Source organism: Pseudomonas sp. LB3P14 (assembly GCF_054898045.1).
The window spans coordinates 317,844-429,825 of the sequence record NZ_CM142714.1 but is presented as its reverse complement, the minus strand read 5'-3'; the positions used below and the strand labels follow the sequence as shown (position 1 = coordinate 429,825).

Below are 111,982 nucleotides of genomic sequence, written 5' to 3'. Positions count from 1 at the left end.
CGCCGAAACCGGCAACGTCGGAGGAGATGGATTCCGGATCGGGGTCGGGGAGAAAGGTGATGTCGTGGTTTGCCATGGGGATCTCTTGTTTGAGGGGTAAAGGGACGTCGAGTATACGCTCCGCTATTTGGTGTTTAGGGCTGAGATAAACCCCAACGCGAACGAAAACGCGATACCCCAAGCCGCCCCCTTCAAAGGCAAGCCCAAAGATGCGGTGAGCAGATACAACAAGCGCCGAGTAACCTGTGGCGAGGGAGCTTGTCGGACCGCCGCACCGTCCCGCTGGGCCGCGCAGCGGCTCCCAAAAGGGAACAACTGCCCAACCCAACATCAGTTACCCACTCATGACAGCAGACCGCACCTATTCAGGTGGGTCGATCAGATCCAGCAATCGGTTTGCCGTGATTTCAGCCACCATGACGCTATTGGAAATGCCCAACAGGGAATAGCGCGAGCAACCATCCAAGAGGTCCACCAACTCGTGAACATCACATCAACTGAGGCCAGGGTTTCGACCAGAAAAACCCCTAGGGTTTCGGTCGTGGCCTCTGGGTCCACGGAAAACAGGGTGCTGCGTGTTCGCGGGGAGGCTTTGATGTCGGCAATCGACGGGAAGTGGAAGTCGAGAGCCCGCTCGGCGGCTTCGTTGAGTTTGTTTGAATCGGGTTCGTACGGGGAGACCGGATCGGTGTCCGGCGGGTTCGGTGTGACCTTGAACATGGTAAATCCTCGTTTACTGGTGGAGCTGCCACGTTCGTTTCCAAGCGAAGGGGTGGCAGCTGTACGCAGGTTGGAAAACCAGGGTAAACGAGCCCGGCAGACCTAGAAGGTCTCCCACGCACAGCCGCCATAACGGAATGCACATAGTGCGAAAAAGTACGTTATGAAGAGTGCCTTAGTGTCGTTTACCCGTCGAGTTTCCAAGCCCGACCGCTGAATCATCAGCGACACGGAAACGATAGAACCAAGGCCCACGACACACAAGCCGGCGGATTCTGGCGCAGCCGTAGGCAATGGCGCAAGGTCTTGTAGCTTTCAGGAAGTAACCTTGCGGGCGTTTAAACAAGCACCCTTCGACGGTGTTGAATGTGCAGGCGCGCACGACCTACACGCTGTGAAACTTGCTCGTTCAAGCCTGTGACTCCATGGCATCGGCCAGTGTCATGGCCTGCAACAATGCGGGCTATGTGGAAGGCACCCACTGCAATACCCTGCTAGCGCTTCAGCAGCTCATCATGCTGAGGGAGCTGGCGGTGAATCGAATACTGGGTAACGCACCGTATATCCGAAAGCTATACGCCGTGTAGACATTAGCTACACAGCAGACATAGAATCGACGCCGAGGCCGTCTCTCTCAAGACTCTCCGGGCCACGTCAAAGGAGTCGAAATATGAAAAACAAGTACACGCTTGATCTACTAACGCCTTAAGGAGGCAACGGTTTCAAAATCCAACTACCCACAGATGGGAAAAAAGACCATGTCCGCAAGAACAGAAAGCATTGAAAAAACCAAACCCGTTCCAATCAACATGAGAACGGACGAAAAGAAACGTAACCTGATCGATCTGGCAGCTGCCATGTCAGGTCGCGATCGAACGAGCTTTATTCTGGAAGCGGCTTGTCAGAAAGCTGAAGAAGTGATTCTAGACAAGCGATTGTTCCTTCTCGACGACGTTGCATTTGACGCATTTGAACAGGCCATTGAAGCCAACCCGATCCGAGGTAACAAATGTCTTCACCAACTTCTCGAACGTCCAAAGCGGTGGAGCTAACGGCTCCAGAAAAACTGAACGACCAACACATACTTGATCAGTTCGATTCGGGTGAACCGTCAATCAATGATTACCTTCAAAGGCAGGCACGAAAAGCACAGGCCGCCAAACAGGCGGTTGTCTACGTTTGTCGCCGCAAAGGAACGCAGATCATTATGGCGTTCTTCACCCTGTCCAGCGGTTCAATAGCGCGCGCCAACGTCGTTCCGAAAAGTCATCAACGCAACTCGCCAAGCGTACATCCAGTAACGCTGCTGGGCCGCATGGGCATAACGCTTGAAGCTCAAGGCCAAGGTTTTGCAATCGACTTGCTGCAAGACGCGATAGAACGAGCCATTACCGCATCGGAATCTATTGGGTCCAGCGCAATCATTGTTCATCCGCTTAACGAGTGCCTGGCGAACTTCTACATCAAGTACGCAGGGTTTATACCGTGCCCGGAAATTTCACCCATCACGTTAATGTTGCCGCTCCGGTAGTACCTGATGTAACGCCATACCCGCTATAGCTCTCGCGATAGCGGGTTAGTTTTTATTCAAGATATTTAACTTTTTATTTCTCAACAATCCTAACTCGAGTCGTGGTAGCGGTCTAAAGGCTGTTTACATCAATGCCCCGATGCAGGATGCGATTCGCGTGCAACACCCTCATATACCTGACTGGACGCTTTGGTAATGAAACGACTCATCCCATTACTGGGCCTTCTGCTCATAGCCGGTTGCCAGGCAGCGGAACCGCTACCAGCAAAAAATGACCCTAAGTCTCAATGGTGGGAACTGGCGTTTACCGAACCCCACTACATGAAGGTGTGGGTGGAGGACAGTGCCGTAGAAGACATAAGCGGCAAGGTGTTTCACCACACCGGTGGCGGCTTGGCCTCGGGCGGCCAACCAGATGACGGCACAGAGTCTGCCAAAGGTTGGCGAGGCGTTGGCGGTTCCGGCAAAGCAGTAATCGGCGCTGATCTACCCAAACGCATTTTCGTGCGCTGGCAGTCCATCGTAGAGCCGCAGACCTATAAAGTCTGGGTGGACATCCCCGAGCAAGCCAGACAACTAATGCGTTCATCGATCATGCAACGTTGCCCGCAAACCCCGGAACAAGAGGCGCGATACATGGCCGCTATTTACATGGGCCTAGCCCCCGGTGGCGTCATACAGGTATGGGTCAGAGACTCATGCCACCGTCCCGTCGAGGTGGCGCATGCCCAAGCAGAGGTTGAGCCTTTGGGCCCCAGCCAAGGGAAGAATGAAGGCCGTTATGCTTACCCTGTGAGTGAAAAGTCCAAGCGCTACATCGAACAATTCGGAATACCTTACGGCAGCTGGTGAGTGCCCAAACTGTCTTGCTCTGGAGAATCGCAGCCAAGTCGCTGTACTTGGGCGCCCCTGCTCACAGAAAAAACTGGAGGCGCAATCAAGAAGCCTTCAGCGGTAAGGGTGGGTGTGGATCTGAGCGCGGGCTTGACCTCTGCCCCCCGCCCCGACTCAAGGCGCATTGACCACGATATAAGTCACATCGCTGCCCTGATACTGCGGTTGATACCAGGTTGAACCGCATTGCATGTAAGCCGTGTTGTACTGGATGACTTGTACGCAACTGGTGGGCAATTGCGCAGGCGTGAAGATGGACCCGACCACCGCCGCTGTCACCGCGACCGTAGCGGTGACCGCTGCCGCCGTGGCGATCGGATGGTAGTGATTGTCGTAGCCATAGCGGCCACGACCGTCTACGTCGATGTCCACGTCGCGACTGTTGTCGATGTTGACGTTACGGGTGCTGTTGTTGATGTTGGTTCGGTTGCCGACGGTGTTCCCGGCGTTGACCCGATTTCCAGAATTGGCTTTGTTGCCCGCGTTGACCCGATTCCCCGCATTGACCTGAGTCGCTCGTTGCGCGGTATTGCCGGTGTTGATGCGCTGAGCCCTTTGGGCAGTGGGCGCCGGCGCACGATTGACCGATGCCCTGGCGTGACCTTGTGCGCGCTGGGGTCGGGCATCCACATCAGTGACCAGGCTTAGCGTCAGTACCGAGGTGGTTGCGAGCGATAACAACAGGCTCCACGACATCGTCCTGTTCATGTCATTCCCCTTCCTGATCACTGGCTTTCTTCAAAGGAATCGCCACATCGCCTTTACCCGGTGCGAAGGTGAAGATCGAGTCCTTGATGCCCGGCTTCAGGTTCCAGTGATACACCGCGCTGTATTCCGGAAAACCCGGCGAATCAGTGGTAGTGATCACCAGTTTGCACGGCAGCGGTTGCTCGGACCGGGTGATCCACAACTGCCAATCAACGCCCTCCTGCCGAAAGGCCAGGTGATCACACAGTTGCCCCTTGATCGTCGACGGGCCGACGTACAGCGCCTCTTTCAGCGCATCGATTTGTGCCTGATCGCTGCCAAACAGAAACAGGTCTTCCATGGGTATCTGAATCCCGTAATGATTTTCTATCAAGTGCAGCGTATCGGAGACTTTAGGCGGTGCATCCACGGTGGTGTAGTACTTGAGAAACGGTGAATACTGGGTCAGTTTCTTGCCGTTGTAGAAGAACTCTCGCGTTCGAACATCGCCTTCCGTCTTGGCATACATCCGATCGCGACCCACCACTTTCAAGACAGTAGAGGCCTCGGTCTTGATCTTCTGGCCAGACTCCAGAACCGTATCCCGGGATACTTCGGCGTCTACCTGAAACGTTGGCAGGCCGCGCAGGTAGTTGCCCATATCGATGAGTTTATCGACCACTTGCGGGTTGACCGTCGGGGTGGCATCCGGTGTTGGCGGATCGTCGGCACGCGCCCCGGGGGTCAGCGCCAGGGTGAACAACAGGCAGAAAACACTCGCGTTGGCTTTCATTGATCCCGCTCCTGGCCTGTGCACGTGCTTAACGCCCCGGTATCAAGGCTGATTATTAAGCCTAGACGCGGCGTGACCCGTTCGCCAGAAGGGCCAGAAACACTATGGGCAAACCCGAGCGGAGCACTCTATGATTGAAGCCCATGACGACCACGCCTCCGATTCGCCAACCCTGCCCGCCCGGCGCCTGCGACTGCGGGCGTGACCCGCTGCTGGAAACACCGGGGGCGGACGTGCGCATCCTGTTTCTGACCCGTTCAGAGGAAAAGCGCCTGATCGAACGCCTGGAAAACCTCCAGAGCCTGAGTGACCTCGAGCGTCTGCAACAGCGGATGTTTGAGCAGTTGGGCATCCGAGTGAGCATCGTCCCCGGTTTCAACGAAGTACGCACCATGCGCGGTATCGGTATCAACCTCGGCGACCAGCCGGGGTTATGCCGCAAAACCCGTCAAGCGATCCCGGCCGCGATTCGCCGCGGTCTTGAGCGGCGCCCGGAGATTGCCTACGAGCTGCTCAACGCCAACGACCTGTTGCGCGACGCGTGAAATCAGTCCGATGAAGCCTGTCTCATTGGTGAAACAGGGTTCATCTACGGACTTATACAAAGGTAACGAAAACAGGATCAGCGGTCATACGCAGAGTCTGAGCCGCTGCTATGCCTTCTCATGGGAGAAATGGTTTCAAGCCAGTCAAGGATGAAGCTGGAAACACACGCGTGACCGTGGTCCCGGCGCCAGCCAGGTGCGCGAAGAGCAACAGGTGCCCATCCTTCGCAGGAGGTGGCAGATGTTATTCATAGTCAGTTGGTCTATCAGTTCGGCAAATCGTAACAGCGCGATCGAGCGTTTCCTCAAGACCGGGGGTGCTCCACCCGCTGGCGTCAAAATGCTGGGGCGCTGGCACGCCGTCGGTGGCGCAACCGGTTTTGGCGTGGCAGAAGCCAATGATCCGGTAGCGATTCAGAAGTGGGTGCTGGAATGGAGCGACCTCATGACCATGGAGGTCCAGGCGGCACTGACCGATGAACAGATGGCGCCGCTGCTGGCAGCCGCTGTCGGCAAGCAATAGTCGTTGGGGCGGCGAGCCGCGCTCGCCGCCTCATGCCTGCGTATCGGCAACCGAACTTTTACGTGCCCATGGGCGAATTCTGGCGTTGCGGCCGGAGCCACCTATGCTCTGAACGAAGGCACCGACATCAATCCATGGAGCACACACCACAATGAACCTGTCCCGAAAACTGTTTATTGGCGCTGCGCTGGCCAGCCTGCTGCTCGGCGGTTGCACCTCGAAAGTCACCGAGCGTGAGCAGTATTCCGGCTTCCTGTCCAACTACAACAACTTGCAGCAGGTCACCACTACCAGCGGCGAAACAGCCATGCGCTGGGTGAGCCCGTCCTGGAATCCAGATGCCTATAACACCGTGGCCTTCAACAAACTGGAGCTCTACCCGGCGCCACAGCCCAACGAGCGGGTCAACCGGCAAACCCTGGACGAGCTGCAGAACTACATGACCAGCAAGACCAAAGGCGTGCTGGGCCAGAAATACCGGGTGGTGTCGAGCGCAAAATCAGCGCCAGCCGGTTCAAAAACCTTGATCATGCGCGCGGCGATCACCGGGGTGAATGCCGAAAACGAAGGCATGAAGTGGTATGAAGTGGTTCCGGTAGCCGCCGTCGTGGGGGGTGTTTCCGCTGTCAGTGGCCATCGCGATCAGGACACCACACTGTTCATCGAGGCCGAGTTCATCGACGCCAGCAACAACCAGACCGTGGCCAAAGTGGTGCGCAAAGTCTTTGGCAGTACGCTGTCAAACGCCAGCCAGAAAATCACCACCAAGGATTTCAAAGTGGCGATCGACAAGCTGACCAGTGATCTACAGGCATTTATCAAATAGTCCGATTGCTTTTTGTAGGAGCACGGCTTGCCGGCGATAGCGTTCTCAAGGGCGCTATCGCCGGCAAGCCGTGCTCCTACAAGGGTGTGTATGGCTATTTTTTCATCCCGACCCGCCGCCGCATCTCGGCGGTGATCGACTGCCGGGTTTTCTTCAGGTCCGCCCAAGGTTCATCACCGACCTCGGCCAAGCGTTCATGCACAGTGTGCACGTTCCACTGATTCCCACCCCTGAGCTCGCCCACCTCCTCCCGAAAGATCGGCACTGACACCGGCAGCCCTTCGCGGGTGCGCACGGCGTAGGCGCAAATGGTGGTGGCGCCCAGACCGTTGCGCAGGTAATCGATGAAGATCCGCCCTACCCGGTTCTTCGGTCCCGACACGGCGGAAAAACGCTCCGGCAGCAACTTGGCCATGTGGCTGACAATTGCGTGGCTGAAGTCTTTCACCTCGTCCCAACCGAGCTTGCGGGTCAGTGGCACCATCAGGTGAATCCCTTTGCCGCCGCTGGTCTTGAGGAACGCCTTGAGCCCCAACTCATCGAGTACCGACAGGGTCAGTTGAGTCGCCTCCACCATGCTTTTCCAGGGCAGCGCCGGGTCCGGGTCGAGGTCGAGGACAAAGCGGTCGGGTTTGTCGAGGTTGTCCGAGGTCGCATTCCAGGTGTGCAGCTCAACGGTGCTCATTTGCACGGCGCCGATCAGGGCTTCTGCATTGTTGATGATCATCACCGGTTGGCCGGTGAGTTCTTTGTCCAGAGTGGTGATTCCCGGAATGGCCAGGCGCTCAGCGTTCTTCTGGAAAAACAGTTCGCCAGCGATGCCATCCGGGGCGCGAACCAGCGCCACTGGCCGGTCCTTCAATTCGGGCAAAATCCATTCGGCGACGCTGGCGTAATACTCGGCCAGTTGCACTTTGGTGGTGCCGCTGCTGGCATCGATCACCCGGTCCGGGTGAGTAATGCGCACCTTGCCCGCGCCCAGACCGATTTGTGATGGCGCGGGTGCGGCTTGGGCGGTTTTCTTTTTGGACGCGGCAGAGGGTTTTTCTGCAGGGGCTTTTTTAGCGGCTTTGGGCTTCACGGCTTTTGGACGCTCCTCGGTAATGTCTTCGGCAGGTTTATCGTCACGCAGACCATGGAACACCGCATGACGGACTGAACCTTCTTTGGTCATTTCGGCAAAAGCGACCTCAGCCAGCAGCGTGGGCTTGAGCCAATGCACACCCTTGGCGTCAAAACCGGTCGGTGGATTCACCACTGAACTCTTTTTGCTTTGCAACGGTTTCAGTTGCTCGTAGATGCGCTTGAGCGTCGTCTCGTTGAACCCGGTGCCGACCTTGCCCGCGTAACGCAAATCACCGCTGTCGCGGTCATGCAATCCCAGCAGCAGCGCACCAAAGGCATTGCGCGAACCTTTGGGATCGGTGAAGCCAACGACGACGAACTCCTGCCGATGCTTGCACTTGAGTTTGATCCAGTCGCTGCTGCGCCGTGAAACGTAAGACGAGCCCAGGCGCTTGCCGATCAACCCTTCCATCTGCATTTGGCAGGCGCTGTTGAGCAATGCTTCCGGTTCTTCACTAAAGGCATCGGAGAAGCGCAGCAGCGGGTCTTTATTGGGGTTGAGCACCGTCGACAGCGCAACCCTTCGCTCCTCGACAGGCACCTCGCGCAGGTCCACGCCGTTGAGGTAAGGCATGTCGAACAGGTAGTAGACGATGTTGCCGCTGCGGCCCGAGTCGAAGGCGTTTTGCAAGGCCTGGAAGTCCGGCACACCCTGCTCGTCGGCGACCACCATTTCACCGTCCAGCCAGGCGGATTCGAGACCCAGCGAAGCCAACGCCTCGGCTTGTCTGGGCAGTTTATGGGTCCAGTCGTGACCGTTACGGGTGAAGAGTTTGACCTCGTCGTGGTCGACGCGGGCCATGATCCGATAGCCATCGAATTTGATCTCATAGCTCCACTCGCCGTCCGGGGCTTTTTCGACCAGTGTCGCCAGTTCCGGCTTGAGCAGGTCCGGCATTTTGGCTTTGCGGGCGCCCGTCAATGGCGCCGACTTTTCCTTGCGCGCCGCGGCGGCGGGTTTTTTGATGGGTTTGGGTTTGGCCGCGGTTTTCGGCTTTTTGGCAACGATGGTCCGATCACTGAGCACGCTGTCGGGCTCGGCGGCGACCACGTCGTAATCGCTTTCGGGTTTGGCTGCGCCGTCCTGATGCTTGATCAGAAACCATTGTTCTTGCTTGCCCGGCATGTGCGTGCGCACCAGATTCCACAGGCCGCCGAGTTTCTCGCCTTGCAGCTCGAACTTCAGCTTGCCATTGGCGTACGCCTTGGCCGGGTCGTCCTGAGGAATCCACACCCCTCGGTCCCAGACAATCACATCGCCGGCGCCGTAATGCCCTTCGGGAATGCTGCCCTCGAAGGTCGCGTAATCCATCGGATGGTCTTCGACGTGGACCGCCAGGCGCTTGACCTTGGGGTCCAGTGACGGGCCTTTGGGCACCGCCCAGCTTTTCAGTGCGCCATCGAGCTCCAGGCGAAAGTCGTAATGAAGGCGCGAGGCGTCGTGCTTTTGGATACAGAACTGCAAGGCATGGTCTTTCGCGTTTTTTTTGCCCCCGCGTTTGGCGGCGGCCGGTTCAGAGGTCGCCGAGAAGTCGCGCATGCGGTTGTAATCGTCCAGGCTCCTGGTCATGGCGCACCGGCTGACGACGTAACGGTTCCCCCGATGCCTGGGCCGATGCGCGTGACGATCAGGGCGACGACGGCAATGCGTTCCACCCGCTGATAGCCAGGGGTCAACAGTTCTTCACCGAACACGTCAGGATCGAGTTCGTGGTAAGTCCAGCCGAACATCGGCGATTCCAGACGCGGCGTCACCGCGTCCAGAAAAGGATCGAGACCATCGATCATCGCCACGCCGGTGTACAACACCAGGGAGCCACCGGGGGCCAACCGATACAGGGCCTGCTCGACAATGCGCAACGACAGTTGCGCGCCGAGTGCCCCGCCGCCATGCCGGTAAGCACGCTCGACGGGGTCGGCCATGTAGGGCGGATTGGCGACGATCAGGTCGAAGTTGCCGTCGACATCCTGCAGCACATCGCTGGCTTCGATGCTGACGTTAGCCACCTCGGCGAGCGCGGCGTTGATCGCCGTCATGCGTAACGCCATAGGGTTGATGTCCACGGCCAGCACTTCGGCTTCACGGCGAGCGCGGGCGATCACAATCGCCCCAACGCCCGCACCGCAGCCGATGTCTACGGCGCGCCTGATCGGGGCGAAGCTCTGTTGCAGATGGGCGTGAATCAGCCGGGCAAAACGGTAGGTGTCGGGTCCGAAGAACACCGCATCAACGGCGTCGGTGGGGTAGCCCGAATGCACGAACAGCAGATCATCGAGGCTTGACCAGCGCACATGACTTTTCAATCGACCATTGCTTTCCCCGAGGACGCCAGCCTGTTGCAACTGCCGCTGTTCATCCACCGACAACAGATCGGGTTCAAACGGCCGCGACCAACCAAATACTTCGCGCAGGGTCCGGGCGCTTTGCCCGAAGGCGCGATCATTGACCCGCTGATGGGTCAGCGGCGTTGGTGTGATGAATCGGTAACCGTCGGCCTGCAAGCGGCGCCCCAGTTGCAGCAAGGCCAGGTCAGCGGCGCTAAGCTGTTCTTCCTGATTCATGAAGGGCTCCCTATCGAAATCCGGATTTGAGTTCGATGAACCGTCGCGTGGCCATCAGGCCAGCCGGATGAGAGTGCCGATGGGCAGACAGCCATGGGATTAACACCTGCATTTGCTCGTCGGCGGCAAGCCCATTAAGTGTAGCTTGCAGGCGTTGGACATCCGGGTCATTGGCGGGTACTGGCGGTTCGGTCGCGGCACGGGTGCCACGTCGAACCGCTGCCGGCGATCGCTCAGGCCGCCAGTCTCCGGCGATCCAGTCGTGCAGCAGCTGTTTTTCGTAGGGGCTGAACACCCCGAACATGGCCGCGCCGTCGCCATCGATCAATTGCCAGAAACGGCTGGCTTGCGGGTCTTGGTGACGTTTGATCCAGCCTTTGTTTTCCAAGGCGATTAGGAAGCCTGGCAACTGCTCCGGCGACGAGAGCCATTGATTAACGGTCTTGCCTTCAAACCGGCAGTAATCGGAATGCATGTGCTGACCAAACGGCCGCTTGCGTTCAAGCACGTTCAGCAACTCGCCGTACACGTCGAACGACTCGATGATCGCGCGACTGCCCTGCCCCAGATCGTTGAGCCGATAACCCAGCGCGACCCTGCGTAGAAAGTCTTCGCGATCGCCTTCTACCGGCAGCAACTTCAGCACCGACTGCACGGCCTTTTGCGCGTGGCCAGTGCTGGCATTGTCGATGGTCACGTGCAGCGTGAAGTAATACGGATCGATACCCAACTCACTGAGTTCATAGGCGCTGATCAGCAAATGCAGCGGCAATTGTTCATAGCCGAGGTTGTAGCCGATCACCTCCGGCAAAAACGCGTCGCCGCAATAACCGAGCGCCAATTGCACCGCACCTTGCAGGTAACGCTCGTCTGCGATGAAGCAGCTGTCTTGCAAGCCATGCTCAGCGAGCAGCTTGCGGTAGATCACCACATGATTTTGCGCCGGGTTGCCGTCGCCCAACTCTTCCAGATAGGTGCAAATCAGCCCTTCGAAACGAGGGTCATGCCAGTGCGGCAGCAGGCCATACAGCCACGCACCGTCCACCAGTTTGGTCGGGGCAACGGCTTGCAGGAAAAACAACGCGTGCGCCTTGTTAGTGAAGAACTGCCGAGGCCCGCCTTCCTTGCGCTTTTGCAGGTAGTCGGCGTATTGGCGAGCGACTTCGACGGAGTGCTGTTCGACAAAGGTTTGCAGTGCCGACAGGTCTCGCGGCATGTCCTCAGGCAAGTCCGCTGCGTGCGCAAGTTGAGCCTCTAGGAAGGTTTTACCGAGTGCGCGCCGGTGTTCGGCATCGTCGCTCAGCAATAACTGTTCATAGATAAGTTTCATGCTGCCGTCGGTCGGAATCGAGTGTTCGTGGGCCGGCAGGGATTCAATTCGTGTCAGGGCAGTCATGGGTACGTCTCTCGGTCTGAGGCCAGTGGCAGGACGCTGGATCAGCACGTCTCTACATCAGCAGAGCGACACGCCTGGAAAAAAATTCCATCGGCGTTGAAATCGCCCGGACAGACGGACTTGTGGCGAGGCTCTTGGCGAACGTTCGAGTGAATATACTCAGCGAGTGTTGACTCATCCTTCGGAGAGCAATCATGCGCACGGTTCATGTCATCGAGCCCGAAAAAACCCCCGACCCGGTCAATGTCGTGGGTGAGGCCATCACGATTCTCGCGGGCGGGGATCGGACCAAGCCTTTTGAAATGCATATCCAGGAAGGCGTGCAAGGCGGCGGACCGCCCCCGCACTTTCACCCTTGGGACGAAGCGTTCTACGTCATTGACGGGCAAGTGGAAGTGACGGTTGCGGGCAAGTCCACCACCGTTTCACCTGGGGGTTATGTGCATATCCCTGGTGGGTCCATTCATGCTTACAAGAACATCAGCGCCACCGCGAAAATGATCGGTGTGGTGTCTGATCCGCGCGGTGGTCAGTTCTTTGCGGCGGTGGATCAGCTCAAAGTGCCGGAGGATCTGCCGCAGATACTGGAGATCGCCGAAAGTTTCGGAATTACGTTTCTGGTGCCGAAAGCAACCACGTCTTCGTAGGAATAATCTACGATCGTTCCCACGCTCTGCGTGGGAATGCCTCTCGGGACGCTCCGCGTTCCTTCTACGAAGTCAGAGCCATGCCCGGCATCTTAGTGACGCAGAGCGTCACCGGCTGCATTCCCACGCAGAGCGTGGGAACGATCATCAGGCCACGCCACCTTTGGCCTGTTGCTCCAGATGCACTTGCAGCTCCGGTTCGATCTTCAGCGCCGCAGCCAATTCATCCAGATAGCTACGTTCGGCGTCCTGCTGATCGTCCACCAGCATCACACTGGCCAGGTACATCTCCGCCGCCATGCCAGGATCCGTGGCCGACTGCGCCACATCGGCGGCGTCCAGTGGCCGTGCGACTTCATCGTCCAGCCATTGCTGCAATTGCGGGTCATCAGTATGGCGGCCGATTTCGGTGCTGATCATCTGCTTCTCGGCGTCGTCGATCCGGCCATCGGCCTTGGCCGCTGCAATCAACGCGCGGAGGATCGCATGGCTGTGGTCCTCGACTTCCGGGCCGGACAACAGGTCAACAGTGCGCGGTGCCTGCTGCGGCGCCGAGGCCTGGCTGCGTTGCCAGGCCTGATACGCCTGGAATGCCATCATCCCCAGTGACGCCAGCGCCGCGTAGTTTGTGCCACCACCTGACCGGGTCTGGGTCGAACCGCCTATGGCCGAGCCACCGCCCAGCAGACCACCGAGCAAACCACCCAGGCCACCGCCCCCGGCGTTTGAACCGGCGCCACCGCCCAACAGGCCGCCGAGCAATCCACCGAGACCGCCGAGGCCGCCTTGGGCCGACGCGCCACCGCCACCCTGTTGCGACATTGAGCCTTGGCCGGCCCGCAGAAGTTGCTCGAGCAGATCGCTGGTGTTCATGACGACGTCCTCATCGATGGGAGTGATCCAGTCAGGCAACGATAGTCCTCGCCGGCAAATGCGCCACCACCGTTTGGCTGACCCTGATGACCCTCGGCTGCGAGTGTTCTACCCTCGCTAACCCGATGCCCACAGGATCAACGAACACATGGACCGCACTCTGATTGTCGTCAGCGACATTATCGAACCTGAAGTCGAGCAAGTACTCAGCGCCGGGCTGAGTGCCTTCAATGATCAGATGACCGGAATCAACGACCGCCAGTCGCTGGCGGTAACGGTCCGCGATCCCCAAACCCATCAGGTGCTGGGCGGTATTACCGGGCGTACGTCGCTCGGCCTGCTGTTTCTCGATCTTTTCTACTTGCCCGAGTCACTGCGTGGCTCTGGGCTCGGTTCTCGACTGCTCAAGGCGTACGAAGACGAAGGTCGCCGTCGCGGTTGCCGCTCGGCGGTGCTCTATACCCTCAGTTTCCAGGCCCCGGAGTTCTATGAAAAACACGGCTGGCAGCGCTTCGGCGAAGTGCCTTGCGACCCGCCAGGCACGAGTCGGGTGTTTATGAGCAAGGCGCTGTGAATGAGCCTGTCTGCAGCCGATCACTGCGATTGAGTAAAAGGTATCGCCCTGCGCCGATGTTTCATTTAATACCCCGGATTTATCCGGAGTATTTTTTTGCCGCCCAGCTAAGATTTACAGATGGTGAACCTTATCCCCGGATACCCGGTCGATACATGCAACCTGACTTGGTTTGCCGACACCCCCAATTGAGGGGTGATAACAGGCTTGCTTCACTTTCTGGAGAACGCCCCCGTGATATCGACCCTACACATCGCCAGGCTCAAAGCATGGGGCGCCCATGGTTTTACCGCCACTGGCGTGGTCACTGCCTTCCTCGCAACCCTCGCCTTGCTGGAAAACCAGGCCACAAACTGCTTGCTGTGGCTGGGCGTCGCGCTGATCGTCGATGGACTGGACGGTGCGTTGGCGCGCAAGGTCAATGTCCAGTCGGTACTGCCAAGTTTCGATGGCTCGATTCTTGATCTGGTCATCGACTACCTGACGTACGTGTTTATCCCCGCGCTGTTCATTTATCGTTACATCCCCTTGCCGGATTACACGCTGCTGCTGACCGTGTCACTGATTCTGGTCTCGTCGCTGTTTTGTTTCTGCAACGTCAACATGAAGAGCAAGGACAACTACTTCCAGGGCTTCCCCGCAGCCTGGAACGTGGTAGCCCTGTGCCTGTACATCATCGCCCCGTCGCCGTGGATCACCTTTCTCACCGTCATCGGCCTGGCGCTGTTGACCGTAACCCGGATGAAGTTCCTCCACCCGTTCCGCGTGCGCAAGTTCATGCCGATCAACATCGCCGTGACGGCGATCTGGCTGCTGTGCAGTTTGTCGCTGGTGGTCAACCATCCGGTGATCAACCCGATGGTGATGGGGCTTTGGCTGCTGATGTCGGCTTACTTCCTGGGGATCTGCATCTGGCGCACGGCGCTGGAGTGGTTCGAAAACTCGCGGAATTAAAGGTCTCCAGAGCGTGGCCGACTGCTCCCGCACACCGCAGAAGTCGGCCATGTAGTCGGCCATACAGGCTTGAGGGGAACACATCGACCATGCCCATCCATATCGTGCAACTCGGTTCACCGCGCGCCGCCAATGAAGGCCTGCGTCTGGGTACGGTACGTCGCCCGCCGCGTGGCGTGCCGAAAGCCGAGTTCGCCAGTCGTGATTTTTATGACGTGTGGCAGCCTCTGCTGTCTCCCAGTGCAGAGCTGGTCGCAGAAGCCAAAGCGGCGGAAGACACCAAGGCGTGGGAAGCTTTCAAGCGAAAATTCAAGACTGAAATGAACCATCCCGCGCCCAGCCAATTGCTCGATTTGTTGGCGGCGTTGTCCCATCAGACGTCATTGGCCATTGGCTGTTATTGCGAAGATGAAGAGCATTGCCATCGGTCGGTATTGCGGGAGTTGTTAACGGCGCGCGGGGCGCAACTGAAATAGAAGCTGGCGCAGGTTACTCTGACATTGACCGCTCAAGATCGAGCTAAAGGATTTCGGAAAGGGACAAGGATTGGGGTCTTCAAATGGATAACCAGATTCGACTCGCCACCCCTGACGATGCGGCAGCCATAAGCCAGGTCATCATTCAATCGCTGCGCCAGTCCAATGCCCTGGACTACCCTCCCGAAGTCATCATGCAGGTGGAGAAAAGCTTCTCTGCCGAGGCCATCGGCACTTTGTTGAACCAACGCCAGGTCTTTGTCGCAACTATCGATAAACGTGTAGTCGCCACGGCCAGCCTTGATCAAGACGTTGTGCGCAGCGTATTCGTCGAGCCCGGCCATCAGGGGGTTGGACTCGGCAGGCAGTTGATGGCAACCCTTCAATCTGTCGCCCAAGACGCAAAAATCGAAGTACTGCGCGTCCCCTCCTCCATTACCGCAGAAGCCTTTTACTTCAAGTTGGGTTATCGAAAAGTCCGCGACGAATTTCACGGGGCCGAGCGTACGATCATCATGGAGCGGCGTTTGACGCCCGTTGTCGGCGCCTCGTCAGCTACACGGGCTGACATTCAAAACAGGTAGGAGCATAAGCCCGCTATTCGGGAGTTCGCCAATCAACGCGAGTTTTGTTTCAGACCTGGAAGACCGGATCAAAAACTGGCAGCCGGCACTGTGGCTACATGGCCATACCCATGGGAGCTTTGACTACCAGGTGGGCAAAACCCGCGTCATTTGCAACGCCCGGGGCTATGCAAAAGAGGGCATTAATGAAAATCCTGAATTTAATGGCTCATACGTGATTGACCTGGATATCTGAGGCAACACGGCCCTGCGTCCTGGAATCCGGCTGCAGAAAACCGAGCAAGGCCTGCCGAGTGTCATGCCAGGCCGCCGGGTGTTCCATATCGAGGAAGTGCCCGGCGTTCTTGATGGTATGGAACCGGGACTGAGGGGCATGATCGGCAAAAAGCCAGGCGTCTTCTACCGAGGTGTACTCATCCCATTCGCCGTTGACAAACAGCAGCGGGATTTCGATGGCATCGGCACAGGCGACGTAGCAATGGGTGTCTTGGGTCAGCACCTCATTGACGTGGAAATGCATCTGCCTGTACTCGTGTTCGGCCAGACTGCGGATATGGCGGTCATTAAAGCGTTTGAACAGCGATGGCAGGTGCTTGCCGATCGTGCTGTTGATCAAGCGACCGACATTGAGGCGGTCACAGGCCTGGAGATGGTTCAGGCCGCTTTCCAGGTAATCGCGCATCGGCGTATTGATTCGCGCTGCGAATGAATTGATCACCGCCTTCTCGATGCGTCGCGGCCGCTGGGCCAGCGCCACCAAGGTAGCGGCGCCGCCCCAGGAAAAGGACAGCACGTGGTGCACACAAAAGTGTTCGATTAATTCCAGCAGTATCGCTGCCTCGTCTTCCTTTCGGATCGGTTGGCCGTGGAGATTGTGTTGCCTCGACTGACCGGCGTAGGGCTGGTCGTAGAGAACCACATTGAATCGCGGCTGCAGATAACGCACCGTTTGGGCAAAGGAGGCGGTTGTTGCCAGCGAGCCGTTGACCAGAATGATGGTTTTGTCAGCGGCGGTGTTGAGATAGTGCTCGGTATAAACCTTGTACTTCCCGCAGATCTCGACGATGGCAGTTTTCGGCATCATGTCATTTACATCCTTGAACCCATTGGACTAAGCGCACAGCGTGAGGGATGCCCACAGGGCCCTATCGCAGAAAGCACAACACGTGGACCTGACAGTGAAGTGCCAGGCCAATACATTAATAACTCAGGGTGGTTTTCAAGCGTCAACGCATAGGCCTCCTCGGGCTTAACCTGACAACACGAGCAAGCAACAACAGCGCGAGGGTGCTCCGACGGCCAGCGTGACCATCTAGTCACTGACTGACCATTGATTCAGAGTTAAGCAGAGATTTCTCTGTCTGCAAGAACGCAGACGAGTTATTGCGTCGCCCCTAAGCGCTGAACGGGCTCAGATCCCGGATCTACAGTTGCAAAAAAACCGCCCGTAGGCGGCTTCGGCCGTGTGCAGCGAACGGTCAGCATCGTCAGTGCGATGGCCGGCTTTGCTTGCTTAATACTGCAACGCCAAGTGAACACATCTGATCGCTAAAAGGGTGCTCGGGCTCGGGTCTACTAGCGCAACAGTGTGTTCCCGGAGTTTGAAGTCGTCGCAATGGCTCAAGACCAGCGGCAGTTCCGTGCACCCCAGAATGAGCACATCCGCCCCCAATTCACACAGATGCTCTGCGGCGAGCAGCAACTGATCCTTGCAGATCCCATCGGTAAAACCTGCCTTGATTCCTCGTTCTCCGTAAATCGCGTTCATGACCATTTCCTGGTAGTCGAACCCCGGAGTAATCAACTGCAAACCGGCGAGCCGTGCGGCGTCATGGTAGACCTGGCTCTGGACAGTACCCGAGGTGGCCAGCAGTCCAATTGTTTTGCCTGAACCGTACTGCTCGGCGATAGCCTCAATGGTTTCGTTAAGCATGTTGACAATAGGAACCTTCAGGTAAGCCTGAATGCGTTCGACAAATGCATGGGCGGTATTGCACGGTATTGCGATGGCATTTGCGCCGGAACTCTCAAGCCGTTTGCAGGTGGCATACATGGCCAGGGTCGGGTCGGCTTCGTGAAACAGCAGGTTAGCGGTTCGGTCCGGAATCTGAGGGTTCTGCTCCACCACCATCTTGATGTGGTCTTGATCCCGACCTGCTGGCGTATGCCTGACCACCTTGGCCATGAAGTCCACGGTCGCCGCCGGCCCCACACCCCCAACGATGCCAAGTTTGAACGGCGGGCGGGAGGGTTGATTGCCTGAAAGGGTTGCCGCCGCCGCGTATATCTCATTCACATCAAGTAGCTTTACCCCGCGACGCTGAATGTCAGCCGACACCAGCGAGAGTTCTGTCATCCCCGGGACAATCAGGTTCGCCCCCTGGCTTTGCAGCGATAGACACGCCTGATACACACCTTCCAACGGGACTCCATCCATGTGTCCGTCCTTGATTCCATCGACACCGTACATGGCCTCCATCATGGCCGACTGATCCTGCTCGGCGGGATAGACCAGTTGGAAGTCAGCCCCGAGGTATCGTTCGAATAACCCGGCGTACCGAACGTAATCCGAAGCGAGAACTCCCAGGGTGCTGCCCGGTTCGGCAACATGACGAATATGCTCGCTCAGGGCAGCCATCATATCCAGGATGGGGATACCCAGCTCTTCCTGAATCTCCTCCCGGAACGTGTGACTGGCGAAACACGGCAACATGATCGCGTCCACGCCACTGACTTCGAACGATTGGCAAACCTGAAAGACATAGAACTTTCTGGAGGTCATGTTCGCGACCCTGTCCAGTGGCAACAGAATGTCCTTGAACGGGTGTTGCTCGAAGAGAAAGTGGTATCGACCTTGATCAGCCAGTACGGCCCTCGACTTCACCAGTTTGAAGAACAGATCACCTCCCGCCAGGGAGCCTAGCCCTCCGACGATTCCTAGTTTGCGGGTCAGCGATGGCGTGAGTTGGGGTTTGGCTGGCGTTCTCATCATCTGACTCTCAAACGGCAACGGGGGAAGGTTGTGTCGACGCTGATGCTGGGGCAATCGGTTCTTCGACCTCCTCCTCATCCGGTTCCGACTTGGCGACAACGGCAGTGGCAATGCTGTTCCCCACGACATTGGTCGCGGTTCTCGCCATATCAAGAAACTGGTCGATGCCCAGGATCAGCAAAATGCCGGCTTCGGGAAGGTTGAACATCGGCAACGTGGCCGCGACCACCACAATCGATGCTCTTGCGACACCGGCCATGCCCTTGCTGGTCACCATCAAGGTCAACAGGATCAGAAGCTGCTGCGTAAAACTCAGATCAACGTTGTAGGCCTGGGCGATAAACATAATTGCAAACGCCTGGTACATCATCGAACCGTCGAGATTGAACGAGTAACCCAGGGGAAGAACGAAACTGGAGACCCGCTTGGACGCGCCGAACTGTTCCAATGCTTCCATGGTTTTCGGGTAAGCCGACTCGCTACTGGCCGTAGAGAACGCCAGCAGGATGGGCTCTTTTATCAGCTTTGCGAGGGTAAACACCGAACGACCGAGAAACAGATAACCCGCGCCAAACAACACGGCCCAGAGGATCGCGATCCCCAGGTAGAACTCGGCGATCAGCTTGCTGTAGTCCAGCAGCAAGCCAAGCCCTTCAGTCGTTATCGCGGCGGCAATAGCGGCGAACACCCCGATGGGTGCAAACGCCATGACATAGTCGGTAATTTTGAACATGACCTTGGCCAACTCATCCACCAGCGTTGTGACCTGCGTGAACCCTGCTTTCTTCACACCGGCCAGCGCGAAGCCGAAAAACAGTGAAAACACGACAATCTGCAAGATTTCGTTGTTGGCCATCGCCTCGGCAATGCTGCGCGGAAAGACGTGACCGATAAACACCTTGAGACTGAAGTCGCCAGTGTTCACCGGCAGCGGCGTGGTACTCGCCTGGCTGATGTGCAGATCAAGCCCGGCACCCGGCTGGAACAGGTTCACCAGCAGCATGCCAATCAACAGTGAAACGACCGACGCGGTGATAACCAGGCCATCGCTCGGGTACCGATACGCCCAACGGATCTGGAACTCCCCATGCTGGCGATACCGCCAACCAGCGTCGCAAAAACCAGTGGGTGGACGATCTCTTGGCAATCGCCGAGTGCAAGAATTTCTCCCGAGCGGCCGAGATCCGATGCGTGACCCAATCGGCATTGTCGAGACGAATTCGTTCGTTGGAAGATTGGGTGGGTGTCGAACTGGTGGATCGAGGCACCCACCCTATTCAATTGACGCTGGCAGGCCGAACCTTTTGTGAACAGGGACGGGAGGCTCTGGCCGCGCTGCTTGAATTACGCTCAGCGCTCAGACAAGAGGAACGAATGCCTGGGCGGTCTATTCAGGTCACCGCCGGGCACAGCCTTTCGATGACGTTCCTGCCCAAATGGCTGACTCGGTTTCAACAGCACAATGAGCCTTTCAATGCGCGAGTGGTGGCGGCCAATATCCATGACGCGGTCATCGCATTAGCTGAAGGCAATTGCGACCTGATGATCGTTTACCATCACCCTAAAGCGCCTATCCTGCTTGACGTCGAAAAGTTCGTCAGCCTGACCCTGGGACACGATTCATTCATCCCGTTATGCGCCCCGAATCGTCATGGAGAACCGTTGCACCGGCTGCCAGGAAAAGCCGGAAAACCCATTCCTCATCTTGCTTACACCGCCACCACTTTTTTGGGGCGAGTTGCAGACATCGTTATCAAGAACGCGCCTGTCCCTTGCGTGCTCACTCGATGCTACGAAGCAGACATGGCGATGCTGCTGATGCGCATGGCCATAGAAGGCTACGGCGTAGCCTGGCTACCGCAAAGCGCTGTTGCAGAAGCCTTGGAGCGCGGACAACTGGTCAGGGCCGGTGGCAGCGAGTGGAGCACGCAGCTTGAAATACGCTCGTACTGTTCCAAAACCAATCAAAATCCGACCATGCTGGAGCTATGGAAAACCCTGGAGCTAGCTTCGCAAAAAATCGCTGTCCAGCCTTAGAGGCTGACTTTCGGTCTCGTCGAAATACTTGGCTATTCAACAAGGGAAATCCAACCTTGAAAATTTCAACACTCTGCGTCGCGGGCAATCTTTTGGTTTCGGTCGCGGCTTCTGCTACAGGGATCATTCCCGTCATCGACCTGGACTTCACGCTGCGTTTTCGGATCCCCGCTTGCAGCGATTGACCAAATCCCTGCCTCCGTATAATTCAACGGCAAAGGCGTTGGGAGCGTTTGGTATCGCCGCTACCGTGGCACTCGTTTACTTCGGCTATATAGGGTTTTGAACCCGACTGTAAATTGCGCCGCCCTTATTTGACGAGTCGCGTTTCCTTGGAAGGTCTGTATCCGAAGTACGAGCTATAGCACTTGCTGAAGTGGCTGGGCGATACAAAGCCACAAGCAACCAACACGTCCACCTGGGACAGCTCTGTGTGCTGCAGCAGCCGACGCGCTTCGGTAATCCGCAATTCCATGTAATACCGTTGCGGCGTTGTGCCCAGTTGCTCCTTGAACAAGCGCTCGAGTTGGCGACGCGAACGGCCTGCGTAAACGGCCAACTGCTCCAATTCCAGAGGCTCTTCGAGGTTGGCATCCATCAGTTTCACCACCTCGCGTAATGGCGCGCTCACACAGATATTTTCAGTCGGTTTTATGCGCCGATAACGAGACTCCTCGAAAGCCAGGATGTCCTCGATACCCTCGACGAGTGCTTTGTCGTGCAGCCCCTTGATCCAGTCCAACGCCATGTGGAACGCCCCCGAGGGACTGGAAGCCGTAAGCCGGTCTCGATCAATGACGTAGGGCTCACTGGTGACATGCGTCGCCTTGGAGATTTCCGCGAGTGCGGGGCGATGTTCGGGGTGAATCGCGCAACGATACCCGTCAAGCAAGCCTGCCCTTCCCAGGAACCATGCGCCATTCCACAACCCGGCCAGACTGACACCCTGGTCTGCCGCCGCTCTCAACAGGCTGATGAGATCGTCACTCGCCTTCAGTTCTGTTCGGTAGCCGCCACAAACGACCAGCAAATCCAGGTCCTGGATCGCTGAACAATCGATACGGGCATCTGGCCGAATGACCAGGCCCAGGTCACTGACGACTTCCCCATCGGTCAAGCCGAACGTTCGGGAAGAGAACAACAGGGGTCGTAGCAGATTCGCGGTGACAATCGTATCCAGTGCTTGCGTGAATGCGGGCAGCGAGAAATGCTCGAGCAACAGAAATCCTGCCCGAACCTTTTGAGTCGTCTCGTTGGGGTTATCGTTCAAATAGCGAAGATTCTTCCCCTTCATGCCTCCGCTAAATTGGCGTCGCTCGATCAATGTTTGATCCACTCGGTTACGTTAACGACCCTGTCGTTTGGTTCGTTGATAACGCGCAATGCTAACCGCAAAAGTTTCAAAACCACTAGCGCCATTATGCGACTGATCAGGCATCGCGGTAATGTTCGCCGGCCTATTCGAGCGGTTGCCACACAAGGCAATCAGGTCCCTGTTTCACGCCGGACTCAGGGATTTTCGAACTTTTGCGGACAAGCAACTGACCTCGAAGAACTTCTTGAATCGCAGGCGTATCAGGGTTCTCCAATTGCGCGCAAATGATGCCGACCGCGCGACTCACCATATCGCCAACAGGTTGAACGTAAGTGGTCAGCGAAAAGACCGGCCAGGCTGCCAGTGCAATGTCATCGAAACCGACGATTGAAATGTCGTTGCCCGGTGTGAGCCCGAACTCCTCGCGAGCGACGTTGATGGCGCCCAACGCCATGATGTCATTCGCGCAAAAAATGCCGTCGGGTGGATGGGCGCTCGACAGCAGACGGCGAGTGGCGTCCATTGCACCGTCAAACGTGTAATGCCCCACTTCGCGCTGCGGTACTGGATGCCCGAGACGTTGCAGCGCGTCGACAAAACCTTTTTCCCGATCGCGACTGGTCGAGGAACTTTCCTTGCCGGCGATAAAAGCCAACTGACGATGGCTGCCGGCAACCAGAAACTGGGCAATTTCCATGCTGCCTTGGGCATTATCACTGGTCACGCTGGAAATGCTGCTGCTGTCATTTCTACGGTTTAGCAGCACGACGGGCAAACCGATCTGTTTGCACTCTTCTGCAAAACGCGAAGACAGGCTGGCCGATACCAGAACCAGGGCTTCAACGCGGTAGCCGAGCACTTCTTCGAGCACCGGATCGGAGTCTTCGTGATTCGCGGTGGAGAACAACAGCACGCGATAACCCAGCTCTTCGAACGCCGCCGACAAGGCCTCCAGCACCGCCGAATAAAAGGGGTTCTCCATGCTGGGCGCGACAACGCCGATCAGGTTGGATCGGCGCTTGATCAGTGAGCGTGCCCACTGATTGGGGCGGTAACCCAAGGTCGCCGCCGCTTCCTCGACTTTCTTGCGCGTCTTCGGCGAAACACTGGCGCCCTTGGTGAAGGTTCGTGAGACCGCAGACTGGGAGACGCCAGCCAATCTGGCCACATCATGGGCCGTGATCGGATGCCGGGGTTGCTCGTTGGAATCTGCCATTGCGTCTGCGCCCAATTTTGAAATGCCGATCATACCTACCATTGACCGCGACGTGTGCTGCCTGGCCGTTCCGCGAGCAAACGCTTCAATCCCATCCTGTGTAATTTTCAGTTTTTCCCCCCTCCCCCTTTTCATCGCCGTTCGGAATGGCTTAGGATGGCCCCTCACTGCATACGTATGCAAAACCAAAAACAACAACGCTCAGGAATTCATCCCATGGCTACTTGGCTCAAAAAAGGCGCGGAAGCATCCGTCATCAAATCGGCAGCCCGCGAAGTGCGTGACACGGTCGAAAAGACCCTGGCCGATATCGAAGAGCGCGGCGATGCTGCGATTCGAGACCTCTCTATCCGTTTCGATAACCTTGATCGGGAGGATTACCGACTCACCAGCGCCGAGATCGATGCATGCATGGCGCAGCTGACCAAACGCGACATCTCCGACATCGAGTTCGCCCAGACCCAGGTGCGTAACTTCGCTCAGCATCAACGTAACAGCCTGCGTGACCTGGAAGTCGAAACGCTGCCAGGCGTCGTCCTCGGTCACAAAAATATTCCAGTCAATGCGGCGGGATGCTACGTGCCGGGCGGCAAGTACCCGCTGCTGGCTTCAGCGCACATGTCGGTGATCACCGCCAAAGTGGCCGGCGTGCCGCGCATCATCACCTGCGCCCCACCGTTCCATGGCAAGCCGGCCCCAGCCATCGTTGCTGCGCAGCACATGGCGGGCGCCGATGAGATTTACTGCCTGGGCGGGATTCAGGCGATCGGGGCCATGGCCCTGGGCACCAAGTCCATTGCTCCAGTCGACATGCTGGTCGGCCCGGGCAACGCTTTTGTCGCCGAGGCAAAACGCCAATTGTTCGGCCGGGTCGGGATCGACTTGTTCGCAGGTCCCACCGAAACGCTGGTGATCGCGGACGAAACGGTCGATGGTGAAATCTGCGCCACTGACCTGCTCGGTCAAGCCGAACACGGCCCGGACTCGCCTGCGATTTTGCTGACGACGTCGGAAAAACTGGCGCGCGAAACCATGGCTGAAATCGAGCGCCTGCTGCAGATCCTGCCGACCGCTGGAATTGCCCGCCAGGCCTGGGAGAGTTTTGGCGAAGTGATCGTGGCTGAAGACGAACAGGAAATGCTCGCCATCGCCAATGAGTTGGCCTTCGAGCATGTACAAGTCATGACCCATGACCCGGACTTCTTCCTGAAAAACATGCGCAACTACGGCGCGCTGTTTCTCGGCCCGCGTACCAACGTCTCTTACGGCGACAAGACCATCGGCACCAACCACACCCTGCCCACCAAGAAAGCCGCGCGTTACACCGGCGGCCTGTGGGTCGGCAAGTTCATCAAGACCTGCACCTATCAGAAGGTCACAACCGACGAAGCGTCGGCCCTCATTGGTGAGTACTGCTCACGCCTGTGTGCACTGGAAGGATTCTCCGGACACGGCGAACAGGCCAACATTCGTGTCCGTCGTTACGGTCACAAGGATGTGCCGTACGCCGGCATCGCAGAGTAAGAACACCTGGCTAAAAAGGGCCGCGACCGTTGCGCGGCCCAACAACAAAAAATCACAGCCAGTGCGCAGCCCATCCCTCGCCCCCTCTGCGCGACAGGCTCAGCCTCGAAGGACATCCCATGAGTGTCATCATCGCCTTGTTGGCGCTGTTCGCTTTAATGCTCGCAGCGTATCGGGGATATAGCGTCATTATCTTCGCGCCGCTCGCTGCACTCGCCGCCGTTTTGCTCACTGACCCCACCGCGGTAGCCCCGGCGTTCAGTGATATTTTCATGGACAAGATGGTTGGCTTTATAAAGCTCTACTTTCCCGTATTTTTGCTGGGCGCCGTGTTCGGCAAACTGATTGAGCTGTCCGGTTTTTCCCGTTCGATCGTCAAGTCAGTCATTCACCTGCTGGGCGGCAGCCAGGCCATGTTGGTCATTGTTCTGGTCTGCGCGCTGCTCACCTACGGCGGTGTGTCGCTGTTTGTGGTGGTGTTTGCTGTCTATCCATTTGCGGCGGAGATGTTCCGTCAAAGCAATATCCCCAAGCGACTCATGCCCGCAACGATTGCCCTGGGTGCGTTCACCTTCACCATGGATGCGTTGCCGGGTTCGCCGCAGATCCAGAACATCATCCCGACCACGTTTTTCGGCACCACGTCCTGGGCTGCACCCTGGTTGGGTGTGCTGGGGTCATTATTCGTGCTGATCGGCGGCATGTTGTATCTCGAGCGTCAGCGCCGTAAAGCCCATCGCGCGGGAGAAGGCTACGGCAGCGATCTGCGCAATGAACCGGAAACACCACAGGACATCGCCCTGCCCCATCCGCTGGTGGCGCTGTTGCCCTTGCTGTTGGTCGGCGTGATGAACCTGGCCTTCACGCATTGGATTCCACACTGGTATGGCAGCGTTTATGACATCGACTTGCCAGGGCTGAAGGGACCGATCCAGACCCAAGTGTCGAAGATGATCGCCATCTGGTCGGTCCAGGCGGCCTTGCTGGTCGGTATCGTCACGGTCTTCGTGTTCAGTTACAGCACCATCGCCCGCAAGCTGGCCGAAGGCAGCCGTACAGCCGTCAGTGGTGCGATGCTTGCCACCCTCAATACCGCGTCCGAATATGGCTTCGGTGCAGTCATCGCGGCGTTGCCTGGCTTCGTCGCTGTCGTTGAGGCGCTGAAGGTCATTCCCAATCCCTTGGTCAATCAGGCCATCACCATCAACCTGCTGGCGGGTATCACCGGGTCTTCATCAGGCGGAATGAGCATTGCGCTCGCCGCCATGTCAGATACCTTTATCGCCTCAGCCAACGCCGCGCAAATTCCCCTGGAAGTCATGCATCGCGTGGCGGCAATGGCCGCTGGCGGCATGGATACCCTGCCCCACAACGGCGCGGTCATCACGTTGCTGGCGGTCACCGGTTTGACCCACCGTCAGGCCTATAAAGATATTTTCGGCATGACTCTCTTCAAGATACTGGCGGCGTTTTTCGTGATCGGTGTGTATTACATGACCGGAATTGTCTGATCTGACTTGAGTGTACAAAAGACAACGGCAACCCCAGGGTTGCCGTTTTTTTCTTCAAAATCCACCAGGCGCGACCTGACCGACTGGGTAAAAAACGGATAGACAGAAGCGCCTAAACGATGGCGGGATACCCATCGACACTATCGGGCCAACGGGTCAGAACCTCGAAGCCGTCGTCAGTGACCGCGATCATATGCTCCCATTGAGCCGAGAGTGAGTGATCCTTGGTGACCACGGTCCAGCCGTCAGCCAGCGTTTTCACATGGCGCTTGCCAGCGTTCAGCATGGGCTCAATGGTGAAGATCATGCCGGTTTTCAGTTTCAGGCCCTGGCCTGGGTAGCCGTAATGAAGGACCTGCGGCTCATCGTGATAAACCTTGCCGATACCGTGACCGCAGTATTCGCGCACGACGCTGAATCCGTCTCTTTCGGCCACGGTCTGAATGGCATGGCCAATGTCGCCCAGCGTAGCGCCGGGGCGGACGACGCGAATACCGGCACACATCGCTTCATAGGTCGTCTTTGCCAAGCGTCGAGCTTCCGGGCCGGGCTCACCCACGAAGTACATGCGGCTGGTGTCGCCGTACCAACCCTCCTTGATAACGGCAATGTCGATATTCACGATATCGCCATCCTTGAGTGCATTGGCCGAAGGGATGCCATGGCAGACCACCTGGTTGACCGATGTACACACGGTTTTCGGGAAGCCGTGATAGCCGACATTGCCTGGTATGGCTTTTTGCACGTTGACGATGTAGTCGTGACAGAGCTGATCAAGTTCGTCGGTGGTGACCCCTGCTTTGACGTGGGGAGCAATCATGGCCAGGACCTCGGCGGCCAGCGTGCCCGCAGCGCGAGACATGGCTATTTCCGCCGGGCTGTTGATAGCGACATTCGCCTTCATTGCTTGGCTCCTGGTGTTGCATGAACCTGGGAGCTTTGCGAAAAATCGGCGAGTGCGCATAGCTGTTTTAAATCGAGGCCACCCGCCAGTTCGGCACGAATCAGCAAACGGCAGAGGTCGCTGTGATCCAGGTTGGGATGTAACTCCGCAAGCATCCCTATGCGCATCCAGTGCTCGGCCTGGGCATTGATCGAGCGGCTCAGCGCATCGCTGGCGACGCGCAGATTCTCGTGCATGCCCTCTGAAATTTTTACGATACCCACTGATTCATCCAATATGAAATGTATATGAAACATATATTAATTGATGAGGGTGCAGGATTGCAATTTCACGGACAGAACGCGCTGAGGCAGTTTGGATTGCAGACGCCAGAGTGACCGCTATCGGCCCAAGCTGTGTCAAAACGTTTTAGAGCAGGTTTTACGGCCAAAACCAGAACGAAAATCGCGTTTCTACGTAAATTTCAGGTCTGCTGATTAACCAAGCACTGGCAGATTTTACGTAGCAACGCAGACTTCAAAACGGTGCCTGCGTTTTTACACAGCCTGGGCCAATAGCAGACCCTCTTGTGTCTATAACCGAGGTTCCATTCACTGATGTGGTCGTACCCTAAAATTGAATCGCGTGCACCCACACCGTCCCAAGGAGCTCGCCTAACCAGCCTTCAGATGTAACAAAATATTTCACGGATGTTTACCTATAGAGTGGATCCTTATACGATGAAGTCCGCATCTAATGCTCTCCATCAGGTCTGAGTAGCTATGGTAATTCAGCGTATGACAAAAAAGCGATTTACAAATTGGGCTTTATAGTCACGCAAAATTTGCGCGAAAAAATAAGCGAACGCTGGATACAGGTTCAATTATCTCTACATTTAAATACAATACCATTGAGCGACTGAACGATGAACAGCACTAGTTTTCCGGCTGAAAACTCCAAAGCCTTCAGCATTGTTATAGTCAATTACAAGACGCCAGAAATCACCAAAATATGTTTAGACTTATTGCACCAGCATGTGAGCAGCAACAGCGTCCCAGTATGGGTAGTTGACAACTATTCCGCCGATGAAAGCACTAAGTATTTGCGAACACTTGATTGGATTAATTTGATCGAGCGATCTGTTTCTGAACCAGAGCCAGGCCATATCGCGCATGGCAAAGCACTTGACCTGGTTTTGGAGCGAATTGAAACTGATTATTTATTTCTAATGCACACTGACACATTTGTTTTCGATAAAAATGTTTTCCCAATGATGCTAAATAAATGCCTCAAAAACCAAAAAATCGTAGCCGTCGGCTGTGTAGAGCAAATAAATCGTGGTGTCACGAGAACGCTTTGGCGCTTTAGCTCACGATTATTAAAACACCATTTTAGACACCTGAAAATCTCCATGGGATTACGTTCCAGAGAACCAAAACCATACAGAGAAATCTACTTGAAGAGTTTCTGTACATTGTGGAACTGCAAACTTATCAAACAGCACGGCATGCATTTTTCGATGGATGATCGTGTTCCTGGCTATACCCTCCAAGACCGCATGACCGAGCTTGGTTATGTCGTTGAAATGTTATCACCACGTAAAATTTTCAGCTATCTGGATCATATCCAGGCTGGCACCGTTGCAGCGGCTGGCGGCTATGAAAAGACTCATAGACGAACCAAAATGTACAATAACATCCTTAAGCGCCTGAACAAGGACGACAGTAGAACTTAAGCTACTCAGGCAGTGCGTTCGACTCTGTTTTAAGTCAACCTCAGGTCTTTATATTAAGTTACTGGAGCGGTAATGGCACCCATCACTCAAGCACTACCTATCACCCTCTCCCCGGAGCTTGATTTCGACCAGAACGCCGCGAGCGCCTTTGGTCACTCATTGGCTAGTCACTATATTCAGGCGACGCCATTTCCGCACATAGTCATCGATAACTTCTTACGCGAAGAACTGATTGCAAGTATCTGCTCGCACTTCCCAGTCGAGCCAACCCACAACGAAATGCTCTACGAGCGCGGCTATAAAGGTCAACGAAAACGTCAAATTAGTCCCAACGAATGCCCCGCCTATTTGAAGACTGTTTTTAACGCCTTTAACTCGGCGCCCATGTTGCAGTTTCTTGAAAAGCTCACAGGCATCGAAGGTTTGATACCCGACCCCTACTTTACCGGTGGCGGGCTGCATGAAACGAAAAGTGGTGGTTTCCTGGGGGTGCACTCGGACTTCAGGCTCAACAAAAAGCTTAATGTTGAACGCAGACTGAATGTCATAATTTATCTGAATGAAGACTGGCAAGAGGAATACGGCGGCAACCTGGAACTTTGGGATGTTGATATGAAGACCTGCCTTAAAAAAGTCTTGCCTATTTACAATCGCTGCGTCATTTTCAACACAGACAAAGACAGCAATCATGGGCACCCAGAGCCTTTAACGACTCCAGAGCACATCACGCGCAAGTCTATAGCGCTTTATTACTACACCGCAGGAACCATGGCGATCGATCCCGCACAAAGAAACAAAACCCACTACAAGCCAAGACCCAAAGATCGTTTAAGCCTCAAGTACTACATGAGCAAACTAATCAAGAAGAAAAACTAAACTATATAGCCAGACGATCAAGTTCGTGCTTTGTTAGACGTTAGCTTGCAATCTGGATGCGCCCCCACGCTCGGTCGCAGCTATGAAATAGTTTTTTGATCTCTTCACCCTTCTCAGATTGGCGTCAGGACTGGCATCGTTGATTGGCCTGCTGCTCGCGACTGGCTTGGCACAAGACGATTACGTTCCATCTACACCAGAGAAGAATTATTTGTGAGCGAGTCGCACGGGACTTCAATAGCTGAGGGAATGAAGTGCTGAGCAATCATCGTTTGTACCCCTACTTGATGATGCTCAAGATTGATGGCACAGAACACACGTAGATTCTTCTAATTGATCTTGTCAGTACCCGCCAGAAAGTGAGCCGTACACCTCTTCACACCGCACCATTCGACTCAGGAGATAACAATGAATAAAGCCATTTCTCGTCGTAGCGGAGGTCAGATATTGGTGGATGCCTTGCGCATCCATGGCGTCAAAAGAGCTTTTTGTGTTCCGGGGGAAAGCTACCTCGCGGTCCTCGACGCATTGCATGACGTGCAAGAAGAAATCGATCTGGTGGTGTGTCGCCAGGAAGGTGGGGCGGCCTATATGGCAGAAGCCTACGGCAAGCTCACTGGAGAGCCAGGCATCTGTTTCGTGACCCGAGGCCCAGGGGCAACAAACGCCTCTATTGGCGTTCACACAGCATTCCAGGACTCTACGCCGATGATCCTCTTCATCGGCCAAGTCGCTCGCGACCAGCAGTATCGCGAAGCCTTTCAGGAAATTGATTTTCGCCAGATGTTTGGCCCCTTGGCGAAATGGGTCGTACAAATCGACGACACAAACAGAATTCCCGAGTTGATAAGCCAAGCGTTCCACCGAGCGGTCAATGGCAGGCCAGGGCCAGTAGTGGTCGCACTGCCGGAAGACATGCTGACCGAAATGGCGGAAGTCAGTGATGCCGGGCCTTTCAAACGAGTCTTGATGACGCCGGCAGCCGAGCAAATGGCCGCCATGCAGCAACTGCTTGAGCGATCAGAGCGTCCATTGATGGTGCTGGGTGGCAGCGGCTGGGATAACGAGTCAGTGCACAACATTCGGCTTTTTGCTGAACAGCAAAATATCCCGGTGGCAGCCTCCTTTCGCTGCCAGGACCTGTTCGACAATCGACACCCTAACTATGCCGGTGATCTTGGATTCGCGGCGTCAGTACAGCTGTCGTCAGCCGTGAAAGACGCCGACCTGCTCCTGGTCGTAGGCTCCCGAATGGGAGAGGTTTCGACAGGTGGATACGCTGCTTTGGATATTCCCGTGCCCAAGCAAACCTTGATTCACATTCACCAAGGTATTGAGGAGCTGGGGCGTGTCTACCAACCGGCATTGGCTATAAACAGCAGCATGTCGAGCTTTGCGAAATCAGCAGCAAGACTCCCGGCAACAACCCCCCAAAGAAACAGTGAGTGGACCCGCACGCTGAACCAAAACTATCAGCAAAACCTGGAACGTACATCCTCGCCTGGCCCCGTCCAAATGGCCGAAATCATTGAGTGGTTGAATCGCAGACTTCCGGATGACGCGATCCTGACCAATGGTGCTGGAAACTATGCTGTCTGGCTTCAACGCTTCTACCAGTTCCGCCATTACCGTACTCAGTTAGGACCTACCAACGGCTCGATGGGCTACGGCGTTCCTGCTGCTGTTGCCGCCAAACTGACTTGCCCGGATCGAGTGGTGGTTTCGTTTTCCGGGGATGGCTGCTTCTTGATGAACGGTCAGGAGATAGCGACGGCAGCGCAATATGGGGCCAATGTGATTTTCGTTGTGATCAACAACGCAATGTACGGAACCATCAGAATGCATCAGGAACGCAATTACCCTGGACGCGTGTCAGGAACAGATTTGCACAACCCGGATTTCGCAGCACTTGCCCAAGCCTATGGGCTCCATGGCGAGGTGGTCACAACGACGTCGGAATTTGCGCCAGCGTTTGAACGCTGCCTTGAAATATCCCGGCCATCTTTGATTGAGGTCAGAGTCGACCCTGAAGCGTTGACACCTCGACTTAGCCTGACCCAGATCAGAGAGCAATCAAGCAAAAAGTGAGCGGCAATCTCTTCGGTTTTGGGCGCCTGATTCACGCTGAAAAAGGCGCCTTTTTTTAGTTCTTTCCTCGCACGCAGGGTTCGCTTGCCGGCTACTGAATTGACAGTGTTGCGTTACCACCCCAGCGAAAAACCCTGGATTGCTGCTTGTGACTCGTGAGTTCATCGACCTGTCCCATCAACAACAGCAGTCGATCGGCCTGAACAACATGCATCCGCAAAGACAAACCCTGCACAACGAACTGCACGCGCGCCCGTCACTGTATTTCGACGAACCGGCCCATGTGTTTCACCTGGCCTTCCTCGGCGGGGAACTGGAGTGCAATGCGCTGCTGGAGCACTGCTGCCCTGCTCCGATCGATCCTCATGCCGCCCAAGGCATCACTCAGCTCGACGGCCATCCACTCAAGTGGGAACGCCACGCCGAGTTCTTCACCCTGACCCTGGTGGTCACATCATCGAGTGATGAACTGTCCTGGGCATCGCTGCCCGAGGTGCTGGCGCAAAAGGTCGAAGTGCATTTGCCGCAGCTGATCAACTCGGTGCAGATCGTAGTGCGTGGCGAACCCGGCCTGGACCTCGCCCGCTACGGCTTCAAGGACCCCTGCGGTTCCTGCGTGGGCGGTGGCGATGCGGTGGTCTGGAGCGATTTTCGTCTGCGCGAAGACGGCAGCAACCACTTACTGTTCGTCAACCGGCGCCTCAACGCCTACCGCCAAGGGCGGATGATCCGCCGCCTGTTGGAAATCGAGACCTACCGCATGATGGCCTCGCTGTCGTTGACCACGGCCAAGACCTTGAGCGCGCAACTTGATGCCTTTGACAAGACCTTGGTCACCCTCTCCGAGCGTAACGCCGACGCTGACAGCGGCAACGCGAAAGCCCTGCTGGCGGATATCTCCAACCTTTCAGCCCAAGTGGTCAGCAGTACCGCGAAAACCCGCCACCGCTTCAGTGCCACCCAGGCCTATGCCCAACTCGTGTACGAGCGCCTGGGCGAATTGCGAGAAAGTCACGTAGGCGATTGCCAGCGCCTCGGGGTGTTCATCGAGCGCCGCTTCAAACCCACCGTCAGGTACTGCACCGCCACCGAACAGCGCCTGGAGCACCTGGCCAAAAGCGTGGCCAACCTGGGCGACCTGTTGCAAGCCCGGGTTCAGGTGGAAATGGAAGAACAGAACTCGGAAATTCTCAAAAGCCTGAACGCCCGCGCCGATGCCCAGATCAAGATCCAGCGCGCCGTGGAAGGTCTGTCGATTATCGCCATTACGTATTACCTGCTGAACTTGCTCAAGCTTGGCTACTCAGGGTTACACCTGCTCGGCGCCGAAGTGGCCCCGCGGGAGGCTATGCTGGCCATGACGCCCCTTGCGATCGCAATCCTTGCGCTGATTATTTTCCGCATCAAGAAGGTCAAAGAGCACTGAAACGGTGAATCGCAGGGATGCTGAAGTTTCGCCATCTTTAAGGAAGATCATGGACATTCGATTGACGGAAGCTAAAGACTGGATGTTGTTGAAGAAAGTCCGTCTTGCTGCGCTTTTGGACACGCCGACAGCGTTTGGCGTGAGTTACCAAACGGCCGCTAATTACAGTGACGAACAGTGGAAAGAACGAGCCTCGTCAGCGGCCGGACCGGAATTCTGGTTAGCCATCAAGGAAGATAAACCGGTGGGAATGATCGGTGGCGGAGTCAGTCAAGCGAATCGCTATAACTTGATCGGAATGTGGGTTGAACCCGCTGCACGTGGTTCAGGCGTGGCAACTCAGCTTGTTGAGGCGGTGAAATCTCGTGCGATCGGAAAAGGGCATGATCGCGTTTTTCTGGACGTCTCTGCGGACAATGCAAGGGCCTCGAACTTCTATCTAAAGCAGGGTTTCTCTTTCATCGATGAATGGGAACCTTTAGCAAGTCATCCGCATATCATGGTTCAGACAATGCTCTGGACTCTACGGAACTGACTCACCGACGTGTCTATTTGCTGTACGTCCGCATGGGTCGGAACAATAGTCTTAGTCAGCGCCTGAAGCAGTGACATTGAGAAAGGAATTCCAAACCTCATAAGCATCGTGATGCCGTTTGGTTGCCTCTTCCCATTCTGGTCCTGAAACACATCTGGAAGAAACCAGCATCATCATGCCCGTCGTAGCGGCGTCCAGCTCGATCAGGAAAGCGTGAGATTTGATCCTGAAATCTTCGACCGTTGCCGTTGTCATTAGGTGTTCCCCCGGCGGATTACACCGCTATCAAGGAGCGACTGCTCCTCGGACGGTCGAGTATCGCCATCAGGGGAAAATTCAGGCGGTCTGACCGCCGGTACGTTTCGTGGGAACGCCGACAAAAAATCTCGAACTCCAGCCGTAGCGTTGAATCCAATGTTTAGGCCAATGGAGGTAAGCGATATGAACAACGATGACAGTGTTAATGACGTCGAAAGAGATCGTGAGGACAGGGACCCTGACGCCAAAGGCGTGGATGAAACCATTACGCCCTCTTCAACCCGAACCAAGGAGCAGGACGCTGAGGAGCTCAGTCGAAAAATAGCTGAGATAGAACGCAAGGTGGCGGACGGCAACTAGCAAGATGCTTGACGCTGGCGGACTTCAAAAGCGGCCTTAGACCTGGGTCGAGTTGGCCGCTTTTTAGCATTGATGAGTACGTGTAGCCATTGCAATTGCCTGTGATGCTTTGAGGTCAACTCATCCAGTTTCCACCGTCGACATTGTAGGTCTGAGCCACCACATATTCGCTCTCGGACGAAGCGAGGAATATCGCCATTCCCGTCAGATCATCAGCGGTCCCCATCCGCCCAAAAGGCACCTCTTGACCCACGAGCCTTTTCTTTTCGCCCAATGGCCGATTCTCATATTGAGCGAACATTGCATCGACGCCATCCCAGTGCTCGCCGTCTACCACGCCTGGCGCGATGGCATTCACATTGATCCCATGCCTGATCAGGTCCAGACCTGCTGATTGTGTAAGGCTGATAACAGCCGCTTTAGTCGCGCAATACACACCAACAAGCGCCTCCCCTCTCCTGCCTGCCTGACTGGCCATGTTGATGATTTTGCCGCCATGCCCCTGCCGGATCATCTGACGAGCAGCGGCCTGAAGGGTGAACAGTGTTCCGGCGACATTGATCGACAACAAACGCTCGAAGCTGTCGCGGGTGATGTCGACAATGGGCGCGAGATCAAACAACGCAGCGTTGTTGATCAGGATATCCAGCTTGCCTGTCTGTGCGATGACGGCAGCCATCGCATTATCGATAGACGCTTGGTCGGTCACGTCCATCTCGACAGCGTAGGCGTTTGGCCCGAGCTCGGCAGCCGTGGCCCGGGCGCGCTCAAGGTTGATGTCAGCGATGGCTACCGTTGCCCCTTCATTCACATAGGCCTGAGCAAACGAACGGCCAATGCCTCGGGCGGATCCGGTGACAAGTGCGCTTTTACCTTCTAGTCGTTTCATTGAGTGTTCATCCGTTTTCTTGAATGTCGGGTACGCCCAACCGAGGGCAGTGGAGAGGCTTGAAGATCAGGCGGCGAGTCGCACCAACGGGGCGATAGCCTTCCCGTGCTCGTCGAACAAATGGCAATGCGCAACGTTCAGCGCGACCCACCTCTGCTCTCCATAAGCGACATCGCAATCGCCATTGACGCGTACGGTGAGGGCTTCACCCGACTTGGCCACGACGTGGCAGAAGGTGTCGCTGCCCAGGCGTTCGGTGACGTCTGTGGTGATGGGCAGTTGCCCTTGATCATCCAGGCTGAGGTGTTCAGGGCGTATGCCGACTGTGACCGGGTTGCCCACGCTCAACGTGCTTGCGTCACGAGGGATAAGCAAACGTCGACCGGATGCCAGCTCGACCTCTACGCCCTGATTACTGTTGGCAACCACGGTGGCCTTGAGAAAGCCCATTTTGGGGGTGCCCAGAAATCCTGCGACGAACAGATTGGCCGGTTGGTGATAAAGCTCGAGCGGCGAGCCAATCTGCTCGATACGACCGCCGTTGAGCACCACCACTTTGGTGGCAAGCGTCATGGCTTCGACCTGGTCATGGGTCACGTAGATCATCGTGGCTTGCAGTTCCTTGTGCAGCCGCGACAGCTCCAACCGCATCTGCACCCGCAGGGCGGCGTCGAGGTTGGACAACGGCTCGTCGAACAAAAAGATCTTGGGGTTACGCACGATGGCGCGACCGATGGCCACGCGCTGGCGCTGGCCGCCCGAGAGTTGCTTCGGCTTGCGCTCCAACAAGCGTTCCAGCTCCAGGATCCGGGCGGCCTCAGTCACCTTGCGCTCGACGTCCTGCTTGTTATCACCCGCCAGATCCAGCGCGAAGGACATGTTCTTGCGCACCGTCATGTGCGGGTACAAGGCATAGGTCTGGAACACCATCGCCAGGTCGCGCTTGGCCGGGCTGACTTCGGTGATGTCACGGCCATCCAGTTCGATGGTGCCGCTGGTGACCTCCTCCAGGCCGGCGATCAGGCGCAGCAGGGTGGATTTTCCGCAGCCCGATGGGCCGACGAACACCACGAATTCTTTATCACGGACTTCGAGATCAATGCCCTTGATGATGGACAGACCTTCGAAGCCTTTTTGCAGATTCTTGATTTTCAGGTTGGCCATGGTGGCGCTCCTTTTGTGCTTATTCTTTGAGGGCTATTTCACGGCGCCGAACGACAGGCCGCGGACCAATTGTTTCTGGCTGATCCAACCGAAGATCAGGATCGGTGCGCAGGCCAGTGTCGACACCGCCGACAACTTGGCCCAGAACAGACCTTCGGGGCTGGAGTAGGAGGCGATCAACGCGGTCAGCGGCGCGGCTTTCGACGAGGTCAGGTTCAGCGACCAGAACGCCTCGTTCCAGCACAGGATCAGCGACAGCAGCACCGTGGACGCCAGGCCGCCCTTGGCGATCGGCAGCAACACCCGGACCATTTCCTGCCACAGCGTGGCGCCGTCCAGCCGCGCGGCTTCGAGGATGTCTTTGGGGATGTCTTTGAAGTAGGTGTAAATCATCCAGACCACGATCGGCAGGTTGATCAGCGTGTAGATCACGATCAGCGCGATGCGCGTATCGAGCAGGCCAAAACTCTTGGCCAGCAGGTAGATCGGCATCAGCACGCCCACCGGGGGCAGCATCTTGGTGGAGAGCATCCACAGCAGCGTGCCTTTGGTGCGTTGGGTTTCGTAGAACGCCATCGAGTACGCCGCCGGCACCGCGATCAGCAGGCACAGGGCCGTGGCGCTGAACGAAATCACCACCGAGTTCCAGGCGAAGCTGAAGTAATCGCTGCGCTCGTTGATGTGCAGGTAGTTCTCCAGCGTCGGCGTGAAGAGGAACTGCGGCGGCGTGGCGAACGCATCGATTTCGGTTTTGAAACTGGTCATCACCATCCAGAAGATCGGAAAGAAGATCAGGATCGCGATGGCCCAGGCCAGGGTGCCGAGCAGCAGGCTTTGCAGACGGCGGGATTGTTGAAGGGTCATGGCGCAGGCCTCAGGCTTTGTCAGTCAGGTTTTTGCCGATCATGCGCACCAGCACGATGGCCGCGATGTTGGCGATCACCACCGCGATCAAGCCACCGGCGGACGCCATGCCGACGTCGAACTGCACCAGCGCCTGGTTGTAGATCAGGTACGCCAGGTTGGTCGAGGCGTAGCCGGGACCACCGTTGGTGGTGGTGAAGATTTCGGCGAACACCGAGAGCAGGAAGATGGTTTCGATCATCACCACCACCGCAATCGGCCGCGCCAGGTGCGGCAGGGTCAGGTGCCAGAAAATCGCGATCGGTCCGGCACCGTCCAGGCGCGCGGCTTCCTTCTGTTCCTGGTCGAGGGACTGCATGGCGGTCATCAGGATCAGGATCGCAAAGGGCAGCCATTGCCAGGAGACAATGATGATGATCGACAGCAGCGGGTAGTGCGCCAGCCAGTCCACCGGTTGCGCGCCGAACAGCTTCCAGACGTAGGCGAGGATCCCCGACACCGGGTGGAAAATCAGGTTCTTCCAGATCAGCGCCCCGACGGTGGGCATGATGAAGAACGGCGAGATCAGCATCACCCGCACGATGCCGCGGCCGAGAAACTCACTGGCCTCCAGCAGCGCACTGATCAGCACCCCGAACACCACGCTGATCAACAGCACGCTGCCGACCAGCAACAAGGTGTTGGTGGCGCCGGGCAGGAACCCCGAGTCGCTGAGGAAGTAGCTGAAGTTCTCAAGCCCCACGAACTGGTTTTCACCGGGGTAGAGCAGGTTGTAGCGGATCAGCGAGAAGTAAACGGTCATGCCCAGCGGCACGATCATCCACAACAGCAACAACGCCACCGAGGGGCTGACCAGGAACCAGCCGGGGTTGGCCAACCGGCTTTTACGCACCGGTTGCGGAATGTCCATGTGAGTTTTGGCAGTTGAAATATTCATGGCGATAGAACCGATTGGGAACAGACAAATGAAGATCAACTGTGGGAGTGAGCCTGCTCGCGAAGAGGTCGGTACATCCGATGCATCTCTGGCGACTGGAACACCGCTTTCGCGAGCAGGCTCGCTCCCACATTGAAATGGCGGGTTATTTGGGGTAACCGGCGCGCTTCATTTCACGTTCGGTGGTTGACTGGGCGGCGGCGAGTGCTTGATCAACCGACATCTGTCCGGTGAGAGCCGCCGAAAACAGCTTCCCTACAGACGTGCCAATCGCCTGGAATTCGGGAATGGTGACGTACTGGATGCCAACATAAGGAACAGACTTGATCGATGGGTGCGCAGGATCTGCGTGCTGCATCATCTGCAAGGTCACTTGGGCGAAAGGTGCGGCCTTCAAATAGGCCTCGTTGTAGGTGGACTGCCGAGTGCCTGGCGGCACATTGGTGATGCCGTCTGTTTTAGCGACAAGTTGAATGTATTCTTTCGACGTTGCCCACGTGATAAAGGCCTTGGCGGTGTCTTTGTGCTTGGAGGTTGCGGGTATCGCCAGCGACCACGCATACAGCCATGACGAACCTTTGTCGGTCACCTCAGTCGGTGCAGGCGCAAAGCCCACACTGTCGACGACCTTGCTCTGCTCTTTATCGGTGGTGAACGAGCCCGCGACGCTGGCATCCACCCAGATCGCGCATTTGCCACTGTTGAACAGCGCGAGGGTTTCGTTGAACCCATTGCTCGACACCCCTGGCGGCCCGAACTTCTTGAGGGTATCAACGTAAAAGTGCGCCGCTGCGGCCCACTCTGGGCTGGACAGCTCAGGCTGCCACTGTTCATCGAACCAACGGGCACCAAAGGCGTTGGCCATGGTGCTCATCAGCGCGATGTTCTCACCCCAACCGGCCTTGCCACGCAGGCACATGCCGTACTGTCCTTTGTCAGGCTGGTGGAGCCTGGACGCAAATTCGCCAAGCTGCGTCCAGGTCGGATGCTCGGGCATGCTCAGGCCTGCTTGTTTGAACAAATCGGTGCGGTAATAGGTGATCGTGCTTTCGCCATAGAAAGGCAACGCGTAGAGCGTGTTGTTGACCGACAGGCCTTGGCGTACCGAAGGGAAGATGTCTTCCAGGTCGTACTCGGGTGGCAGCCCGGTGATGGGCTCGAGCCAACGCTTGGCGCCCCAAAGCGGCGTTTCATAAGTACCAATCGTCAGCACGTCGAATTGGCCGCCTTGTGTGGCGATATCGGTCGTCAGGCGCTGACGCAGGACGTTTTCTTCCAGCACCACCCAATTGAGCTTCACATCAGGATGCTGTTGTTCAAAAATTTTGGAGAGTCGCTGCATCCGGATCATGTCGCCATTGTTGACGGTGGCAATGGTCACTGTTTCAGCGGCTTGACTGACAAGGGCGAAGGATAGGCCAGCGGAAAGGAAAAGCGCTTTCGGGATTTTCATCGTAGTGCTCTCCGCTCCGCGCCTTGGACGACGGGAGCTATTATTTTTGTTTGTTAACCACCGCTGATCAAATACGTCTGACCGGCAATGGTGGACGACTCGATTACAGCAGCTTAAAAAGGCCCGGACAAACGCATAGCGGATGCGCATCTGATACTTTTTTAACCGCACGCGTCATAGCGGCCGGAGATCAAAAAAGTATTAGTTGCAGGCAATACGTGAGCTAGCAGGTGCCGGCGGAGAAGGCGTATGTTGGTCGCATTCGAAGAACAAATAATTAAATAGGGGCATGACATGCCTGATACCCGAGCAGCCCTGTTCGAGCAGCGACCCGCCGAGCTGGAGGTTATTCTTCCTGAGCCCGATCATTGCTTTCGCTGGTACGAACACGATTACCCCTACTCCCTGGCTCGCTGGAATCATCACCCTGAATTCGAAATTCATCTGATCCGCCAAGGCAGCGGCAAGCTCGTCGCGGGCGATTACATTGGTGCGTTCGGTGCCGGTCACGTAGCGCTCATCGGCCCCGCCCTTCCCCATGACTGGATTGGGGATCTCGCTGCCGGTGAATACCTCGCGGGGCGCGATGTGGTGCTGCAGTTTGATGGCGCAGCCATTTTGGCCTTACGCGCAACGATGCCTGAGCTGGGAGAGCTTCAGCACCTTTTTGAACAAGCGCGTCGCGGCCTGGAGTTCACTGGGGCAACGGCTCTACAGGCAGCGCGACTGCTTGAGGACATAGGCCCCGCCCAAGGTCTCGAGCGTTTGATTCTGTTCCTGCAATTGATCAACGCGCTGATGAAAGCCCCCTCGCATGACGTTCACTTGCTCGCCAGCGCATGCTATGCGCCCACCCTGGATGCCCGCAGTTCCGAGCGAATCAACAAGGCCTTTGACTACCTACTGACTGAACTCACCGGCGACATTCGCCTGTCGGTTATCGCTCAGCGCCTGGAGATGAGCGAGCCCGGTTTTTCGCGCTTCTTCAAACGGATTACCGGCCACGGTTTCATCGATCTCATGCGCAAGCTCAGGGTTCAGCGCGCCTGCAGGCTGTTGTTGCAAACAGAGATGTCGGTGGCTGACATCTGCTTTGAGGTTGGCTATGAAAACCTTTCTAACTTCAACAGGCACTTTCGCATCGAAATGGAACAGACACCGAGCGAATACCGTCGCGAAACGGCGATGACGTTGTTCAATCGCAACGGTGCTCACCCGTCCCTGCCTTTCACCAAAGCCCATTGAGTGAGTAATGCCTGGCGGTCGACTCTGATCTGTCAGCAGCAACTCCCTAAGAAAAAATTGAGGAAATGACAATGGAATTGCCTCGCGCAGTCGTATTTGGCGAAGCCCTGACCGACCTTGTCCAAGGCGCTCCCGGACAGTGGAAAGGCTATCCAGGCGGCGCGCCCTGGAATGTTGCACGAGCGCTAAGTCGCTTGGGCGTTAGCAGCGCCTTCGCAGGCTCGATCAGCACCGACTCCCTGGGCGACGAGATAGCCAGGCAATCAGAGCTGGCAGGTCTGGACCGGCGATTTATCCAACGAGTAGACCGAGACCCCTTGGTGGCCATCGTTCCATCGAGCCGTCCTCCACGATATTTTTTTGCTGGAGAGGCCGATCAGTTTTTCGATCCCGGCCTGATGCCGCAAGGATGGATTGACCATGCTCAAGTGTGCCATTTCAGCTGTATCAGCCTGGCTCGTCAGCCGCTTGGTGACAGACTGGTAAAACTCGCTCAACAGGCCAAAGGCGCGGGTAAACGGATTAGCTATGATCCGAACTGGCGCAATTTGATGGACAGCCGTTATCGGGAGCAGACGTTCCCGACGATGACCGCCCTGGCCGACATGATTAAGCTTTCCGACGAAGACCTTCGGCACATTTATCCAGGGCTGACCGAACACCAGGCATTGGATGAGCTTCGCGCACTTAATCCAGTGGCTGAGATCCTGTTTACTCGAGGTGAACACGGCATGGTTCTGTACACCCCCGACGGCCGGTATGAGCAGCCGGCTATCGCCGTAGACGTGGCCGATACGGTAGGTGCAGGAGACGCTTGCATGGCCGGTTGGCTGGCATCGGACTTGCTCGGAATGACCGATTTCAGGGAACGCTTGCGATTTTCATCAGCCTGCGCATCCCTGTCCTGCCGCCATGCCGGGGCCCATGCTCCAACGTTGGCCGAGGTGAAAGGTTTACTTAATACGCCAAAATCTTGAAGACACACCGCTCCTTCCCCCCTGTATTTGCATTGACGTTGGACGGAGCCAGGCCGGTTCCGGTGCTACGCTTTCATTTCCTTGAATAGAGAACGAAGCGATGCGCACCGAACCTTCAATCCCCTGTCGTTCACGACTGTACCCATGAAGCGGATCCTGATCGGTGGTATCGCCGTAGCGATTATCGGCACGATGACGTCTGGATTTTTCCAATGGAAAGTTGCCGAAAACCACAAACATGACGTTCTGTGTGGAGAGGCCAAGCAGGCTCTGAAAGGCGTGGAAATCCGAGCGCGGGCGTTGGCTGCCGGGCTGTCCGTAGATGCCTATGGCAAGGCTGAAGAAGACGAAGTGGCGACACTCATTAGTGCTCTCGACGCCGCCACCAGTGACGCTGAGGTTGACGCAGTCATCGAGGCGCACGCTGCCGCCATAGAAGCGGTGGATGCTGCAATTGACGCTGAGGTCGATACTCGAGGCGATCAGACATTCCTCGAACAGCGACTCGTGAAACAGCGGATACCTGTCGACGTTAAAAAAGAACTGCAACGCGCCGCGAAGGCCGTTAACGTCACGTGTAGTTAGCGTTCAACGCTAGGCAAGGCGCACACAACCAACTGCTGCACGCGGCCAATTCTGCCGCCGTACCTTCATCACCACCCGGCCGTTCTCCAGCACAAAGACGTACTGCGCATAATCGCTTGAGTTAATGCTCTGCCCTAACAAGAACAAAAAAGCATTAACAAATACAAAATCAGTATTTATCGTTATAAAAATATCCGGGTACTCTCAGTTCATCCCGTCATTCATCACCACAGTGAAGTGCCCCATGAATCCGACTGACAACCTCATCGACTTCGCCAGCTACCGCAAACGCAAACAGGCTCAGCAACGGGCGCGGGCCATGTGGGAAATGTACGCACGCAATGCAGGTTTGCAGGCCGCTCAGTGAGTGCAAGCCGCTAAAGCCACCGAGACGCGTCAGGCGTGAACGCACAGGAACCCTCGCGCTTTCTGGCGAGCGCCGACGAACCCGCGCTGGATTTGAATAACCTGGAATCATCAGAAGAAGACCCGATCTGCGAACGGGTCGCACAGAACCTGCAGCGTCTGCGGGGCAAGCGTCATCTGTCCCTCGACGCCCTCGCCCGGCAGTGCGGTGTGAGCCGGGCAATGCTGGCGCAAATCGAATCCGGGCGCAGCGTGCCGTCCATCAAGGTGCTGTGCAAAATCGCCAAGGGACTGAAGGTGTCGGTGGCCGCATTTCTTGAGCATCGGGCCTTCGAAGGGGTGGCGGTGCTGTCGGCCAGCCAGAGCAAACGCCTGGTCAGTGCCAGCGGTGCCTTTGTCAGCCGCGCGCTGTTTCCGTTCGACGTAGCGCGCCAATCGGAGTTTTACGAACTGCGCCTGAGCCCGCTCGGTGAGGACGTCTGCGAGGGACATGGCCCGGGCGTGCAGGAAAACCTGGTGGTGTCGCAGGGCGTGCTGGAAATCAGCGTCAACGACGAGCGCTACCTGCTCTCCACCGGCGACTCGATCCTGTTCTATGCCGACCAGCCCCACCGCTACCGCAACCCGGCCGACAGTGAGGCGGTGGCCTATCTGGTGGTGACTTACCCGGAACGCCTGGACTGACAAACACCAAAACTGTAGGAGCACGGCTTGCCGGCGAAGGCGTACTTGAGGGCGCCTTCGCCGGCAAGCCGTGCTCCTACGAAGTGCGAATGCAAAACGCCCGGCTAATCTGCATTAGCCGGGCGTTTTGATGCCTGCTTAGACGATCAGCAGGTGCAGCACATCAGCGGCATGCCATTGCAGCTCATCATCATCGGCATGCTGCAGTCGTTCATCATTTTCATCATCAGGGTGCAGCAGTTTTTCATCATGTCCATGTTCATGCCGGCCATCGGCATGATTTTGCACATCATGCAGTCAGCCATCAGCGTGCATTCCATTACGCACTTCATCGATGGCATCGGCATGCCCATCATCGGCATGGGCATCATGGTGCTCATCATCGGCATGGCCATGCTCGCCTGGGACATGCACATCATGCTCATGTTGCCGCAATGCATCATCATCGGCATGCCGCAGTTCATCATCATCTGCATCATTTCAGCGCTGTTCTTGAACATGGCCATGTCCATGCCAGCCGCCGGCATCATTTTGCACATCATGCCGTCGTCCATCATTTCGCACGACATGGTTGCCATCATCATCGGCATGCCCATCATCGGCATCATTGGCATGGTGGTGTTCATCGGCATTTGCATCGGCATGGCGTTCATCATGGTGTTGCTCCCTGAATCATTGAATAGTTGGACGAAGCTGATGGAGCGAATTCTAAGGAGTGACGCAGAGGCGACAAGATGATGATCGAACAGCAAAAATGGATGTTGGAACCGCCTTAGTGCGGCCTTCAGGGCAACAATGGCTGCTACGACGACCAGGCCGTTGTTATCACGACCACATGCACAGCCATGACGCGGCTTTATGGGTTATGGATATACGAACTACAGCTATATAAATAACCGAAAGAAATAATCGATCTAAACAGGATCCATTTTTTTTAATTCAGCGGCTCAATGTCAGCGACTCGGCAGAAAACACTTGGGCGTCGGTCAGCTTTTGCACGTCGACGCGATGGGGAAAGATCTTCTTTTCCACGAACAAGTCGTCGACTTGCTGCAACGCCTTCACATCCCGCGGCTCCACCGGCAACAGCGACTCGTCGCCCCAACCGCGCAGCCGCTGCGAAACTTCAAGGGGGATATCGTTGACCTTGGCGAAGACCCGGGCGTACTCGTCGGGGTTCTGCCGGGCCCACTCGAACGCCTTGGCGAAACGCTGCAACACGTCGCTGAGCGCCTTGCGCTTGAGTGGGTCGGTCAGGACTTCATCGGAAGCCGTGATAAACGTCAGACCGGTGTTGATGCCCTCACCGCTGATCAACACCCGGGCGCCCTGCTGCTCGGCAAACGCTTGATAGATACCGAAGGTGGCCCACGCTTCGATCTTCCCGGCATTGAACGCCGACAAGGCGTCGGTCGGCAGGACAAAACCGACGTTGACGTCTTTCTCATCGACCCCGGCGTTGGCCAGTGCGCGAATCAACAGGTACTGAGAGATGCTGCCTCGGGCCGAAGACACCACGACATTGCGGCCTTTCAAATCCGCGACGCTATGAATAGGCGAATCGGCTGGAACCAGGATCGCAATGCCCCTTGATTGGCTACGCCGCACCGCGACGATGCGCAAGGGTGTGCCACCAGTCGCGGCGGCGAGCACCGGCGTATCACCGGCCGGCCCAAGATCTACCGCGCCGGCGCGCAAGGCTTCAAACAATGGCGCGGCGCCCTGAAAATTGGCCCACTCAACCTTGTAGTCAATGCCCTCAAAGGCGTTCGCCGCCTCGACCACCGTGCGCAGACCCTTGGCCTGATCGCCCAGCACCAGCGTGACGCCGGACAATGCTGGCTGGGCTGAGGATGGGGCTTTTGTCTGGACGGCATCGCCGCAGCCGCTGAGCAGCAACGCCGCGCCAGACAGCATCAACATCGCAGATCTCCAGACACGTATTGGCATAACGCAACCTCCCTGTTTCAAATCATCAACCATGGGCAAACCGCCGGACAGTACTGTTCGTGGCCTGACGCTCAGCCACCGCGATGGTTTCCACTTCAACCCCCAACAAACTCAACAGCCGTGCACGGATGGCCTGAAAGCCTTCCTGCCCCGTGTCTCGGGCTCGCGGCAGGTCGATCGTCAGCTGCTCGGCAATCTTGCCGTTGGCCAGCACGATAACCCGATCGGCCAGCAGGATCGCTTCGTCCACGTCATGGGTCACCAGCAGCACGGCTGGCGTGTGTTTACGCCACAATTCAATGATCAGCCGATGCATGCGAATCCGGGTCAGCGCATCGAGTGCGGCGAACGGCTCGTCGAGCAGCAACAGCTTGGGCTCGCGCACCAGACCGCGGGCCAGCGCCACGCGTTGCGCTTCGCCGCCGGAGAGCGTGGCCGGGTAGGCTTCCAATCGATGAGCCAGGCCCACTTCCGTCAGGGCCTGCACCGCACGCGCCTTGGCGTCGGGGATGTGCAGCCCGAGAATCACGTTCTTCCAGGCGCGTTTCCAGGGCATCAACCGAGGCTCCTGAAACACCGCTGCCCGCGCCTTGGGCACCAACAACTGGCCGCTGTCGATACTGTCCAGCCCGGCCAGGCTGCGCAGCAAAGTCGTCTTGCCCGAACCGCTGGCCCCGAGCAGCGCGACGAATTCGCCCGGTGCGATGTCCAGGTCCAGGCCGTCGATCACCCGTTGTTGGCCAAATTGGCGCACGACATTGCGCAGTTGTACGGGCGCCGCTGAATGTGCAGGGTTCGACGCGTTCAAAAGATCGATGCTCGACATATCAGGTCCTCACAAAAGTTGGGCGCCAGGCCAGGGCAAAACGCTCCAGCGTGCGGATCAGTCCGTCGATCAATAAGCCGAGGACGCTGTAAATAAGCAGGCAGATAACAATCACGTCAGTGCGCATGAAGTCCCGCGCATCGCTGGCCAGAAAGCCAATGCCGGCGGTGGTATTGATTTGCTCGACGAACACCAGCGCCAGCCAGGAAATCCCCAGGGAGTAACGCAGGCCGACAAAGAATGAGGGCAAGGAGCCCGGCAGGATCACGTGCCAGATCAACTCGCGACGATTCAGGCCGAGGGTGTTGGCAGCCTCGATCAGTTTGGGGTCGATATTGCGTATGCCGGCGAACAGGTTCAGGTACACCGGGAAGGTCGTACCGGTCACGATCAACGCGATCTTGGTGAACTCGCCGATGCCGAACCAGAGAATGAACAACGGCACCAGCGCCAGCGAAGGAATGGTGCGCAGCATTTGCATTGGCGAATCGAGGATCACCTCACCGCGCTTGGACAAGCCGGTGATCAGTGCCGCGACGACACCGACGCTGACGCCAATACTCAAGCCCAGCAGCGCTCGCTGCAGCGATACCAGCAAATGCTTGCCCAGCTCACCGGAAACGATCATCGCCCAGAGCGTGCCACCGATCTGCGATGGCGCCGCGATGATCCGTTGCGGAATGAGCCCCCACTGCGACGCCAGCTCCCACAACAGCAGCAGCGCGATCGGGCTCACCAGGCGCAGCAACACTTCGGGTGTTCGCCAGTTTCTCAGCCAATTGGGGATCAGCTTTGATGCTCCCTGCAGATCACTGCTGAGGCGAATGGCCTTATTGACGGAAAACGAGCTACTGGCACTCGGTGTATGAAAAGACTTTTCAGTCATCAGGCTTCCTTCCTCATAAAGAACATGGCCGGAGGCGCCATGCGTCAGCTTCAGAATTCATGCTATTCGCATAAAAAACCTCAGTGAAATTCTTTTTAGGAATAACCTAATATGATTAAAAATCAGATAGAAAATAAACCAGATAAATTATTTGCATAATAAAAAGGCTCAACCCCCACGCCTTGCATTGTGCATGGCGGACACCGATTAAAATACCATTACCTGATATCAGCGCTTTCTTATGATTCATTTATTTAATAATTAACTTAGAACAAATCGGCATTTCACAGCCCTGCCCGCTGCGCCTACCTTCGACACCACAGACCGACCCCAATGCCAGGTGGAGGCTTGAATCACGCTATCCAACGACAAGGAACTCCCATGAGTATTGAATTCATCGGCTACATCGGCGGCCACCATGCTTCGGAAATCCACCCCCGCAGCGGCCCTGTCTTACAGCCTGAGTACGTGGAAACCGTCGCCCGTGCTCATGACGACGCAGGTTTCGACCGCGCACTGGTGGCCTTCCACTCCAACAGCCCGGACAGCACGCTGATTGCCTCGCATGCGGCCAGCGTGACGAAAAACCTGAAGTTCCTCATCGCCCATCGACCGGGTTTTGCTGCGCCAACCCTGGCCGCGCGCCAGTTCGCTACCCTCGATGTCTTCAATGGCGGACGCACCGCCGTGCACATCATCACCGGCGGCGATGATCGCGAGCTGCGGGCCGACGGCAGCTACATCGGCAAGGACGAGCGCTACGCGCGCACCGATGAATACCTCGATGTGCTGCGCCAGGAATGGACCCGCGAAAAACCTTTCAACTATGACGGCAAGTATTACCAGTTCGAGGGCGCGCACTCAGCCGTGAAGTCGCCGCAACAGCCGCACATTCCGCTGTATTTCGGCGGCTCATCAGCGGCCGCGATTGCGGTCGCGGGCAAGCATGCGGACGTCTATGCGCTGTGGGGTGAAACCTACGAGCAAGTGCGCGAAGTGGTGAAACAGGTGCGCGCCGAGGCCGCCAAACATGGCCGAGAGATTCGCTTCAGCCTGTCGTTGCGACCGATTCTGGCAGACACCGAAGCGCAAGCCTGGGAACGTGCCGAACGCATCCTGCAACAGGCCACCGCCCTGGCTGAACAGAATGGCTTTGTGCGCCGCGAACCACCGAACGAAGGCTCCCGGCGCCTGCTGGCGGCAGCCGCTCAAGGCTCGCGTCTGGACAAGCGACTGTGGACCGGGATCGCTGGCCTGCTGGGGGCACAAGGCAACTCGACGTCACTGGTCGGCACCCCGGAACAAGTGGCCGAAGCCCTGCTCGACTACTACGACCTGGGCATCACCACCTTCCTGATCCGCGGTTTCGACCCACTCAACGATGCCATCGACTACGGCAAGCGTTTGATCCCGCTGACCCGAAAACTGGTGGCGGAGCGTGAGCGGCAAGCGGCTGAAAAGGTAGCCTGAAGACACGGAGTATCCATTGTGGGAGCGAGCCTGCTCGCGAAGACGGCAGCACACTCAACAGGGATGTTGACTGGCAGACCGCTTTCGCGAGCAGGCTCGCTCCCACATTTTTGTTCCGGGGGTGTTCACAAGGGCTGTGTTCACCAGTGATACCTGTGGGAAAGGCTCAATTCTTATAATCGATATCGGTCCGCTCCAACTGGCGGATCAACGCATTCCAATGCCGCGCAACACCTGGCCCGTCGCCGCTCTTGAACACCTCGGCCTGCTTCTCGACCTTGGCCACCACCTCGGCCGGCGGAAAGATCAGTTCGGCATTGCCGCCGGACTGGGCGGCGATCTGAATAGTGCAGGCGCGCTCCAACACGTGCAGCTGCTGGAACGCATGTTCGACGCTGATACCTGCGGTCAACAAACCGTGGTTACGCAGGATTAACACACTTTTATCGCCCAAATCGGCCACCAGACGCTCACGCTCGTCCAGATCCAGCGCCACGCCTTCGTATCCGTGATAGGCCACCCGCCCGGAAAAACCGATGGAGTGCTGGGAAATCGGCAACAACCCGTCGCGCTGAGCGGACACCGCGATGCCGTCGCGCGTATGGGTATGCAGAACCGCTTGCAGGTCGGGACGCGCTCCGTGAATGGCGCTGTGAATCACGTAACCGGCGTAGTTGATACCCAGCCCTGTCGGGTCATCGACGAGGGTGCCGTCGATGTCGACTTTGACCAGGTTGGAGGCGGTGATCTCATCAAACAACAGCCCGAAGGCATTGATCAGGAAATGCTCGTCAGGCCCCGGCACCCGTGCAGAAAAATGCGTGTAGATGTGATCGGTCCATTTGAACAGGGCCGCCAGCCGATAGGCCGCGGCCAGTTTGACACGCACCTCCCATTCTTCCGGGCTGACACGCTGGCGAACATTTTTCGAGACACTGGATAACGGGCTGATGCTGCTCATGGCAAAACTTCCTGGATGGCCTTAAGGATTCCAGCCAGCCTATGGGAAGCCAAAAAATAATAAAAAGCACATTTTAATCTAAGCTAATTATCATTTTTTTTTATTATCTTCAGCCACTCCATTCATGCCGCGCTCTTGATCTTTTGCAACGATCCGGCAACCAGTTTGCCAAACGCGTCGACTGGTCCTTGCAGGTTGCCAAGAAAATGCGGGTAGATCAGCCACAGGTCCATCACCGGTTTGAAATCCTTGAGCGGCATGACCGCCAGCTGATCGAAATGGGCGCTGCGCTCCAGCAACGGACGCGGCACAAGCCCGAGGCCCAGACCGTCTGCAACCAGGCCCAGCTGCAATTCTGTACCGAAGGTTTCCAGATTGATCCGCAGGGCCAGGCCCTGGTCCGACAGGGTGCGTTGCAACCCCGCCCGGAAGCCACAGCCATCGGGATTGAGAATCCAGCCACTCTGGTAAACGTCGGCGAGTTTGCACGGACGCTTGGGCATCTGAGCCTTGGCGCACACCACCACCAACTCCATCTTGCCGATGGACTCACCAATAATGTTGTCCGGGAAAATCTTGCCGGCCGGGAACAGTGCCGCCGCCGCATCCAGTTCGCCGCGCTCGATCTTGCCGACCAGTTGACTGCCCCACCCCGTGGCCACCTGAGCCCGCAATTCGGGGTACTCCATGCGCAGATGCTTGAGCGCATCGAGCAGCACCACGTCGCCGATGGTTTGCGGAACGCCCAGACGCAGCAGCCCTGTGGGCGGTGCATCGGTGGCCACCAGTTCGCGCAACGCATCCATTTCCCGCAGGATCAAACGGCATTGTTCGTACACCCGCGTGCCGATCAGTGTGGGCTTGAGCGGTTTGGTATTGCGGTCGAACAACTCCACGCCCAGCGCCTGCTCAAAGTTCTGCACGCGCCGCGTGATGGCCGGCTGGGTCAGCTGCAGCGACTCGGCAGCATGGCTGATGGACTGGCAACGAATCACTTCGACAAAGGCATCGATATCGTCAATTTTCATTTGGCCCGCACATAGAGAACAGTCAATAAGATGTCTGAAAAGCATAGTTCTATTGTTTGAATCTGGATAGTCCGCCGTATTGCGGAGCACCGTTCAATAGCGTCTTACGCGGTGTTACCGGCCTATTAATTCCTTTCAGCTATAACCTAATCATTAAACAATCGCATATTGATCTAAAACATTATGCTTAAATCAAAAGGTCAACTTTTCGAACGAACAATGGAAATCGCCATGACCCAGGCCCGACACCCGGAGAGACTCAGAGCATTTATAGGCGCCCTGGCGGAATTGATCGACGGCAACCCCCGCGAAGGTGATCTGCTGCATCGCGGCGGCAAGTTGCTCGCTCAACTGGTCAGCCATGACGACTGGCTGCCTGAGGACTTTGCTCGACCAGACCCAGAGCGCTATCAACAGTTTTTGCTGCATGCCGATTCAAGGCAGCGGTTCAGTATCGTCAGTTTTGTCTGGGGCCCGGGGCAACGCACGCCGATCCACGATCATCGTGTTTGGGGTCTGATCGGTATGTTGCGTGGCGCAGAGTATTCGCAAGGTTTCGCACGTAACCCTGACGGCACCTTGGTGCCCGAGGGCCAGCGGATACAGCTGGCGCCGGGTCAGGTCGAGGCGGTGTCGCCCAAGATTGGCGACATCCATCAAGTCAGCAACGCCTTTGATGATCAGGTCTCCATCAGCATCCATGTCTATGGCGCCAACATCGGTGCCGTGCGCCGCGCGGTGTACCAGCCCGATGGCAGCGAGAAACTGTTTATCTCCGGTTATTCCAACGCCTTTCTCCCCAATATCTGGGATTTGTCCAAAGAGAGCCAAGCCCTATGAGCACCGTACTGACCCGCTCCTTCGCCGAGATTCGAAAGGCACTGCTGAACAAAGAAGAACTGGCACTCGTGGATGTGCGCGAAGAAGCGCCTTTCGCTGAGGCGCACCCGCTGTTCGCGGCAAATATTCCACTGTCCAAACTTGAGCTTGAGGTGTATTCGCGGATTCCAAGGCTCGATACCCACGTCACCGTCTACGACAACGGCGAAGGCCTCGCGCAGATCGCCGCTCAGCGCTTGCAAGGCCTGGGTTACGTCAATGTCAGCGTGCTGGAAGGTGGCCTGGACGGTTGGCGAAACGCCGGTGGTGAGCTGTTCATCGACGTCAACGTGCCGAGCAAAGCCTTTGGCGAACTGGTGGAAAGCCAGCGCCACACGCCGTCCCTGGCGGCGGAAGAGGTTCAGGCCTTGCTCGACAGCGAAGCCGATGTGGTTGTGCTCGATGCCCGGCGTTTCGACGAATACCAGACCATGAGCATTCCCACGGGCATCAGCGTACCGGGGGCGGAACTGGTGCTGCGCGCCCGGGAGCTGGCGCCAGACCCTGCGACGCGCATCATCGTCAACTGTGCCGGGCGTACACGCAGCATCATCGGCACTCAATCGTTGATCAATGCCGGCATCGCCAACCCGGTTTCCGCCTTGCGCAACGGCACCATCGGCTGGACCCTGGCCGGTCAGACACTTCAACACGGCCAGTCGCGCCGGTTCGCGCCGACCAGCGAAGAGCATCGACACGTCGCCGCCCGCGATGCCCGTCGCGTCGCCGACAAAGCCCTGGTGGGCCGCGCCACCCTGTCCGACCTGCAACGCTGGCAACAAGAACCCACTCGCAGCACCTACTTGTTCGACGTACGCACACCGGAAGAATTCGACGCCGGCCACCTGCCCTCCGCCCGCTCGACACCGGGCGGCCAACTGGTGCAGGAAACCGATCACTTCGCCAGCGTGCGCGGTGCGCGCCTGGTGCTGGTCGACGACGATGGCGTGCGCGCCAACATGTCGGCGTCCTGGCTCTCGCAACTGGGCTGGGAAGTGCATGTGCTGGATGACCTGCAGCCTGTGCATTTCAGCGAAAAAGGTGGCTGGCAAGCGCCAGTTCCCGCGCCACGACAGGCTGAAGAAATCAGCCCCGAAACCCTCGCCCAATGGCTTGCCGATGGCGACAGCGTGGTGTTGGATTTCACCAGCAGCGCCAATTACGTCAAGCGCCATATCCCCGGCGCGTGGTGGGCATTGCGCGGGCAACTGCGCGAAGCCCTGGCCAAGGTGCCACCCGCGCAGCGTTATGTACTGACCTGCGGCAGCAGCCAGTTGGCACGCCTCGCGGTCGCCGAGGTCGAGGCGCTGACCGGTAAACCGGTGTTCCTGCTTAAAGACGGCACCGCCAGCTGGATCGCTGCGCAACTGCCCCTTGAGGAAGGCGAAAGTCAGTTGGCGTCGCCACGCATCGACCGCTATCGCCGTCCTTACGAGGGCACCGATAACCCTCGCGAAGCCATGCAAGCCTATCTGGACTGGGAATACGGGCTGGTGGATCAGCTTGCCCGCGATGGCACCCATGGTTTTTTCGTGATCTGAGCACACCAGGCTTCTGCGCCGCATACCGGGCAGCGCCGTTTTATGCACATACCGTTAAATCAGGACCGACCCCTTTCTCCAGGCGGAGGTGACCCAAAGAAGTAAAATCCGCCTGGAGCACGCCGTCATGAGCTTTACCCTGCCCTTCAAACACCTGTTGATCGCCGTCGCCCTCACCGTCGGTGCGACCACCCACGCAGCGGACCTTCAACCGCTGCGGGTGGCCAATCAAAAGTCCTCGATCAAGGTGCTGCTGGAGGTGTCCGGTGAATTGAAGGACGTGCCTTACGAGATCCAGTTCTCCGAGTTTCCAGCCGCCGCGCCGTTGGGCGAAGCGCTGAATGCCGGCGCAGTGGATATCGGTGCTCTGGGCGATGCGCCCTACGTGTTCGCCCTCGGGGCCGGCGCGCCGATCAAAGTCGTCAGCATCTTGCATGCCGAGGGCCGCTACACCACCGCCATCCTCGCGCCCAAGGATTCGGCGCTGAACAACGCCAGTGATCTCAAGGGCAAGCGAATCGTCACCACCCGCGGCTCCATCGGTCACTTCCTCGCGATTAAAGCCTTGCGCAGCGTCGGCCTGAGCACCCACGACGTGCAGTTCATTTACCTGCTGCCAAGCGAGTCGCGAATCCTGCTGGATAACGGCAGTGCCGACGCCTGGTCGACCTGGGACCCCTACACCACCATTTCCACCACGCAGAATCAGGCCAAGGTATTGGCCAGTGGCGAAACCCTGCTGACCAACCATCTGTACCTGGCCGCCACCAGCCAGGCCATCACCGGCAAACGCCAGCAACTCGACGATTTCGTCGCCCGGGTCGATCGCGCCTATCGCTGGACCAACGCCCACCCCGAGGAATATGCCGCCGCTCAGGCGCGGGTTACCGGTTTGCCGCTGGCGGTGCATGTCGCCGTGGCCAAAGGCACGCACATGGAGCCCGTGGAGATTGACGACAAGGTGATCAGCGGCCTGCAAACCACCGCGGATATCTATCAGGAAGAAGGAATTCTCAGCAAACACATCGACGTCTCCCAAGGCTTCGACAAGAGCTTCAACGCCAAGCGTGCCCAACTTAACCAGGCATCTCGATAACGATGCGACGGATTCAGGAGTAGAACCATGAGCAAACAACGCCAACTGAAACTCGGTGCGATGGTCCATGGTGTCGGCCATGGCTGGGGCGAATGGCGCCATCCACAGGCCCTGGCGAACGCCAGCGTGAACTTCGATTTCTATAAGCAGCAGACGCAACTGGCGGAAGCGGCGAAGTTCGACTTCGTGTTTATCGCCGACAGCCTGCACATCCATGAGAAATCCAGCCCGCACTACCTCAACCGCTTCGAGCCGCTGACTATCCTCTCGGCCCTGGCCGCCACCACGCATCACATCGGCCTGGTGGCGACTGTCACCGTCAGCTACACCGAACCGTTCCAGGTCGCCCGCCAGTTCGCTTCCCTGGACCATATCAGCGGCGGGCGCGCCGGGTGGAACGTGGTGACGTCCTGGCTCAGTGGCACCGCCGATAATTTCGGCAAGGCCGAGCACCCGCCCCATGCCGTGCGTTACCGCATCGCCAAGGAACATGTGAATGTGGTCAAGGGGTTGTGGGATTCCTGGGAAGACGATGCCTTCGCCTACGACAAGCAAAGTGGCGAGTTTTTCACGCCCGGTAAATTGCATGCCCTGGAGCACAAAGGTGAATTTTTCTCGGTGAAAGGCCCGCTCAATATTGCGCGCTCCCGGCAAGGTCAGCCGGTGATTTTCCAGGCCGGCACCTCGGAGGCCGGGCGCAATTTCGCCGCCGAGAATTCCGATGCGATTTTCGTCAGCCCCGAAACCTTTGACGAAGCCCGCGCCTACTATCAGGACCTGAAACAACGCGCCAGCGGCTTCGGCCGGGATGCGCAGAAGCTGTCGATCCTGCCGGGGATCCGGCCGATTGTCGGGCGCGATGAGGCGGAGGTTGAAAGCCGCTATCAGCAAGCGGTGGAGCTGGTGACGATCGAGGATGCGATTGTCGCCCTGGGCCGGCCGTTCAACGACCATGACTTCAGCCAATACCCGCTGGATGCGCCATTCCCCGAGCTGGGTGATCTGGGTTCCAACAGCCAGAAAGGCGGGTCGGACCGAATCAAGCAACTGGCCAGGGACGAAGGCCTGACCTTGCGCGAAGTCGCGCTGCGTTTCTCCCGGCCACGGCGTGACTTCGTCGGCACACCCGAGCAGGTTGCCGATGCCCTTCAGACGTGGTTTGAACAAGGCGCTGCGGACGGTTTCATCATCAACTCGTTGTTGCCCGACGGTCTGCAATATTTCACTGAACTGGTGGTGCCGATCCTGCAACAACGCGGTCTGTTTCGCGACGAATACAGCGGCACGACCCTGCGTGACAACCTCAGCCTCGACGTACCCGCCAACCGACATACGACCAGGCAAACAGCCGTGCAACTCGCCATCTGACAAGAGCCTGACCATGACGAAAAACATCACACAGGGACCGTTCAATCGTCGCGGCTTCCTGACAGCCAGCTCGATCGCCCTCGGGGCGCTGGGCCTGTCCTCACTGGGGTTAGCTTCTCGCGCGTTCGCCCAAACGACCAAACTCTCGGACTTGACCCTCGGGGTTGCCACGTACCGGGGCCAGGACTCGTATTTCACCGAGGACGCCGGCACCGCCAATACACCGTACAAAGTCGACTACTCGGAATTTGCCGGCGGCAACCTGATCGTCGAAGCCTTGGCCTCGGGCAGTCTGGACGTTGGCGGGATGAGTGAGATTCCACCAATCTTCTCGATTCAGAGCCATCGCCAACCGCGTCTGATCGCGGTGCTGCAAGGCGATGTGAACAACCAGGTGTTCCTCATCCCCAAAGACTCGACGCTGGAATCGGTCGCGCAGTTGCGTGGCAAACGGGTCGGCTACGTGCGCTCCACCACGTCGCACTACTTTCTGATCAAGGCGCTGAAGGAACAAGGCCTGACCATGAAGGACATCACGCCCGTCGCGCTCACGCCGCAGGATGGTTTCAGTGCTTTTCAGAGTGGCCAGCTCGATGCCTGGGTTATCTACGGCGTGTTTATCCAGTTGGCGAAGTTCCGCAGTGGCGCCCGGGTGTTGAAAACCGCGTTGGGTTATCTGTCGGGCAACTACTTGATCGCCGCCCGTCCCGCCGCACTGGAAGACCCGCTGCGCAAGCAAGCGATTCAGGACTACCTGCAACGCCAGGCGCGCACGCTTGAATGGATCAACAACAACCCCGAGCCCTGGGCCACCAAATCGGCGCAACTGCTAGGCGTCGACAAAGCGGTGTTTCTCGACATGTACAACAACCGCAGCCAGCCATCGAGAATCATCGAAGTCAACGATCAGGCCATCACCTCGCAGCAGGAAGTCGCTGACTTATTCTTCGACGCCGGCGTGTTGAGCGAACGGCTCGATGTCAGTCCGTTGTGGGACAAAAACTTCCCGTTGCTGCCCCTATGAGCCGACGCCTACCTTTTTTGATCGAGTGAATTCACCATGAGTCTTTCTTCTCAACATGCTCCACCACTGCGATCCGTCGAAGTGGCCCAATTCGAAGCACTGCTCGAAAGCATCGGCGCGCAGCTGGCCGCCACTGCACACCTGTATGACGAAAGCGGCGCCTTCCCGCATGACAATTTCAAACTGCTGCATGAGCACGGCCTGGTCGCGTTGACGGTGCCAAAACCCCTCGGCGGTGGCGGCGCGAACCTCGCTCAAGCGCGCAAGGCCATCAGCGCTATCGCCAAGGGCGAACCCTCGACAGCCTTGATCCTGGTGATGCAATACCTCCAGCACTCACGCCTGCAAGACAGCCGGAACTGGCCTGAAACACTGCGACTGCAGGTGGCTCGGGACGCCGTCGAGAATGGCGCGTTGATCAACGCGTTGCGCGTCGAGCCCGATCTTGGCACCCCCGCACGCGGCGGTCTGCCGGCAACCATCGCCAGGCGCACCGCTGCGGGTTGGCGAATCAGTGGCAGAAAAATTTACTCTACCGGCAGCCATGGTCTGTCCTGGTTCAGCGTCTGGGCACGCAGCAATGATGAAGACCCTCTGGTCGGCGCCTGGCTGGTGCACAAGGACACGCCAGGCATCAGCATCATCGAAGATTGGGACCATCTGGGCATGCGCGCCACCTGCAGCCATGAGGTGGGGTTCGATAATGTGCTGGTGCCGCTGGAGCACGCCGTCAGCGTCAGCCGCTGGAGCGCCCCGCAACCCGAACTCGATGGCGACGGGTTTCTGTGGATGTCGGTGTTGCTGTCATCGGTCTACGACGGCGTCGCCCAAGCCGCACGCGACTGGCTGGTGGGCTGGCTGGAAACACGCAAGCCGTCCAACCTCGGTGCGGCGTTATCGACCCTGCCACGCTTTCAGGAAACCGTCGGCCACATCGACACCCTGCTCTTCGCCAATCGCAGCCTGCTTGACGCCGCAGCTGAAGGTCACACACCCACGGCTAACGCGGCACAACTCAAATACCTGGTGACCGGCAACGCCATTCGCGCCGTCGAGTTGGCTATCGAGGCGTCCGGCAATCCCGGTCTGTCACGCAATAACCCGCTGCAACGGCATTACCGCGACGTGCTGTGCAGTCGCGTTCACACCCCACAGAACGACGCTGTTTTGCAAGGCGTCGGCAAAGCAGTCTTCGCCCAGCGCCAGTCTGCATTCCAATTTGGGGAACGCCCATGAGCCAGCTTGTTATCGCCAGCCAACTGGATGAAGACTTCAACGAAGTGATCCGCCAACGCCTCGCCCAAACCCATCCTGGAGCACGCGTGATCGGCGTGCCGTCGGGGGTGCCGAGCGACCTGCCGACGGAAGTCGCAATACTGCTGGCGCGGCCGATCAATGTGCGGGGTTATCAGGCGCCGGACACGCCGCCACCGGGTTGGCCCTATGGTTTGCAGTGGATTCAAGTGGTGTCTTCGGGTATCGACTTCTACCCAAAATGGTTGTTCAACGGCCCGCCGGTGAGCACTTCACGCGGCAGCGCCGCCGAGAACATCGCCGAATTCGCACTGGCCGCGATTTTCGCCGCCGCCAAGCGTCTGCCAGACATCTGGGTGCATGACTCGCAATGGAATTTCACCGCGCTGACGCCGCTCAAGGGCACGACTCTGGGGATTCTCGGTTTCGGTGCCATCGGTCGTAGCCTGGCGAGTAAGGCTCACGCCTTGGGCATCAACGTACTGGCGTTGCGTCAGAGTCAGACGCCGTTCGACGTTGAGGGAGTGGAAGCGGCGCGGGATATCCATGACCTGTTCGCCCGCGCCGATCACCTGGTGCTGGCCGCGCCCTTGACCGACTCGACCCGGCACATCGTCGACAGTGCCGTGCTCGCCAGCGCCAAACCCGGCCTGCACCTGATCAACATCGCCCGTGGTGGTTTGCTCGACCATGGCGCCCTGCTTGAAGCGCTGGAAACCGGACACATCGGCCTCGCCTCGCTGGACGTCACCGAGCCCGAACCGCTACCGGACGGGCATCCGCTCTATGCTCACCCGCGGGTGCGTCTTTCGCCCCATACCTCGGCGATCTCCAGCAACAGCCGCCACGAAATTGCCGACGGTTTCCTGGCCAATCTGGAACGCTTTCTCAATGGCCTGGCGTTGGAGAATCAGGCGAACGTGCAACGCGGGTATTGATTCCAGCCGATCCACCGTCTTCGCGGGCAAGCCTCGCTCCTACAGGGGAATGCATTTCACCTGTAGGAGCGAGGCTTGCCCGCGAATGCGTTTTGACAGCCCCACAACAACATCAGAATTACGCATTTCTACCGCACACTTAATGTCTATTTTTTATAATTACCTTATAACTATTCGGACTTTTACAGCGCCGTATTATACAAATATTGTTACAACCATCACCGACCCCTGACCAGGTGGAGGCCCACGGAACTGCACGTTTTCCGGCCGACACCACCCCACGGTCAATCGCCACATCCAAATCTGAAACCCGGCTCAAGCCGCCCCCGCCATGGCTTTCGAACCATGGCCCTGGCAACGCTTTGCCTAAAAAAACATAACGACGCCAACGCTGCACTTACACACCTGGGGTTCACCATGCACAACACTTTGCGTTCAAGTCATCTGACGCTGGCCGTGTCGCTGGCGCTGTTCGGCTTGTCGGCCCATGCCGAAGAAAACACCATGGATGGTGCCCTGCCTGTTGTGACCGTCACCGCCGAACACCACAGCGAAGACTTGCAAAAGACCCCGCTAGCGATTTCCGCGTTCGACGAAAAAGCCCTTGAAGACAAGCAGATCAAAAGCATTCGCGACCTCTCCGGGCAAGTGCCGAACCTGACGCTCAGCCGCCAGTCGATCTCCTACAGCGCCCAGACCTACGGGATTCGTGGCATCGGTGAGACCGACCCGATCCAGGAGTCGGCCGTCGCGGTGTACGCCGATGACCTGTACATCCCGCGAGCCATTTCCTCGATGCTCGACTTCAACGACGTCGAGCGTGTCGAAGTCCTACGCGGTCCCCAAGGCACGCTGTACGGACGTAACAGCAGCGCCGGCGCGATCCGCGTGATCACCCGCGATCCAACCCAGGAAACCCGTGGTTTCTTCGAACTCGGTGCCGGCGACTACAACGCCCAGAACGGGCGCCTGCTGATCAGCGGCCCGCTGGTGGACAACGCGTTGTTCGGCAGTTTTTCGGCGATTCGCCTGACCCGTGACGGCACTGTCTCGGACCCGACACGCGGCACGGATGTGAACAACGTCGACATCCAGTCCTACCGCGGCAAGCTGCGCTTCAATCCCATCGATTCGCCGTGGGATGTGCAACTGACGCTGGCCGGCACCTTCGACCGTGGCGATACCACCAGCTACACACCGTTCGACGCCAACGGCCGCTTCGACAAATTCAAGAGTTACAGCAGCCTCAACCCGAAGAACCGCCTCGATCAGGGCAGCTCGGTGCTGCGCGCCATCTACGCCATCGATGACCACCTGAACTTCAAATCGGTGACCGCCTATTCGGCGTTCAACCAGCCGGTGGACTATGACAACTCGGGCCAGGCGGCGCTGATTCAGAACAACCTGATCACCTACAAGCAGGACTACGCCACCCAGGAATTCCAGCTCAACGGCGACTACGACAAGTTCAGCTTCAGTACCGGCCTGTACCTGTACCGCGAAAAGTTCGAAGCCGACCGCGACAACCTCACCTTCTCCGTTGCGCGCAACCGGGTGATCGGACAAGGCCAATACAGCACAACCAACACCGAAAGTTACGCGCTGTATGGCCAGGGCAGTTACAAGATCACGCCGCAGTTGTCGCTGATCGCCGGGCTGCGTTTTACCCGCGAGCACAAGAACTTCGACTACACCAACTACGCCATCAACACCAACCGGCAGATCACCGGGACCAACTTCACCGCTGAGTCGAGTAAGTCCTGGCAGTCCACCAGCCCGAAACTCGGCTTCGAATACGCTTGGACGCCGCACCTGAATCAGTACGCCTACGTGGCCAAAGGGTTCAAGGCTGGCGGCTTCGACAACCGCGCGCCGACCCAGGCTGCCGCCGAACAGGCGTTCTCGCCAGAAGACGTGACCACCTGGGAAACCGGCTTCAAGGGCGACTTCTTCGACCAACGCCTGCGCGCCAACCTCGCGCTGTTCTACAACGACTACAAGGACTTGCAGACCAACGCCTACGACCCGGCGCTGGGCGTCAGCCTGCGGACCAACGTCGGCCAGGCGCACACCTACGGTGTCGAACTGGAAACCCTGACCGCGCTGACTCGCGACCTGCAATTGACCGCCAACGTCGGTTACCTGCAAAGCCAGTACGACGACTTCGAGAATGCCGGCGGTGCCGGCGTCGATGCCAACGGCAAACAGTTGGTGTTCTCACCACGCTGGAACGCCAGCGTCGGCCTCAACTACACGATCCCGGCCGGATTGCCCGGCACCTGGCTTGCCGGCACTGATGCCCAGTTCCAGACCAAGTCCTTCGCCAACGCGCTGAACGACGACATACAGGAAATCCCCAAGCAGACCTTCTGGAACGCCAACACCCGCTACATCTCCAGCGACGGCCACTGGACCACCACCCTCGCGGTGAAAAACCTGCTCGACCGCGCGTACCCGCAATCGGTCGGCTTCGTACCTTCCAGCGGCGCCCGTTACTACTCGATCAACGACCCACGAACCGTCTTGTTGTCCGTGCGCTACGACCTTTAACCCCATACAGGCAAGCATGCCAAGGAGCATCACTATGGCTTTTACCCGCAGGGAACTGATTTCCCGTATTGCCGCCGTCGGTGGCTATTCCGCCGCTGTCGGCGCCCTCGGCGCGCTGGGGCTCACGCCTCAGGCGGTGGCGGCAACTTTCAACCCTTTGCAACTGGGCAGCAGTGGCAAAGGCAAGCACGTGGTGGTGGTCGGCGCCGGTATTTCCGGGCTGGTCAGTGCTTATGAACTGCGCAAGGCTGGCTTTACCGTGACCATCCTCGAAGCCCGCGAGCGAGTCGGCGGGCGCAACTGGACGTTACGTCGCGGGACCAAAATCGATTTCGACGATGGCGTCAGCCAGACCGTCGACTTCGACGATGGGCATTTTTTCAACGCCGGTCCCGCACGCATTCCAAGCCACCACCAGACGATCCTCGGTTACTGCCGCGAGTTGGGCGTAGAGCTGCAAGTGCTGGTCAACAGCAGTCGTAACGCACTGGCCTTGCCGGACCCGAAAAAACCGGCCTTCCAGTTGCGCCAGGCCGTCAACGACACCCGCGGGCAGTTGTCCGAACTGCTGGCGCGTACCGTCAGCCGCAAAGCCCTGGACCAGGATTTGAGCGTCGAAGACCGCCAGGCGCTGTTGAATTTCCTCAAGGTCTATGGCGACCTCAACGTCGACTTCAAATACAAGGGCTCGGTGCGCTCGGGTTACGACCGTGTGCCCGGTGCCGGTGATCAAACCGGCATCACCCGCGCGCCGCTGGAGCTGCAAACCCTGCTCAATCCCAAGCTCTGGGGTGCGCTGGTGTTCGATGAAATCCCCGAGTTCTCATCGACCATGTTCCAACCGGTCGGCGGCATGGACCGGATTCCCTATGCGTTCTACGAAAAGCTCAAGGACGCGGTGCGCTTCAACGCTGAAGTCAGCGACATCCAGACCTCGGAACAAGGCAGTCGCATCACCTACCGGGATCGCAAGACCGGCACCACCCAGGTCCTGAATGCCGATTACGCCATCGTCACGGTGCCCCTGCCGTTGCTGGCCAAGCTGCCGAGCAACTTCAGTGCGCCTTTCAAGCAAGCGATTCTCAGCGCGCAAAGTGATCAGGCGAACAAGGTTGCCTGGCAGTCGCCGCGATTCTGGGAGACCGACTTCAACATCTACGGCGGGCTCTCTTACCTGGACCATGAAGTCAAAGGCTTGTGGTACCCCAGCGATCGACTGAACAGTGCCCAGGGCATTTTGGTTGCCGCGTACAACACCAGCGAATCAGCCCAGGCCTTCAGCAAAAAACCCCTCGCCGAACAGTTCGCCTCCTCCCGGCAAGCCGTGGAACTGCTGCACCCCGGCCACAGCGCCAAGTTGCAAAAACCGGTGGCGATCAACTGGGCCAAGGTGCCCTTCAGCAAAGGCCCATGGATCGTCAACGACGAGGTGGGCGAAAGCGCCTATCAGCTCCTCAACGAACCTCAAGGCCGCACGTATCTGGCCAGCGACGCCCTCGCCCACGGCGGCGTCGGCATCTGGCAGAACAGCGCCGCCGATTCGGCACGGCGCATCGTGTCGCTGATCGGCCGACATGCTGAACGCAAGCAACAGGGCGTTGCTGCCTGACTATTTTCAACAAAGGACTGAACGATGAAAGCCATTACTTTGCTCACAGGACTCCTCATGACCGCGACCGCCCTCAGCAGCCAGGCCGACGAGATCAAACGCATCGCCCTGCCCAATTCCAACTTCCCGATTTCGCTGGCGGTGTCAGTGCCAGCGCAAACCGACCTGCTGTTCGTCAGCGGCCTGCTCGCCGACCTGCACGACCCGAAAGCCCCAAAGGATTCCTTTGCGGCCTATGGCGATACCGCGACCCAGACCACCTCGATCCTCAACAAACTCAAAGGGGTCTTGCAGGGTCAAGGTCTGGACCTCGGCGATGTGGTGCAACTGCGGGTGTTCCTGGTGGGTGATCCGGCCAAAGGCGGCAAGCTCGATTTCGCCGGACTGCAAGAAGGCTATACGCCGTTCTTCGGCAGCGCCGCGCAACCGAACAAACCAGCACGCACCGCCATTCAGGTGGTGGCCCTGCCGCTGCCCGGCGGTCTGGTCGAAATCGAAGCCGTCGCCGCTCGCAAGAAGTGACACGGACATCACCCGCCATTCAGGAGCTTCACGTTTATGTTCAACTGCCAGGAGCGCCGAACAGCGCCGACGTACCGCCCATTATTACTGCCACTGTCGATTGCCTGCGGCCTCGCCTCGTTCAACACCGACGCCGCCGAAACCAGCTCACCTACCCTTAATACCGTGGTCGTCACGGGCAACCGTGGTACTGAGCAACGCACCGTCACCACTAGCCCGACACCCATCGACGTGGTGACCGGCGAACAACTGCGCTCGGTCGGCAAACCGAGCCTGTTGGAGGCGCTGAGCAAATTCATCCCCTCCTTCAACTTGCCCGACCGCGCGGGTTGGGATGCCAGCGGTGTGGTGCGATCGGCCACTCTGCGCGGGCTGACTGCCTCCCATGTGCTGGTACTGGTCAACGGCAAGCGTCGGCATACCAGCGCCACGTTGAATATCAACGGGATCAACAGCGGCGCGGCGCCCAGCGACCTTGACCTGATTCCGGTGGCGTCCATCGATCACATCGAGGTGCTGCGCGATGGTGCGGCCGCTCAATATGGCTCGGATGCCATCTCCGGGGTGATCAACATCATCCTCAAGCAGACCACCGGCGGCAGTTCCGATACGACCCTCGGCCAGGGCTACGACGGCAAACGCGGCACCGGGCAAGAAGCGCTCAACTATGGTTTTGAAGTCGGCGAAGCCGGTGTGCTCAATGTCTCGCTCGACACTCGCTATCAGGAGCGCGACAACAAGGCCGGCAGCAACGGCTACCGCTCGCACTACTATCCACTGGCCGATGGCTCACCCGACCCGCGTGAGGCCGACGCCAGCCATCACACCTACAAAGGCTATGGCCTGCCCCGCAGCCAACTGGCAGATGCCGCCTACAACCTCGACCTGCCACTGAACGATGCCGTAACGCTCTACTCGTTTTCGACCGTGGCCACGCGCGAGAACAACGACGGCCAGAACTTCCGTCTACCGAGCGGGCGCAACACCATCACCACCGGCCCCAATGGTTTTCCCGACGGTTACAGCCCTTACTGGCTGGTCAATGAAACCGACTTCCAGTCCGCGTTCGGGGCCAAGGGCGACAACATCGGCATCGGCGGTTGGGCCTGGGACCTGAGCAGCACGTACGGGCGCAACTACGCCAAGCAACGAACCTACGACAATCAGAACCCGTCACTGGGCGAAAACACGCCCAACAAATTCACCTCCGGCATTTACATCGCTGACCAGCTCACCAGCAACCTGGACCTGAAAAACAGCTACGAGATCGGGCTGGCCAAGCCATTGGATGTCGCTTTCGGCTTCGAGCATCGGCGTGAAAGCTACGAGACACGCGCGGGTTCCGAAGCTTCTTATATCGACGGTGGCTACGTGTTCCCGGCTGGCCATCCGCGTGCCGGGCAACGCCCCGATCCGGGCGCTCAGGTCACCAACGGTATTACCCCGGACGATGCGCAGAAGATCAGTCGTAACAGCGTCGCCAGCTACATCGACCTCGGCTTCTACCCCGTCGAGCAGTGGTACCTCGGCGTCGCGGCGCGCTACGAGCATTACAACGAAGGCGTCGGCGGTACTCGCAGCGGCAAGCTCAGCACCCGCTACAAATTCAACCCGGTGTTCTCGATTCGCGGCACCATCAGCAATGGCTTTCGCGCGCCGTCGTTGGCCAACGAGATCTTCACCGCACGCTCGACGGGGTTCGACACCATCAATGGCGTCTACCAGTCCTATAACTACGTGATCCTGCCGGTGGACTCGGCGGGCGCCCAGGCACTCGGGGCCAGCGCGTTGAAACCGGAACGCTCGACCAACTTCAGCCTCGGTTTCGCGTTAACACCCAGCGAAGACCTGAGCCTGACCGTCGATGGCTACGTGATCAACCTGCGCGACCGCCTGGTACTCAGCGAACGCTTCCAGGGTCCGGGCGTCGCCGCCCTGCTCGACAGCATCGGCGTGCCCGCCACCGCCGGGGCGCAGTACTTCACCAATGGCGCCAACACCCGTACCTCTGGGGTCGATGTGGTCGGTAACTACCGGCAGAACCTGAACCAGTTCGGCTCGGTGCGATGGACCGCGGCGCTGAACTACAACCACACGCAAATCCTCAGCGTCAACGAAACCCCGTCGCAACTCACGGCCCTGGGCAGCAACTTTCAATTGCTCGGCCGCCAGTCCCGAGCGCTGATCACCAAAACCTCACCCAGCAGCAAAATGATCTTCTCCGCCGACTGGGCGATCCACGACTTCGACGTCAACCTGCGATTGATCCGTTATGGCACCTATACCGAGGTCAACAGCTCAAGCGATCCGAGTCTGGACCGTTCCTATTCGGCCAAGTGGATCACCGATCTCGACGTGGCGTATGCGCTTACCAAACAGTTGACCGTCGCCGTCGGGGCACAGAACCTGTTCGACAAATACCCTGACCACATCGGCGTGCCCAACTCCTCGTTCGGCGATAACTGGGGCAGTTTTTCGCCGTTCGGCTTCACCGGCGGTTACTACTACACCCGCTTGCAGTACGCGTTCTGATGGCAGCGAGGGGGCAACGTACAGCTTGCAGCCCCCTGGCTTACCCCGATGTCGATCATCAAACCATCAACGGCGGCTCAAACGCCGTGACGGGCGGCAATGCTTGATCCCACTTCACGATCTGGACCGAGGCGGTTTGCGCCGAGCAGCCCTGGGACAGACTCGAAGCGCCGATATCGGCCGTGATCATGTTGGGATTGCCATGCTTTTCCAGGCTGTTTCGCTCGCCATGCTGCAACGGATCGAACCAGGCCCCGGTGGCGATTTGCACCACACCGGGGCGAATCGCCTCCGAGACGATCACCCCGGCCAGAAAGGCGCCACGCTCGTTGAACACCTTGACCACGTCGCCATCGACAAGGCCCCGAGCGCGCGCATCCTCGGTGTTGAGGGTCAGCGGTTCACGCTGCTGGATCTTCGAGGAGCGGCTGTACGCGCCGTGATCGTATTGACTGTGCAGGCGGGTTTTCGGTTGATTCGATAGCAGCTGCAACGGGAACTGCGCCACCGGTTTGTCCAGCCACACAGGATGACCGGGGCAATCGGCGTAACCAAAACCGGCGATGCGTTCGGAAAAGATTTCGATTCGTCCCGAAGGTGTTGGCAGGGGATTCGCGTCCGGGTCGTCACGGAAGGATTTGAGCAATACGGTATCGATTTCCGGATAATCGATCTCGAACAGCCCCTCTCGCCAGAACGTGTCGTAGTCCGGCAGCTCGATCCCATGATCCTGCGCCCTGCCCCGGGACTCGTCATAGGTAAAGCGCAGCCATGCCTCAGCGTCGCGACCTTCGGTGAAGGCCTGGCCGAAACCCAGGCGCTCGGAGACATCCGCGAAGATCGAATAATCGTCCCGGGATTCACCCACCGGCTCGATCGCCTGTTGCATGGCGATCATGAAGCGGTCCGAGGCGGAGCTGCCGATATCGTTGCGTTCCAGGGCCGTCGTCGCCGGTAGCACGATGTCCGAGTACTTGGCCTGGGCCGTCCAGAACTGCTCATGAACAACGATGGTTTCCGGGCGCTTCCAGGCGTCCAGTAAACGGTTGAGGTCCTGATGATGATGGAAGATGTTGCCCCCCGCCCAATAGACCAGGCGTATGTCTGGGTAATGCAGTTGCTTGCCGTTGTAGTCGAACGGCGCGCCGGGGTTGAGCAACATGTCGGTCACCCGCGCCACCGGAATGAAATCCTTGACCGGATTGATCCCTTGAGAAAAGCGCGGCCCGGAAAACGCTTTGCGACCGCTGCCGGTGTTGTTCATGCAGCCATAACCGAGGCCGAAGCCACCCCCCGGCAGGCCGATCTGCCCGAGCAGCGCGGCCAGGGTCACGGTCATCCAGAATGGCTGTTCGCCGTGCACCGAACGCTGCAGGGAATAGGCAATGTTGATCATCGTGCGTTGGCTGGCCATGCGCCGCGCCAGTTCGATGATTTGCTGCGCCGGAATGTCCGTCAGTGCCTGCGCCCACAACGGGTCTTTGGGCTGGCCGTCGGCATGCCCGAGCAAATACTCGCGAAACCGCTCATAGCCGACCGTGTAGCGCTGCACGAAGGCCTCGTTGTGCAAACCTTCGCTGACCAGCACGTAGGACAACGCCATCATCAGCGCGGTGTCACTGCCGGGGCGAACCGGCAACCATTGATTGTTTTTCGGCCCGGACAGATCGTCGCGCAAGGGACTGACGTTGACGAACTGCACGCCGGCCTCGGACATGTCTTCCAGCGCGCGGGACAACAGATGCTCGCTGGCGCCGCCGGGGCTGGTCTGGGCGTTTTTTGCCGGCAGGCCGCCGAAGGCAACGAACAACTCGCAATGCTGCGCCAGGTTTTTCCATGAGGTGTGCGCGGCCAGCAGCCAATCCATATTGCCGACGATGTGCGGCATCAACACCCGTCCGGCGCCAAGGCTGTAGCTGTCCATGCTGAACACATAGCCGCCGAACAGATTGAGGAAGCGGTGCAACTGACTTTGCGCATGATGGAAGCGCCCGGCACTGCCCCAGCCGTAGCTACCGCCGAAAATGGCCTGATTGCCATGTTCAGACTTGACCCGCTTCAGTTCTCTGGCGACCAGGTCCAGCGCAACGTCCCACGACACTTCGACGAAAGGTTCCTGTCCGCGCAGCTCGGGGTGGGCGCCGGGTTCGGCGAGATAACTGCGGCGCACAGCCGGCCGCATGATCCGCGTCGGTGATGTAATGGCTTCGGGAATAGAAGCACCGATGGGCGACGGATCCGGGTCCCACTCCACCGGGACCATGGCGTGCAGTTTTCCGTCGACGACCTGCGGGCGATACGCCCCCCAATGCAACGAAGTGAAACTCATGGTGCGATGTATTCCTATGGAATGTGGGCCCCCTTGTGGGAGCGAGCCTGCTCGCGAAGGCGGTGTGTCAGTCGATACCTATAGTGCCTGACACCCAGTCTTCGCGAGCAGGCTCGCTCCCACACGGGTACTTCGTTGTTTGGCAAACAGTGTTCGTTCAACCAATGATTACCAGCTCTCCCCCAACCCGAGCAAGCCCATGATCTGTCGTCGCAAGTCCACCAGATAAGGATCGTCGCGATGACGCGGATAAGGTCGCTCGATGGTCAGTTGTGCCTTGATCGCCGCCGGCCGGTCGCTGAACACGATCACCCGATTGGCCAGCAGCAAGGCTTCTTCAACATCATGGGTCACCAGCAGCGCGGTGTAGCCCTGGCGCTGCCACAGATCGATCAGTTCCTTTTGCATGGTGATGCGGGTCAGCGAATCCAGCTTGCCCAACGGCTCGTCGAGAATCAGCAGCCGGGGTTCGTTGACCAGCGCTCGGGCCAACGCGACGCGTTGCGCCATGCCACCTGATAACTGCCGCGGATACGCGCGAGCGAATTGTCGCAGACCCACCTTATCCAGTGCTGCATCGACCTTGGCGGAATGGGTTTTGAGCAGGCCTTGGGCCTCAAGTCCAAGGGCGACGTTGTCCCACACGCGCCGCCACGGGTAGAGCGTCGGGTCCTGAAACACCACAACCCGACTCGGGTCGGGCCCGGTAATCGGTGCACCATCGGCCAGCACCGTACCGGAGTCGGCCGGTTCCAGCCCTGCCACCAGTCGCAACAGCGTGGACTTGCCGCAGCCCGAAGGCCCGAGCAACGCGACGAATTCACCGGGTGCCACGTCGAGGGAAACCCGCTCCAGAACCGGCAAGCGCTGACCGTCCAGGGCAAAACCGTGACTCAATTTGTTAATGCGCAACGCCAGCCCCGCTGAAACCGGGGCGGTCGATGTGTGTGCCTGCGCTACCATTTCATCGCTCCTTTCTGCCAGGCCAACAGCCGGTCACGAATCAGGAACAGCGCGGAGATCAACCCCGAGCAGGCCAGAGCCATGATCAACAACGCCGCGTACATATTGGCGTAGGCCGCCCAACCCTGGGCCCATTGCAGGTACCAGCCGATGCCGGATTTGACGCCCATCATTTCCGCGACCACCAAGGTCGAGAACGAGGCGCCCAGCCCCATGAACAAACCGACGAATACGTGAGGCAACGCCGCCGGGATTGCCACTTTGAAAATCAGAAAGCCCTGCTTCGCGCCCAAAGTCCGCGCCACGTCGTAATAGGCTTTATCGACGCTGGCAACGCCCGACCACGTCAGCACCGTGACTGGAAACCAGGTCGCCAGGGCGATCAAGAACACGCTGGCACTCCAACTGGTGGGAAACAGAAAGAAGCACAGCGGCAACAATGCGGTCGAGGGCACAGGCCCGAGAATGCGCAAGACCGGGTGCAGCCAGTAGCCGATACTGCTCGACCAACCGATGGCCACCCCGGCCACAAAACCAGTCGCTGCACCCAGCGCCACACCCGTCCCCAGCAACAGTGCCGAATGCAGCAAGCTGTCAGCCAGGCGCGGCCAGTCTTCAACGTATACCGCGAGCAACGCTTGCGGCGGTGCGAAGAACGGCACCGGCAGCAGGCCCAGCTTGGCGGTGAGCAGTTCCCAGATCGCCAACAGAATCGGCAACGCGATCAACCAGGCGCCCGCGGCACGAATACGCGTGGCGACCTTCGCCGACCAGTGCCCGACGATGCCCAGCAGTCCAATCAATGTCGCCACGGCCAGGCACAGATTCGCCAGGCCCTGGGTCATCGGCCAAAGGCGCATGGCATTGGGCCAATAGCTGATCAACAGCGCGACCGCCACCCATGCCGTCACCGCCACCGCGCCTTGTCGCCAACGCTTGAGCGCCCGCTGCGTCGCCGGCGCGGCCAGTGTCGAAACCTCAGCTGAAGACATCGGCAGTGATCTCCTTGGCGAACTCGCCGGCGTTGGTGCTCTGGCGAATGACTTCCACGGTTTGCAGGTCGGTGACGTAGGTGGTGATTTCCTTGGTCAGCAGTGCCCCGACGGCGTGATGGCCGTGGGTATGGTCGTGCAGGATCGCCTCGACTTCTTCGGTCGAGGTATTCAGCGCATAGGCCTGGAAGCCCTTGGCCACGGCCTGGGGATTTTTCACCGAGTAATCGTGGGCCTCGAGAATCGCCTGGGTCAGGACCGCCGCCACGCGTTTTTCCTCACGCACCAGTTTGCCGGTGACGCCGACGACGCAGCAGCTGAGGTTGGCGTACTCTTCGACCAAATTGGTGGACAACTCCTGGGCTTTGCCGGACTTGATCAGGCGGTACATGAAGGGGTCACTGCCGCTGACCGCCTGGACTTCGCCGCGCTCCAGCGCGGTGCCCAACAGGTCGGCCGGGTACAGCCGCCAGTCCACATCACGCACCGGATCGATACCGTGCTTTTTCAGCAGGATCGAAAAGAAATTACGGTCCGGGCTGGCCATGTCGGTGACGCCGATGGTTTTGCCTTTGAGGTCTTCGAGTTTGAGCACGTTGCCATTGACCGCACTGAGCAAGCGCAGGCAACCGCCGTGAGTACCGGCGGTGAGCTTGACGTCGAAGCCCTGCTCCAGAGCCTTGAGCCAACGCAATGCCATGCCGACGCCGGCATCGGCCTTACCCGTGGCGATGGCTTCGAGCAACACTTCGGTGGAGTTACCAAAGTTGACCAGCTCGACATCGAGGTTGTGTTTCTTGAAGAAGCCTTGTCCATGGGCGATGACCACCGGCGCCAGGCAAACCGCATTAAGGTTGACCGCCAGTTTCAGCGCGCGCGGTGTGTCCAGGCGGATGAAGTCGCCCGCGCCTGTGGGCTCGCTGGCGCCATCGACAGCATGTCCGGCGTGTTCATCGGTCGCCCAACTGGAGCGCGGCAACGACATCAGCAGCGGGCTCGCCAGGGCGACGCTGGCCAGACCCAGCAGGTGACGACGGGTCAATCGATCGAAAACAGCCATTCAAGTATCCCTTTGGTGGGTAGAGGTGTTCAGTCCTTTAGCTCGCCGAGCCCCAAGTGCTCACGCAAGGTCGAGCCTTCGTAAGCGCGGCGAAACAAGCCTTTGCGTTGCAAATGGGGGATCACGCTTTCGACGAATTCGCTGAACGACCCCGGCAGGTAACCCGGCGAAATCACGAAACCGTCGCAGCCTTCGCCCAGGAACAGCTCGGCCAGTTGATCGGCGATTTGCGCGCCGGTGCCCACCAGCTGCGGCACGCGAACGCTGCTGGCGAAAATCCGCCCCAGTTGCTCCAGCGTGGTATCGGCGCCTTGCATCAGCAGCTTTTCGGCGGCCGCAGGATGGATCAGCGGCGATTGGGCGATCTCGGCCAGCGTCGCCGATAACGGAAACGGTGACAGGTCGACATTCAGTTGTGAGGCCAGCGTGACCAGCCCCAATTCGGGACGCGCCAGGGCGTTATGCCGGTCACGCTTGGCCCGCGCTTCGGCTTCCGTGCCGCCAATAAACGGCATGACCGCCGTCAGCACTTTGCAGCTGTCGGCCTCGCGTCCTTGTTGCACGACCTGCGCCCGCACGTCGTCACGGAAGGCGCGCATGGCGCTCAAATGCGGGTGAATGGTGAAGATCGCCTCGGCCCAACGCGCCCCGAAACGCCGGCCACGACCGGACGAGCCGGCCTGGATCAGCACCGGTCGCCCCTGAGGCGTGCGCGGGATGTTCAGCGGCCCTTCGACCTTGAACCACTCGCCTTGGTGCTGCACCGAATGGATCTTCGACGGATCGGCCAGCACCCCGCTTTCGCGGTCGAGCTTGAGCGCGTCCTCCCCCCAACTGCGCCACAGTTTCAACGCCACTTCGACGAATTCGTCGGCGCGGTCGTAACGCAGGGCATGCTCCAGGTGCTTGTCCTTGCCGAACAGACGCCCTTCGCTGTCGTTCATCGACGTGACGATATTCCACGCGGCACGCCCCTTGGACAGGTGATCCAGGGTGGCGAACTCCCGGGCGATATGCGCCGGTTCGTAATAGGTGGTGGAACGGGTCGCCCCCAGCCCCAGCTTGCGGGTTTGCCCGATCAAGTAAGACAGGATCGGCAAGGGGTCCAGGCGTGTCGCGTCCTGGGCGCCATAACGCAAGGCCAGATCCCGGGAGCCGCCCATCTGGTCACCGACCGCGAGGCGATCGGCGAAGAACAGAAAGTCGAACAACCCCTCCTCTACCACTTTGGCGACACGCGCGTAGTACTCGGGCTCGAGGTAATTGCCAACGGTTTGCGGATGACGCCACACCGCGTGACTGTGGATGACCGGCCCGGTCAGCAAGAAGGCGGACAGGTGAATTTGACGACTCATGGCAACGCTCCCTTACTTCGCCTTCGGCGTCCAGACAGCGATGTCGGAAACCTTCAGCGGCTTGGGCGTGAGCTTCGCTGCGTAATAGGTGTCGGCGATGCGTTGCTGCTCGGCCAGGTCATCGACCTTGACCGGGACGATGTCGTAGCTGCGGCGAGTGTTTGCCAGCTCAACCGTGGCGGGCGGAATGTTGCCCCACACCGGTCCGAGAATCTTCGCGGCCTCTTGCGGGTGCGCTTTGACCCACTGCCCGGTCTCGCGCAGGGTATCGAAGGTGACTTGCAACACGTCTGGGTGCGCGTTGGCGAACTTCGTGGTCGCCAGGTAAAAGCGGTTGTAGTTGGCCACTCCGTCCTTGCCATCGGCCAGCACGCGCACGTGATGATCCAGTTGTTGGGTCGCCAGGAACGGGTCCCAGATCGCCCATGCATCGACACTGCCGTTGGCGAATGCAGCCCCGCCATCCGGTGCTTCCAGGTAACGCGGGGTGATGTCTGCGAGGGTCAGCCCGGCTTTTTTCAACGCGGAAATCAGCAGGAAGTTACTGCCCGAGCCTTTGGAGACCGCGACAGTCTTGCCCTTTAGATCGGCGATGCCATGAATCGGGGAGTTGTCCTGAACGATGATCGCCTGGGCGCTGGACGACGGATTTTCCCGGGCGTAGTAGGTCAGCGGCGCATCGGCAGCCTGGGTGAACAGCGCGAAGGCATCCGCCACGTCGGCATGCAAATCGACACTGCCGGCGTTCAGCGAGCTGAGCAGGCCGGTGCTGAATTCATGCCAGTTGACGGTGAAGCCCAAGGGTTTCAGACGCTCTTCGAGCTGGCCGTTCTGCTTGAGCAGAATCCATAAAGTCGAGGAACGCTGGTAGCTGATATCGATGGCTTGTTGTGCATGAGCCCCCGCTGCGGCGAACAACAGACTGGCGGCGACAATGAGCTTTTTCAACTTCATGAAAGGCCTTGGTATGGGTGGGAGAATCCGCACTGAGCGCAGAGCGGCCTTCAAAGTGCCTTTCCTGAGACAACAATAAAAGGAATAAATAACTATTTATTTATTCCTGAATCGAATATTAAGGAACCACTAAGCTAATACCTAAAAATTATTTAAAGAATGATTTTTAGAACCCTATGATTCATGGCAGATAGCCCTTCTCTCCTGCTGAATGCCGAGCGTGCCATGTCAAAGTCCACCAAAAATGCTGAAGCGAAACTCCGTCGTCCGGTACTGGCCGGCCTGGTCGTTGCGCTGGCCTTGTCATTCACCCTCCCGGCCCAGGCCCGGGAAACGGTACGAATCGGCTACCAGAAGTCATCGACCCTCATCACCTTGTTGAAAACACAAGGCACGCTGGAAAAAACCCTCGCGCAGAAGAACATCGATGTGAGCTGGCATGAGTTTTCAAGTGGTTTGCCACTGCTGGAAGCGCTGAATGTGGGCAATGTCGATATCAGCGCTGACGTCGCAGACACCGTGCCGATTTTTGCTCAGGCCGCGCAGGCCAAACTGACCTATTTTGCGCAAGAGGCGCCCTCGCCTTCAGCCCAGGCGATCGTCGTACGCGAGGATTCGCCCCTCAAGCTACTGTCGGATTTGAAAGGCAAGAAAGTGGCGGTCACCAAGGCGGCCGGATCCCACTATTTGCTGATCGCCGCCCTGAAGAAAGCAGGCCTGGAGTTTTCGGACATCCAACCGGCCTACCTGTCGCCCGCCGATGGCCGTGCGGCCTTCGAGAACAACAAAGTTGATGCCTGGGTCACGTGGGAACCCTTCCTCACCAGCGCGCAACGTCAACTGCCGACGCGCACCCTGGCTGACGGCGCAGGCCTGGCCAGTTACAAACGCTACTACCTGACCAGCACCAGCTACGCCAAGGCGCATCCCGACGTCCTCAAGCTTGTTTACGATCAACTGCACAAGACGGGTGACTGGGTAAAAACCAACCCACGTGACGCGGCGCAAATACTCAGCCCGTTGTGGGGCAACCTTGATGTGGCAACAGTCGAGACGGCCAACACCCATCGCAGCTACCAGGTACAGCCGGTGAAAGGCGATCAATTGGGTGAGCAGCAGAAAATCGCCGATGCTTTTTTTGCCGCGGGTTTATTACCCAAGGCAGTGGATGCGAAAGACGTCGATATCTGGAAGCCGTGAGGACACCCTCAAGGAACGAACCTCAGCCTGCACCCGGTTTACGGACGAGTGATTGATCATGGTCAATACTTAGAGACTGGATGTACGTCGCACGAGCCGCACGTCGGGCGGCTAATCCACGGGAGGTTCGTCATGTCTGGTCAATCCCGCTTCATGCTGGTTGCATCACCGCTGATGGAACACAGCCCTGCTTTCGACAGGGCCGCTGCGCTGGCCAAGGCCGAAGACGCCGCGCTGCACATCGTCGCCTTCGATTACCTTGAAGGCCTGGCGACCGCCAGTCTGGTCAACGAAAAGGCCCTGGAACAGATGCGCCTGGGCTACGTCGATCGCCATCGCCAATGGCTTGAGGAACAGGCTCGCCCCTTGCGCAAAATCGGTGTGCACGTCACCACCGAAGTGGCTTGGGTCGAACGCCCATTGGAAGAAATCCTGATTCACCTCAAAGAGCAGCCGATGGACGTGCTGATCAAGGCGCTGGAGCACGAATCACTGCTGTCGCGGCTGATGTTTACCCCGCTCGATGTGCATTTGCTGCGCGAATGTCCGGTGCCGCTGCATTTCGTGAGCCACGCCGTGCACGCCTTGCCGCGAAAGATCGTCGCGGCGGTCGACCCCTTTCATCGCGATGACCATTACAAAACCTTCAACGACCGAATTCTTCACGAAGCGGCGAAACTGGCGAGCGCCTGTAATGCCGAGCTTGATGTGGTCTACGCCTATGACCTTTCATCCATCAGCGCCGACGAGTTCGGCTTCGACAACGGTTCGGCGTTCTTCTCGTCGGGTAAGGCCAAGACCGTGTTCGATTACCAGGAGGATGCCTTCAACGAACTGGCCGAGCGCAACGGCATCGCACCGGAGCAGCGACACATGATCATGGGTAACCCGGCCAAGGTCCTCACCCGCTATGCCGATGCCTTTGACGTCGACGTGATTGTCATGGGCCGGATCGGCCATCGCGGCATGGGCCGACTGATCGGCAGTACGGTGGAGCATCTGCTGTACAAAATGCCATGCAGCGTTTGGGTGGTGTACACCGAGCGGCTGGATGAGTGATTGCTCTCCCAGACACCATTATCCAATGTGGGAGCGAGCCTGCTCGCGAAGAGGCCATTACATTCAACATTGATGTTGAGTGAACGACCGCCTTCGCGAGCAGGTCGGATGCCGCACCGTCGCTCCCACAGGGGTTTTGTGTTGGCAGTTCAGCGCCGGGTGATGACTACTTCCAGGTATTCACTCGGCACCACCAGCGACTTGTCTCCCGCCCGGTTCAAGCGGTTCAACAGTTCGGTCAGGTCCTTTTCCAGGGCCTCGGCACCCTCGGGAGGCAGCGCCAGGAACACCTTGTGGACTGGGCCGTACCAGTTGCGGAACGTGTCGATGAAGTGCGCGGCCGAGCGGTAGCGGAAGTTGAAGTGCTTGCGAGTGATCTGGACCAGGAAGTTGCGCTCGTCGAAGTGCGAGTGCAGCCAGGCTTCGGTGCCCCACTGCGAAGGCGGTTGTGCGCCTGGCGGTGGCGGCATGTGGCGGCCCAGGGTCTTGAACATCTGGCCGACGAAACCTTCGGGTGTCCAGTTGGCCAGGCCGATCCGGCCTCCGGGTCGACAGACTCGCGCCAGTTCCGCGGCGGCCTTGGGTTGGTCCGGCGTAAACATCACACCGAAGGTCGACAGCACGACATCGAAGCTGGCGTCCTCAAAGGGCAGCGCCTCGGCGTCGGCCACCTGGAAGGTGACTTCCAGGTGTTCTGCCCTGGCCCGGTCCTCGCCGCGCTCCAGCAGCGCGGCCACATAGTCGGTGGAGGTGACGTGGCATCCACGCCGCGCGGCAGCGAGTGTCGCATTGCCGTTACCGGCGGCCACATCGAGCACGCGTTCATCGCAGAGCAGGTCGCAGGCTTCGGCGAGCTGTTCGCCGACGATCTGCAACTTGGTGCCGATCACGGCATAGTCGCCACTGGCCCAAGCGGCCATCTGACGGTTTTTCAGGGCAGTAAGATCAATGGGTGTACTCATGGAGACGGTCTCCCTCGCGGGTTGGAACACGGACCAGAATCTGACGGATGATCAATCCGCCGTAGTGGGGTCGATGACGCTCATGACTCGGGAAACGCTGTTGGCTGGAAAACCTCCCTGCCGGGCGTGCTCCCTGATGAGTTCCTCATGCGGCGCGATGTACACGCAGTAAATCTTGTCGCCGGTGACGTAACTCTGAACCCATTGTACCTCTGGCAGATCGCGCAAGACCCTGCAGGACTTTTGCGAGATCGCTTTCAAATCCCTTTCTGACAGTGTTCCAGCGCCCGGGATCTCGCGTTCTATGACGAACTTCGGCATGGCAACCTCTCATTCTTGTTATTGATGACAGGGTCGGCAGACCCTGTGTGCCAACTATCGCGCCGGGCAACGCTGGCGTCCTGCCCGATCGTCGGCCAACCCTGTCCGATCGTCCGGAGATTTCACGCTCTGGCGCGACAGGCTCACAATCAAGCTCACCACCAAAAGCAGCCCGCCAACACGGGAAAACCATCATGGACGCCTTGTCCCAGACGTTGCGCGTTGTCCGCCTGGTCGGCGCGATTTTCATCAATGCCAGGTTCACTGCACCCTGGTGCTACCAGTCGCCGAGCGCCGACACGGCGGCGCCGTTTCTGGAGCCCGGCGCCGAACGCGTGGTGATCTTCCACTTGATCACCGAAGGCGAGTGCTATGTCGAACTGGGCAATGATCCCCCGCTCCTGCTAACGGCCGGCGATGTGGTGGTTTTCCCTCAGGGAGACGCCCATCGCATGAGCTCTAAACCGGGGCTCGCGCCCGCCACGGGTGCGCGGCTGGACGTGGTGCTTGCGCGCCGCCCACGGCAGTTGAGTTATGGCGGTGGCGGCGCGGTAACGCGTCTGGTGTGCGGCTATCTGGCGTGCGATACACGGTTGGCTGGGATGTTGCTGACCGGATTGCCGGCGGTGGTCCGGGTCAATGTACGCGGCTCGAATGCCGGTATCTGGCTGGAGTCGTCGGTCCGTTATGCGCTGGCCGAAGCGCGCTCGCCCCGCCCCGGCGGCGAAGGTGTGCTGGCGAAACTGGCTGAGGTGTTGTTTATCGAAGTGCTGCGCCTGTACATGCACGAACAGGGCGAAGGGCGTACCGGTTGGCTGGCGGGTGTAGGCGACCGGATTGTCGGCGCCGCCCTTAACGCGTTGCACAAAAAACCTTGTCACGCCTGGACGCTGGATGAACTGGCGCGCACGGCCGGTACTTCAAGATCGGTGTTGGCGGAACGCTTTCAGCAACTGGTGGGGAGTTCGCCGATGCAGTACCTGACGCAATGGCGCATGTTGCTGGCGGCCAACCTGTTACGCAGCAGTAACAGTTCATTGATGCGGATCGCCGAAGAGGTGGGCTACCAGACCGACACGGCGTTCAGCCGGGCCTTTCGTCGTGAGTTCGGAGCACCACCAGCGGCGTGGCGGCGCAGTCAGGAGAAAAAACCAATGGCCCACGGCGCGTAGCCTGTGAGCCATTGACTTGAAGCATCACGCAGCGGGCGCTTTGGCCTCTTCCAGCAACTGCTGAATCACTTTCTCCTGAGTCTCGTAACTGCCTTCACCAAAGTGGGTGTAACGCACCTGGCCCTTGGCATCGATCAGGTAGTGAGCGGGCCAGTACTGGTTGTCGAAGTTGCGCCAGATTGCGTAGTTGTTGTCGATGGCCACCGGGTAGGTGATGCCGAGCTTTTTCACCTGATCCTTGACGTTGCCGATGATGCGTTCGTAACCGTATTCAGGGGTGTGCACGCCGATCACGACCAGGCCGTCCTTCTCGTATTTTTTCGCCCAGTCCTTCACGTAGGGCAAGGTGTGCTGGCAGTTGATGCAGTCGTAGGTCCAGAAGTCCACCAGCACCACTTTGCCTTTCAGCGAATCATTGCTGAGTGCCGGCGAGTTGAGCCATTCGACCGCACCGGACAGCGACGGCATGGCGCCTTTGGCGTTGTCCATGGACGAGTCTGCCTTGACCTTGCTGACGAAGTAATCGACGACTTTCGGTACGGTTTCCAACACACGTTGTTCAACCGTGGTGACGCCTTCGGACGAGGTGCCGGCCAGCAGTGTTTTGTCGGCGCCGGTGGAAATCACCGCCGCAGCCGCCAGCACCGCAACACCCGCGCCACGACGCAGCCAACCGGTGACCGGGATCGACGCTTTCAAGCGATTGACCAGACCGCGACCGGCGAAGATCAAGGTGCCCAGGGACAATGCGCTACCCAGGCCGTACGCCACCAGTAACAGGCTGGTTTGAGCGTTTGCACCTTGCAGCATGGCGCCCGTGAGGATGACCCCGAGGATCGGCCCGGCACACGGTGCCCAGAGCAGGCCGGTGGCGACACCGATCATGACCGAACTCAACGGGCCGGACATTTTGCGGGTGTCGGGGTCGATGCGATTGCCCAGCGCCACGAAGGGACGGGCCAGCCAGTCACCGACACGGGCGGAAATCAGCGACAGGGCGAACAGCACCATCACGATCAGCGCTACGTGGCGACCGGTGTTGTTGGCTTGTACCACCCACTCGCTGCTGACCACGGCCAGGCTGGAGATCAGGGCAAAGGTCAGGACCATGCCGCCGAGGGTGAGCAGGATCGAGGAACGTGTACGTTTAACACCGGCGAACAGGAACGGCACGACCGGGAGGATGCAAGGGCTGAGGACGGTCAATATGCCGCCCAGGAAAGCGATGAGAAACATGGTTGTCACCTTGAAAATGGCGGTTAGGATTCGAAATCCACCCCTCACCCTAACCCTCTCCCCAGAGGGGCGAGGGGACTGACCGAGTGATTTGGTAGAAATTTCGCGACCTGAAAGTCCGAGTCGAACTCAGATTTTGAAAAGCATGGAGATCGGCTCCCTTTCCCCCTCTCCCCCGTGGGGAGAGGGCTGGGGTGAGGGGTGGCTCTCACTGACACCCTCAAGCAGTCTGGTTATCCATCAACTGCCCCTGCGGCGTCCGGCTGGAACCATCCTGCGCCAGAAAGTCGTTCCCGCCCTTCTCCGCCACCGGCGTCAGCTGAAAGCACGTCGCGCTGCCACAGCTTTTTTGTTCAACAGCAGCGTTAGCATGGGCGGCGGCGCCGGCTACGGAGAAGGCAATGGCAGTCAAATAGCGGCTTACGTTGTTCATGATGTTCTTCCTGTTTCAAATGGGGTTGGCGTTGGATGGCCGAAGCACTCAGTTGTCTGAGTTGCAACTGTCAGCCACTTTGCGGTAGTCCAGAACCTGGGTTTTGTTATGGGAATCCAGGTAGGTCAGCTGGGCATCCACAACCCCACAGGAAGGCGAGGCGTCCTGTTTCAACGACACCACTTTCTTGATGTCCAGGTGCGTGCCGTAGGTGTAGGTTTTAGGCGTGACATCGGCTTCGGCGCGGGCCGACAAGGTGCAGATGTTCAGGGCGGCAAACAGGCAAGCGGCGTAGACGGCTTTGGTGTTCATGGTGGTTCCTCAAGGCTTCAATAGATCAATCGTTTATTGGGCCGAGGCGGCTTGGCTTGCCTCGATGGAACCTATTAAATGCCCGCGAGGTATCCCGACTGTGTCAAGAACAGGCGCGTGTAAATCGGTACGTATCAAAGCCGGGCCGGGATACAGAGCGATACAAAAGCCCTGAAAATTAGTGTTTTTGCGTCCGCGTGTATCCGTCGTCACGCCAGATACACTGCAATACAAAGGGCTGCGGGCGAACGGGCCAAGGCTCGATAGACTGCTCGACATCCCCCATCTACAGAGGTCTGGCCAAATGGAACACGTCGATCACATTCTCATCGTGGACGATGACCGCGAGATCCGAGAGCTGGTAGGCAACTACCTCAAGAAAAACGGCCTGCGCACCACCGTCGTGGCGGATGGACGGCAAATGCGCGCCTTCCTGGAGTCCACGCCGGTGGACCTGATCGTGCTCGACATCATGATGCCGGGCGACGATGGCCTGATGCTGTGCCGTGAGTTACGCGCCGGCAAACACAAGGCCACGCCGGTGCTGATGCTCACCGCGCGCAACGATGAAACCGACCGCATCATCGGCCTGGAAATGGGCGCCGACGATTACCTGGTCAAGCCGTTCGCAGCTCGTGAATTGCTCGCCCGAATCAACGCCGTGCTGCGCCGCACGCGGATGCTGCCGCCCAACCTGGTGGTCACCGAAAGCGGTCGCCTGCTGGCCTTTGGGCGCTGGCGACTGGACACCTCGGCCCGGCACTTGCTCGATGACGACGGCACGATGGTCGCGCTCAGTGGCGCGGAATATCGGCTGCTGCGGGTGTTCCTCGATCACCCTCAGCGGGTGCTCAATCGCGATCAATTGCTGAACCTGACCCAAGGCCGCGACGCCGATCTGTTCGACCGTTCCATCGACTTGCTGGTGAGCCGTTTGCGTCAGCGCTTGCTGGACGATGCCCGCGAACCGGCCTACATCAAAACCGTGCGCAGTGAAGGCTATGTGTTTTCCCTGCCGGTGGAAGTCCTCGGGGCGCCCTCATGAAACGCTCGATTCGTTGGCCCCGCACCCTGGCCTCGCGACTGTCGCTGATCTTCCTGATCGGCTTGATTCTCGCGCAGGCACTGTCCTTCGGCGCGCAGTACTACGAGCGATACGAAAGCACGAAGAACACCATGCTGGGCAATCTGGAAACCGACGTCTCGACCTCCATCGCCATCCTCGACCGCTTGCCGGCCGAAGAACGCATGAGTTGGCTGCAACAACTGGATCGACGCAACTACCGCTATTTGTTGAACGAAGGCTCGCCGGGCATGCCCATGAGCGATTCGCCCATAGCGATGACGTCGATCAAAGAGGCCATCGGCAAGGATTACCCGATGACGGTGACCGACATCCCCGGGCCGAATAAACATTTTCAGGTCCACCTGAAACTGGCGGACGGCAGCCCGCTGACCATCGACGTGCGACCCTCGATGCTGCCGTTGTCGCCGTGGTTACCCATCGTGTTGCTGGGGCAACTGGCACTGATGCTCATCTGCACCTGGCTGGCCGTAAGAATCGTCATTCGCCCCCTCACCCGCCTGGCTCAGGCCGTGGAGACCCTGGACCCCAACACCCATGCGGTGCACCTGGATGAAAAAGGCCCGACCGAAGTCGCGCATGCCGCCATGGCCTTCAATTCGATGCAGGCGCGCATCGCCGCTTACCTGAAGGAGCGCATGCAACTGCTGGCGGCGATTTCCCACGACCTGCAAACCCCGATCACCCGCATGAAACTGCGCGCCGAATTCATGGATGACTCTGCCGAGAAAGACAAACTCTGGAATGATCTTGGCGAGATAGAACACCTGGTGCGCGAAGGCGTGGCCTATGCCCGCAGCGTTCATGGAGCCACCGAGGAAAGTCGCCGCACCCATCTGGATTCGTTCCTCGACAGCCTGGTGTTCGACTATCAGGACATGGGCAAAGACGTGCAGCTCGGTGGCAAAAGCGACACGGTGATCGACACCCGTCCGCACGCCTTGCGGCGGGTACTGGTGAACCTGACGGACAACGCACTGAAGTTCGCGGGTGCCGCCGAGTTGTGGGTGGAAGCGAAGGCTGACGGCAGTTTGTCGGTGAAGGTGATGGATCGCGGGCCAGGGATTGCCGAGGAGGAATTGGCTCAGGTGATGGAACCGTTTTATCGCGTGGAGAACTCGCGTAACCGCAGCACCGGTGGGACCGGGTTGGGCTTGGCGATTGCGCAGCAGTTGGCTATCGCGATTGGTGGGTCATTGACGTTGAGTAATCGTGAGGGGGGTGGGTTGTGTGCGGAGCTAAAATTACCGGCTCGGTAGCTGATCGTTCCCACGCTCCGCGCTCATCGTTCTACACAACTCTCGATGAGCGCACGCTGGGCGTCTAATGCGATAACAAACTCACGTATTCGTTGCATCCCTATCCACATGGCCTTGGGGCCGGGAGGTCCGTCATTTTTACGCCCCAAGTAGCCTCCCAGGCTCGTGACCAGTAAAACCATTTCTCCTAAAGAAGGGGGCGCAGTGGGCGGTTGGCACCGTTTGACCACGATATAGGCTGCTTTCCACTCCGAAGCCTCAAACACCATCTCGCAGCTTAGATCGGGACAAGCACGTCCCAGCATCAGGCTGTACAGCACACGCCAGGTCGTGATCAGGTACAAACCAATGCAGGGCAACAACCGTTCCTCGGTCTCCAGCTGCAATCGACTGACCTGACAACCATTCTTCAGCACATTGAAAAACACTTCGATAGACCAGCGTACCCCGTACCACTCAACCACGGTGCTCGCCTGCTCCAGGCTAGTGACCGGCAGACTGGTCAGCAGCAGCCACTCCAGAGGTTCAACACCGTCTATGGCGTTTTCTTCACGGGCCAACACAGCATTGATCGAGACGCTGGGCAATTTATAACCCGGCCTGTCGGGGGCACGCAGGGTCACGGTTGCCGCGCGCAAGGTGACATCAGCCAGTCGGGCGGGGCGCTGGGGACGAGCTTTGACTTCAACCTTGAGTGTTCCCAAGGACGGTGCCTGATCCAGTGCCGACCACAACTTCCCGTTGTCAGCCCCCAGCAAGCGCCTGTCTTGAGCCGCCCGCACGATCCATTGGGCCCGGGTGTCTGGACTGAACTCTTGATGATCAACAAACCATTCGTACAGATCGCCCTCAGCATCGGCGAGGTTGACCACCAGGGTCTGCGGTAGCTGCCCCTGAATCGCGCAACTGGTTTGATAACTGTCAATCCAGCGCTGACTCTCTTTCTCATCAATCCCTTTATCTCGGCGCTCATGGCGGGGGCTCGGTTTATCGCGGCTCCACCACTGAGCATCGACGACGCCCAGACAAATACGTTCGGGGGTAAAGGCAATGGTTGGGTGCAGACGTCGAGAAAACTTCTTCTGCGCCTTGATCGTGCCCATCCCTTTGGGACCGAGATTGACCCATTTGTCCATCTCGGTCGTGTCTTGCGCCAACAGCACCACGGGACTGCTTTGCATCCGTTGCAGGGTCGCGTCCTGATGGGGCCGCAACACCTTCTGGAACGTGACTTTCTCATTATCAAGAAATCGATAAGCCGCCGTGGTTTCTGCCAGCCCTCGACAAGCGGTCGGGATGCTGTTGCCGGGATGATCGGCTAGGCGTCCTAAAAAGCTGGCGAGCCTGGCATTTAAACGGCCATCACCCAAGTCGGCGGTTTTCATTTCGTCCTGTGCCCAATTCAATCTTCGTTCTCCATTTCTTCGAGTTTCAAAAATACTTGAAAACAGAGTTATGTAGAACGATGAGCGCTCCGCGTGGGAATGCAGCCCGGGACGCTCCGCGTCCCTAAAGCGGACGCGGAGCGTCCGGTGAGGCATTCCCACGCAGAGCGTGGGAACGATCAACACTAGTGACGCGGAGCGTGGGAACGATCATGCTACCGCGCCCAAAACCCCTTCTTCATGCATCTGCTGCAGTAATGCCAAGCCGCTCTCCATAAACTCCAGCGACCCAGCCATCCCCGCCTCCACCGCCAACCCTTCCAGCTGCGCACGTCCATCCAGTTGAGGAAACGCCTCAATCCGCTGCAACAACCGCCACGCCAACGGACTCAACTCGGAGAACTTCACACTCCAATCCTCAGCTCGACGAACCAACAGCAACGTCGGCTGAGCCGGCGCCAACTCTGGTCGGTAATCCGGCCCCACCAACTGCACCGGCCAGGCATACGCCAACGGCCAGGCCAGCGGCGACACCAGCAACGGTCGGTCCAGCAACAAACCGGCATCGCTCAACGGCAACGGCTCGGCCTCGGATTGTTGCAGCGCCATCTCAACCCACTCGTAATGCGCCAGCTCCACCATGAATGGCGGCCACGACCCTTCGCTCAACGCATGCGGTTCCGAGGCCAGGAACTCGACAAACTCCTTGGCGATCTCACCGAATTTCGGCGTGTGCGCACGGTAGTCCCGCAGGAGTATCCGCACCAGCGAACGCCAGCCATCATCGCCCAGAATCTTCACCAACACCGGAAAGGTACCGCTGAGCAGCGATGACTGGTTGGAGAACACCAGGTCGCGGTAAACCTGCGCCCGTGCCACGTCCATTTCAGCCGGTGGCGCGCAATGATCGGGATCGCGCAGGTAAAGGCCCAAGGTGTTTTGCTGCTGAAACAGACTCGGCTTATCCACGGTTCACCCTCTCGGTTTGCAGGCGGCGAATGGTCTGCAACTCAGTGACCAGTTCGGAAAATGCCGGAAAGTTGAAATCCCGTTCCAGCAGTGTCGGTTGCGCGCCGAATCGAGCGTAAGCCTCAGCCAGCAACGACCAGACCACCGGTTTCACCGAAGCGCCGTGGGTGTCGATTTTCAACGTGTCGGACTCATCGAAATGCCCGGCCACGTGCATGGCAACCATCCGGCCCGAATCGATGCCGGCCAAAAAGCTCCGCGGATCGAAACCATGATTGATCGAGTTGACGTAGACATTATTGACGTCCAGCAGCAGGTCGCAATCGGCTTCGCGCAGCACCGCGTTGGTGAAGGTCTGCTCGTCCATGTCCTGCTGTGGCGCGGCGTAGTAGGAGACGTTTTCCACCGCCAGACGCCGACCCAGAATGTCCTGGGCCTGGCGAATTCGCGCGGCGACGTGGTGCACCGCTTCTTCGGTAAAGGGCAACGGCAGCAGGTCGTAAAGGTGACCGTCATCGCTGCAATAGCTCAAATGTTCGCTGTACAGCGGCACGTTGTAGTGATCGAGAAAAACCCGAACCTCCTGCAGAAACCCGACGTCCAGCGGTGCCGGGCCGCCCAATGACAGAGACAAGCCATGACAGGACAACGGATAACGCTCGGCCAGGGTTCGTAATGCATGGCCATGAGCGCCGCCGATGCCGATCCAGTTCTCCGGCGCGACTTCCAGAAAATCAAAATCGCCCTCGCGGGCTGCCTGGAGGTCCTTCATTAAACCGCGACGCAAGCCGAGCCCGACGGTCGCCTTCGCTGAGGTGGTGGGAGTTTGCATGATGTCGATCTCAATGATTGCCAGAACGGAATCACAGTTAATCGAAGCGGTGTATCGAGTCTGTGTTCCGCTCTGGCAGAAAACGGCGGCGGTTGTATCGCCAGCGGGTCCGTACACACTTTGGTACAGACCCATGGGTTGGCGTTACGGCAAGTCGTACTTCTCGCGCACCAGATGGCCAATGCCGATGCGGTCCAGCACGTTCATCGGGCACAGGAACGTCACGCGGACGGTGCCCGGCATTCATCGGCCGGGCAGATCAACACGCAGCTCTCGCGGATCGAGTTGGTGTCCATGTGGCCGTCGGTCTTGGCCGCGTGCAGTTCTTCGCGGGTCATGCCAAAGCGGTGCGGCGCATTAATCAGGTATTGGCCAAAATCGGCGCAGTTGTGGGAGTCGGGCAAATCACGGGACGGCGTGGTGCCGATGTTGCCGAGGAACGGACGCATGTGCGCCGCCACACCGGGTATGTCGGCGCGTGCCAGGGACAGGATCGAATGTTGCGCGGCGAATTCCGGCAGCGCCGACATCTCGCAGGCGTTACCGGCCAGTTGATTGGCGACGTCCTGATTGACGGTCAGGCTGACCTGATTCTGCGCGTCGAATACGATCACGTAACCGTGGCTGAAGCGAAATGCGCTGACCTCGGCGCCACAGTTGTTACAGCGAATCGCGTCCTCGCCGATGCCTTCGACATGGCTGGCCGGATGCTCGGGTGCCGCACGTGGCGCAGAATTTGGAAACGAACGGATCGCCGTGCTAGCGACCTTCAACGTAGCTCATCACCCCGGACGAGGTGGCGAGGTTTGTATCTCGTCTGTGTACGGCAGTGCCACGGTGTTCGGGGGAACTGTATCGAGAAGCCCGTTAGATACAGTGCAATACACGCAGTACACGAATCCCTTGTGGGAGCGAGCCTGCTCGCGATAGCGGTGTTTCAGTCGACAAAGATGTTGCCTGACCCACCGCTATCGCGAGCAGGCTCGCTCCCACAGGGGTGTTAGTGTCAGTCAGGGAGATGTGGCTTTCGTCGCTCCAGGCAGCGGTACTCGGACCCCGGACTAGACTTACTGCACGCAGGGCGTGCTTATCGTCCTGTTCATTCCCACGACCACCGCCCAGAGGTGAACGCCTCGAAAAACAAGGCTTCTGGACCGTGATCCTGCTGAAGGAGCACACGTGATGGACGAGGCCAGACTCAATGATTTCATGGGCAAACTGGTGAACGACATGGGCGGCGCGGCGATGCTCGCCAATGTCATCCTCGGCGAAGAACTCGGACTGTACCGGGCCATGGCCGACAGTCAGCCAGTCACCCCTGAAGCCCTCGCCGAAAAAACCGGCTGCAACCCCCGCTTGCTGCGCGAATGGCTCAGCGCCCACGCCGCTTCCGGTTACATGGAACACACTGACGGACAGTTCCGCCTGCCCGAAGAGCAAGCCCTGGCGCTGGCGATCGAAGATTCGCCGGTCTATATAGCGGGCGGCGTCGGGGTGGTCGCGTCGTTTTTCCATGACAAGGACAAACTGGTCAACGCCATGCGCGGCAACGGTGCCCTCGCCTGGGGCGATCACCATCCATGCATGTTCAGCGGTACGGAGCGTTTCTTCCGGCCCGGTTACAAAGCGCATTTGATCGCCGAATGGTTACCAGCCCTCGACGGGGTGGTCGCCAAACTGGAGGCCGGTGCCAAAGTGGCGGACATCGGCTGCGGGCATGGTGCGTCCACCGTGATCATGGCCCAGGCGTTCCCGGACTCGCGGTTCGTCGGGTTCGACTACCACGCGCCCTCCGTCACGGTCGCCACCCAGCGCGCCGAAGAAGGCGGTGTGACAGGGCGTGCGCGATTCTTCCAGGGCACAGCAAAAAGCTTCCCCGGCGACGACTATGACCTGGTCTGCTATTTCGACTGCCTGCACGACATGGGCGATCCGGTGGGTGCGGCACGACACGCTTATGACGCGCTGAAACCGGACGGCTCGGTGTTGCTGGTGGAACCGTTCGCCAACGACTCGCTCGACGACAACACCACCCCCGTTGGTCGGTTGTTCTACGCCGCCTCGACCTTCATCTGCACCCCGAACTCGCTGTCCCAGGAAGTCGGCCTCGGGCTCGGCGCCCAAGCGGGCGAGGCGCGTCTGCGCAAAGTCTTCACCGAGGCGGGGTTCAAGACGTTCCGTCGGGCCACGGAAACACCGTTCAACCTGATTCTGGAGGCGCGGAAATAACCATCGCAAATGTAGGAGCACGGCTTGCCGGCGATGGTGCCCTGAAGATCGCCATCGCCGGCAAGCCGTGCTCCTACAGGGTGATTGGCAAATGCTACCCTGCATACACTCATGGCCCTCCGGAGTGTTGAACATGCTCGACAGTCTCATCCACGAACAACTCGACCGCCTCCAGCAGCTAATGGCTGACCAGCCGTTTGTTGTCCTGACCGGCGCCGGCATCAGCACCCCGTCGGGCATTCCGGACTACCGCGACAACCAAGGCGTGCGGCGTGGACGGCAACCGATGATGTATCAGGAGTTTCTCTGCGCCCCCGAATCCCGGCGGCGCTATTGGGCGCGAGCGATGCTCGGTTGGCCACGGGTGCGCCAGGCTCAGCCGAACGTGGCCCACGAGGCCTTGGCCAGTTTGCAAAGTGCGCAGCAGATCAGCGGGTTGATCACTCAAAACGTCGACACCCTGCACGACCAGGCTGGCAGCCATGACGTCATCGAACTCCACGGCAGCCTGCACCGGGTACTGTGCCTGGACTGCGGGAAGCGCAGCGAACGGGATTCGATCCAGCAACTGATGGAAGTGCAAAACCCCTATCTGGCCGGAGTGGACGCGGTGCAGGCACCGGATGGCGATACCCTGCTCGACGCGGCTTTTGAAGCGCGCTTTCAGGTGCCGCATTGTCCGCACTGCGCAGGGGAACGGATGAAGCCGGACGTGGTGTTTTTTGGCGAGAACGTGGCGCAGGCGACGGCGGCCAAGGCAATGGCTGCCGTCGAAAAGGCGGCGGGATTGTTGGTGGTCGGGTCTTCGTTGATGGCGTATTCGGCGTTTCGGTTGTGCCGGGCGGTGGCGGATCAGGGGAAGCCGTTGATTGCGATTAATTTGGGCAAGACTCGGGCGGATGACATCCTTGATTTGAAGATAGAGGCCTCGTGTGAGCAGCTTTTACCCCTACTGACGCAGCGTCTCTCACTCTGATCGTTCCCACGCTCCGCGTGGGAATGCCTCAACGGACGCTCCGCGTTCGGCTCTGGAAGGGACGCAGAACGTCCCGGGCTGCATTCCCACTCGGACGGTTCGACGCCTCGACGTGGGAACGATCAGTGGAGGCGCTGGCCGAGGTTTTCTTCCTTGAGAATGTCGAACAACGCCTGAGCCGCTGCCGACAATTCAACTCCAGGCTTGGTCAACACCCCGATCGCCCGCTCCACCACCGGGTCGCGCAAGGTAATACACCGCGCCCCCAGCTCGCGCATCTGCCCCGCGCACAACGCCGGCACCGCACTCACCCCCAACCCACTCGCCACCATCCGCCCAACCGTCGCCAACTGATGACTTTCAAACTCCACCGGCAATTTCATCCCCCGCGCCTGCAAGTGTTCTTCCAGCATCACCCGAACCGTCGACGGACGCTGCAAGGTGATGAACGGTTTCTTGAGCAAGGTCAGCCAATCGATGTCTTCCAGTTCGGCAAAAGGAGAATCCTTCGGCACCACTGCAACAAACCGATCCCTATACAACGGTGTGAATTCCAGCGATGAACTCTGAGTCGGCTCAAACGCTACCCCCAGTTCAACCTGCCGATCACGCACCATCTCCAGCACCTGCTCGTTGATCACGTCATTCACCGTGACGTTGACCTTGGGATACCGCGCGCGGAAGGTTTTCAGGATCGGCGGCAGCAGGTTGCCGGCAAACGACGGCATTGCCGCTAACGTCACGCGACCGCGCTGAAGCGTGAAACGCTGGCGCAGTTCATCCTCGGCATTGTCCCAATCAGCAATCAGCCGCCGAGCCAGTGGCACCAGCGACTCGCCTTCAGCCGTCAACGCCACATTGCGTGTATTGCGGGTGAACAGACGCCCGCCCAGCCCCTCCTCCAGCGCCTTGATGGTCAGGCTCAACGCCGATTGCGACAGGTGCAACCGCTCGCACGCCACGGCAAAACTCAAACTCTGAGCCACGGCCAAAAATGCCCTGATCTGCTTGACTGTCATGACCACTGGCTCCAACGTAGTACGGATGATTGATTGGTGAGTTTTATCTATCAATCAACCTTAAAAATCAACTTAACAAATTAATACTGCGGCGAGACACTCCATCCCATTCGGCTAGCCAGCCGCCCACAAAGAATAAAAGAGGTGCATATGGCAGGTTTCGACAAGCGCGTGAGTTCCTATGAGCAAGCGTTGGCAGGTCTTGAAGACGGCATGACCGTGATCGCCGGCGGCTTCGGCCTGTGCGGGATCCCGGAAAACCTGATCGCCGAGATCAAGCGCAAAGGCACCCGTGACCTCACCGTCGTTTCCAACAATTGCGGCGTCGACGGTTTCGGCCTTGGCGTGCTGCTGGAAGACCGGCAGATCAGCAAGGTGGTGGCCTCCTACGTCGGTGAAAACAAAATGTTCGAGGAGCAGCTGCTCAGCGGCGCCATCGAAGTGATCCTGACCCCTCAAGGCACCCTGGCCGAAAAAATGCGCGCTGGCGGTGCCGGCATCCCCGCTTTCTTCACCGCCACCGGCGTCGGCACTCCGGTGGCCGACGGCAAGGAAGTGCGCGAATTCCATGGCCGCAAGTACCTGATGGAAGAATCCATCACCGGTGACTTCGCCATCGTCAAAGGCTGGAAAGCCGACCATTTCGGCAACGTGATCTATCGCCACACCGCCCAGAACTTCAATCCGCTGGCCGCCACTGCCGGCAAGATCACGGTGGTCGAAGTCGAAGAAATCGTCGAACCCGGCGAGCTGGACCCGGCACAGATCCACACCCCAGGCATCTACGTCGACCGGGTCATTTGCGGCACGTTCGAGAAGCGCATCGAACAGCGCACCGTGCGTAAGTGATCCCCTGCCCCCGGACCTGAAGGAATAACAACAATGGCACTTTCCCGCGAACAAATGGCTCAACGCGTCGCCCGCGAAATGCAGGACGGCTTTTACGTGAACCTGGGCATCGGCATTCCGACCCTGGTCGCCAACTACATCCCTGAAGGCATGGAAGTCATGCTGCAGTCGGAAAACGGCTTGCTGGGCATGGGCCCCTTTCCTACTGAAGAAACCATCGATGCCGACATGATCAACGCCGGAAAACAAACGGTGACCGCGCGTATCGGCGCTTCGATCTTTTCCTCGGCCGAGTCCTTCGCGATGATTCGCGGTGGTCATGTCGACCTGACCGTACTCGGTGCGTTTGAAGTGGACGTGGAAGGCAACATCGCCTCCTGGATGATCCCCGGCAAGCTGGTCAAGGGCATGGGCGGTGCGATGGACCTGGTAGCCGGTGCAGACAACATCATCGTTATCATGACCCACGCCTCCAAGGACGGTGAGTCGAAGCTGCTGCCACGCTGCAGCCTGCCGCTGACCGGTGCCGGTTGCATCAAGCGCGTGCTGACCGACCTCGCCTACCTGGAAATCCTGGACGGTGCGTTCATTCTCAAGGAACGTGCACCGGGCGTCAGCGTCGAGGAGATTGTTGCCAAGACCGCCGGTAAACTGATCGTGCCGGATCACGTTCCGGAAATGCAGTTCGCTGCTCAGTGAGGAATCATTCCATGCAAGAAGTCGTCATTGTCGCCGCCACCCGTACCGCCATCGGCAGTTTCCAGGGTGCCCTGGCGAATGTTTCCGCCGTTGACCTCGGCGCTGCGGTGATCCGCCAGCTGCTGGCACAAACCGGCCTGGATGTTGCTGAAGTCGATGAAGTGATCATGGGCCAGGTATTGACCGCCGGCGCCGGGCAGAACCCTGCGCGCCAGGCAGCGATCAAGGCTGGCCTGCCGTTTACCGTGCCCGCCATGACCCTGAACAAGGTCTGCGGTTCGGGCCTCAAAGCGCTGCATCTGGCCACTCAGGCGATTCGTTGCGGCGATGCCGACGTGATCATTGCCGGCGGCCAGGAAAACATGAGCCTGGCCAATTACGTCATGCCCGGTGCGCGCACCGGTCTGCGCATGGGTCACGCGCAAATCGTCGACACCATGATCAGCGACGGCCTGTGGGATGCGTTCAACGATTACCACATGGGCATCACCGCCGAAAACCTGGCGGACAAGTACAACCTGACCCGCGAACAGCAAGATGCCTTCGCCGCAGCCTCGCAGCAGAAAGCCACGGCCGCCATCGAAGCCGGGCGTTTTGCCGACGAGATCACGCCGATCCTGATTCCTCAGCGCAAAGGCGATCCGGTTGCTTTCCAGGTTGACGAACAACCCCGGGCAGGTACCACCGCTGAAGCGCTGGGCAAACTCAAACCCGCCTTCAAAAAAGACGGTTCGGTGACCGCCGGTAACGCCTCGTCCCTGAACGACGGTGCCGCTGCGGTGATCCTGATGAGCGCCGAAAAAGCCAAGGCCCTCGGCCTGCCAGTGCTGGCGAAAATCGCTGCGTACGCCAACGCGGGCGTCGACCCGGCGATCATGGGCATCGGCCCGGTCAGCGCTACTCGTCGTTGCCTGGATAAGGCCGGTTGGTCCATCGGCCAACTGGACCTGATCGAAGCCAACGAAGCCTTCGCCGCACAATCCCTGGCGGTGGCCAAGGACCTGGAATGGGACCTGAACAAAGTCAACGTCAACGGCGGCGCCATCGCGCTGGGTCACCCGATCGGTGCATCGGGTTGCCGGGTGCTGGTGACCTTGCTGCATGAAATGATCAAGCGTGACGCCAAGAAAGGCCTCGCCACCCTGTGCATCGGTGGTGGTCAGGGCGTGGCACTGGCGATCGAACGGGAATAAGCCTAGTCATGATCGTTCCCACGCTCCGCGTGGGAACGATCCACAGCGTTCAACAGACGGCGCGGGGACCCACGAATATCCGTTCGCCGTCTGGCAAAACACCCGGTGCGATTCACATCGCACCGGGTTCTTTTTTTGTCTGGCCGTCAGGCAAATTTCACCAGGTTCAGCACCGGCAGCGGACCGCCTGGAAACTGCACCAGCCGCGCCCCGACGCTCAACTCCCCCAGATCAATCCCGAAGAAGCCCAGCTGTTCGATCAGCGCTGCCACTTGAGCTTTCGCGTCGGCATCATCACCCGAGAGAAACAGCACTCGCCGCCCACCCTCCGCCGCCGGATCGCTTTCCAGAAAACGCGCCTGAAGGTGATTGAACGCCTTCACCACCCGCGCACCGGGCACCCATTCGGCAAACACTTCGCTGGAAGTGCGGCCCTGCAAATCCACCGCCTTGAACGACGGCGCCTCGATTGAGTTGTTGGCGTCGATGACAATCCTTCCGCCAAAATCCCCCAGACCGGCGAGCGCGGTCGGCAACTTCGACCAGTTGACCGCAACCAACACGATGGCTTGTGCGGCGGCTTCCTCGCGAGTGCCGGCACGCGCCGTTGGTCCGAGTGCTTCCACCAGCGAGGCCAGGCTTTGCGGGCCACGGCTGTTGGCAATAACCACTTCAATGCCTTGACGCGAGAGTGCTCTGGCAAAGGCTGCGCCGATTGCGCCGGCGCCGATGATTCCGATGGTGCTCATGGTTGTTCACTCCGGGGGTTGTCGATGGAGCGATACTGCGCTTGCCATTAGCGCTTGATTAGCGGGTAATGCCTTGAATGATCTTCAAGCATGACTAGCAGGTGCCCACCATGGAAACCCTCGCCAACCTCGAATCCTTCGTACGCAGCGCCGAAACCGGCAGTTTTTCCGCCGCCGCACGGGCGCTCGCGCTGACCCCTGCCGCTGTCAGCCGCAACGTGGCGATGCTCGAACGCAACATCGGCGTGCGGCTGTTCCAGCGCTCGACCCGCAAGCTGTCCCTGACCGAAGCCGGGGAAAACTTTCTGACGAGCATCGGCGGCAATCTGCAAGCGTTACAGACAGCAATCAGCTCGGTGAGCAGCGACCGAGGCGAGCCGGCGGGAGTGCTCAAAGTCAGTCTCGCGCCGACCTTTGGCATCGGGCATATCTTGCCGCTGCTGCCGGCATTCCTGACACGCTACCCGCTGATTCGCCCGGAATGGCACTTCGAAAACCGTCCTGTGGATTTGATTGCCGAAGGGTATGACGCAGCCATTGGCGGCGGTTTCGAGTTGACGCCCGGGGTGGTGTCGCGGACGTTGGCGGCGGCGCATGTCGTGGCGGTCGCCTCACCGGCCTATCTCGCGCAACGCAGCCTGCCTGACAGTCCGGCGGACCTGTCCGGACACACCGGCATTGTGATGCGCGGCACCCGCACCGGGCGGGTTCGCCAATGGCTGATGCACGATGGCGCGGGCAATGAAGCACCTGCCAATTTGAATGAAAACATTGTGCTCAATGATCCGGCCGCCATGCGCGAAGCGGCGATACTCGGCTTGGGCGTGACACTGCTGGTTTTGCCGGATGTGCTGGCGAATATCCAGCGCGGCGAACTGGTACGCCTGCTGCCCGATTGGCACGCCGACGCGGGGCCGATCTCGCTGTATTACCCGAGCCGGACGTTGATGCCGGCCAAGACCCGAGTGTTCATCGACTTTATCGTTGAGGCGTTTTCACCCCGCTGACTGATCGTTCCCACGCTCCGCGTGGGAATGCCTCAATGGACGCTCCGCGTCCGCTTCGGCAGGGACGCGGAGCGTCCCGGGCTGCATTCCCACGCGGAGCGTGGGAACGATCACTGACAGTCACACCAGAAACTGCAAGATCAACCAGCTATTCGCCCCGCTGATCACCACAAACAACCCCCACGCCAGCACCCGCGTCGGCAACCGATTCACAAACGGTCCCATGAGCTTGTGATCGTTGGTCATGCGAATCAGCGGATACAACGCAAACGGCAATTGCAGACTCAACACCACCTGACTCAACACCAGCAGCTTGCCGATCGCATTGTCGCCCATCAGCCAGACGCCAATGAACGCCGGAATCAGCGCCAGCCCGCGCGTGATCAGTCGCCGTTGCCAGCAGGGAATCCGCAGGTTCAGGAAGCCCTCCATGATCACCTGCCCGGCGATGGTCCCGGTGAAGGTCGAACTCTGACCCGAAGCCAGCAACGCGACGCCAAACAACACGCTGGCCAGCGCCCCGCCCACCAACGGGTCCAGCAGGTGATAAGCGTCCTGGATGTCGATCACGTCGGTATGCCCGGTCTTGTGGAACGCCGCAGCGGCGAGGATCAGAATGGCCGCGTTGACCAGCAACGCCAAGGCCAGGGAGCCAATGGTGTCGATGCGCGCCAGTGTCACCGCGTCCTGCTTGCTGGCCAGGTCCTTGCCGATCATCCGGGTCTGCACGATGGAGGTGTGCAGGTACAAGTTATGCGGCATCACCGTGGCCCCGAGAATACCGATGGCCAGGTACAGCGGCGCGGCATCACCGATAGCTGACAGTGACGGCGTGAACCCCCGGGCGACGTCCGTCCAGTAGGGTTTGATCAGCAGCAATTCAACGAAGAAACACACGCCAATGGTGCCCACCAGCACCAGCATGATCGCTTCGAGTCGGCGAAAACCACGGTTTTGCAGGGCCAGCACCAGCAACGTGTCGAACGCCGTGAGCGCGATGCCGAAGGTCAGCGAACAGCCCAGCAGCAAATGGAACGCCAGGGCGCAGCCGAGCACTTCGGCCAGATCAGTGGCGATGATCGAAATTTCCGCCAACACCCATTGGGTGCGTGCAGTCCGGGTGCTGTAGCGCTCCCGGGACAACTGCGCCAGATCTCGCCCGGTGGCAATGCCCAGGCGCGAACACAAACACTGCACCACCATCCCCGCCAGACTCGCCAGCAGCACCACGAACAACAGGCTGTAACCAAACCGCGAGCCGGCCTCGATGGCGGTCGCCCAATTGCCCGGGTCCATGTAGCCGATGGAAACCAGCAAACCAGGACCGGCAAAGCGCAGCATCCGGTTGAAGAACGAGGCACGGGGATCGACGGCAACGCTGCCGGCCACTTCCGGCGGACAGAACGGCGCCGTGGCGGTTTTGGGCAAACTGAAGTTCACGCACTCATCCAGAAACAGGTGGGAGGGGGCAGCTTAGACGTTTCGCCCTGCGCACCCAAGGGGCAGCAGCTTTGTATACAAAAACCGGCAATCCATAGAGCAATCCACCGTCCGCAATGCTAACGTTGCCGCCTCACTCAGGTCGGAGGTGCGTGCGTGCTGATTCTCAAACTGCTGGTCATCCCAGGATTTCTCCTATTGATTTCCCTGGCCGGTAAACGCTGGGGACCGAGTGTCGCCGGTTGGTTGTCGGGGCTGCCGGTGGTGGTCGGGCCGATCCTGTTCTTTCTCGCCATCGAACAGGGCCAGGTGTTCGCCGCTCAATCAGCAACCGCAGCGCTGTCTGCAATGTTCGCGATGATTGCCTTTTGCGTGACCTACGCTCAGGTTGCACAACGCGCAGGGTGGCCGTGGGCGCTGCTCATATCGCTGTTGGTCTGGGCTACGGCGGCCGTTGTGCTGTCGTTGATTCCACCGTCCCTGGTGTTCTCGGTGATCGCCGCCGCGACTGCCCTGCTGGCGGCGCCGTATCTGTTTCCCTCGGTACAGCCAATCATCTCAGGCTCGGCGCCGAAGTCCGACAAACTGCTGTTGCGCATGATTGCCGGCGCCCTGCTCACCCTCGCGGTCACATTGTTGGCCAGCACCGTCGGCGAACGCTGGAGCGGCCTGCTCGCCGTGTTCCCGGTGCTGGGCAGTGTGATGGCGGTGTTCTCCCAGCAAACCCGCGGCCCGGCGTTTACCGCTGCTTTGCTGCGGGCGACGGCGACCGGGATGTATTCGTTCGCGGCGTTTTGCCTGGTGTTGGCGTTGGCGTTGCCAGGCATGGGACTGACCGCGTTCGCCGTTGGCGTTGCGGTGTCAGTGGGTATGCTCGGAGTGACCAAGCGCTTGCTGGCAAAACCGGTGAGCCCGGCGGCGGACGCTGGACGTACGGCGATCAAACGCTAAGCTGCTTGATGTCATCGGGCCAGGATGGTCGCCCGCTCATCGCGCTGAAGGAACAGACATGACTCAGCTCCGAAACAGCCACAGCGCTACGGCCGTCGGCGTGATTGCGATAGTGCTCTGGTCCTCCCTGGCGTTGCTGACCACCCTCACCGAAGGCATTCCACCGTTTGAGCTGCTGACACTGGGTTTCGGCGCAGCGTTCATGGCGAGCCTGGTGATTCTGGGCAGACGCGGGATCGCCGGGTTCACCAGTTGGCGCCAGCCCTGGGCTGTTTGGGCGACCGGGTTCGTCGGAATTTTCGTTTATCACGCGCTGTACTTTTTCGCGCTCAAAGCCGCCCCGGCGGCCGAAGCCAGTCTGATCAATTACCTTTGGCCGCTGTTGCTGGTGTTGCTGTCGGCGTTCTCGGCCGGCGAAAAGCTGCACAAACGGCAATTGCTCGGCGCACTGCTGGGCTTGGCTGGCACGGCTTTCATCATGCAACAGCGCGCCCCGAATGCGGGTGCCGCGATGCATCGCGGGTTACCTGGCGGCGTTTGGCTGTGCGCTGATCTGGTCGGTTTACTCGGTGATCAACCGCCGGTTCAGCGAAGTACCGAGCAGCATCATTGGTGGAATCTGTGGCCTGGTCGCCGTGGCCGGCCTGGTCTGTCACCTGGCCTTCGAATCCACGGTACAGCCCGACTTCAGCCAATGGACCGCGATTGTCGTCCTCGGTCTGGGACCGGTTGGACTGGCATTTTTTGCCTGGGACCACGCCACCAAACACGGCAGTCTGGCGACGCTGGGGGCGCTTTCCTACCTGGCGCCGCTGATTTCCACGTTGTTGCTGATCACCATCGGGCGCAGCCATGCCAGCCCGATTCTAATCGTCCCCGCACTGCTGATTATCGCCGGTGCGGCCATCGCTACATCGCGATCAACCTCTCAAGTGCCGGTAACGGCGTAACACCGTTGTTTTTGTAGCAGCAGCCTCGCAGGCTCGGCAGCTGCAGTGCGGGGTGTGAGGGCTGCTAGAAAGTGAATTCCATGGGATGATCGCCCTCAAAGCGCGACCATCCCCTGGAGTTTCTGAATGCCATTGTTGAGTAAAAAAGCCGCTGTCCTGTTGTTGACGGCGGTTGCCAGTCTGGGAGCGCTGAATGCGCAGGCCGCCAAGGCCACTGCCAGCGATACCGCACCCGCACAGAAAGTCTCGATGCTCGGCGGCAAGTTCAAGTTCACCCTGCCCAAGGGCTTCGTCGCCAACCCGTTGCCCGCCGGCGACGCGGCCACCGGCACCGCCGGGGCAACGGGCACCATGTACACCAATCAGGCCACCAAAACCGTCGTGATCGCTGCTGAAAACACCATCCCCGGCGGCCTCAACGTCAAAGACAACGACGGTCAGTTCCTCGACTCCGCGGCCTCCGACTTCGCCACCGAACAAGCCACGGCGTTGCCGGACTTCACCAAGCTCAGCGAAAAAAGCCTGACCCAGAAAGGTACCGGCCTAGGCCTGCGGCAGATCGACAGCACCGCGACCCAGGGTGGCGGCAAAACCCTCGACACCACACTGATGGCCGCGTCCAACACGCGCATGGCGATCGTTCAGGTGATTTCCCGCCTCAGCGACAATGCTGGTCACGAGACACTGGTCAAACAGATCGTCACCGGCAAATAAGCATCAGGGATTGAGACGCTGCAACCAGGCGCTCAAATCCTGCATCTCGTTGGCACTGATGGTGTGGCCGACGCCAGGGTAGGCATGAAATTCAGGCTTGAGTGACAGGCTCTGCAACAGGCTGTCGGCGTCCGTGCCGTCATTGTAGGGAAGGCGTTTGTCTGCAGTGCCATGACCGATGAAAATCGCCAGCTTCTGGCGTTTTTCATCCGGTTTCAGTTCGGACCTGAGCACCGGCAAAATCCGCCCGCTCAACGCCGCAATCCCGCCCACCGCCTCGGGATGACGCAACGCCACCTCGTAGGACATGATCGCGCCCTGGCTGAAACCCACCAGGAATACCTTGTTGGGTTCGGTGTGATACTTCTTCGCCGCCTGTGCGACAAAATCCAGCAACACCTCGCCGCTGGTCTTCAAATCATCCGTCTCGCCGTTGTAGGCAGCGTTGCCCTTCTCGCGAAACCACTTGTAACTACCCTCCTCCATCACCCTCGGTGCCCGCACCGACAGGAAGTTGTAGGGCGCGGGCAACTCATCCTTGATGTCGAACAAATCCTCCTCGTTACTGCCGTAACCGTGGAGGAAAATCACCAAGGGCTGATTGCGCGATTCGGGGTCGGCCTGCTCCAAGTACTTGAGCGGCAGATCGGTTTGCAGCGGGGTTTGAGCGTGGACGGCGACGGACGCCAGGAGTGTCAGCAGAGCGAGAAACTTCAACATAAACCTTCCTTCACAGAGCGCAGGATTCGGGGCAGAGCCTAACACTGTGAGGCTTGCCGGGGGATTGATCGTTCCCACGCTCTGCGTGGGAATGCCTCAACGGACGCTCCGCGTTCGGCTTCTGGGACGCGGAGCGTCCCGGGCTGCATTCCCACGCAGAGCGTGGGAACGATCGGGGAAACCTCAGTCGTTGATGAGTTTTCCAACCCGAATCGGCTCACGCCCGGCGACTTTCGCCTGCCATGTACCCGGCTGGGTGTAGCGCCCGCGATCAATGGCAAACAACACACCGCTGGTCCCGGCGCAAACGGTGGTGACCCGATCATTCAACGGATCAACCACTTCAAACAGGGCATCGCCCTTCTCCACCCACTCACCCGAATCGCGCAGGAAACTGACGACCCCGTGATGCGGCGCGAACAGGTATTGGGTGCCTTCGAACGGCATGCCTTCACAGCATTCGCTCGGTGCCGCAGGCCAGGTGCCTTTGATGAAACCTTGGTCGGCGAGGAACCCGAGAATCGCCTCGCAATTGGCTTGAGCCTGATCGACCCGCGTATCACCCATGCTGCCCAGCTCCAGCGTCGTCGCCAGGTTGGCCGGCGGGATCGCGGCCTCAGGGAAAGCCCTTGCCAGGCGTAACCACGGCGATGAACACGACTCATCGAATGAGCTGCCGCCGGAGTCTTCGCAGAGCAATGCAACCCCAGCCTTCAAACGCGCTGCCAGGGATTGCCACTGCGACCAGTGTTGCGGCAAGGCATACAGATGAATCGCCGCGTCGAAATCACAATGCAGATCGAGGGTGATGTCGGCATCGCAGGCGTGGCGCAGCAGCAAGCGGTGCATGGCTTCAAGCTGCGAGGCCGGTGCCGGCAAGCCGTCTAGTACCTGACCCATGGTCTGGCGAATCAGCGCGATGTTGGCAGCCGCATCACTGCCCAACCGATCGCCGATCAACTCGGCCACCGGTGCGCTGAGTTCGACGAAGGCGCGGTTGAAGTTCTTGCCGCTGCCCAGCTCGAAGCGCCCCATGTGGCTGCCTTGCAGGTGCTGATCGAGGCCGATGGGATTGGCCACCGGGACCAGTTCGATCACGCCCTGCAACTGGCCTTGGGTGTCGAGTTCGGTCAAACGCTTCTTCAGCTCCCACGCCGTGCGCATGCCTGGCAGCTCATCAGCGTGCAGGCTGGCCTGGATGTAAACCTTGCGAGTGCCCGCGCCATACCGAAACACGCTGAGGGTGCGTTCGGTGCCCAGGTGACTCCAGGGCAGTGGATGGTCGATGCGTTGCATGGCGTGCTCCTGTATTCGTGTGCTGCGCAGAATAAATCATGAAGGCATAAAAAAAGTGGCAACCGCGTCAACGGTTGCCACTTTTTTGAACGGACGTGATTACTCGCCGTAAACGTCAAAGTCGAAGTACTTGTCTTGTACTTGCTTGTACTTGCCGTTGGCGCGGATTTCGGTGATGGCGGTGTTGAATTTGTCCGCCAGCTCTTTATCACCCTTGCGCACAGCGATACCGGCGCCGCCGCCGAAGTACTTGGCGTCTTCGTAAGTCGGGCCCACGAAAGCGAAGCCTTTACCGGCGTCGGTTTTCAGGAAACCGTCATCCAGGTTGACCGAGTCGGCCAGCATCGCGTCGAGACGACCGGCGACCATGTCCAGGTTGGCTTCCTGCTGGGAGCCGTAGCGAACCAGATTGATACCGGCCGGCACCAGCACTTCAGTGGCGAAGCGGTCGTGGGTACTGGCGCGCAGCACACCGACTTTCTTGCCTTTGAGTTCGGTCAGCGGGTCCTTGATGTCGGTGCCTGCCTTCATCACGAAACGCGCCGGGGTGTGGTAGTACTTGATGGTGAAATCGACGTTCTTTTTGCGATCGTCGGTGATGGTCATGGACGACAGGATCGCGTCGATTTTCTTGACCTTCAGGGCCGGGATCAGGCCGTCGAACTCTTGCTCGACCCAGGTGCACTTCACTTTCATCTGCTCGCACAGCGCGTCGCCGATGTCCACGTCGAAACCGGTGAGTTTGCCGTCAGGGGTTTTCATCGAGAATGGCGGGTAACCGGCTTCGATACCGATGCGGATCGGCTTGGCATCTTCGGCCACAGCCGTCAGGGACAACATCGACAGTGCCAGGGCACCGAACATCACTAGCTTCTTCATTTATAACTCCTGTGTGCGGAGGCTTTTATTGGCAGCTTTCGGTAGGCTGCGTCCGGTTGGAGAGCACCGAAGTGGCCGGCAGTCTAGAGCGGCTCAAGGAGGGCAAATTGTGTTTAAGCGACAAATTCTTATAGAAAAGTGGCCGGCGAATTCAAGGTCCTTGAAGCGTGCGCCAAGCCGGTGCAAAGACTGTAGGACAAGCCTTTTTTCAGACAAAACCTACAAGCAAAAACTACAAGTGAGCCCTGATGCCTACGTTGAATCTGATCCAGCACCACCCCGCCGAAGGTCCTGGCGCCATTGCCGACTGGGCCAAGTCCCGAGGACTGACGCTGAACGTCTTTCGCGCCGACCTCGGCCAATTGCCGTCAGTCAGTGCAGCACCCGTAATCCTGTTGGGCGGGCCTTATGAATCCAACGGCGGGCCGGCCTGGCTGGAAGCCGAACGTCAGTGGTTGGCGGGCAGTCTGGAACAAGGCGCGGCGGTGTTCGCGATTTGTCTGGGGGCGCAGCTGCTGGCGCTGAGCCTGGGCGGGAATGTGCGGCGGATGGACCGCACCGAAACCGGCTGGACGCCCGTGACCTTTGTCGATGGCCAGACGTTGCAGGTGCTGGAATGGCACGAAGACGCGATCGACTTGCCGCCCAACGCGCAGTTGCTGGCCAGCAGTGATCAGTGCGAGCAGCAGATGTATTGCGTCGGGCCGACGCGGGTGGGTTTGCAGTTTCATCCCGAGTGGAATGCTGAATCAGTGGCAACGCTCAATGCGCATTTTGCCGATGAGTCACCGCTGCCCCGGGGTCAACAGGACAACGCCGCCTATGCAGCCGTGTTCGAGTGGTTGCAGGCGACGCTGGATGGGTGGTGGGCATCCGTTTAGAAGCAAGATCAACATTCGCAACCGATCACGGTGCTGGCAGGCCGTTCCATCGCAACACTCAACTCAAACCCTTCATCCAACCACCCGGTCACCCCGCCGATCATTTCCTTGACCGGGTAACCCAGCGCCGCCAGTTTCACCGCGGCCTTGTTAGCGCCGTTGCAGTGGGGCCCGGCGCAATAAACCACGAACACGCTGGTTTTCGGGTAAGCCGCCAGACCTTCAGCGCTCAGCAGTCGCCCGGGAATATTGATCGCTCCCGGCACATGGCCACGCTCGAACGCTAGCGGGCCGCGCACGTCCACCAGGACAAAATCCACTTCGCCGGCCTGTTGGCTGCCGTGGACGTCGGAACAGTCGGTTTCGAAAGTCAGACGGTTGCTGAAATGCATCAGGGCGATGGCCGATGGGGCGGCGGGAATCTCGCGGACCAGGCTGGTCATGGGCTGTACTCCAAAGTCTCGGTGGGTGTGAGAAGACTTTATCCGCCCGACGCTTGCGGCTACAGTGGCGCACAAGACACTCACCGGGAACTTTCCGCCAAATGCAGCCCACCCCTGGATTGGTCGCAATTCTGGCCTACGACGGCCTCTGTACGTTCGAATTCGGCATCGCCGTGGAGATCTTCGGCCTGGCACGTCCGGAGTTCGACTTCCCTTGGTATGAGCATCGGATCGCCGCTGTCGATCAAGGCCCGATGCGCGCCATGGGCGGCATTCAGGTGCTGGCCGATGGCGGCATGGAACTGCTCGACGACGCCCGGACCATCATCATTCCCGGCTGGCGTGATCGCAGCGCCCCGGTACCTGAGGCATTGATCGCGGCCCTGCGCCAGGCCCATGCACGGGGTGCGCGGCTACTGTCGATCTGTTCGGGCGTGTTCGTGCTGGCGGCCACCGGTTTGCTCGACGGTCGCGGCGCCACGACGCACTGGCGCTACACCGCTGAGTTGGCCGAGCGTTTTCCGAACATTCTGGTGGACCCGGACGTGCTCTATGTCGATTCAGGTCAACTGATCACCTCGGCCGGCAGCGCTGCCGGTATCGATGCCTGCCTGCACTTGGTGGCGCGGGACTTCGGTACGCAGGTGGCCAACTCGGTGGCGCGGCGGCTGGTGATGTCGCCGCAACGCACCGGCGGCCAGGCGCAGTTTATTCCGACACCGGTCAGTCCTACGCCTCGTAGCGATTTGTCGCGCGTCATGCAGTGGGCGCGCGAGCGTTTGCATGAACCGCTGGAGGTGCGCGAGCTGGCGAGTGAGGCGGCCATGAGTGAACGGACCTTTCTGCGCCGGTTCACTGAAGCCACTGGCATGCCGCCTAAAGCCTGGTTGCAGCATGAACGCCTGGGCCGGGCCCGCGAGCTGCTTGAGAGCACGAATCAGAACACCGACCAGATTGCCCAACGCTGTGGGTATCGTTCGGTGGAGAGTTTTCGGGTGGCGTTTCGTAGCGTGGTCGGGGTGCCGCCGTCGGTGTATCGGGAGCGGTTTGGGCGTGAGGTTAAAGCAATAATTTGAGGTGTATTTGAAGGCCCCTTCGCGGGCAAGTCGGATCGCCGCACCGCTCGCTCCTACGGGTATGGCGGTGTTCTTGTGGGAGCGAGGCTTGCCCGCGAAGGCGTCAGCCCAGACACTGCTTATCTCAAGGCTTACGCAACAAATAGGTATCCATAATCCACCCATTGGCCAACCGCGCCGCCTTGCGCACCCGTTCGATCTCATCCGCCACCTCCTTGAGCTGGCCGCTGATCAGGATTTCATCCGGCGTCCCCAGGTAGGCCCCCCAGTAAATTTCCGTCTCCTGATCCACCACTTGATGGTAGGAATCCTCCGCGTCCAGCATCACCACCAGGCTGTCGGCATCGCTCACCTGCCCCGCCGCCAGCCGCCGGCCGGTGGTGATTTCAATCGAGCGGCCAATGCGGTTCAGTGGCACCTTATGCTGGGCCGCCAGCGCCTGGACACTGGTGATGCCGGGGATTACTTCGAACTCAAAGACGCATCGGCCTGAGGCCAGAATCGCCTGCAAAATCCGAAGGGTGCTGTCGTACAACGCTGGATCGCCCCACACCAGAAAACCGGCGCACTGGTCGTCAGTCATTTCCTCACTGATCAACCGTTCGAAGGTCCGCTGCTTGGCCAGGTTCAGGTCTTCCACGCTGGCCTTGTAGTCCACATCGCCGCGTTCGCGCTCCGGGCTGTGGGCTTCGACGAAGCGGTAGTCGCGATCGGTGATGTAGCGCTCGCAGATCTCGCGGCGCAGGTCGATCAGTTTGTCTTTGCTCTGGCCCTTGTCCATGAGGAAAAACACGTCGACGAGGTTCAGCGCTTTCACGGCTTGCATCGTGATGTAGTCGGGGTTGCCGGCACCGATGCCGATGACCAGAAGTTTTTTCATCAACGTGTTCCCTCGGGGTCAGTGCCCAGCAAGCGCAGGCGCCAGCGGCCGTTGAACCGCAATTCGATGGTCGACAGCGGTTCGACGTCGATCAGGTTGAACGCTGCACCTTGCAGCAGGTGCGTCAGGGCGGCGCGAATGACAAAGGGATGGGTGACCGCAACGATGTGTCCCGGTGTTGCCTCCAGCGTTTTCAGCCACGCGGCCACTCGCTCACCGAGTTGCGCCACCGACTCGCCACCGTGGGGTGCCGAATTCGGGTCATCGAGCCAGATCTGCAGCGTATCCGCTGCGGATTTTTGCAGATCGTCGATCCGCGCGCCTTTCCAGTTCCCGAAATCGCAATCCCTCAGTGCCGCGACAATCTCCACGTCGCTGCCGAACAGCTCGGCGGTTTGCCGGGTTCTCAGTTCAGGTCCACACACCAGTCGTGGCGTCCCTTTGAACTGAGCACAGCGTGATCCCCTTTCTGATTGCCAATCCATCTCCAACGGCTCATTCGTAGGAAAACGCGCCAATTTCTGTGCGACGGTTCGAGCGTGGCACATCAGGGTCAAACGGGTTGCCTGCACGAAGGATCACTCGGTCGATGGGAATGGAAAACGGCGTCACGCCGCGACAATTGCCCAATTGTGCCGTAAGAAGCACGATCCAGGGCGTTTCGTTTGATCCAGTCATACACGTTCTAAAAACTCATCTCACCTGAAAAATCGGCGATATCCGACACCGCTATGGGCAATGACCTACAAGCTCTGTCGACTTCCGTGTAGCCCCCGGCGCACGTGGCTTTCGCCCCATTTCGGAGCTTTAAAAAACCATAAAAAAATTCACTAGACATGTTGAGTCCGCTACATAAATACTGTTTTAGCAATTTATGAAACGAAACCGACACATCCATCCAGCAGGAGCCCGGATGCCTTCTCTCAGAGACCTGATCACCGATCCCGGTCTGGAACTTACGCCGTCGGAACGCAAAGTCATCCGTGCCTTGCTGGACCAGTACCCGCGTAACGGACTGGGCCCGATGTCACGGTTGGCCGAACATGCCGGTGTCAGCGATCCCACCATCGTGCGACTGGTAAAAAAACTGGGTTTCAGCGGTTATGCCGATTTCCAGGATGCCCTGCTCAGCGACATGGACCACCGCCTCCGTTCCCCCAGTGCCCTGTTGCAACCTCGTTCTCATCTTCAGAAAGGCGACGCCTGGAGCCATTATCTGGCGCACAGCTATCGAGCGCTGGTGGACACCCATGCCCTGACCCAGCCCGAAGATGTGCGGATTCTGGTGGAATGGCTGCTCGACACCCGCCATCAGGTGCATTGCTTCGGTGGGCGCTTCAGCAGTTTCCTCGCCAATTATTTGCTCAACCACCTGCGTCTGCTGCGGCCTGGCTGTTTCGCGCTGGAAGACAACGCGCAACTGCCAGACCGATTATTCGACGTGCAACGTCAGGACGTGGTGCTGGTGTTCGACTATCGCCGCTACCAATCACAGGCCCTGCGCGTGGCCAATGCGGCGAAAAGTCGATATGCACGCGTGGTGTTGTTCACTGACATCTATGCTTCACCGTTGCGGGAAATGGCCGACCTGATTATCAGTGCGCCGGTGGAATCGGTGTCGGCCTTCGACTCCCTGGTTCCGGCGCTGGCCCAGGTCGAGGCGCTGATTGCTTGCCTGACCCTGCGCAGTCCGGATCTGGCCGATCGCCTGGAAGGCATCGATGCCCTGCGGACCGACTTCGACACCCACCTGCTGGAGGATAAATAAGGATGTTCACGCTCCCCCACCACTCGCCTAGGGATTTGCCGTTCGTCACCGATCACACCGCGCTGTTGCTGGTGGACATGCAACGCGCCTGGCTTGAGCCGCAGTTCGACCCGCACCTTGACGGACCGGACGCCGAGTACTTCCTGTCCCGCACCCACATGCAGGTGGTGCCCAATCAACGCCGGCTGCTCAGCGCCTTTCGCAGCGCCAGGCAAAACGTGCTGCACACGATCATCGAAAGCCTCACCGCCGATGGCCGTGACCGCTCGCTGGACCACAAACTCTCGGACATGCACTTGCCCAAGGGCAGCCCGCAAGCGCGGATCATCGACGACCTGACCCCGGCAGAAAACGAAATCGTGCTGCCCAAGACCTCGTCCGGGGTCTTCAACTCGACCCACATCGACTACGTGCTGCGCAACCTCGGGACGCGGCACCTGATCATCGCGGGCATCGTCACCGACCAGTGCGTGGACATGGCCGTGCGTGATGCCGCCGACCGCGGTTACCTTGTGACGCTGGTGGACGATGCCTGCGCGACTTACACCGCAGAGCGGCATCAGGCCTGCCTGAATGCAATCAAGGGTTACTGCTGGATCACCGACACCCAGACCGTGCTCGGCCGGTTGCAGGAGATGCAGCCATGAGCGAGCGCCTGTTGCCACTGCCCATGACCACCCTCGTCACCACCGACCTGATTGGCGTGACTCGCGGGCGCTCCTTTCCCACGGACGAACTCGAGCACTATCAAAGGACGGGGTGTGGCTGGGTACCGGCCAACAGCGCGCTGACCCCGCAAGACATCATCGCCTACGCCAACCCGTGGGGCGCTTACGGAGATTTGCGGCTGATGCCCGATCTGCTCAGCCGAGTGACGGTCAGTAACGGCCCGGATCCCGACGCCCCGGCGCTGGATTTTATTCACAGCGACATTCGCGAAACCGATGGCCGCCCGTGGGGTGCCTGCCCGCGTACTGTGTTGCGCAACGAGGTAGAGCGTTATCGCGCCGAGTTGGGCTTGCAGGTCAATGCGGCGTTCGAGCATGAATTCAACGTGAACGGCGGCGAAGTTGAACACCTGGCGTTTTCTCTGCAAGCCCAGCGTCAGGGTGCCGAGTTTGGCGGTTGGCTGCTCAGCGCCCTGCGCGCCGGTGGCGTCGAACCGGAAATGTTCCTGCCCGAGTACGGCAAGCATCAATACGAAATCACCTGTCGCCCGACCCTTGGGGTGGCCGCTGCCGACCGCGCAGTGAACGTTCGTGAAATCACCCGCGAGATCGCCCGGCAAATGGGCCTGGAGTTGAGCTTCGCGCCCAAGACCTCGGAGCAGGCGGTGTGCAACGGCGTGCACCTGCACGTCAGCCTGCTGGACCTGGCCGGCCAACCGGTGATGTACGACGCCGGCACCACCAATGGCTTGTCGACCCTCGGCCAGCACTGGGCCGCCGGCATCCTGCATTACTTGCCTGCGCTCTGTGCGTTTACTGCACCGACGCCGGTGTCCTACGAGCGTTTGCAACCCCATCACTGGAGCGCGTCCTACGCGTGCCTCGGGCAACGCAACCGCGAAGCGGCGCTGCGAATCTGCCCGACGACGAGCCTGGGCGGCAAATCGGTGGCGACGCAATACAACCTGGAATTTCGCGCCATGGACGCTACGTCCTCGCCACACCTGGCCATGGCCGCGCTGCTGATTGCCGGTCGGCTGGGCATCGAGCAACGCCTGGCCTTGAACGCAATCACCGATGAAGTCCCTGACTCCCTCAACGAAGAACAACGCCAGGCGCGCGGCATTGTCGCCCTGCCCGCTTCGCTTGCCCAGGCCCTGGACTGCTTGCGCAACAGCGAGGCACTGATCGAAGCCCTGCCGAGCGCGTTGCTGGACACCTACTTCGCCCTTAAAACCGAGGAATTGACGCTGACGGAACAGCTGTCGCCCGCCGAACGCTGTGAGCACTATGCGCGCCTGTACTGAATCTGCTGAACTCGGTCTTTACACCGAGCCCGCGTACACCCTGAGCCGGGAAGAGTCCGGGCACCCGTTGATTCTGGTGTGCGAGCACGCCAGTCGTTTTATTCCTGCCGGGTTAAATGACCTGGGCCTGAGTCACGAGGCGGCCCGCGAGCACATCGCCTGGGACATCGGTGCCCTGGCGCTGGCCGAGGGTTTGTCGCGGGCATTGGGCGCAACACTGTTGGCGGCCAATTACTCGCGACTGTTGGTCGACCTCAACCGACCGCTCCAGGCCCCGGACAGCATTCCGGCGCAGAGCGAAATTTATCAAGTACCGGGCAACCGGGACCTCGACGAAGCCACCCGCGAGTACCGTCGGCAATCCCTGTTCGAACCCTTTCATGCTCGACTGCGCACCTTGATTGACCAACGTGTCGCTCAAGGGCGGCCGGTACGGGTGGTGGGCATTCACAGTTTCACGCCGGTCTATCACGGCCAGCCTCGCGCACTGGAAGTTGGCGTGTTGTATAGAGAGGCCAAGGCGTATGCCCAGCGATTGATCGATGGCTTGAGCCAGCATCCCTTGAAGGTTGCCGGTAATGAGCCGTACAAAATCAACCCGTTGGGCGACATGACCGTGCCGGTCCACGGCGATGCACGAGGCCTGGAGTCGGTATTGATCGAGGTACGCAACGACCTGCTGCGCACGCCTGAAAACGTCACTCGCTGGACCGAATACCTGGCGCCGCTGTTGTAACGGAATCGCTTCAAACTCGCAGCTTGCAGCTGCTTTCACCCCAAGGAGAATGGCTTCATGGAATTAGAAGAATTCGGCTACAAGCAAGAGCTGAAACGCAGCCTGTCGCTGACCGACCTGGTGGTGTACGGGATGATCTTCATGATTCCCATCGCACCGTTTGGTGTTTATGGCTACGTCAACGCCGAGGCGCCGGGGCTGGTACCGCTGGCCTACATCATCGGCATGGTGGCGATGCTCTTCACTGCCCTGAGTTACGGCAGCATGGCTCGGGCCTTTCCGATTGCCGGTTCGGTTTACTCCTACGCGCAACGGGGCCTGAATCAGCACGTAGGGTTTATCGCGGGTTGGCTGATGCTCCTCGATTACCTGCTGATTCCGCCGCTGCTGTATGTGTACGCGGCCATGGCGCTGAATCATTTGTACCCGGACATTCCGAAAGTCGGTTTCATCCTGGCCTTCCTGGTCAGCGCGACCTTCGTCAATCTGCGGGGCATCACGTTCACCGCGCGAATGAACATCGTCTTTCTGCTGGCGCAACTGGTGGTGCTGGGGATCTTCCTGTTCTACGCCTGGAACGCGCTGCACAGCGGCGGCGGTAACGGTCAGCTGACACTCGCGCCGTTGTACAACCCCGAGACGTTCAACTTCGCCCTGCTGATGCAAGCGGTGTCGATTGCGGTGCTGTCGTTCCTCGGTTTCGATGCGATTTCCACACTCGCCGAAGAGGTCAAGGGTGACCCGGGCCGCAGCGTCGGCAAGGCAGCGCTGATTACGTTGGTGGTCATGGGCGTGATCTTCGTCGTGCAGACCTGGATTGCAACTGATCTGGCGGCCGGCATGGGTTTCAAATCGGCTGACACGGCGTTTTATGAAATCGCTGAAATCGCGGCCGGCAGCTGGCTTGCCACCCTGACCGCCGTGGCGACGGCGCTGGCCTGGGGCGTTGCAGTGGCAATCACCTCTCAAGCCGCGGTGTCTCGTCTGCTGTTCGGCATGGCCCGGGACGGCAAGCTGCCGAAGGTACTGGCCAACGTTCACCCCAAACACAACACGCCGTACGTGAGCATCTATCTGGTGGCCGTGCTATCGCTGGTGATTTGCTACCTGTTTATCAACTCGGTGGACACCCTCACCTCACTGGTGAATTTCGGCGCACTGAGTGGCTTCATGTTGCTGCACCTGACGGTCATCAACCATTACTGGCGTCGGCAGAAATCCGGCCAGGTGATCCGTCACCTGATCTGCCCGGTGATCGGCTTCATCATCGTTGCGGCCATCATGTACAACATGGGCGTCGATGCACAGAAACTCGGCCTGATCTGGATTGCCCTGGGCCTGGTCTACCTGTTTGTACTCAACAAACTGGGCACCAGCACGGTACTGCCCGACCCAAGCAACGGCTGACAAGAAAAAGAGCGGCGTCTGACAAAAATTCAGGCGACCGCCGATATATCGCGTGGAAACCGACAGTGATAGTCAGGTTCGGTGCTAACCGCCGAACCCTTTGATACAGGAGTGCATCCATGCTGGTCTTACGCCCAGTCGAGTTAACCGACCTGCCCCAGTTGCAGCAACTGGCGCGCGACAGTCTGGTAGGCGTCACGTCCTTGCCGGACGACACCGAATGCCTGCGCGAGAAGATTCTCGACTCCTGCGCCTCATTCGAAAAAGACGTTGAGGGCCAGGGTCCGGAGAATTATTTCTTCGTGCTGGAAGATCTCACCCGAGAGCGTTTGGTGGGCTGCTCGGAGATCCTCGCCACCGCCGGTTTCAGCGAGCCGTTCTACAGCCTGCGCAACCGGCATTTCACCAGCGCCTCGCGGGAGCTGAACATCGAGCACGGCGTGCCGGCGCTGTCGTTGTGTCACGACCTCAGTGGCCATACCTTGCTGCGAGGTTTTCATATTGACGCAGCGCTGGTGCGAACACGGTTCTCTGAACTGCTGTCCCGGGCGCGGCTATTGTTCATCGCCGCGCACTCGCAACGCTTTGCCGAAGCGGTCATCACCGAGATCGTCGGCTTCAGCAGCGATGAAGGGCAATCGCCGTTCTGGGATGCGGTGGGCAAGCATTTCTTCGACCTGCCCTACGCCGAGGCCGAGCGGCTTTGCGGCCTGGAAAGCCGAACCTTCCTCGCCGAACTGATGCCGCAATACCCGATCTACGTGCCGATGCTGCCGCAGGCTGCGCAGGACTGCATCGGTCGTATCCACCCCGATGGCCAGGAGGCCTTCGATATCCTCGAGCGCGAAGGGTTCGAGACCAACAGCTACATTGACCTGTTCGACGGTGGTCCGACGCTGTATGCGCGTACCCCCGGTATCCGCTCTATCGCCCAGAGCCAGACCGGCACGGCTCGGTTGGATTGGTCCATCGATGCACGCGGCGGCTTTCTGGTCAGCAACGATTCGCTGATGGACTATCGCGCCATCGTCGCCGATCTGGATTACCAGACCGGGCAACCTGTGAGATTGAGCGCCGAGATGTGCGCCGCCCTGAACGTAACCGATGGCAGCCCCATCCGGCTGATCGCCCTGTGAGCAGCACCCGGCCCCGTGCCCAACGACAGCGCCCGAGCAGGCGTGCAGAAGGAGTTGCATCATGATTG

General features: G+C 58.9%; 109 protein-coding genes and 5 pseudogenes (2 of these 114 only partly in view). 63 read left to right on the top strand and 51 right to left on the bottom strand.

The genetic code is table 11. The annotated features are described in order from the left end of the window. Together ACYZT5_RS02075 and ACYZT5_RS02070 are read right to left on the bottom strand one after the other, a co-directional pair. On the bottom strand, window positions 1-76 hold the beginning of the coding sequence (locus ACYZT5_RS02075; protein ID WP_462049564.1) for a RidA family protein. Its footprint begins 305 nt before the window's first position; the window shows 76 of its 381 coding nt (coding positions 1-76); its start codon is at window positions 74-76; its stop codon lies beyond the left edge, outside the window. Window positions 77-361: 285 nt separating this feature from the next. Continuing rightward, window positions 362-720, bottom strand: a pseudogene (locus ACYZT5_RS02070) (DUF6124 family protein). 425 nt (window positions 721-1,145) lie between these two features. Here ACYZT5_RS02070 and ACYZT5_RS02065 point away from each other — a divergent pair. From ACYZT5_RS02065 to ACYZT5_RS02050, 4 genes are all read left to right on the top strand, one after another. After that, window positions 1,146-1,307: a DUF6124 family protein gene (locus ACYZT5_RS02065; RefSeq protein ID WP_462049563.1), complete on the top strand. Its 162-nt coding sequence runs from the start codon at window positions 1,146-1,148 to the stop codon at window positions 1,305-1,307. 171 nt (window positions 1,308-1,478) lie between these two features. Next, entirely contained in the window at window positions 1,479-1,772 is a 294-nt protein-coding gene (locus ACYZT5_RS02060) for a type II toxin-antitoxin system TacA family antitoxin (RefSeq protein ID WP_462049562.1), read from the top strand. After that, on the top strand, window positions 1,730-2,251 hold the full coding sequence (locus ACYZT5_RS02055; protein ID WP_462049561.1) for a hypothetical protein: 522 nt from the start codon (window positions 1,730-1,732) through the stop codon (window positions 2,249-2,251). The genes ACYZT5_RS02060 and ACYZT5_RS02055 overlap by 43 nt, the downstream gene beginning before the upstream one ends. A 195-nt stretch (window positions 2,252-2,446) precedes the next feature. Further along, complete coding sequence (locus ACYZT5_RS02050) at window positions 2,447-3,103, top strand: DUF2931 family protein (RefSeq protein WP_462049560.1); 657 nt, start codon at window positions 2,447-2,449, stop codon at window positions 3,101-3,103. A gap of 156 nt (window positions 3,104-3,259) precedes the next feature. On the opposite strand, the gene ACYZT5_RS02045 is transcribed toward ACYZT5_RS02050, so the two are convergent. Both ACYZT5_RS02045 and ACYZT5_RS02040 read right to left on the bottom strand, forming a co-directional pair. Beyond that, on the bottom strand, window positions 3,260-3,853 hold the full coding sequence (locus ACYZT5_RS02045; RefSeq protein ID WP_462049559.1) for a hypothetical protein: 594 nt from the start codon (window positions 3,851-3,853) through the stop codon (window positions 3,260-3,262). Window position 3,854: 1 nt separating this feature from the next. Then, window positions 3,855-4,625, bottom strand: a complete 771-nt coding sequence (locus ACYZT5_RS02040) for a DUF2092 domain-containing protein (RefSeq protein ID WP_462049558.1) — start codon at window positions 4,623-4,625, stop codon at window positions 3,855-3,857. A gap of 143 nt (window positions 4,626-4,768) precedes the next feature. Between ACYZT5_RS02040 and ACYZT5_RS02035 the strand changes: the two genes are divergently transcribed. From ACYZT5_RS02035 to ACYZT5_RS02025, 3 genes are all read left to right on the top strand, one after another. Beyond that, window positions 4,769-5,170 carry a hypothetical protein gene (locus tag ACYZT5_RS02035; RefSeq protein ID WP_462049557.1) on the top strand — a complete coding sequence of 134 codons (402 nt, stop codon included), beginning with the start codon at window positions 4,769-4,771 and terminating at the stop codon, window positions 5,168-5,170. A 241-nt stretch (window positions 5,171-5,411) separates the two neighbouring features. Beyond that, on the top strand, window positions 5,412-5,693 hold the full coding sequence (locus tag ACYZT5_RS02030; RefSeq protein WP_462049556.1) for a DUF3303 domain-containing protein: 282 nt from the start codon (window positions 5,412-5,414) through the stop codon (window positions 5,691-5,693). Window positions 5,694-5,844: 151 nt separating this feature from the next. Continuing rightward, window positions 5,845-6,519: a DUF3313 domain-containing protein gene (locus tag ACYZT5_RS02025; protein WP_462049555.1), complete on the top strand. Its 675-nt coding sequence runs from the start codon at window positions 5,845-5,847 to the stop codon at window positions 6,517-6,519. Window positions 6,520-6,613: 94 nt separating this feature from the next. Here ACYZT5_RS02025 and ligD read toward each other — a convergent pair whose 3' ends face one another. Genes ligD through ACYZT5_RS02010 form a run of 3 tightly spaced genes read right to left on the bottom strand, consistent with a single transcriptional unit; the run spans window position 6,614 to window position 11,602 of the window. Next, complete coding sequence (ligD, locus tag ACYZT5_RS02020) at window positions 6,614-9,214, bottom strand: DNA ligase D (protein ID WP_462049554.1); 2,601 nt, start codon at window positions 9,212-9,214, stop codon at window positions 6,614-6,616. After that, window positions 9,211-10,206 (bottom strand): methyltransferase, encoded by a 996-nt coding sequence (locus ACYZT5_RS02015; RefSeq protein WP_462049553.1) that lies wholly within the window; start codon window positions 10,204-10,206, stop codon window positions 9,211-9,213. Before ACYZT5_RS02015 ends, ligD begins: the two co-directional genes overlap by 4 nt. Window positions 10,207-10,216: 10 nt before the next feature. Further along, entirely contained in the window at window positions 10,217-11,602 is a 1,386-nt protein-coding gene (locus ACYZT5_RS02010) for an iron-containing redox enzyme family protein (RefSeq protein WP_462049552.1), read from the bottom strand. Between the two features lie 194 nt (window positions 11,603-11,796). Here ACYZT5_RS02010 and ACYZT5_RS02005 point away from each other — a divergent pair, with 194 nt between their 5' ends. Beyond that, on the top strand, window positions 11,797-12,249 hold the full coding sequence (locus tag ACYZT5_RS02005; RefSeq protein WP_462049551.1) for a cupin domain-containing protein: 453 nt from the start codon (window positions 11,797-11,799) through the stop codon (window positions 12,247-12,249). 147 nt (window positions 12,250-12,396) lie between these two features. Here ACYZT5_RS02005 and ACYZT5_RS02000 read toward each other — a convergent pair whose 3' ends face one another. Then, complete coding sequence (locus tag ACYZT5_RS02000) at window positions 12,397-13,122, bottom strand: tellurite resistance TerB family protein (RefSeq protein WP_462049550.1); 726 nt, start codon at window positions 13,120-13,122, stop codon at window positions 12,397-12,399. A gap of 148 nt (window positions 13,123-13,270) precedes the next feature. On the opposite strand from ACYZT5_RS02000, the gene ACYZT5_RS01995 reads away from it, so the two are divergent. The 5 genes and pseudogenes from ACYZT5_RS01995 to ACYZT5_RS01975 form a co-directional block, all read left to right on the top strand. Beyond that, a complete protein-coding gene (locus tag ACYZT5_RS01995) occupies window positions 13,271-13,696 on the top strand; it encodes a GNAT family N-acetyltransferase (RefSeq protein WP_462049549.1) in 426 nt (141 codons plus the stop codon). 234 nt (window positions 13,697-13,930) lie between these two features. Continuing rightward, window positions 13,931-14,650 carry a phosphatidylcholine synthase gene (gene pcsA / locus ACYZT5_RS01990; RefSeq protein ID WP_462049548.1) on the top strand — a complete coding sequence of 240 codons (720 nt, stop codon included), beginning with the start codon at window positions 13,931-13,933 and terminating at the stop codon, window positions 14,648-14,650. Window positions 14,651-14,739: 89 nt separating this feature from the next. After that, window positions 14,740-15,126: a DUF488 domain-containing protein gene (locus ACYZT5_RS01985; RefSeq protein WP_462049547.1), complete on the top strand. Its 387-nt coding sequence runs from the start codon at window positions 14,740-14,742 to the stop codon at window positions 15,124-15,126. A gap of 83 nt (window positions 15,127-15,209) precedes the next feature. After that, the gene (locus tag ACYZT5_RS01980; RefSeq protein WP_462049546.1) at window positions 15,210-15,710 is read left to right on the top strand and encodes a GNAT family N-acetyltransferase; all 501 of its coding nucleotides are present in this window, start codon (window positions 15,210-15,212) and stop codon (window positions 15,708-15,710) included. Beyond that, window positions 15,703-15,945: pseudogene (locus tag ACYZT5_RS01975) on the top strand (metallophosphoesterase); the annotation flags it as partial. The gene ACYZT5_RS01980 and the pseudogene ACYZT5_RS01975, both read left to right, overlap by 8 nt. Here ACYZT5_RS01975 and ACYZT5_RS01970 read toward each other — a convergent pair. From ACYZT5_RS01970 to ACYZT5_RS01960, 3 genes and pseudogenes are all read right to left on the bottom strand, one after another. Then, a complete protein-coding gene (locus ACYZT5_RS01970; protein ID WP_462049545.1) occupies window positions 15,919-16,794 on the bottom strand; it encodes an alpha/beta fold hydrolase in 876 nt (291 codons plus the stop codon). The pseudogene ACYZT5_RS01975 and the gene ACYZT5_RS01970 sit on opposite strands and share 27 nt — an antisense overlap. 429 nt (window positions 16,795-17,223) lie before the next feature. Continuing rightward, complete coding sequence (cuyB, locus tag ACYZT5_RS01965) at window positions 17,224-18,699, bottom strand: cysteate racemase (RefSeq protein ID WP_462052169.1); 1,476 nt, start codon at window positions 18,697-18,699, stop codon at window positions 17,224-17,226. Window positions 18,700-18,709: 10 nt separating this feature from the next. Beyond that, a pseudogene (locus ACYZT5_RS01960) lies at window positions 18,710-19,839 on the bottom strand (dicarboxylate/amino acid:cation symporter); the annotation flags it as partial. A gap of 3 nt (window positions 19,840-19,842) precedes the next feature. Here ACYZT5_RS01960 and ACYZT5_RS01955 point away from each other — a divergent pair. After that, window positions 19,843-20,739 carry a LysR substrate-binding domain-containing protein gene (locus ACYZT5_RS01955; protein ID WP_462049544.1) on the top strand — a complete coding sequence of 299 codons (897 nt, stop codon included), beginning with the start codon at window positions 19,843-19,845 and terminating at the stop codon, window positions 20,737-20,739. A gap of 56 nt (window positions 20,740-20,795) precedes the next feature. Next, window positions 20,796-20,924, top strand: a complete 129-nt coding sequence (locus ACYZT5_RS01950; RefSeq protein ID WP_462049543.1) for a hypothetical protein — start codon at window positions 20,796-20,798, stop codon at window positions 20,922-20,924. A 125-nt stretch (window positions 20,925-21,049) separates the two neighbouring features. Here the strand turns inward: ACYZT5_RS01950 and ACYZT5_RS01945 are convergent, their stop codons facing one another. Continuing rightward, window positions 21,050-22,063 carry a GlxA family transcriptional regulator gene (locus tag ACYZT5_RS01945; RefSeq protein ID WP_462049542.1) on the bottom strand — a complete coding sequence of 338 codons (1,014 nt, stop codon included), beginning with the start codon at window positions 22,061-22,063 and terminating at the stop codon, window positions 21,050-21,052. A 133-nt stretch (window positions 22,064-22,196) separates the two neighbouring features. Then, window positions 22,197-23,270, bottom strand: a complete 1,074-nt coding sequence (locus ACYZT5_RS01940) for a LacI family DNA-binding transcriptional regulator (RefSeq protein ID WP_462049541.1) — start codon at window positions 23,268-23,270, stop codon at window positions 22,197-22,199. A 216-nt stretch (window positions 23,271-23,486) separates the two neighbouring features. On the opposite strand from ACYZT5_RS01940, the gene hisD reads away from it, so the two are divergent. Together hisD and ACYZT5_RS01930 are read left to right on the top strand one after the other, a co-directional pair. Then, entirely contained in the window at window positions 23,487-24,794 is a 1,308-nt protein-coding gene (gene hisD / locus ACYZT5_RS01935; RefSeq protein ID WP_462049540.1) for a histidinol dehydrogenase, read from the top strand. Window positions 24,795-24,913: 119 nt separating this feature from the next. Further along, complete coding sequence (locus tag ACYZT5_RS01930; RefSeq protein WP_462049539.1) at window positions 24,914-26,305, top strand: GntP family permease; 1,392 nt, start codon at window positions 24,914-24,916, stop codon at window positions 26,303-26,305. A 112-nt stretch (window positions 26,306-26,417) separates the two neighbouring features. Here ACYZT5_RS01930 and map read toward each other — a convergent pair whose 3' ends face one another. After that, window positions 26,418-27,209 carry a type I methionyl aminopeptidase gene (gene map, locus ACYZT5_RS01925; RefSeq protein WP_462049538.1) on the bottom strand — a complete coding sequence of 264 codons (792 nt, stop codon included), beginning with the start codon at window positions 27,207-27,209 and terminating at the stop codon, window positions 26,418-26,420. Beyond that, window positions 27,206-27,472, bottom strand: coding sequence for a ParD-like family protein (locus ACYZT5_RS01920; RefSeq protein WP_462049537.1), 267 nt, complete (start codon window positions 27,470-27,472; stop codon window positions 27,206-27,208). The genes map and ACYZT5_RS01920 overlap by 4 nt, the downstream gene beginning before the upstream one ends. 641 nt (window positions 27,473-28,113) lie before the next feature. Here ACYZT5_RS01920 and ACYZT5_RS01915 point away from each other — a divergent pair. From ACYZT5_RS01915 to ACYZT5_RS01895, 5 genes are all read left to right on the top strand, one after another. Beyond that, a complete protein-coding gene (locus tag ACYZT5_RS01915) occupies window positions 28,114-28,923 on the top strand; it encodes a glycosyltransferase (RefSeq protein WP_462049536.1) in 810 nt (269 codons plus the stop codon). Between the two features lie 72 nt (window positions 28,924-28,995). After that, window positions 28,996-29,799, top strand: coding sequence for a 2OG-Fe(II) oxygenase (locus ACYZT5_RS01910; RefSeq protein ID WP_462049535.1), 804 nt, complete (start codon window positions 28,996-28,998; stop codon window positions 29,797-29,799). Window positions 29,800-30,207: 408 nt separating this feature from the next. Next, window positions 30,208-31,887 carry a thiamine pyrophosphate-binding protein gene (locus tag ACYZT5_RS01905; RefSeq protein ID WP_462049534.1) on the top strand — a complete coding sequence of 560 codons (1,680 nt, stop codon included), beginning with the start codon at window positions 30,208-30,210 and terminating at the stop codon, window positions 31,885-31,887. 208 nt (window positions 31,888-32,095) lie between these two features. Further along, complete coding sequence (locus ACYZT5_RS01900) at window positions 32,096-33,313, top strand: DUF3422 domain-containing protein (RefSeq protein WP_462052168.1); 1,218 nt, start codon at window positions 32,096-32,098, stop codon at window positions 33,311-33,313. Window positions 33,314-33,362: 49 nt separating this feature from the next. Further along, complete coding sequence (locus ACYZT5_RS01895) at window positions 33,363-33,848, top strand: GNAT family N-acetyltransferase (protein WP_462049533.1); 486 nt, start codon at window positions 33,363-33,365, stop codon at window positions 33,846-33,848. A 51-nt stretch (window positions 33,849-33,899) separates the two neighbouring features. Here ACYZT5_RS01895 and ACYZT5_RS01890 read toward each other — a convergent pair whose 3' ends face one another. Then, a complete protein-coding gene (locus ACYZT5_RS01890) occupies window positions 33,900-34,103 on the bottom strand; it encodes a hypothetical protein (RefSeq protein WP_462049532.1) in 204 nt (67 codons plus the stop codon). Between the two features lie 186 nt (window positions 34,104-34,289). On the opposite strand from ACYZT5_RS01890, the gene ACYZT5_RS01885 reads away from it, so the two are divergent. Continuing rightward, on the top strand, window positions 34,290-34,466 hold the full coding sequence (locus ACYZT5_RS01885; RefSeq protein ID WP_462049531.1) for a hypothetical protein: 177 nt from the start codon (window positions 34,290-34,292) through the stop codon (window positions 34,464-34,466). A gap of 115 nt (window positions 34,467-34,581) precedes the next feature. On the opposite strand, the gene ACYZT5_RS01880 is transcribed toward ACYZT5_RS01885, so the two are convergent. The 5 genes from ACYZT5_RS01880 to ACYZT5_RS01860 all read right to left on the bottom strand — a co-directional run bounded on the left by ACYZT5_RS01880 (window position 34,582) and on the right by ACYZT5_RS01860 (window position 39,773). After that, window positions 34,582-35,355 (bottom strand): L-iditol 2-dehydrogenase, encoded by a 774-nt coding sequence (locus ACYZT5_RS01880; RefSeq protein ID WP_462049530.1) that lies wholly within the window; start codon window positions 35,353-35,355, stop codon window positions 34,582-34,584. 66 nt (window positions 35,356-35,421) lie between these two features. Further along, window positions 35,422-36,519 carry an ABC transporter ATP-binding protein gene (locus tag ACYZT5_RS01875; RefSeq protein WP_462049529.1) on the bottom strand — a complete coding sequence of 366 codons (1,098 nt, stop codon included), beginning with the start codon at window positions 36,517-36,519 and terminating at the stop codon, window positions 35,422-35,424. A gap of 33 nt (window positions 36,520-36,552) precedes the next feature. Beyond that, the gene (locus ACYZT5_RS01870; protein WP_024164536.1) at window positions 36,553-37,383 is read right to left on the bottom strand and encodes a carbohydrate ABC transporter permease; all 831 of its coding nucleotides are present in this window, start codon (window positions 37,381-37,383) and stop codon (window positions 36,553-36,555) included. Between the two features lie 10 nt (window positions 37,384-37,393). Further along, entirely contained in the window at window positions 37,394-38,320 is a 927-nt protein-coding gene (locus ACYZT5_RS01865; protein WP_462049528.1) for a carbohydrate ABC transporter permease, read from the bottom strand. A gap of 145 nt (window positions 38,321-38,465) precedes the next feature. Continuing rightward, complete coding sequence (locus tag ACYZT5_RS01860; protein WP_462052167.1) at window positions 38,466-39,773, bottom strand: ABC transporter substrate-binding protein; 1,308 nt, start codon at window positions 39,771-39,773, stop codon at window positions 38,466-38,468. Between the two features lie 294 nt (window positions 39,774-40,067). Here ACYZT5_RS01860 and ACYZT5_RS01855 point away from each other — a divergent pair, with 294 nt between their 5' ends. The 5 genes from ACYZT5_RS01855 (at window position 40,068) to ACYZT5_RS01835 (ending at window position 43,630) form a co-directional block, all read left to right on the top strand. Further along, window positions 40,068-41,018 (top strand): helix-turn-helix domain-containing protein, encoded by a 951-nt coding sequence (locus ACYZT5_RS01855; protein ID WP_462049527.1) that lies wholly within the window; start codon window positions 40,068-40,070, stop codon window positions 41,016-41,018. A gap of 71 nt (window positions 41,019-41,089) precedes the next feature. Beyond that, window positions 41,090-41,995: a carbohydrate kinase family protein gene (locus ACYZT5_RS01850; RefSeq protein WP_462049526.1), complete on the top strand. Its 906-nt coding sequence runs from the start codon at window positions 41,090-41,092 to the stop codon at window positions 41,993-41,995. Between the two features lie 144 nt (window positions 41,996-42,139). Then, the gene (locus ACYZT5_RS01845) at window positions 42,140-42,580 is read left to right on the top strand and encodes a hypothetical protein (RefSeq protein ID WP_462049525.1); all 441 of its coding nucleotides are present in this window, start codon (window positions 42,140-42,142) and stop codon (window positions 42,578-42,580) included. A gap of 244 nt (window positions 42,581-42,824) precedes the next feature. Beyond that, window positions 42,825-42,947, top strand: coding sequence for a hypothetical protein (locus ACYZT5_RS01840; RefSeq protein ID WP_462049524.1), 123 nt, complete (start codon window positions 42,825-42,827; stop codon window positions 42,945-42,947). Between the two features lie 92 nt (window positions 42,948-43,039). Continuing rightward, window positions 43,040-43,630: a helix-turn-helix domain-containing protein gene (locus tag ACYZT5_RS01835; RefSeq protein ID WP_462052166.1), complete on the top strand. Its 591-nt coding sequence runs from the start codon at window positions 43,040-43,042 to the stop codon at window positions 43,628-43,630. A gap of 146 nt (window positions 43,631-43,776) precedes the next feature. On the opposite strand, the gene ACYZT5_RS01830 is transcribed toward ACYZT5_RS01835, so the two are convergent. The 4 genes from ACYZT5_RS01830 to ACYZT5_RS01815 form a co-directional block, all read right to left on the bottom strand. Further along, on the bottom strand, window positions 43,777-44,286 hold the full coding sequence (locus ACYZT5_RS01830; protein ID WP_462049523.1) for a hypothetical protein: 510 nt from the start codon (window positions 44,284-44,286) through the stop codon (window positions 43,777-43,779). 283 nt (window positions 44,287-44,569) lie between these two features. After that, on the bottom strand, window positions 44,570-45,580 hold the full coding sequence (locus ACYZT5_RS01825) for an ABC transporter substrate-binding protein (RefSeq protein ID WP_462049522.1): 1,011 nt from the start codon (window positions 45,578-45,580) through the stop codon (window positions 44,570-44,572). Window positions 45,581-45,605: 25 nt separating this feature from the next. Beyond that, window positions 45,606-46,406, bottom strand: a complete 801-nt coding sequence (locus tag ACYZT5_RS01820) for an ABC transporter ATP-binding protein (protein ID WP_462049521.1) — start codon at window positions 46,404-46,406, stop codon at window positions 45,606-45,608. 1 nt (window position 46,407) lies between these two features. Continuing rightward, window positions 46,408-47,292, bottom strand: a complete 885-nt coding sequence (locus ACYZT5_RS01815; RefSeq protein WP_462049520.1) for an ABC transporter permease — start codon at window positions 47,290-47,292, stop codon at window positions 46,408-46,410. Between the two features lie 381 nt (window positions 47,293-47,673). On the opposite strand from ACYZT5_RS01815, the gene ACYZT5_RS01810 reads away from it, so the two are divergent. Then, entirely contained in the window at window positions 47,674-48,762 is a 1,089-nt protein-coding gene (locus ACYZT5_RS01810; protein WP_462049519.1) for an LLM class flavin-dependent oxidoreductase, read from the top strand. 166 nt (window positions 48,763-48,928) lie between these two features. Here the strand turns inward: ACYZT5_RS01810 and ACYZT5_RS01805 are convergent, their stop codons facing one another. After that, window positions 48,929-49,723, bottom strand: coding sequence for a class II aldolase/adducin family protein (locus tag ACYZT5_RS01805; protein ID WP_462049518.1), 795 nt, complete (start codon window positions 49,721-49,723; stop codon window positions 48,929-48,931). Between the two features lie 122 nt (window positions 49,724-49,845). Beyond that, on the bottom strand, window positions 49,846-50,751 hold the full coding sequence (locus ACYZT5_RS01800; protein WP_462049517.1) for a LysR family transcriptional regulator: 906 nt from the start codon (window positions 50,749-50,751) through the stop codon (window positions 49,846-49,848). Window positions 50,752-50,982: 231 nt separating this feature from the next. Here ACYZT5_RS01800 and ACYZT5_RS01795 point away from each other — a divergent pair, with 231 nt between their 5' ends. From ACYZT5_RS01795 to ACYZT5_RS01745, 11 genes are all read left to right on the top strand, one after another. Then, window positions 50,983-51,591, top strand: coding sequence for a cysteine dioxygenase family protein (locus ACYZT5_RS01795; RefSeq protein ID WP_462049516.1), 609 nt, complete (start codon window positions 50,983-50,985; stop codon window positions 51,589-51,591). Continuing rightward, the gene (locus tag ACYZT5_RS01790) at window positions 51,588-53,171 is read left to right on the top strand and encodes a rhodanese-related sulfurtransferase (protein ID WP_462049515.1); all 1,584 of its coding nucleotides are present in this window, start codon (window positions 51,588-51,590) and stop codon (window positions 53,169-53,171) included. The genes ACYZT5_RS01795 and ACYZT5_RS01790 overlap by 4 nt, the downstream gene beginning before the upstream one ends. A gap of 127 nt (window positions 53,172-53,298) precedes the next feature. Then, window positions 53,299-54,267 carry an ABC transporter substrate-binding protein gene (locus ACYZT5_RS01785; RefSeq protein ID WP_462049514.1) on the top strand — a complete coding sequence of 323 codons (969 nt, stop codon included), beginning with the start codon at window positions 53,299-53,301 and terminating at the stop codon, window positions 54,265-54,267. Between the two features lie 27 nt (window positions 54,268-54,294). Then, window positions 54,295-55,635, top strand: coding sequence for an LLM class flavin-dependent oxidoreductase (locus tag ACYZT5_RS01780; protein WP_462049513.1), 1,341 nt, complete (start codon window positions 54,295-54,297; stop codon window positions 55,633-55,635). Window positions 55,636-55,648: 13 nt separating this feature from the next. Further along, on the top strand, window positions 55,649-56,659 hold the full coding sequence (locus tag ACYZT5_RS01775; protein ID WP_462049512.1) for an ABC transporter substrate-binding protein: 1,011 nt from the start codon (window positions 55,649-55,651) through the stop codon (window positions 56,657-56,659). 36 nt (window positions 56,660-56,695) lie between these two features. Then, a complete protein-coding gene (locus ACYZT5_RS01770; protein ID WP_462049511.1) occupies window positions 56,696-57,895 on the top strand; it encodes an acyl-CoA dehydrogenase family protein in 1,200 nt (399 codons plus the stop codon). Beyond that, window positions 57,892-58,851 carry a D-isomer specific 2-hydroxyacid dehydrogenase family protein gene (locus ACYZT5_RS01765; protein ID WP_462049510.1) on the top strand — a complete coding sequence of 320 codons (960 nt, stop codon included), beginning with the start codon at window positions 57,892-57,894 and terminating at the stop codon, window positions 58,849-58,851. The genes ACYZT5_RS01770 and ACYZT5_RS01765 overlap by 4 nt, the downstream gene beginning before the upstream one ends. 417 nt (window positions 58,852-59,268) lie before the next feature. Next, a complete protein-coding gene (locus ACYZT5_RS01760) occupies window positions 59,269-61,401 on the top strand; it encodes a TonB-dependent receptor (protein ID WP_462049509.1) in 2,133 nt (710 codons plus the stop codon). A gap of 34 nt (window positions 61,402-61,435) precedes the next feature. Then, window positions 61,436-63,010, top strand: a complete 1,575-nt coding sequence (locus ACYZT5_RS01755) for a flavin monoamine oxidase family protein (protein ID WP_462049508.1) — start codon at window positions 61,436-61,438, stop codon at window positions 63,008-63,010. A 24-nt stretch (window positions 63,011-63,034) separates the two neighbouring features. After that, on the top strand, window positions 63,035-63,532 hold the full coding sequence (locus tag ACYZT5_RS01750; RefSeq protein WP_462049507.1) for a RidA family protein: 498 nt from the start codon (window positions 63,035-63,037) through the stop codon (window positions 63,530-63,532). A gap of 36 nt (window positions 63,533-63,568) precedes the next feature. Further along, window positions 63,569-66,064: a TonB-dependent receptor plug domain-containing protein gene (locus ACYZT5_RS01745; protein ID WP_462049506.1), complete on the top strand. Its 2,496-nt coding sequence runs from the start codon at window positions 63,569-63,571 to the stop codon at window positions 66,062-66,064. A gap of 58 nt (window positions 66,065-66,122) precedes the next feature. Here the strand turns inward: ACYZT5_RS01745 and ACYZT5_RS01740 are convergent, their stop codons facing one another. The 6 genes from ACYZT5_RS01740 to ACYZT5_RS01715 all read right to left on the bottom strand — a co-directional run bounded on the left by ACYZT5_RS01740 (window position 66,123) and on the right by ACYZT5_RS01715 (window position 73,717). Beyond that, window positions 66,123-68,393, bottom strand: a complete 2,271-nt coding sequence (locus tag ACYZT5_RS01740; protein ID WP_462049505.1) for a molybdopterin guanine dinucleotide-containing S/N-oxide reductase — start codon at window positions 68,391-68,393, stop codon at window positions 66,123-66,125. Window positions 68,394-68,561: 168 nt separating this feature from the next. After that, on the bottom strand, window positions 68,562-69,356 hold the full coding sequence (locus ACYZT5_RS01735; protein WP_462049504.1) for an ABC transporter ATP-binding protein: 795 nt from the start codon (window positions 69,354-69,356) through the stop codon (window positions 68,562-68,564). Continuing rightward, on the bottom strand, window positions 69,350-70,348 hold the full coding sequence (locus ACYZT5_RS01730) for an ABC transporter permease (protein ID WP_462049503.1): 999 nt from the start codon (window positions 70,346-70,348) through the stop codon (window positions 69,350-69,352). The genes ACYZT5_RS01735 and ACYZT5_RS01730 overlap by 7 nt, the downstream gene beginning before the upstream one ends. After that, entirely contained in the window at window positions 70,335-71,408 is a 1,074-nt protein-coding gene (locus tag ACYZT5_RS01725) for an ABC transporter substrate-binding protein (protein ID WP_462049502.1), read from the bottom strand. Before ACYZT5_RS01725 ends, ACYZT5_RS01730 begins: the two co-directional genes overlap by 14 nt. Window positions 71,409-71,437: 29 nt before the next feature. Next, complete coding sequence (locus tag ACYZT5_RS01720; protein ID WP_462049501.1) at window positions 71,438-72,763, bottom strand: LLM class flavin-dependent oxidoreductase; 1,326 nt, start codon at window positions 72,761-72,763, stop codon at window positions 71,438-71,440. A 12-nt stretch (window positions 72,764-72,775) separates the two neighbouring features. After that, a complete protein-coding gene (locus ACYZT5_RS01715) occupies window positions 72,776-73,717 on the bottom strand; it encodes an aliphatic sulfonate ABC transporter substrate-binding protein (protein WP_462049500.1) in 942 nt (313 codons plus the stop codon). A 225-nt stretch (window positions 73,718-73,942) separates the two neighbouring features. Here ACYZT5_RS01715 and ACYZT5_RS01710 point away from each other — a divergent pair, with 225 nt between their 5' ends. After that, entirely contained in the window at window positions 73,943-74,917 is a 975-nt protein-coding gene (locus ACYZT5_RS01710) for an aliphatic sulfonate ABC transporter substrate-binding protein (RefSeq protein ID WP_462049499.1), read from the top strand. Window positions 74,918-75,049: 132 nt separating this feature from the next. Continuing rightward, window positions 75,050-75,976 (top strand): universal stress protein, encoded by a 927-nt coding sequence (locus ACYZT5_RS01705; protein WP_462049498.1) that lies wholly within the window; start codon window positions 75,050-75,052, stop codon window positions 75,974-75,976. Window positions 75,977-76,125: 149 nt separating this feature from the next. Here ACYZT5_RS01705 and ACYZT5_RS01700 read toward each other — a convergent pair whose 3' ends face one another. Next, window positions 76,126-76,938, bottom strand: coding sequence for a class I SAM-dependent methyltransferase (locus ACYZT5_RS01700; protein ID WP_462049497.1), 813 nt, complete (start codon window positions 76,936-76,938; stop codon window positions 76,126-76,128). Window positions 76,939-76,989: 51 nt separating this feature from the next. Next, entirely contained in the window at window positions 76,990-77,259 is a 270-nt protein-coding gene (locus tag ACYZT5_RS01695; RefSeq protein ID WP_462049496.1) for a DUF4242 domain-containing protein, read from the bottom strand. A gap of 194 nt (window positions 77,260-77,453) precedes the next feature. On the opposite strand from ACYZT5_RS01695, the gene ACYZT5_RS01690 reads away from it, so the two are divergent. Further along, on the top strand, window positions 77,454-78,431 hold the full coding sequence (locus ACYZT5_RS01690; RefSeq protein WP_462049495.1) for an AraC family transcriptional regulator: 978 nt from the start codon (window positions 77,454-77,456) through the stop codon (window positions 78,429-78,431). Window positions 78,432-78,455: 24 nt separating this feature from the next. Here the strand turns inward: ACYZT5_RS01690 and ACYZT5_RS01685 are convergent, their stop codons facing one another. The 3 genes from ACYZT5_RS01685 to ACYZT5_RS01675 form a co-directional block, all read right to left on the bottom strand. After that, complete coding sequence (locus ACYZT5_RS01685) at window positions 78,456-79,667, bottom strand: cytochrome c biogenesis protein DipZ (RefSeq protein WP_462049494.1); 1,212 nt, start codon at window positions 79,665-79,667, stop codon at window positions 78,456-78,458. Between the two features lie 220 nt (window positions 79,668-79,887). Next, window positions 79,888-80,100, bottom strand: a complete 213-nt coding sequence (locus tag ACYZT5_RS01680; RefSeq protein WP_462049493.1) for a hypothetical protein — start codon at window positions 80,098-80,100, stop codon at window positions 79,888-79,890. Window positions 80,101-80,148: 48 nt separating this feature from the next. Next, complete coding sequence (locus ACYZT5_RS01675) at window positions 80,149-80,412, bottom strand: DUF2790 domain-containing protein (protein ID WP_462049492.1); 264 nt, start codon at window positions 80,410-80,412, stop codon at window positions 80,149-80,151. Window positions 80,413-80,716: 304 nt separating this feature from the next. On the opposite strand from ACYZT5_RS01675, the gene ACYZT5_RS01670 reads away from it, so the two are divergent. Continuing rightward, window positions 80,717-81,457 carry a response regulator gene (locus ACYZT5_RS01670; RefSeq protein WP_128869984.1) on the top strand — a complete coding sequence of 247 codons (741 nt, stop codon included), beginning with the start codon at window positions 80,717-80,719 and terminating at the stop codon, window positions 81,455-81,457. Next, entirely contained in the window at window positions 81,454-82,755 is a 1,302-nt protein-coding gene (locus ACYZT5_RS01665; protein WP_462049491.1) for a sensor histidine kinase, read from the top strand. The genes ACYZT5_RS01670 and ACYZT5_RS01665 overlap by 4 nt, the downstream gene beginning before the upstream one ends. A 23-nt stretch (window positions 82,756-82,778) precedes the next feature. On the opposite strand, the gene ACYZT5_RS01660 is transcribed toward ACYZT5_RS01665, so the two are convergent. The 4 genes and pseudogenes from ACYZT5_RS01660 to ACYZT5_RS01645 form a co-directional block, all read right to left on the bottom strand. After that, window positions 82,779-84,140, bottom strand: a complete 1,362-nt coding sequence (locus ACYZT5_RS01660; protein ID WP_462047420.1) for an IS4 family transposase — start codon at window positions 84,138-84,140, stop codon at window positions 82,779-82,781. Window positions 84,141-84,350: 210 nt separating this feature from the next. Further along, entirely contained in the window at window positions 84,351-85,109 is a 759-nt protein-coding gene (locus ACYZT5_RS01655; protein WP_462049490.1) for an HvfC family RiPP maturation protein, read from the bottom strand. Further along, entirely contained in the window at window positions 85,102-85,941 is an 840-nt protein-coding gene (locus tag ACYZT5_RS01650) for an HvfB family MNIO-type RiPP peptide maturase (protein ID WP_462049489.1), read from the bottom strand. Before ACYZT5_RS01650 ends, ACYZT5_RS01655 begins: the two co-directional genes overlap by 8 nt. A 251-nt stretch (window positions 85,942-86,192) precedes the next feature. Then, window positions 86,193-86,757, bottom strand: a pseudogene (locus tag ACYZT5_RS01645) (acetamidase/formamidase family protein); the annotation flags it as partial. Between the two features lie 366 nt (window positions 86,758-87,123). On the opposite strand from ACYZT5_RS01645, the gene ACYZT5_RS01640 reads away from it, so the two are divergent. Both ACYZT5_RS01640 and ACYZT5_RS01635 read left to right on the top strand, forming a co-directional pair. Beyond that, entirely contained in the window at window positions 87,124-88,170 is a 1,047-nt protein-coding gene (locus ACYZT5_RS01640; protein WP_462049488.1) for a class I SAM-dependent methyltransferase, read from the top strand. A 133-nt stretch (window positions 88,171-88,303) separates the two neighbouring features. Continuing rightward, window positions 88,304-89,146, top strand: a complete 843-nt coding sequence (locus ACYZT5_RS01635) for an NAD-dependent protein deacetylase (protein WP_462049487.1) — start codon at window positions 88,304-88,306, stop codon at window positions 89,144-89,146. 122 nt (window positions 89,147-89,268) lie between these two features. Here the strand turns inward: ACYZT5_RS01635 and ACYZT5_RS01630 are convergent, their stop codons facing one another. Beyond that, the gene (locus ACYZT5_RS01630; protein WP_462049486.1) at window positions 89,269-90,165 is read right to left on the bottom strand and encodes a LysR substrate-binding domain-containing protein; all 897 of its coding nucleotides are present in this window, start codon (window positions 90,163-90,165) and stop codon (window positions 89,269-89,271) included. Between the two features lie 150 nt (window positions 90,166-90,315). On the opposite strand from ACYZT5_RS01630, the gene ACYZT5_RS01625 reads away from it, so the two are divergent. From ACYZT5_RS01625 to ACYZT5_RS01615, 3 genes are read left to right on the top strand one after another with little or no spacing between them, the layout of a single operon-like run. Next, window positions 90,316-91,014, top strand: a complete 699-nt coding sequence (locus ACYZT5_RS01625; protein WP_462049485.1) for a CoA transferase subunit A — start codon at window positions 90,316-90,318, stop codon at window positions 91,012-91,014. Window positions 91,015-91,047: 33 nt separating this feature from the next. After that, the gene (locus tag ACYZT5_RS01620) at window positions 91,048-91,713 is read left to right on the top strand and encodes a CoA transferase subunit B (protein ID WP_462049484.1); all 666 of its coding nucleotides are present in this window, start codon (window positions 91,048-91,050) and stop codon (window positions 91,711-91,713) included. Between the two features lie 11 nt (window positions 91,714-91,724). Continuing rightward, window positions 91,725-92,906, top strand: a complete 1,182-nt coding sequence (locus ACYZT5_RS01615; protein WP_462049483.1) for an acetyl-CoA C-acetyltransferase — start codon at window positions 91,725-91,727, stop codon at window positions 92,904-92,906. A gap of 146 nt (window positions 92,907-93,052) precedes the next feature. On the opposite strand, the gene ACYZT5_RS01610 is transcribed toward ACYZT5_RS01615, so the two are convergent. Then, window positions 93,053-93,655 (bottom strand): NADPH-dependent F420 reductase, encoded by a 603-nt coding sequence (locus ACYZT5_RS01610; protein ID WP_462049482.1) that lies wholly within the window; start codon window positions 93,653-93,655, stop codon window positions 93,053-93,055. 110 nt (window positions 93,656-93,765) lie between these two features. Between ACYZT5_RS01610 and ACYZT5_RS01605 the strand changes: the two genes are divergently transcribed. After that, window positions 93,766-94,662, top strand: a complete 897-nt coding sequence (locus tag ACYZT5_RS01605) for a LysR family transcriptional regulator (RefSeq protein ID WP_462049481.1) — start codon at window positions 93,766-93,768, stop codon at window positions 94,660-94,662. 120 nt (window positions 94,663-94,782) lie between these two features. Here the strand turns inward: ACYZT5_RS01605 and ACYZT5_RS01600 are convergent, their stop codons facing one another. Further along, window positions 94,783-96,102: an Nramp family divalent metal transporter gene (locus tag ACYZT5_RS01600; RefSeq protein ID WP_462049480.1), complete on the bottom strand. Its 1,320-nt coding sequence runs from the start codon at window positions 96,100-96,102 to the stop codon at window positions 94,783-94,785. 156 nt (window positions 96,103-96,258) lie between these two features. Here ACYZT5_RS01600 and ACYZT5_RS01595 point away from each other — a divergent pair, with 156 nt between their 5' ends. The 3 genes and pseudogenes from ACYZT5_RS01595 (at window position 96,259) to ACYZT5_RS01585 (ending at window position 98,717) form a co-directional block, all read left to right on the top strand. Further along, window positions 96,259-97,053, top strand: a complete 795-nt coding sequence (locus tag ACYZT5_RS01595; protein ID WP_462049479.1) for a hypothetical protein — start codon at window positions 96,259-96,261, stop codon at window positions 97,051-97,053. A gap of 58 nt (window positions 97,054-97,111) precedes the next feature. After that, window positions 97,112-98,003, top strand: a pseudogene (yddG, locus tag ACYZT5_RS01590) (aromatic amino acid exporter YddG). A 126-nt stretch (window positions 98,004-98,129) separates the two neighbouring features. Then, entirely contained in the window at window positions 98,130-98,717 is a 588-nt protein-coding gene (locus tag ACYZT5_RS01585) for a DcrB/PsbP domain-containing protein (RefSeq protein ID WP_462049478.1), read from the top strand. Window positions 98,718-98,720: 3 nt separating this feature from the next. On the opposite strand, the gene ACYZT5_RS01580 is transcribed toward ACYZT5_RS01585, so the two are convergent. The 3 genes from ACYZT5_RS01580 to ACYZT5_RS01570 form a co-directional block, all read right to left on the bottom strand. Beyond that, window positions 98,721-99,437, bottom strand: coding sequence for an alpha/beta hydrolase (locus ACYZT5_RS01580; protein ID WP_462049477.1), 717 nt, complete (start codon window positions 99,435-99,437; stop codon window positions 98,721-98,723). 183 nt (window positions 99,438-99,620) lie between these two features. Then, a complete protein-coding gene (locus ACYZT5_RS01575; RefSeq protein ID WP_462049476.1) occupies window positions 99,621-100,733 on the bottom strand; it encodes a succinylglutamate desuccinylase/aspartoacylase family protein in 1,113 nt (370 codons plus the stop codon). Window positions 100,734-100,832: 99 nt separating this feature from the next. After that, a complete protein-coding gene (locus tag ACYZT5_RS01570; RefSeq protein ID WP_462049475.1) occupies window positions 100,833-101,612 on the bottom strand; it encodes an ABC transporter substrate-binding protein in 780 nt (259 codons plus the stop codon). Window positions 101,613-101,860: 248 nt separating this feature from the next. Between ACYZT5_RS01570 and ACYZT5_RS01565 the strand changes: the two genes are divergently transcribed. Further along, window positions 101,861-102,493 (top strand): type 1 glutamine amidotransferase, encoded by a 633-nt coding sequence (locus tag ACYZT5_RS01565; protein ID WP_462049474.1) that lies wholly within the window; start codon window positions 101,861-101,863, stop codon window positions 102,491-102,493. Window positions 102,494-102,501: 8 nt separating this feature from the next. Here ACYZT5_RS01565 and ACYZT5_RS01560 read toward each other — a convergent pair whose 3' ends face one another. Then, a complete protein-coding gene (locus ACYZT5_RS01560; protein ID WP_462049473.1) occupies window positions 102,502-102,936 on the bottom strand; it encodes a rhodanese-like domain-containing protein in 435 nt (144 codons plus the stop codon). A 101-nt stretch (window positions 102,937-103,037) separates the two neighbouring features. Here ACYZT5_RS01560 and ftrA point away from each other — a divergent pair, with 101 nt between their 5' ends. Beyond that, window positions 103,038-104,012 carry a transcriptional regulator FtrA gene (ftrA, locus tag ACYZT5_RS01555; RefSeq protein ID WP_462049472.1) on the top strand — a complete coding sequence of 325 codons (975 nt, stop codon included), beginning with the start codon at window positions 103,038-103,040 and terminating at the stop codon, window positions 104,010-104,012. A gap of 124 nt (window positions 104,013-104,136) precedes the next feature. Here the strand turns inward: ftrA and cobF are convergent, their stop codons facing one another. Together cobF and ACYZT5_RS01545 are read right to left on the bottom strand one after the other, a co-directional pair. Beyond that, complete coding sequence (gene cobF, locus ACYZT5_RS01550; protein ID WP_462049471.1) at window positions 104,137-104,892, bottom strand: precorrin-6A synthase (deacetylating); 756 nt, start codon at window positions 104,890-104,892, stop codon at window positions 104,137-104,139. Then, on the bottom strand, window positions 104,892-105,464 hold the full coding sequence (locus ACYZT5_RS01545) for a histidine phosphatase family protein (RefSeq protein WP_462049470.1): 573 nt from the start codon (window positions 105,462-105,464) through the stop codon (window positions 104,892-104,894). Before ACYZT5_RS01545 ends, cobF begins: the two co-directional genes overlap by 1 nt. A gap of 341 nt (window positions 105,465-105,805) precedes the next feature. On the opposite strand from ACYZT5_RS01545, the gene ACYZT5_RS01540 reads away from it, so the two are divergent. From ACYZT5_RS01540 to astA, 7 genes are all read left to right on the top strand, one after another. Next, window positions 105,806-106,660 (top strand): MurR/RpiR family transcriptional regulator, encoded by an 855-nt coding sequence (locus ACYZT5_RS01540; protein WP_462049469.1) that lies wholly within the window; start codon window positions 105,806-105,808, stop codon window positions 106,658-106,660. Between the two features lie 2 nt (window positions 106,661-106,662). Next, window positions 106,663-107,307, top strand: coding sequence for a cysteine hydrolase family protein (locus ACYZT5_RS01535; RefSeq protein ID WP_462049468.1), 645 nt, complete (start codon window positions 106,663-106,665; stop codon window positions 107,305-107,307). Then, entirely contained in the window at window positions 107,304-108,635 is a 1,332-nt protein-coding gene (locus ACYZT5_RS01530; protein WP_462049467.1) for a glutamine synthetase family protein, read from the top strand. The genes ACYZT5_RS01535 and ACYZT5_RS01530 overlap by 4 nt, the downstream gene beginning before the upstream one ends. Then, a complete protein-coding gene (locus ACYZT5_RS01525) occupies window positions 108,619-109,371 on the top strand; it encodes an N-formylglutamate amidohydrolase (RefSeq protein ID WP_462049466.1) in 753 nt (250 codons plus the stop codon). The genes ACYZT5_RS01530 and ACYZT5_RS01525 overlap by 17 nt, the downstream gene beginning before the upstream one ends. A 57-nt stretch (window positions 109,372-109,428) precedes the next feature. Further along, entirely contained in the window at window positions 109,429-110,778 is a 1,350-nt protein-coding gene (locus ACYZT5_RS01520; RefSeq protein WP_462049465.1) for an APC family permease, read from the top strand. Between the two features lie 119 nt (window positions 110,779-110,897). Continuing rightward, entirely contained in the window at window positions 110,898-111,914 is a 1,017-nt protein-coding gene (locus ACYZT5_RS01515; RefSeq protein ID WP_462049464.1) for an arginine N-succinyltransferase, read from the top strand. Between the two features lie 61 nt (window positions 111,915-111,975). Further along, a protein-coding gene (gene astA, locus ACYZT5_RS01510; protein WP_462049463.1) for an arginine N-succinyltransferase crosses the window boundary here: on the top strand, window positions 111,976-111,982 show its beginning. Its footprint extends 1,028 nt past the window's final position; only the first 7 of its 1,035 coding nucleotides appear in the window; its start codon is at window positions 111,976-111,978; its stop codon lies beyond the right edge, outside the window.

What these genes read in the sequence shown, in the direction of transcription:
- ACYZT5_RS02065 (WP_462049563.1), top strand. Translation starts at nt 1,146, where the DNA reads ATGGCATCGGCCAGTGTCATGGCCTGCAACAATGCGGGCTATGTGGAA.
- ACYZT5_RS02060 (WP_462049562.1), top strand. Translation starts at nt 1,479, where the DNA reads ATGTCCGCAAGAACAGAAAGCATTGAAAAAACCAAACCCGTTCCAATC.
- ACYZT5_RS02055 (WP_462049561.1), top strand. Translation starts at nt 1,730, where the DNA reads ATGTCTTCACCAACTTCTCGAACGTCCAAAGCGGTGGAGCTAACGGCT.
- ACYZT5_RS02050 (WP_462049560.1), top strand. Translation starts at nt 2,447, where the DNA reads ATGAAACGACTCATCCCATTACTGGGCCTTCTGCTCATAGCCGGTTGC.
- ACYZT5_RS02045 (WP_462049559.1), bottom strand. Translation starts at nt 3,853, where the DNA reads ATGAACAGGACGATGTCGTGGAGCCTGTTGTTATCGCTCGCAACCACC.
- ACYZT5_RS02040 (WP_462049558.1), bottom strand. Translation starts at nt 4,625, where the DNA reads ATGAAAGCCAACGCGAGTGTTTTCTGCCTGTTGTTCACCCTGGCGCTG.
- ACYZT5_RS02035 (WP_462049557.1), top strand. Translation starts at nt 4,769, where the DNA reads ATGACGACCACGCCTCCGATTCGCCAACCCTGCCCGCCCGGCGCCTGC.
- ACYZT5_RS02030 (WP_462049556.1), top strand. Translation starts at nt 5,412, where the DNA reads ATGTTATTCATAGTCAGTTGGTCTATCAGTTCGGCAAATCGTAACAGC.
- ACYZT5_RS02025 (WP_462049555.1), top strand. Translation starts at nt 5,845, where the DNA reads ATGAACCTGTCCCGAAAACTGTTTATTGGCGCTGCGCTGGCCAGCCTG.
- ligD (WP_462049554.1), bottom strand. Translation starts at nt 9,214, where the DNA reads ATGACCAGGAGCCTGGACGATTACAACCGCATGCGCGACTTCTCGGCG.
- ACYZT5_RS02015 (WP_462049553.1), bottom strand. Translation starts at nt 10,206, where the DNA reads ATGAATCAGGAAGAACAGCTTAGCGCCGCTGACCTGGCCTTGCTGCAA.
- ACYZT5_RS02010 (WP_462049552.1), bottom strand. Translation starts at nt 11,602, where the DNA reads ATGACTGCCCTGACACGAATTGAATCCCTGCCGGCCCACGAACACTCG.
- ACYZT5_RS02005 (WP_462049551.1), top strand. Translation starts at nt 11,797, where the DNA reads ATGCGCACGGTTCATGTCATCGAGCCCGAAAAAACCCCCGACCCGGTC.
- ACYZT5_RS02000 (WP_462049550.1), bottom strand. Translation starts at nt 13,122, where the DNA reads ATGAACACCAGCGATCTGCTCGAGCAACTTCTGCGGGCCGGCCAAGGC.
- ACYZT5_RS01995 (WP_462049549.1), top strand. Translation starts at nt 13,271, where the DNA reads ATGGACCGCACTCTGATTGTCGTCAGCGACATTATCGAACCTGAAGTC.
- ACYZT5_RS01985 (WP_462049547.1), top strand. Translation starts at nt 14,740, where the DNA reads ATGCCCATCCATATCGTGCAACTCGGTTCACCGCGCGCCGCCAATGAA.
- ACYZT5_RS01980 (WP_462049546.1), top strand. Translation starts at nt 15,210, where the DNA reads ATGGATAACCAGATTCGACTCGCCACCCCTGACGATGCGGCAGCCATA.
- ACYZT5_RS01970 (WP_462049545.1), bottom strand. Translation starts at nt 16,794, where the DNA reads ATGATGCCGAAAACTGCCATCGTCGAGATCTGCGGGAAGTACAAGGTT.
- cuyB (WP_462052169.1), bottom strand. Translation starts at nt 18,699, where the DNA reads ATGAGAACGCCAGCCAAACCCCAACTCACGCCATCGCTGACCCGCAAA.
- ACYZT5_RS01940 (WP_462049541.1), bottom strand. Translation starts at nt 23,270, where the DNA reads ATGGCAGATTCCAACGAGCAACCCCGGCATCCGATCACGGCCCATGAT.
- hisD (WP_462049540.1), top strand. Translation starts at nt 23,487, where the DNA reads ATGGCTACTTGGCTCAAAAAAGGCGCGGAAGCATCCGTCATCAAATCG.
- ACYZT5_RS01930 (WP_462049539.1), top strand. Translation starts at nt 24,914, where the DNA reads ATGAGTGTCATCATCGCCTTGTTGGCGCTGTTCGCTTTAATGCTCGCA.
- map (WP_462049538.1), bottom strand. Translation starts at nt 27,209, where the DNA reads ATGAAGGCGAATGTCGCTATCAACAGCCCGGCGGAAATAGCCATGTCT.
- ACYZT5_RS01915 (WP_462049536.1), top strand. Translation starts at nt 28,114, where the DNA reads ATGAACAGCACTAGTTTTCCGGCTGAAAACTCCAAAGCCTTCAGCATT.
- ACYZT5_RS01910 (WP_462049535.1), top strand. Translation starts at nt 28,996, where the DNA reads ATGGCACCCATCACTCAAGCACTACCTATCACCCTCTCCCCGGAGCTT.
- ACYZT5_RS01905 (WP_462049534.1), top strand. Translation starts at nt 30,208, where the DNA reads ATGAATAAAGCCATTTCTCGTCGTAGCGGAGGTCAGATATTGGTGGAT.
- ACYZT5_RS01900 (WP_462052168.1), top strand. Translation starts at nt 32,096, where the DNA reads ATGCATCCGCAAAGACAAACCCTGCACAACGAACTGCACGCGCGCCCG.
- ACYZT5_RS01895 (WP_462049533.1), top strand. Translation starts at nt 33,363, where the DNA reads ATGGACATTCGATTGACGGAAGCTAAAGACTGGATGTTGTTGAAGAAA.
- ACYZT5_RS01890 (WP_462049532.1), bottom strand. Translation starts at nt 34,103, where the DNA reads ATGACAACGGCAACGGTCGAAGATTTCAGGATCAAATCTCACGCTTTC.
- ACYZT5_RS01885 (WP_462049531.1), top strand. Translation starts at nt 34,290, where the DNA reads ATGAACAACGATGACAGTGTTAATGACGTCGAAAGAGATCGTGAGGAC.
- ACYZT5_RS01880 (WP_462049530.1), bottom strand. Translation starts at nt 35,355, where the DNA reads ATGAAACGACTAGAAGGTAAAAGCGCACTTGTCACCGGATCCGCCCGA.
- ACYZT5_RS01875 (WP_462049529.1), bottom strand. Translation starts at nt 36,519, where the DNA reads ATGGCCAACCTGAAAATCAAGAATCTGCAAAAAGGCTTCGAAGGTCTG.
- ACYZT5_RS01870 (WP_024164536.1), bottom strand. Translation starts at nt 37,383, where the DNA reads ATGACCCTTCAACAATCCCGCCGTCTGCAAAGCCTGCTGCTCGGCACC.
- ACYZT5_RS01865 (WP_462049528.1), bottom strand. Translation starts at nt 38,320, where the DNA reads ATGAATATTTCAACTGCCAAAACTCACATGGACATTCCGCAACCGGTG.
- ACYZT5_RS01860 (WP_462052167.1), bottom strand. Translation starts at nt 39,773, where the DNA reads ATGAAAATCCCGAAAGCGCTTTTCCTTTCCGCTGGCCTATCCTTCGCC.
- ACYZT5_RS01855 (WP_462049527.1), top strand. Translation starts at nt 40,068, where the DNA reads ATGCCTGATACCCGAGCAGCCCTGTTCGAGCAGCGACCCGCCGAGCTG.
- ACYZT5_RS01850 (WP_462049526.1), top strand. Translation starts at nt 41,090, where the DNA reads ATGGAATTGCCTCGCGCAGTCGTATTTGGCGAAGCCCTGACCGACCTT.
- ACYZT5_RS01845 (WP_462049525.1), top strand. Translation starts at nt 42,140, where the DNA reads ATGAAGCGGATCCTGATCGGTGGTATCGCCGTAGCGATTATCGGCACG.
- ACYZT5_RS01840 (WP_462049524.1), top strand. Translation starts at nt 42,825, where the DNA reads ATGAATCCGACTGACAACCTCATCGACTTCGCCAGCTACCGCAAACGC.
- ACYZT5_RS01830 (WP_462049523.1), bottom strand. Translation starts at nt 44,286, where the DNA reads ATGATGAACGCCATGCCGATGCAAATGCCGATGAACACCACCATGCCA.
- ACYZT5_RS01825 (WP_462049522.1), bottom strand. Translation starts at nt 45,580, where the DNA reads ATGCCAATACGTGTCTGGAGATCTGCGATGTTGATGCTGTCTGGCGCG.
- ACYZT5_RS01820 (WP_462049521.1), bottom strand. Translation starts at nt 46,406, where the DNA reads ATGTCGAGCATCGATCTTTTGAACGCGTCGAACCCTGCACATTCAGCG.
- ACYZT5_RS01815 (WP_462049520.1), bottom strand. Translation starts at nt 47,292, where the DNA reads ATGACTGAAAAGTCTTTTCATACACCGAGTGCCAGTAGCTCGTTTTCC.
- ACYZT5_RS01810 (WP_462049519.1), top strand. Translation starts at nt 47,674, where the DNA reads ATGAGTATTGAATTCATCGGCTACATCGGCGGCCACCATGCTTCGGAA.
- ACYZT5_RS01805 (WP_462049518.1), bottom strand. Translation starts at nt 49,723, where the DNA reads ATGAGCAGCATCAGCCCGTTATCCAGTGTCTCGAAAAATGTTCGCCAG.
- ACYZT5_RS01800 (WP_462049517.1), bottom strand. Translation starts at nt 50,751, where the DNA reads ATGAAAATTGACGATATCGATGCCTTTGTCGAAGTGATTCGTTGCCAG.
- ACYZT5_RS01795 (WP_462049516.1), top strand. Translation starts at nt 50,983, where the DNA reads ATGACCCAGGCCCGACACCCGGAGAGACTCAGAGCATTTATAGGCGCC.
- ACYZT5_RS01790 (WP_462049515.1), top strand. Translation starts at nt 51,588, where the DNA reads ATGAGCACCGTACTGACCCGCTCCTTCGCCGAGATTCGAAAGGCACTG.
- ACYZT5_RS01785 (WP_462049514.1), top strand. Translation starts at nt 53,299, where the DNA reads ATGAGCTTTACCCTGCCCTTCAAACACCTGTTGATCGCCGTCGCCCTC.
- ACYZT5_RS01780 (WP_462049513.1), top strand. Translation starts at nt 54,295, where the DNA reads ATGAGCAAACAACGCCAACTGAAACTCGGTGCGATGGTCCATGGTGTC.
- ACYZT5_RS01775 (WP_462049512.1), top strand. Translation starts at nt 55,649, where the DNA reads ATGACGAAAAACATCACACAGGGACCGTTCAATCGTCGCGGCTTCCTG.
- ACYZT5_RS01770 (WP_462049511.1), top strand. Translation starts at nt 56,696, where the DNA reads ATGAGTCTTTCTTCTCAACATGCTCCACCACTGCGATCCGTCGAAGTG.
- ACYZT5_RS01765 (WP_462049510.1), top strand. Translation starts at nt 57,892, where the DNA reads ATGAGCCAGCTTGTTATCGCCAGCCAACTGGATGAAGACTTCAACGAA.
- ACYZT5_RS01760 (WP_462049509.1), top strand. Translation starts at nt 59,269, where the DNA reads ATGCACAACACTTTGCGTTCAAGTCATCTGACGCTGGCCGTGTCGCTG.
- ACYZT5_RS01755 (WP_462049508.1), top strand. Translation starts at nt 61,436, where the DNA reads ATGGCTTTTACCCGCAGGGAACTGATTTCCCGTATTGCCGCCGTCGGT.
- ACYZT5_RS01750 (WP_462049507.1), top strand. Translation starts at nt 63,035, where the DNA reads ATGAAAGCCATTACTTTGCTCACAGGACTCCTCATGACCGCGACCGCC.
- ACYZT5_RS01745 (WP_462049506.1), top strand. Translation starts at nt 63,569, where the DNA reads ATGTTCAACTGCCAGGAGCGCCGAACAGCGCCGACGTACCGCCCATTA.
- ACYZT5_RS01740 (WP_462049505.1), bottom strand. Translation starts at nt 68,393, where the DNA reads ATGAGTTTCACTTCGTTGCATTGGGGGGCGTATCGCCCGCAGGTCGTC.
- ACYZT5_RS01735 (WP_462049504.1), bottom strand. Translation starts at nt 69,356, where the DNA reads ATGGTAGCGCAGGCACACACATCGACCGCCCCGGTTTCAGCGGGGCTG.
- ACYZT5_RS01730 (WP_462049503.1), bottom strand. Translation starts at nt 70,348, where the DNA reads ATGTCTTCAGCTGAGGTTTCGACACTGGCCGCGCCGGCGACGCAGCGG.
- ACYZT5_RS01725 (WP_462049502.1), bottom strand. Translation starts at nt 71,408, where the DNA reads ATGGCTGTTTTCGATCGATTGACCCGTCGTCACCTGCTGGGTCTGGCC.
- ACYZT5_RS01720 (WP_462049501.1), bottom strand. Translation starts at nt 72,763, where the DNA reads ATGAGTCGTCAAATTCACCTGTCCGCCTTCTTGCTGACCGGGCCGGTC.
- ACYZT5_RS01715 (WP_462049500.1), bottom strand. Translation starts at nt 73,717, where the DNA reads ATGAAGTTGAAAAAGCTCATTGTCGCCGCCAGTCTGTTGTTCGCCGCA.
- ACYZT5_RS01710 (WP_462049499.1), top strand. Translation starts at nt 73,943, where the DNA reads ATGTCAAAGTCCACCAAAAATGCTGAAGCGAAACTCCGTCGTCCGGTA.
- ACYZT5_RS01705 (WP_462049498.1), top strand. Translation starts at nt 75,050, where the DNA reads ATGTCTGGTCAATCCCGCTTCATGCTGGTTGCATCACCGCTGATGGAA.
- ACYZT5_RS01700 (WP_462049497.1), bottom strand. Translation starts at nt 76,938, where the DNA reads ATGAGTACACCCATTGATCTTACTGCCCTGAAAAACCGTCAGATGGCC.
- ACYZT5_RS01695 (WP_462049496.1), bottom strand. Translation starts at nt 77,259, where the DNA reads ATGCCGAAGTTCGTCATAGAACGCGAGATCCCGGGCGCTGGAACACTG.
- ACYZT5_RS01690 (WP_462049495.1), top strand. Translation starts at nt 77,454, where the DNA reads ATGGACGCCTTGTCCCAGACGTTGCGCGTTGTCCGCCTGGTCGGCGCG.
- ACYZT5_RS01685 (WP_462049494.1), bottom strand. Translation starts at nt 79,667, where the DNA reads ATGTTTCTCATCGCTTTCCTGGGCGGCATATTGACCGTCCTCAGCCCT.
- ACYZT5_RS01680 (WP_462049493.1), bottom strand. Translation starts at nt 80,100, where the DNA reads ATGAACAACGTAAGCCGCTATTTGACTGCCATTGCCTTCTCCGTAGCC.
- ACYZT5_RS01675 (WP_462049492.1), bottom strand. Translation starts at nt 80,412, where the DNA reads ATGAACACCAAAGCCGTCTACGCCGCTTGCCTGTTTGCCGCCCTGAAC.
- ACYZT5_RS01670 (WP_128869984.1), top strand. Translation starts at nt 80,717, where the DNA reads ATGGAACACGTCGATCACATTCTCATCGTGGACGATGACCGCGAGATC.
- ACYZT5_RS01665 (WP_462049491.1), top strand. Translation starts at nt 81,454, where the DNA reads ATGAAACGCTCGATTCGTTGGCCCCGCACCCTGGCCTCGCGACTGTCG.
- ACYZT5_RS01660 (WP_462047420.1), bottom strand. Translation starts at nt 84,140, where the DNA reads ATGAAAACCGCCGACTTGGGTGATGGCCGTTTAAATGCCAGGCTCGCC.
- ACYZT5_RS01650 (WP_462049489.1), bottom strand. Translation starts at nt 85,941, where the DNA reads ATGCAAACTCCCACCACCTCAGCGAAGGCGACCGTCGGGCTCGGCTTG.
- ACYZT5_RS01640 (WP_462049488.1), top strand. Translation starts at nt 87,124, where the DNA reads ATGGACGAGGCCAGACTCAATGATTTCATGGGCAAACTGGTGAACGAC.
- ACYZT5_RS01635 (WP_462049487.1), top strand. Translation starts at nt 88,304, where the DNA reads ATGCTCGACAGTCTCATCCACGAACAACTCGACCGCCTCCAGCAGCTA.
- ACYZT5_RS01630 (WP_462049486.1), bottom strand. Translation starts at nt 90,165, where the DNA reads ATGACAGTCAAGCAGATCAGGGCATTTTTGGCCGTGGCTCAGAGTTTG.
- ACYZT5_RS01625 (WP_462049485.1), top strand. Translation starts at nt 90,316, where the DNA reads ATGGCAGGTTTCGACAAGCGCGTGAGTTCCTATGAGCAAGCGTTGGCA.
- ACYZT5_RS01620 (WP_462049484.1), top strand. Translation starts at nt 91,048, where the DNA reads ATGGCACTTTCCCGCGAACAAATGGCTCAACGCGTCGCCCGCGAAATG.
- ACYZT5_RS01615 (WP_462049483.1), top strand. Translation starts at nt 91,725, where the DNA reads ATGCAAGAAGTCGTCATTGTCGCCGCCACCCGTACCGCCATCGGCAGT.
- ACYZT5_RS01610 (WP_462049482.1), bottom strand. Translation starts at nt 93,655, where the DNA reads ATGAGCACCATCGGAATCATCGGCGCCGGCGCAATCGGCGCAGCCTTT.
- ACYZT5_RS01605 (WP_462049481.1), top strand. Translation starts at nt 93,766, where the DNA reads ATGGAAACCCTCGCCAACCTCGAATCCTTCGTACGCAGCGCCGAAACC.
- ACYZT5_RS01585 (WP_462049478.1), top strand. Translation starts at nt 98,130, where the DNA reads ATGCCATTGTTGAGTAAAAAAGCCGCTGTCCTGTTGTTGACGGCGGTT.
- ACYZT5_RS01580 (WP_462049477.1), bottom strand. Translation starts at nt 99,437, where the DNA reads ATGTTGAAGTTTCTCGCTCTGCTGACACTCCTGGCGTCCGTCGCCGTC.
- ACYZT5_RS01575 (WP_462049476.1), bottom strand. Translation starts at nt 100,733, where the DNA reads ATGCAACGCATCGACCATCCACTGCCCTGGAGTCACCTGGGCACCGAA.
- ACYZT5_RS01570 (WP_462049475.1), bottom strand. Translation starts at nt 101,612, where the DNA reads ATGAAGAAGCTAGTGATGTTCGGTGCCCTGGCACTGTCGATGTTGTCC.
- ACYZT5_RS01565 (WP_462049474.1), top strand. Translation starts at nt 101,861, where the DNA reads ATGCCTACGTTGAATCTGATCCAGCACCACCCCGCCGAAGGTCCTGGC.
- ACYZT5_RS01560 (WP_462049473.1), bottom strand. Translation starts at nt 102,936, where the DNA reads ATGACCAGCCTGGTCCGCGAGATTCCCGCCGCCCCATCGGCCATCGCC.
- ftrA (WP_462049472.1), top strand. Translation starts at nt 103,038, where the DNA reads ATGCAGCCCACCCCTGGATTGGTCGCAATTCTGGCCTACGACGGCCTC.
- cobF (WP_462049471.1), bottom strand. Translation starts at nt 104,892, where the DNA reads ATGAAAAAACTTCTGGTCATCGGCATCGGTGCCGGCAACCCCGACTAC.
- ACYZT5_RS01540 (WP_462049469.1), top strand. Translation starts at nt 105,806, where the DNA reads ATGCCTTCTCTCAGAGACCTGATCACCGATCCCGGTCTGGAACTTACG.
- ACYZT5_RS01535 (WP_462049468.1), top strand. Translation starts at nt 106,663, where the DNA reads ATGTTCACGCTCCCCCACCACTCGCCTAGGGATTTGCCGTTCGTCACC.
- ACYZT5_RS01530 (WP_462049467.1), top strand. Translation starts at nt 107,304, where the DNA reads ATGAGCGAGCGCCTGTTGCCACTGCCCATGACCACCCTCGTCACCACC.
- ACYZT5_RS01525 (WP_462049466.1), top strand. Translation starts at nt 108,619, where the DNA reads ATGCGCGCCTGTACTGAATCTGCTGAACTCGGTCTTTACACCGAGCCC.
- ACYZT5_RS01520 (WP_462049465.1), top strand. Translation starts at nt 109,429, where the DNA reads ATGGAATTAGAAGAATTCGGCTACAAGCAAGAGCTGAAACGCAGCCTG.
- ACYZT5_RS01515 (WP_462049464.1), top strand. Translation starts at nt 110,898, where the DNA reads ATGCTGGTCTTACGCCCAGTCGAGTTAACCGACCTGCCCCAGTTGCAG.